The sequence below is a fragment of the Mycobacterium sp. 852002-51057_SCH5723018 genome, from assembly GCF_001667035.1.
GTDB lineage: Bacteria > Actinomycetota > Actinomycetes > Mycobacteriales > Mycobacteriaceae > Mycobacterium.
The window spans coordinates 1-111,726 of record NZ_LZIR01000096.1; the positions used below are offsets into that span (position 1 = coordinate 1).

Annotated in this window: 118 protein-coding genes and 2 pseudogenes (1 of these 120 only partly in view); 85 read left to right on the forward strand and 35 right to left on the reverse strand. The window is 67.9% G+C overall.

The window, feature by feature from the left end; translation table 11 throughout:
* The first annotated feature begins 251 nt into the window (after positions 1-251).
* From A5764_RS29880 to A5764_RS19770, 5 genes are all read left to right on the forward strand, one after another.
* Positions 252-1,019: a PE family protein gene (locus A5764_RS29880; RefSeq protein ID WP_067115885.1), complete on the forward strand. Its 768-nt coding sequence runs from the start codon at positions 252-254 to the stop codon at positions 1,017-1,019.
* Positions 1,020-1,101: 82 nt separating this feature from the next.
* Positions 1,102-1,929: an SHOCT domain-containing protein gene (locus tag A5764_RS19755; protein WP_067115888.1), complete on the forward strand. Its 828-nt coding sequence runs from the start codon at positions 1,102-1,104 to the stop codon at positions 1,927-1,929.
* A 66-nt stretch (positions 1,930-1,995) separates the two neighbouring features.
* Positions 1,996-2,823, forward strand: a complete 828-nt coding sequence (locus A5764_RS19760; RefSeq protein WP_067115891.1) for a mycofactocin-coupled SDR family oxidoreductase — start codon at positions 1,996-1,998, stop codon at positions 2,821-2,823.
* Between the two features lie 25 nt (positions 2,824-2,848).
* Positions 2,849-4,021: an NAD(P)/FAD-dependent oxidoreductase gene (locus A5764_RS19765; RefSeq protein WP_067115894.1), complete on the forward strand. Its 1,173-nt coding sequence runs from the start codon at positions 2,849-2,851 to the stop codon at positions 4,019-4,021.
* 7 nt (positions 4,022-4,028) lie between these two features.
* Entirely contained in the window at positions 4,029-5,021 is a 993-nt protein-coding gene (locus A5764_RS19770; RefSeq protein WP_067115897.1) for a D-2-hydroxyacid dehydrogenase family protein, read from the forward strand.
* Here A5764_RS19770 and A5764_RS19775 read toward each other — a convergent pair.
* The 4 genes from A5764_RS19775 to mftR all read right to left on the reverse strand — a co-directional run bounded on the left by A5764_RS19775 (position 5,003) and on the right by mftR (position 8,504).
* Positions 5,003-6,274, reverse strand: coding sequence for a VOC family protein (locus A5764_RS19775; RefSeq protein WP_067115900.1), 1,272 nt, complete (start codon positions 6,272-6,274; stop codon positions 5,003-5,005). The two genes, A5764_RS19770 and A5764_RS19775, sit on opposite strands and share 19 nt — an antisense overlap.
* Positions 6,271-6,792: an RNA polymerase sigma factor gene (locus tag A5764_RS19780; protein ID WP_067115903.1), complete on the reverse strand. Its 522-nt coding sequence runs from the start codon at positions 6,790-6,792 to the stop codon at positions 6,271-6,273. The genes A5764_RS19775 and A5764_RS19780 overlap by 4 nt, the downstream gene beginning before the upstream one ends.
* A gap of 66 nt (positions 6,793-6,858) precedes the next feature.
* Positions 6,859-7,881, reverse strand: a complete 1,023-nt coding sequence (locus tag A5764_RS19785) for a DUF2332 domain-containing protein (protein WP_067116272.1) — start codon at positions 7,879-7,881, stop codon at positions 6,859-6,861.
* Between the two features lie 26 nt (positions 7,882-7,907).
* On the reverse strand, positions 7,908-8,504 hold the full coding sequence (mftR, locus tag A5764_RS19790; RefSeq protein WP_197501642.1) for a mycofactocin system transcriptional regulator: 597 nt from the start codon (positions 8,502-8,504) through the stop codon (positions 7,908-7,910).
* Positions 8,505-8,600: 96 nt separating this feature from the next.
* On the opposite strand from mftR, the gene mftA reads away from it, so the two are divergent.
* The 7 genes from mftA (at position 8,601) to mftG (ending at position 15,166) form a co-directional block, all read left to right on the forward strand.
* Positions 8,601-8,690 (forward strand): mycofactocin precursor MftA, encoded by a 90-nt coding sequence (gene mftA / locus A5764_RS19795; protein WP_067115907.1) that lies wholly within the window; start codon positions 8,601-8,603, stop codon positions 8,688-8,690.
* Positions 8,675-8,992 (forward strand): mycofactocin biosynthesis chaperone MftB, encoded by a 318-nt coding sequence (gene mftB, locus A5764_RS19800; protein WP_067115910.1) that lies wholly within the window; start codon positions 8,675-8,677, stop codon positions 8,990-8,992. The genes mftA and mftB overlap by 16 nt, the downstream gene beginning before the upstream one ends.
* Positions 8,989-10,179, forward strand: coding sequence for a mycofactocin radical SAM maturase (mftC, locus tag A5764_RS19805; protein ID WP_067115912.1), 1,191 nt, complete (start codon positions 8,989-8,991; stop codon positions 10,177-10,179). Before mftB ends, mftC begins: the two co-directional genes overlap by 4 nt.
* Before the next feature lie 2 nt (positions 10,180-10,181).
* Positions 10,182-11,372: a pre-mycofactocin synthase MftD gene (mftD, locus tag A5764_RS19810; protein WP_067115916.1), complete on the forward strand. Its 1,191-nt coding sequence runs from the start codon at positions 10,182-10,184 to the stop codon at positions 11,370-11,372.
* 193 nt (positions 11,373-11,565) lie between these two features.
* Positions 11,566-12,297 carry a mycofactocin biosynthesis peptidyl-dipeptidase MftE gene (mftE, locus tag A5764_RS19815; RefSeq protein ID WP_067115919.1) on the forward strand — a complete coding sequence of 244 codons (732 nt, stop codon included), beginning with the start codon at positions 11,566-11,568 and terminating at the stop codon, positions 12,295-12,297.
* The gene (gene mftF, locus A5764_RS19820) at positions 12,294-13,706 is read left to right on the forward strand and encodes a mycofactocin biosynthesis glycosyltransferase MftF (protein ID WP_067115923.1); all 1,413 of its coding nucleotides are present in this window, start codon (positions 12,294-12,296) and stop codon (positions 13,704-13,706) included. The genes mftE and mftF overlap by 4 nt, the downstream gene beginning before the upstream one ends.
* 20 nt (positions 13,707-13,726) lie before the next feature.
* On the forward strand, positions 13,727-15,166 hold the full coding sequence (gene mftG / locus A5764_RS19825; RefSeq protein ID WP_156664780.1) for a mycofactocin system GMC family oxidoreductase MftG: 1,440 nt from the start codon (positions 13,727-13,729) through the stop codon (positions 15,164-15,166).
* Position 15,167: 1 nt separating this feature from the next.
* Here the strand turns inward: mftG and A5764_RS29885 are convergent, their stop codons facing one another.
* From A5764_RS29885 to A5764_RS19840, 3 genes are all read right to left on the reverse strand, one after another.
* Positions 15,168-16,055 (reverse strand): PE family protein, encoded by an 888-nt coding sequence (locus A5764_RS29885; RefSeq protein ID WP_067115928.1) that lies wholly within the window; start codon positions 16,053-16,055, stop codon positions 15,168-15,170.
* Positions 16,056-16,399: 344 nt separating this feature from the next.
* The gene (locus A5764_RS29525; protein WP_156664771.1) at positions 16,400-16,618 is read right to left on the reverse strand and encodes a hypothetical protein; all 219 of its coding nucleotides are present in this window, start codon (positions 16,616-16,618) and stop codon (positions 16,400-16,402) included.
* Positions 16,619-16,764: 146 nt separating this feature from the next.
* On the reverse strand, positions 16,765-18,348 hold the full coding sequence (locus A5764_RS19840; protein ID WP_067115934.1) for an MFS transporter: 1,584 nt from the start codon (positions 18,346-18,348) through the stop codon (positions 16,765-16,767).
* A 181-nt stretch (positions 18,349-18,529) separates the two neighbouring features.
* Here A5764_RS19840 and A5764_RS19845 point away from each other — a divergent pair, with 181 nt between their 5' ends.
* The 14 genes from A5764_RS19845 to A5764_RS19910 all read left to right on the forward strand — a co-directional run bounded on the left by A5764_RS19845 (position 18,530) and on the right by A5764_RS19910 (position 28,602).
* Positions 18,530-19,141: a TetR/AcrR family transcriptional regulator gene (locus A5764_RS19845; protein WP_255361114.1), complete on the forward strand. Its 612-nt coding sequence runs from the start codon at positions 18,530-18,532 to the stop codon at positions 19,139-19,141.
* A gap of 358 nt (positions 19,142-19,499) precedes the next feature.
* A complete protein-coding gene (rpsJ, locus tag A5764_RS19850) occupies positions 19,500-19,805 on the forward strand; it encodes a 30S ribosomal protein S10 (protein WP_003873519.1) in 306 nt (101 codons plus the stop codon).
* 14 nt (positions 19,806-19,819) lie between these two features.
* Complete coding sequence (rplC, locus tag A5764_RS19855) at positions 19,820-20,482, forward strand: 50S ribosomal protein L3 (protein ID WP_255361110.1); 663 nt, start codon at positions 19,820-19,822, stop codon at positions 20,480-20,482.
* Positions 20,482-21,156, forward strand: a complete 675-nt coding sequence (rplD, locus tag A5764_RS19860; protein WP_067115937.1) for a 50S ribosomal protein L4 — start codon at positions 20,482-20,484, stop codon at positions 21,154-21,156. The genes rplC and rplD overlap by 1 nt, the downstream gene beginning before the upstream one ends.
* On the forward strand, positions 21,156-21,458 hold the full coding sequence (rplW, locus tag A5764_RS19865; RefSeq protein ID WP_067115940.1) for a 50S ribosomal protein L23: 303 nt from the start codon (positions 21,156-21,158) through the stop codon (positions 21,456-21,458). Before rplD ends, rplW begins: the two co-directional genes overlap by 1 nt.
* A gap of 28 nt (positions 21,459-21,486) precedes the next feature.
* A complete protein-coding gene (rplB, locus tag A5764_RS19870; RefSeq protein ID WP_067115943.1) occupies positions 21,487-22,329 on the forward strand; it encodes a 50S ribosomal protein L2 in 843 nt (280 codons plus the stop codon).
* 30 nt (positions 22,330-22,359) lie between these two features.
* On the forward strand, positions 22,360-22,641 hold the full coding sequence (gene rpsS / locus A5764_RS19875) for a 30S ribosomal protein S19 (RefSeq protein WP_064283843.1): 282 nt from the start codon (positions 22,360-22,362) through the stop codon (positions 22,639-22,641).
* A complete protein-coding gene (gene rplV, locus A5764_RS19880) occupies positions 22,638-23,198 on the forward strand; it encodes a 50S ribosomal protein L22 (protein ID WP_067115946.1) in 561 nt (186 codons plus the stop codon). The genes rpsS and rplV overlap by 4 nt, the downstream gene beginning before the upstream one ends.
* Positions 23,198-24,040 carry a 30S ribosomal protein S3 gene (gene rpsC, locus A5764_RS19885; RefSeq protein WP_067115950.1) on the forward strand — a complete coding sequence of 281 codons (843 nt, stop codon included), beginning with the start codon at positions 23,198-23,200 and terminating at the stop codon, positions 24,038-24,040. Before rplV ends, rpsC begins: the two co-directional genes overlap by 1 nt.
* Positions 24,041-24,043: 3 nt before the next feature.
* Complete coding sequence (gene rplP / locus A5764_RS19890) at positions 24,044-24,460, forward strand: 50S ribosomal protein L16 (protein ID WP_067115953.1); 417 nt, start codon at positions 24,044-24,046, stop codon at positions 24,458-24,460.
* Complete coding sequence (gene rpmC / locus A5764_RS19895) at positions 24,460-24,702, forward strand: 50S ribosomal protein L29 (RefSeq protein WP_067115956.1); 243 nt, start codon at positions 24,460-24,462, stop codon at positions 24,700-24,702. The genes rplP and rpmC overlap by 1 nt, the downstream gene beginning before the upstream one ends.
* Positions 24,699-25,061 (forward strand): 30S ribosomal protein S17, encoded by a 363-nt coding sequence (gene rpsQ, locus A5764_RS19900; protein WP_156664772.1) that lies wholly within the window; start codon positions 24,699-24,701, stop codon positions 25,059-25,061. Before rpmC ends, rpsQ begins: the two co-directional genes overlap by 4 nt.
* A 130-nt stretch (positions 25,062-25,191) precedes the next feature.
* Positions 25,192-27,549: an arylsulfatase gene (locus A5764_RS19905; RefSeq protein WP_067115962.1), complete on the forward strand. Its 2,358-nt coding sequence runs from the start codon at positions 25,192-25,194 to the stop codon at positions 27,547-27,549.
* A 126-nt stretch (positions 27,550-27,675) separates the two neighbouring features.
* A complete protein-coding gene (locus A5764_RS19910) occupies positions 27,676-28,602 on the forward strand; it encodes a DUF4436 domain-containing protein (protein WP_067115965.1) in 927 nt (308 codons plus the stop codon).
* A 10-nt stretch (positions 28,603-28,612) separates the two neighbouring features.
* On the opposite strand, the gene pstS is transcribed toward A5764_RS19910, so the two are convergent.
* A complete protein-coding gene (gene pstS, locus A5764_RS19915; RefSeq protein WP_067115968.1) occupies positions 28,613-29,737 on the reverse strand; it encodes a phosphate ABC transporter substrate-binding protein PstS in 1,125 nt (374 codons plus the stop codon).
* Positions 29,738-30,034: 297 nt separating this feature from the next.
* Between pstS and A5764_RS19920 the strand changes: the two genes are divergently transcribed.
* The 15 genes from A5764_RS19920 to rplO all read left to right on the forward strand — a co-directional run bounded on the left by A5764_RS19920 (position 30,035) and on the right by rplO (position 40,824).
* Positions 30,035-30,985 (forward strand): DUF4436 domain-containing protein, encoded by a 951-nt coding sequence (locus tag A5764_RS19920; protein ID WP_067115971.1) that lies wholly within the window; start codon positions 30,035-30,037, stop codon positions 30,983-30,985.
* A 37-nt stretch (positions 30,986-31,022) separates the two neighbouring features.
* On the forward strand, positions 31,023-31,922 hold the full coding sequence (locus tag A5764_RS19925; protein WP_067115974.1) for a formylglycine-generating enzyme family protein: 900 nt from the start codon (positions 31,023-31,025) through the stop codon (positions 31,920-31,922).
* A gap of 192 nt (positions 31,923-32,114) precedes the next feature.
* A complete protein-coding gene (locus A5764_RS19930; protein ID WP_067116283.1) occupies positions 32,115-33,074 on the forward strand; it encodes a DUF4436 domain-containing protein in 960 nt (319 codons plus the stop codon).
* Positions 33,075-33,222: 148 nt separating this feature from the next.
* Positions 33,223-34,158: a DUF4436 domain-containing protein gene (locus tag A5764_RS19935; RefSeq protein ID WP_067116287.1), complete on the forward strand. Its 936-nt coding sequence runs from the start codon at positions 33,223-33,225 to the stop codon at positions 34,156-34,158.
* A 36-nt stretch (positions 34,159-34,194) separates the two neighbouring features.
* Complete coding sequence (locus A5764_RS19940; RefSeq protein ID WP_067115977.1) at positions 34,195-35,673, forward strand: HNH endonuclease signature motif containing protein; 1,479 nt, start codon at positions 34,195-34,197, stop codon at positions 35,671-35,673.
* A 952-nt stretch (positions 35,674-36,625) separates the two neighbouring features.
* Entirely contained in the window at positions 36,626-36,994 is a 369-nt protein-coding gene (gene rplN / locus A5764_RS19945) for a 50S ribosomal protein L14 (RefSeq protein ID WP_003403649.1), read from the forward strand.
* Complete coding sequence (rplX, locus tag A5764_RS19950; RefSeq protein WP_067115980.1) at positions 36,995-37,312, forward strand: 50S ribosomal protein L24; 318 nt, start codon at positions 36,995-36,997, stop codon at positions 37,310-37,312.
* Between the two features lies 1 nt (position 37,313).
* Positions 37,314-37,886: a 50S ribosomal protein L5 gene (gene rplE, locus A5764_RS19955; protein ID WP_067115983.1), complete on the forward strand. Its 573-nt coding sequence runs from the start codon at positions 37,314-37,316 to the stop codon at positions 37,884-37,886.
* A gap of 4 nt (positions 37,887-37,890) precedes the next feature.
* Positions 37,891-38,076 (forward strand): type Z 30S ribosomal protein S14, encoded by a 186-nt coding sequence (locus A5764_RS19960; protein WP_011739072.1) that lies wholly within the window; start codon positions 37,891-37,893, stop codon positions 38,074-38,076.
* Positions 38,077-38,096: 20 nt separating this feature from the next.
* On the forward strand, positions 38,097-38,495 hold the full coding sequence (rpsH, locus tag A5764_RS19965) for a 30S ribosomal protein S8 (protein WP_067115986.1): 399 nt from the start codon (positions 38,097-38,099) through the stop codon (positions 38,493-38,495).
* Positions 38,496-38,519: 24 nt separating this feature from the next.
* Positions 38,520-39,059 (forward strand): 50S ribosomal protein L6, encoded by a 540-nt coding sequence (gene rplF, locus A5764_RS19970; RefSeq protein ID WP_067115989.1) that lies wholly within the window; start codon positions 38,520-38,522, stop codon positions 39,057-39,059.
* A 41-nt stretch (positions 39,060-39,100) separates the two neighbouring features.
* Positions 39,101-39,469, forward strand: coding sequence for a 50S ribosomal protein L18 (gene rplR / locus A5764_RS19975; protein WP_156664781.1), 369 nt, complete (start codon positions 39,101-39,103; stop codon positions 39,467-39,469).
* A gap of 22 nt (positions 39,470-39,491) precedes the next feature.
* Positions 39,492-40,184: a 30S ribosomal protein S5 gene (rpsE, locus tag A5764_RS19980; protein ID WP_067115996.1), complete on the forward strand. Its 693-nt coding sequence runs from the start codon at positions 39,492-39,494 to the stop codon at positions 40,182-40,184.
* A complete protein-coding gene (gene rpmD / locus A5764_RS19985; protein WP_067115999.1) occupies positions 40,181-40,387 on the forward strand; it encodes a 50S ribosomal protein L30 in 207 nt (68 codons plus the stop codon). The genes rpsE and rpmD overlap by 4 nt, the downstream gene beginning before the upstream one ends.
* A complete protein-coding gene (gene rplO, locus A5764_RS19990) occupies positions 40,384-40,824 on the forward strand; it encodes a 50S ribosomal protein L15 (RefSeq protein ID WP_067116002.1) in 441 nt (146 codons plus the stop codon). Before rpmD ends, rplO begins: the two co-directional genes overlap by 4 nt.
* Here rplO and A5764_RS19995 read toward each other — a convergent pair whose 3' ends face one another.
* A complete protein-coding gene (locus A5764_RS19995; RefSeq protein WP_067116004.1) occupies positions 40,825-41,751 on the reverse strand; it encodes an LLM class flavin-dependent oxidoreductase in 927 nt (308 codons plus the stop codon).
* Between the two features lie 40 nt (positions 41,752-41,791).
* Between A5764_RS19995 and sppA the strand changes: the two genes are divergently transcribed.
* Positions 41,792-43,588, forward strand: coding sequence for a signal peptide peptidase SppA (gene sppA, locus A5764_RS20000; RefSeq protein WP_067116007.1), 1,797 nt, complete (start codon positions 41,792-41,794; stop codon positions 43,586-43,588).
* A 19-nt stretch (positions 43,589-43,607) separates the two neighbouring features.
* Here the strand turns inward: sppA and A5764_RS20005 are convergent, their stop codons facing one another.
* The 4 genes from A5764_RS20005 to A5764_RS20020 all read right to left on the reverse strand — a co-directional run bounded on the left by A5764_RS20005 (position 43,608) and on the right by A5764_RS20020 (position 47,336).
* Complete coding sequence (locus A5764_RS20005; RefSeq protein ID WP_067116010.1) at positions 43,608-44,522, reverse strand: class I SAM-dependent methyltransferase; 915 nt, start codon at positions 44,520-44,522, stop codon at positions 43,608-43,610.
* Between the two features lie 9 nt (positions 44,523-44,531).
* The gene (locus A5764_RS20010) at positions 44,532-45,446 is read right to left on the reverse strand and encodes a class I SAM-dependent methyltransferase (protein ID WP_067116012.1); all 915 of its coding nucleotides are present in this window, start codon (positions 45,444-45,446) and stop codon (positions 44,532-44,534) included.
* Positions 45,447-45,456: 10 nt separating this feature from the next.
* A complete protein-coding gene (locus A5764_RS20015; protein ID WP_067116015.1) occupies positions 45,457-46,404 on the reverse strand; it encodes a class I SAM-dependent methyltransferase in 948 nt (315 codons plus the stop codon).
* A gap of 119 nt (positions 46,405-46,523) precedes the next feature.
* Positions 46,524-47,336, reverse strand: a complete 813-nt coding sequence (locus A5764_RS20020) for a dihydrodipicolinate reductase (protein WP_231989762.1) — start codon at positions 47,334-47,336, stop codon at positions 46,524-46,526.
* Between the two features lie 358 nt (positions 47,337-47,694).
* Between A5764_RS20020 and A5764_RS20025 the strand changes: the two genes are divergently transcribed.
* Complete coding sequence (locus A5764_RS20025) at positions 47,695-48,255, forward strand: TetR/AcrR family transcriptional regulator (protein WP_231989768.1); 561 nt, start codon at positions 47,695-47,697, stop codon at positions 48,253-48,255.
* Complete coding sequence (locus A5764_RS20030) at positions 48,252-49,484, forward strand: cytochrome P450 (RefSeq protein ID WP_067116022.1); 1,233 nt, start codon at positions 48,252-48,254, stop codon at positions 49,482-49,484. The genes A5764_RS20025 and A5764_RS20030 overlap by 4 nt, the downstream gene beginning before the upstream one ends.
* Here the strand turns inward: A5764_RS20030 and A5764_RS20035 are convergent.
* The gene (locus A5764_RS20035; protein WP_082951822.1) at positions 49,481-50,128 is read right to left on the reverse strand and encodes a class I SAM-dependent methyltransferase; all 648 of its coding nucleotides are present in this window, start codon (positions 50,126-50,128) and stop codon (positions 49,481-49,483) included. The two genes, A5764_RS20030 and A5764_RS20035, sit on opposite strands and share 4 nt — an antisense overlap.
* Before the next feature lie 74 nt (positions 50,129-50,202).
* On the opposite strand from A5764_RS20035, the pseudogene A5764_RS20040 reads away from it, so the two are divergent.
* Positions 50,203-51,042: pseudogene (locus tag A5764_RS20040) on the forward strand (helix-turn-helix domain-containing protein); the annotation flags it as partial.
* Here the strand turns inward: A5764_RS20040 and A5764_RS27725 are convergent.
* The 3 genes from A5764_RS27725 to A5764_RS20055 are packed head-to-tail and all read right to left on the reverse strand — an operon-like array spanning position 50,988 to position 53,604.
* Entirely contained in the window at positions 50,988-51,974 is a 987-nt protein-coding gene (locus A5764_RS27725) for an MBL fold metallo-hydrolase (RefSeq protein ID WP_082951812.1), read from the reverse strand. The pseudogene A5764_RS20040 and the gene A5764_RS27725 sit on opposite strands and share 55 nt — an antisense overlap.
* Positions 51,974-52,627 (reverse strand): L-fuculose-phosphate aldolase, encoded by a 654-nt coding sequence (locus tag A5764_RS20050; RefSeq protein WP_067116031.1) that lies wholly within the window; start codon positions 52,625-52,627, stop codon positions 51,974-51,976. Before A5764_RS20050 ends, A5764_RS27725 begins: the two co-directional genes overlap by 1 nt.
* On the reverse strand, positions 52,624-53,604 hold the full coding sequence (locus A5764_RS20055) for an NAD(P)-dependent oxidoreductase (RefSeq protein ID WP_067116289.1): 981 nt from the start codon (positions 53,602-53,604) through the stop codon (positions 52,624-52,626). Before A5764_RS20055 ends, A5764_RS20050 begins: the two co-directional genes overlap by 4 nt.
* A 30-nt stretch (positions 53,605-53,634) precedes the next feature.
* Here A5764_RS20055 and A5764_RS20060 point away from each other — a divergent pair, with 30 nt between their 5' ends.
* Positions 53,635-55,005, forward strand: coding sequence for an FGGY-family carbohydrate kinase (locus A5764_RS20060; protein ID WP_067116034.1), 1,371 nt, complete (start codon positions 53,635-53,637; stop codon positions 55,003-55,005).
* Between the two features lie 9 nt (positions 55,006-55,014).
* Positions 55,015-55,680, forward strand: a complete 666-nt coding sequence (locus A5764_RS20065; protein ID WP_067116037.1) for a GNAT family N-acetyltransferase — start codon at positions 55,015-55,017, stop codon at positions 55,678-55,680.
* Between the two features lie 108 nt (positions 55,681-55,788).
* On the opposite strand, the gene A5764_RS20070 is transcribed toward A5764_RS20065, so the two are convergent.
* Positions 55,789-56,694 carry a class I SAM-dependent methyltransferase gene (locus tag A5764_RS20070; RefSeq protein WP_067116040.1) on the reverse strand — a complete coding sequence of 302 codons (906 nt, stop codon included), beginning with the start codon at positions 56,692-56,694 and terminating at the stop codon, positions 55,789-55,791.
* A 215-nt stretch (positions 56,695-56,909) separates the two neighbouring features.
* Between A5764_RS20070 and secY the strand changes: the two genes are divergently transcribed.
* The 10 genes from secY to A5764_RS20120 all read left to right on the forward strand — a co-directional run bounded on the left by secY (position 56,910) and on the right by A5764_RS20120 (position 66,035).
* On the forward strand, positions 56,910-58,235 hold the full coding sequence (gene secY, locus A5764_RS20075) for a preprotein translocase subunit SecY (protein ID WP_067116043.1): 1,326 nt from the start codon (positions 56,910-56,912) through the stop codon (positions 58,233-58,235).
* Positions 58,232-58,777, forward strand: a complete 546-nt coding sequence (locus tag A5764_RS20080; RefSeq protein ID WP_067116046.1) for an adenylate kinase — start codon at positions 58,232-58,234, stop codon at positions 58,775-58,777. Before secY ends, A5764_RS20080 begins: the two co-directional genes overlap by 4 nt.
* A gap of 2 nt (positions 58,778-58,779) precedes the next feature.
* The gene (map, locus tag A5764_RS20085; RefSeq protein ID WP_067116049.1) at positions 58,780-59,580 is read left to right on the forward strand and encodes a type I methionyl aminopeptidase; all 801 of its coding nucleotides are present in this window, start codon (positions 58,780-58,782) and stop codon (positions 59,578-59,580) included.
* Positions 59,581-59,624: 44 nt separating this feature from the next.
* The gene (locus tag A5764_RS20090; protein WP_082951813.1) at positions 59,625-60,170 is read left to right on the forward strand and encodes a sigma-70 family RNA polymerase sigma factor; all 546 of its coding nucleotides are present in this window, start codon (positions 59,625-59,627) and stop codon (positions 60,168-60,170) included.
* 70 nt (positions 60,171-60,240) lie between these two features.
* Positions 60,241-61,008: an anti-sigma factor gene (locus A5764_RS20095; RefSeq protein WP_067116056.1), complete on the forward strand. Its 768-nt coding sequence runs from the start codon at positions 60,241-60,243 to the stop codon at positions 61,006-61,008.
* 49 nt (positions 61,009-61,057) lie between these two features.
* The gene (locus tag A5764_RS20100) at positions 61,058-62,800 is read left to right on the forward strand and encodes a thiamine pyrophosphate-binding protein (protein ID WP_067116060.1); all 1,743 of its coding nucleotides are present in this window, start codon (positions 61,058-61,060) and stop codon (positions 62,798-62,800) included.
* Positions 62,781-63,443 carry a hypothetical protein gene (locus A5764_RS20105; protein ID WP_067116292.1) on the forward strand — a complete coding sequence of 221 codons (663 nt, stop codon included), beginning with the start codon at positions 62,781-62,783 and terminating at the stop codon, positions 63,441-63,443. The genes A5764_RS20100 and A5764_RS20105 overlap by 20 nt, the downstream gene beginning before the upstream one ends.
* Complete coding sequence (locus tag A5764_RS20110) at positions 63,443-64,462, forward strand: 3-oxoacyl-ACP synthase III family protein (RefSeq protein ID WP_067116063.1); 1,020 nt, start codon at positions 63,443-63,445, stop codon at positions 64,460-64,462. Before A5764_RS20105 ends, A5764_RS20110 begins: the two co-directional genes overlap by 1 nt.
* The gene (locus A5764_RS20115) at positions 64,462-65,514 is read left to right on the forward strand and encodes an aminotransferase class I/II-fold pyridoxal phosphate-dependent enzyme (RefSeq protein WP_067116067.1); all 1,053 of its coding nucleotides are present in this window, start codon (positions 64,462-64,464) and stop codon (positions 65,512-65,514) included. Before A5764_RS20110 ends, A5764_RS20115 begins: the two co-directional genes overlap by 1 nt.
* A 17-nt stretch (positions 65,515-65,531) precedes the next feature.
* Positions 65,532-66,035, forward strand: coding sequence for a MarR family winged helix-turn-helix transcriptional regulator (locus A5764_RS20120; RefSeq protein ID WP_067116070.1), 504 nt, complete (start codon positions 65,532-65,534; stop codon positions 66,033-66,035).
* A 113-nt stretch (positions 66,036-66,148) separates the two neighbouring features.
* Here the strand turns inward: A5764_RS20120 and mmsB are convergent, their stop codons facing one another.
* The 3 genes from mmsB to A5764_RS20135 are packed head-to-tail and all read right to left on the reverse strand — an operon-like array spanning position 66,149 to position 69,737.
* Positions 66,149-67,027, reverse strand: a complete 879-nt coding sequence (mmsB, locus tag A5764_RS20125; protein ID WP_067116073.1) for a 3-hydroxyisobutyrate dehydrogenase — start codon at positions 67,025-67,027, stop codon at positions 66,149-66,151.
* An 18-nt stretch (positions 67,028-67,045) separates the two neighbouring features.
* A complete protein-coding gene (locus tag A5764_RS20130) occupies positions 67,046-68,212 on the reverse strand; it encodes an acyl-CoA dehydrogenase family protein (protein ID WP_067116076.1) in 1,167 nt (388 codons plus the stop codon).
* 4 nt (positions 68,213-68,216) lie between these two features.
* Positions 68,217-69,737, reverse strand: coding sequence for a CoA-acylating methylmalonate-semialdehyde dehydrogenase (locus tag A5764_RS20135; protein ID WP_067116079.1), 1,521 nt, complete (start codon positions 69,735-69,737; stop codon positions 68,217-68,219).
* 183 nt (positions 69,738-69,920) lie between these two features.
* On the opposite strand from A5764_RS20135, the gene A5764_RS20140 reads away from it, so the two are divergent.
* The 14 genes and pseudogenes from A5764_RS20140 (at position 69,921) to A5764_RS20205 (ending at position 82,159) form a co-directional block, all read left to right on the forward strand.
* Entirely contained in the window at positions 69,921-71,108 is a 1,188-nt protein-coding gene (locus A5764_RS20140) for an NAD(P)/FAD-dependent oxidoreductase (protein WP_067116082.1), read from the forward strand.
* Complete coding sequence (locus A5764_RS20145; RefSeq protein ID WP_067116085.1) at positions 71,089-72,426, forward strand: FAD-binding oxidoreductase; 1,338 nt, start codon at positions 71,089-71,091, stop codon at positions 72,424-72,426. Before A5764_RS20140 ends, A5764_RS20145 begins: the two co-directional genes overlap by 20 nt.
* A 212-nt stretch (positions 72,427-72,638) precedes the next feature.
* A complete protein-coding gene (locus A5764_RS20150; protein WP_156664775.1) occupies positions 72,639-73,379 on the forward strand; it encodes an anti-sigma factor in 741 nt (246 codons plus the stop codon).
* Between the two features lie 245 nt (positions 73,380-73,624).
* The gene (locus A5764_RS20155) at positions 73,625-74,296 is read left to right on the forward strand and encodes a hypothetical protein (protein ID WP_067116092.1); all 672 of its coding nucleotides are present in this window, start codon (positions 73,625-73,627) and stop codon (positions 74,294-74,296) included.
* Positions 74,293-75,312 carry a 3-oxoacyl-ACP synthase III family protein gene (locus A5764_RS20160; RefSeq protein ID WP_067116095.1) on the forward strand — a complete coding sequence of 340 codons (1,020 nt, stop codon included), beginning with the start codon at positions 74,293-74,295 and terminating at the stop codon, positions 75,310-75,312. Before A5764_RS20155 ends, A5764_RS20160 begins: the two co-directional genes overlap by 4 nt.
* The gene (locus A5764_RS20165; RefSeq protein ID WP_067116098.1) at positions 75,312-76,361 is read left to right on the forward strand and encodes a histidinol-phosphate transaminase; all 1,050 of its coding nucleotides are present in this window, start codon (positions 75,312-75,314) and stop codon (positions 76,359-76,361) included. The genes A5764_RS20160 and A5764_RS20165 overlap by 1 nt, the downstream gene beginning before the upstream one ends.
* 55 nt (positions 76,362-76,416) lie before the next feature.
* On the forward strand, positions 76,417-77,664 hold the full coding sequence (locus tag A5764_RS20170; RefSeq protein WP_067116101.1) for an NAD(P)/FAD-dependent oxidoreductase: 1,248 nt from the start codon (positions 76,417-76,419) through the stop codon (positions 77,662-77,664).
* A gap of 4 nt (positions 77,665-77,668) precedes the next feature.
* Positions 77,669-78,769, forward strand: coding sequence for a methyltransferase (locus A5764_RS20175; protein WP_067116104.1), 1,101 nt, complete (start codon positions 77,669-77,671; stop codon positions 78,767-78,769).
* Between the two features lie 42 nt (positions 78,770-78,811).
* Positions 78,812-78,955, forward strand: a pseudogene (locus A5764_RS27730) (NAD(P)-binding protein); the annotation flags it as partial.
* Positions 78,956-79,077: 122 nt separating this feature from the next.
* On the forward strand, positions 79,078-79,629 hold the full coding sequence (locus A5764_RS20185; protein WP_067116111.1) for an RNA polymerase sigma factor: 552 nt from the start codon (positions 79,078-79,080) through the stop codon (positions 79,627-79,629).
* Complete coding sequence (locus tag A5764_RS20190) at positions 79,626-80,330, forward strand: Rieske (2Fe-2S) protein (protein ID WP_067116114.1); 705 nt, start codon at positions 79,626-79,628, stop codon at positions 80,328-80,330. Before A5764_RS20185 ends, A5764_RS20190 begins: the two co-directional genes overlap by 4 nt.
* A 40-nt stretch (positions 80,331-80,370) precedes the next feature.
* Positions 80,371-80,853, forward strand: coding sequence for a cupredoxin family copper-binding protein (locus A5764_RS20195; protein ID WP_082951814.1), 483 nt, complete (start codon positions 80,371-80,373; stop codon positions 80,851-80,853).
* Positions 80,850-81,782 (forward strand): metallophosphoesterase, encoded by a 933-nt coding sequence (locus A5764_RS20200; RefSeq protein WP_067116119.1) that lies wholly within the window; start codon positions 80,850-80,852, stop codon positions 81,780-81,782. The genes A5764_RS20195 and A5764_RS20200 overlap by 4 nt, the downstream gene beginning before the upstream one ends.
* Positions 81,779-82,159: a hypothetical protein gene (locus tag A5764_RS20205; RefSeq protein WP_067116122.1), complete on the forward strand. Its 381-nt coding sequence runs from the start codon at positions 81,779-81,781 to the stop codon at positions 82,157-82,159. The genes A5764_RS20200 and A5764_RS20205 overlap by 4 nt, the downstream gene beginning before the upstream one ends.
* A 1-nt stretch (position 82,160) precedes the next feature.
* On the opposite strand, the gene A5764_RS30140 is transcribed toward A5764_RS20205, so the two are convergent.
* The 8 genes from A5764_RS30140 to A5764_RS20245 form a co-directional block, all read right to left on the reverse strand.
* Positions 82,161-83,855: a PecA family PE domain-processing aspartic protease gene (locus tag A5764_RS30140; RefSeq protein ID WP_067116126.1), complete on the reverse strand. Its 1,695-nt coding sequence runs from the start codon at positions 83,853-83,855 to the stop codon at positions 82,161-82,163.
* Between the two features lie 402 nt (positions 83,856-84,257).
* The gene (locus tag A5764_RS20215; RefSeq protein ID WP_067116129.1) at positions 84,258-84,725 is read right to left on the reverse strand and encodes a lipoprotein LpqH; all 468 of its coding nucleotides are present in this window, start codon (positions 84,723-84,725) and stop codon (positions 84,258-84,260) included.
* Positions 84,715-85,323 carry a dTDP-4-dehydrorhamnose 3,5-epimerase gene (rfbC, locus tag A5764_RS20220; protein ID WP_067116295.1) on the reverse strand — a complete coding sequence of 203 codons (609 nt, stop codon included), beginning with the start codon at positions 85,321-85,323 and terminating at the stop codon, positions 84,715-84,717. The genes A5764_RS20215 and rfbC overlap by 11 nt, the downstream gene beginning before the upstream one ends.
* 1 nt (position 85,324) lies before the next feature.
* On the reverse strand, positions 85,325-86,320 hold the full coding sequence (gene rfbB, locus A5764_RS20225) for a dTDP-glucose 4,6-dehydratase (RefSeq protein WP_067116131.1): 996 nt from the start codon (positions 86,318-86,320) through the stop codon (positions 85,325-85,327).
* Between the two features lie 26 nt (positions 86,321-86,346).
* The gene (locus A5764_RS20230; RefSeq protein WP_067116134.1) at positions 86,347-87,213 is read right to left on the reverse strand and encodes an LLM class F420-dependent oxidoreductase; all 867 of its coding nucleotides are present in this window, start codon (positions 87,211-87,213) and stop codon (positions 86,347-86,349) included.
* A gap of 34 nt (positions 87,214-87,247) precedes the next feature.
* Positions 87,248-88,108 carry an LLM class F420-dependent oxidoreductase gene (locus tag A5764_RS20235; protein ID WP_067116137.1) on the reverse strand — a complete coding sequence of 287 codons (861 nt, stop codon included), beginning with the start codon at positions 88,106-88,108 and terminating at the stop codon, positions 87,248-87,250.
* Between the two features lie 29 nt (positions 88,109-88,137).
* The gene (locus A5764_RS20240) at positions 88,138-89,622 is read right to left on the reverse strand and encodes an ATP-binding protein (protein WP_067116140.1); all 1,485 of its coding nucleotides are present in this window, start codon (positions 89,620-89,622) and stop codon (positions 88,138-88,140) included.
* Between the two features lie 5 nt (positions 89,623-89,627).
* Positions 89,628-91,307, reverse strand: coding sequence for an FAD-dependent oxidoreductase (locus A5764_RS20245; RefSeq protein WP_067116143.1), 1,680 nt, complete (start codon positions 91,305-91,307; stop codon positions 89,628-89,630).
* A 260-nt stretch (positions 91,308-91,567) separates the two neighbouring features.
* Between A5764_RS20245 and infA the strand changes: the two genes are divergently transcribed.
* The 8 genes from infA (at position 91,568) to truA (ending at position 96,245) form a co-directional block, all read left to right on the forward strand.
* The gene (infA, locus tag A5764_RS20250) at positions 91,568-91,789 is read left to right on the forward strand and encodes a translation initiation factor IF-1 (RefSeq protein WP_003418601.1); all 222 of its coding nucleotides are present in this window, start codon (positions 91,568-91,570) and stop codon (positions 91,787-91,789) included.
* Positions 91,790-91,843: 54 nt separating this feature from the next.
* Positions 91,844-91,957 (forward strand): 50S ribosomal protein L36, encoded by a 114-nt coding sequence (gene rpmJ / locus A5764_RS27735; protein WP_003879483.1) that lies wholly within the window; start codon positions 91,844-91,846, stop codon positions 91,955-91,957.
* 165 nt (positions 91,958-92,122) lie between these two features.
* Positions 92,123-92,497 carry a 30S ribosomal protein S13 gene (rpsM, locus tag A5764_RS20255; RefSeq protein ID WP_067116146.1) on the forward strand — a complete coding sequence of 125 codons (375 nt, stop codon included), beginning with the start codon at positions 92,123-92,125 and terminating at the stop codon, positions 92,495-92,497.
* 6 nt (positions 92,498-92,503) lie between these two features.
* Positions 92,504-92,923: a 30S ribosomal protein S11 gene (gene rpsK, locus A5764_RS20260; RefSeq protein ID WP_067116150.1), complete on the forward strand. Its 420-nt coding sequence runs from the start codon at positions 92,504-92,506 to the stop codon at positions 92,921-92,923.
* Positions 92,924-92,932: 9 nt separating this feature from the next.
* Positions 92,933-93,538, forward strand: coding sequence for a 30S ribosomal protein S4 (gene rpsD / locus A5764_RS20265; protein ID WP_067116153.1), 606 nt, complete (start codon positions 92,933-92,935; stop codon positions 93,536-93,538).
* 129 nt (positions 93,539-93,667) lie between these two features.
* Positions 93,668-94,711 carry a DNA-directed RNA polymerase subunit alpha gene (locus A5764_RS20270; protein WP_067116156.1) on the forward strand — a complete coding sequence of 348 codons (1,044 nt, stop codon included), beginning with the start codon at positions 93,668-93,670 and terminating at the stop codon, positions 94,709-94,711.
* 36 nt (positions 94,712-94,747) lie between these two features.
* The gene (gene rplQ / locus A5764_RS20275) at positions 94,748-95,404 is read left to right on the forward strand and encodes a 50S ribosomal protein L17 (protein WP_067116159.1); all 657 of its coding nucleotides are present in this window, start codon (positions 94,748-94,750) and stop codon (positions 95,402-95,404) included.
* Positions 95,382-96,245 (forward strand): tRNA pseudouridine(38-40) synthase TruA, encoded by an 864-nt coding sequence (truA, locus tag A5764_RS20280; protein WP_082951815.1) that lies wholly within the window; start codon positions 95,382-95,384, stop codon positions 96,243-96,245. Before rplQ ends, truA begins: the two co-directional genes overlap by 23 nt.
* A gap of 52 nt (positions 96,246-96,297) precedes the next feature.
* On the opposite strand, the gene A5764_RS20285 is transcribed toward truA, so the two are convergent.
* Positions 96,298-96,933 carry a cutinase family protein gene (locus tag A5764_RS20285; protein ID WP_067116166.1) on the reverse strand — a complete coding sequence of 212 codons (636 nt, stop codon included), beginning with the start codon at positions 96,931-96,933 and terminating at the stop codon, positions 96,298-96,300.
* Between the two features lie 41 nt (positions 96,934-96,974).
* Positions 96,975-97,856 carry a cutinase family protein gene (locus A5764_RS20290; protein WP_067116169.1) on the reverse strand — a complete coding sequence of 294 codons (882 nt, stop codon included), beginning with the start codon at positions 97,854-97,856 and terminating at the stop codon, positions 96,975-96,977.
* A 129-nt stretch (positions 97,857-97,985) separates the two neighbouring features.
* On the opposite strand from A5764_RS20290, the gene eccB reads away from it, so the two are divergent.
* The gene (gene eccB, locus A5764_RS20295) at positions 97,986-99,377 is read left to right on the forward strand and encodes a type VII secretion protein EccB (RefSeq protein WP_067116171.1); all 1,392 of its coding nucleotides are present in this window, start codon (positions 97,986-97,988) and stop codon (positions 99,375-99,377) included.
* Here the strand turns inward: eccB and mycP are convergent.
* Together mycP and eccD are read right to left on the reverse strand one after the other, a co-directional pair.
* Positions 99,345-100,694, reverse strand: a complete 1,350-nt coding sequence (gene mycP, locus A5764_RS20300; RefSeq protein ID WP_082951817.1) for a type VII secretion-associated serine protease mycosin — start codon at positions 100,692-100,694, stop codon at positions 99,345-99,347. The genes eccB and mycP overlap by 33 nt on opposite strands.
* Positions 100,652-102,031, reverse strand: coding sequence for a type VII secretion integral membrane protein EccD (gene eccD / locus A5764_RS20305; protein WP_067116174.1), 1,380 nt, complete (start codon positions 102,029-102,031; stop codon positions 100,652-100,654). The genes mycP and eccD overlap by 43 nt, the downstream gene beginning before the upstream one ends.
* Before the next feature lie 131 nt (positions 102,032-102,162).
* On the opposite strand from eccD, the gene eccCa reads away from it, so the two are divergent.
* From eccCa to A5764_RS20325, 4 genes are read left to right on the forward strand one after another with little or no spacing between them, the layout of a single operon-like run.
* Positions 102,163-105,789, forward strand: coding sequence for a type VII secretion protein EccCa (eccCa, locus tag A5764_RS20310; RefSeq protein WP_082951818.1), 3,627 nt, complete (start codon positions 102,163-102,165; stop codon positions 105,787-105,789).
* Positions 105,786-107,057 (forward strand): type VII secretion-associated protein, encoded by a 1,272-nt coding sequence (locus tag A5764_RS20315; protein WP_067116179.1) that lies wholly within the window; start codon positions 105,786-105,788, stop codon positions 107,055-107,057. Before eccCa ends, A5764_RS20315 begins: the two co-directional genes overlap by 4 nt.
* Positions 107,058-107,107: 50 nt before the next feature.
* Positions 107,108-107,419: a WXG100 family type VII secretion target gene (locus A5764_RS20320; RefSeq protein ID WP_067116181.1), complete on the forward strand. Its 312-nt coding sequence runs from the start codon at positions 107,108-107,110 to the stop codon at positions 107,417-107,419.
* A 14-nt stretch (positions 107,420-107,433) separates the two neighbouring features.
* Positions 107,434-107,730: a WXG100 family type VII secretion target gene (locus tag A5764_RS20325; RefSeq protein ID WP_067116184.1), complete on the forward strand. Its 297-nt coding sequence runs from the start codon at positions 107,434-107,436 to the stop codon at positions 107,728-107,730.
* A gap of 52 nt (positions 107,731-107,782) precedes the next feature.
* On the opposite strand, the gene A5764_RS20330 is transcribed toward A5764_RS20325, so the two are convergent.
* A complete protein-coding gene (locus tag A5764_RS20330) occupies positions 107,783-108,910 on the reverse strand; it encodes an oxygenase MpaB family protein (RefSeq protein ID WP_197501644.1) in 1,128 nt (375 codons plus the stop codon).
* A 292-nt stretch (positions 108,911-109,202) separates the two neighbouring features.
* On the opposite strand from A5764_RS20330, the gene A5764_RS20335 reads away from it, so the two are divergent.
* Positions 109,203-110,150 (forward strand): hypothetical protein, encoded by a 948-nt coding sequence (locus tag A5764_RS20335; RefSeq protein WP_067116189.1) that lies wholly within the window; start codon positions 109,203-109,205, stop codon positions 110,148-110,150.
* A gap of 19 nt (positions 110,151-110,169) precedes the next feature.
* Here the strand turns inward: A5764_RS20335 and A5764_RS20340 are convergent, their stop codons facing one another.
* A protein-coding gene (locus tag A5764_RS20340; protein WP_067116192.1) for an adenylate/guanylate cyclase domain-containing protein crosses the window boundary here: on the reverse strand, positions 110,170-111,726 show its final stretch. Its footprint extends 1,620 nt past the window's final position; 1,557 of the gene's 3,177 nt are visible here — the last part of the coding sequence; its start codon lies beyond the right edge, outside the window; its stop codon occupies positions 110,170-110,172.

Consider the following 111,726-nt stretch of genomic DNA (forward strand, 5'->3'; position numbering starts at 1 on the left):
GCCGGGGGGGGGGGGGGGCGCGACCGCGGGGGGGGCCCCCCCGGGGGCCGCGGGCGGGGCCGCAAACACCAAAATTCAGCCGTGGCCCCCCCCCCCCCCCCCCCCACCTCGGCGGTGCGGGCTTCGCGCATTCCGGAGGTCGGCAAACTGGGGTGACTTCCCTCCTCGCGGTACGGTACGATCCCTATTGAGTCCGTGTCTAATGACCGGGCCGATTGCTTGCGCCGCCGTGGTCTGGTCGGGAGGTTCGGATGTCGTTCGTTTTCGCGACGCCGGAGTATCTCGCCGCGGCGGCGACGGACTTGTCCAACATCGGTTCGACGATCGGCTCCGCCAATGCGGCGGCGCTGGCGCCGACGTCCAGCGTGCTTGCCCCGGGCGCCGACGAGGTGTCGGCGACCATCGCGGCGCTGTTCGACGCGCACTCGCAGGCCTATCAGGCGCTGAGCGCCCAGGCGGCGCTCTTCCATCAGGAATTTGTGAACCTCATGACCGGCGGCGCGGCGCAGTATGCCCTCGCCGAGGCCGAAAACGCTTCGCCGCTGGAGACCGTCGGGCAGACGGTGGCGACCGCGATCGCCACGCCCACCCAGGCCCTGGCGCAGGGCGCCGCGCCAATCGGCAACGGTGCGGGCGCGGTGCTGGCGACCGGCACCAGCGCCGAGCCCGGCGCGTTCGGCGGCGGCGGTACCGGGGCGGCCGGCCAATTGGTCGGCGCCACCACGAGTACAGCCGGCACCTCCGGCTTGAGCCCCGCCGCATCGTTTGCAGCCGGCGGGGCCGCCGGGAACGGTGGCCTGATCGCGCCGGGCGGTGCGGGGCAGGCGGTGGCCAGTGCCGAGGAGGTCGGCGTCGCCGAAGCCGGTGAGACGTCGCTCGCCACGGTGCCCGCGTCGGGGTTGACGCCCTTGGCGGCAATGCCGGCGGCGGCGCCGGCTTCCTCTGCGGCCGCGGCACGACCGGCCACCCCGGCCTACTCTCCGGCAGCGTCCACAGCGGCCGACTCTGCCGAGGAGTGACGCCCGCGCGCAATTTGTGATCGGTAGTGCGGGGACGCGCATTAATCTGACACGAACTTCCCAGCAAGGTGAGGAGAGACAGGTGTTGGCGCGCTACTTGAAGGCACAGCTACTGGTTTTGCTGTGCGGCGGCCTCGTCGGGCCAATTTTCTTGATCGTCTACTTCACCCTCGGGCTGGACAGCCTGCTGCAGTGGATGCTCTACGTCGGCCTGCTGATCACCGTGGCCGACGTGCTGATCGCGCTGGCGCTGGCCAACTATGGGGCGAAGTCGGCCGTCAAAACGGCCGAGCTCGAGCAGCACGGCGTGCTGGCGCTCGCCCAGATCACCGGCCTCTCGGAGACGGGCACCCGGATCAACGAGCAGCCGCTGGTGAAGGTGGACCTGCACATCTCCGGGCCCGGATTCGTGCCGTTCGACAGCCAGGACCGGGTCATCGCGAGCGTCACCCGGCTGGGCAACCTGACCGCCCGCAAGCTGGTGGTACTGGTCAACCCCACCACCGGCGAATACCGGATCGACTGGGAGCGAAGCGCTTTGGTCAACGGACTGGTGCCCGCGCAGTTCACCCTGGCCGAGGACAACAGGACCTACGATCTCAGCGGGCAAGCCGGCCCGCTGATGGAGATACTGCAGATCCTCAAGGCCAACAACGTTCCGCTCAACCGAATGGTCGACATCCGCTCCAATCCGGTGCTGCGCCAGCAGATCCAGGCCGTGGTGCGGCGGGCCGTCGAACAGCAGGCGCCGGCGGCTCGGCCGGCAGCGGCCGGGCCGGCGCCGGTCGTCACGCCGCCGCAACAATCGATCGCCCAGCGCCTCCAAGAGCTGGAGACGCTGCGCGCCGGCGGCGCGGTGACCGACGACGAATACAACAGCCGGCGGGCCCAGATCATCGCGGAGATCTGATCGCCCGAGCGGGTTAGAACACGTTCCAGTTTCGCTGCTAGCCTGTCACTCGGCGAAAGGGGTGCCATGGCTGCACAGGCTGGCTCACTGCAAGGACGGGTGGCATTTATCACCGGCGCCGCCCGCGCCCAGGGACGGTCGCATGCGGTGCGGCTCGCCCGGGAAGGCGCCGACATCATCGCGCTCGACATCTGCGCGCCGGCGTCGGACAGCCTGACCTACACACCGGCCACGCCGGACGATCTCAACGAGACCGTCCGCCTGGTCGAGGCCGAGGGACGCAAGGTGCTGGCCCGCCAGGCCGACATCCGCGACGACGCCGCGCTGCGCCAACTCGTGGCCGACGGCGTCGAACAATTCGGGCGCCTCGACGTCCTGGTGGCCAACGCCGGAGTGCTGGGCTGGGGCCGGGTCTGGGAGCTCACCGACGAGCAGTGGGACACCGTCATCGGGGTCAACCTGACCGGGACCTGGCGCACCCTGCGCGCCACGATCCCGGCGATGATCGAGGCCGGCAACGGAGGTTCCATCGTGGTCGTCAGCTCGTCGGCGGGCCTGAAGGCCACCCCGGGCAACGGCCACTACGCGGCCAGCAAGCACGGGCTCACCGCCCTGACCAACACGCTGGCGATCGAGCTCGGCGAATACGACATCCGGGTCAACTCCATCCACCCCTACTCGGTCGACACCCCGATGATCGAGCCGGAGGCGATGATGGAGATCTTTGCCAAGCATCCCCGTTACGTGCACAGCTTCCCGCCAATGCCAATGCAGTACAAGGGATTCATGACCGCCGAAGAGGTGTCCGACGTGGTGGTTTGGCTCGCCACCGACGCCTCGGGCACGCTGTCGGGCACGCAGATCCCCGTCGACAAGGGCGCCCTGAAGTATTGACCGGCGTGCGTGGTATGAACACCACGTGACGGAAAAGGGAGTCGTGATCGTCGGCGGCGGTTTGGCGGCCGCGCGCACCGCCGAGCAACTGCGCCGGTCGGAGTACACCGGCCGCATCACGATCGTCAGCGACGAGGTGCACCTGCCCTACGACCGCCCGCCGCTGTCCAAGGAGGTGCTGCGCAAAGAGGTCGATGACGTGTTCCTCAAACCGCGGGAGTGGTACGACGAGAAGGACATCACCCTGCGGCTGGGTTCGGCCGCCACCCGCCTCGACACCGCGGCGCAGACGGTGACCCTCGACGACGGAACCGTGCTCGGCTACGACGAGCTCGTCATCGCGACCGGGCTGGTGCCGCGGCGCATCCCGGCCTTCCCGGACCTCGAGGGCATCCGCGTGCTGCGTTCGTTCGACGAGAGCATGGCCTTGCGCGAGCACGCGTCGGCCTGCCAGCGCGCGGTCGTGATCGGCGCCGGTTTCATCGGCTGCGAGGTCGCCGCCAGCCTGCGCAGCCTGGGGGTGGACGTGGTGCTCGTCGAGCCGCAGCCCACGCCGCTGGCGGCGGTGCTCGGCGAGCGGATCGGCGAGCTGGTGGCGCGGCTGCATCGCGACGAGGGCGTCGACGTCCGCCTGGGCGTCGGTGTGGCGGAGGTGCGCGGCGAGGGGCACGTCGACACCGTGGTGCTGGGCGACGGCACCGAGCTGGCCGCCGACGTCGTCGTAGTCGGCATCGGATCGCATCCGGCGACCGGCTGGCTGCAGGGCAGCGGCGTCGAGGTCGATAACGGCGTCATCTGCGACGAAGCCGGCCGCACCAGTGCGCCCCACGTGTGGGCGCTGGGTGACGTCGCCTCCTGGCGAGACGCGACGGGGCACCAAGCACGCGTGGAACATTGGAGCAACGTCGCCGACCAGGCCCGCGTCGTGGTGCCCGCGATGCTCGGGCAGGACACGCCCGCCGGCGTGGTCGTCCCCTACTTCTGGAGCGACCAATACGACGTCAAGATCCAGTGTCTGGGGGAGCCGGAAGCCACCGATGTCGTCCATCTCGTCGAGGACGACGGCCGCAAGTTCCTGGCTTACTACGAGCGCGACGGGGTGCTGGTCGGCGTGGTCGGCGCCGGGATGCCCGGCAAGGTGATGAAGGTCCGCGGCAAGATCGCCGCCGCCACACCTATTTCCGAAATGCTTGGCTGAGACCCACATGCCCGAGGTGGCGATACTCGACGACTACGCCGGGTTGGCCCTCAGACTGGCGGACTGGTCGCCGGTGCAGACCCGCTGCCAGGTAAGCGTTTTCGACCGACACCTGTCCGAGGAGGAGGCCGCGAAAACATTGCGGCCCTTCGACGTCATCTGCACCCTGCGCGAGCGGATGGCGCTTCCCCGCAGTCTCATCGGGCGGCTGCCGAACCTGAAACTGATCACGATCGTCGGCAGGAGCCTGCCGAACTTGGACATGGCCGCGGCGACCGAACGGGGGGTCTTGGTCGCCCAGTCGGACTTCGCGAACCCGCGATTCGCCTCCGTCCGCGACGCCACCCCGGAATTCGCGTGGGGGCTGCTGATCGCGACGGTGCGCAACCTGGCCGAGGAGCACCGGCGGATGCGCGACGGCGGGTGGCAGGCCACCGCCGGTATGACGCTGTCCGGCAAGACGCTCGGGCTGCTCGGTCTCGGCAGGATCGGCAAGCGGATGGCGCGATACGCCAAAGCCTTTGGCATGGACATCATCTCGTGGAGCCAACACCTCACCGAGGAGGACGCCGCCGCGGCCGGCGCCCGCCGGGTCGAGAAGGCGACGCTGTTCGCCGAATCCGATGTGGTTTCCATTCACGTCGTGCTCTCCGAGCGCACACGAGGCCTGGTCGGCCATACCGAGCTGGCGCTGATGAAGCCGCACGCCTACCTGATCAACACCTCTCGGGGTCCGATCGTCGACGAGGCCGCACTGATCGATGCGCTCGAATCCGGACGGATCGCCGGGGCGGGGCTCGACGTCTATGACGTCGAACCGCTCCCGCCCGGCCATCCGCTGCGATCGATTCCGACCGTGACGTTGTCCCCCCACTTGGGGTACGTCACCCGTGAAATGCTGGCCGCCTTTTACTCCGACACCGTCGAGGCCGTGGTGGCCTGGCTGGAGGGCGCGCCGATCCGGATCGCCAATCCCCAGGCCTACAACTGGCCCAGATAGAAGCGGCCGCCCTGGTCGTCGCGGCATTCGGCGGTGACCCCATAGGGCTGGCGGGCCGGCTCGGCCAGCACGGTGCCGCCGGCTTCGCGGACGCGCGCGACGGCCGCGTCGATGTCCGAGACGGTCCACATCGGCACCGTCGTCGGGTGCGCGCTGCCGCCGGCGGTGCCGGCCATCGGGTGGGACCCCACCACCTGCCACCCGTCGACCACTGATCCGGGCTCGAAGCGCCATCCCAGCACCCGGGCGTAGAAGTCGCGGAAGCCGGCGGAATCCGGCACCAGGTAGGTGACGTATGACAGCTCGCCGGGCCCGGAGCCGTTGAGTTCCGGGCGCTTTCGCCCCGCCGGTGGCTCAAAGACCGCGAACGCCACACCCTGCGCGTCGGTGGCGTCGAGCAGGACGCCGTCATCGGTACGCCGGACCTCACCCGGGACGCCACCCGCCGCCGCGATCGCCGTCCGGGCCGCCTGGACGTCGGCGACGGCGTAGCAGCAGAACAGGGTGGGCGGTCCCGCGCTCGCCCAAATGCCGGTCGGCAGTTCGGTATTGGTGATCCGATGCGATGCCCGATCGTACGTCCAGCCCAAGACGTGGCCGTAGAAGGCGGCCGCGCGATCGGCGTCGAGGGTCCAGACAGACACGTATCCGATGTCGCCGTGCTGGATGACATCAACCGGTACCGTCACGGGGCCGCTGAGCATCCAGCGGTGTCCGAACGGATCGATGATGGTCGCGTTGCGGCTGCCGTAGCCCTCGTAGACCTCGCGCTGGACGGTGGCGCCGCGTTCACGCGCCTTCAGCAGGGCCGCATCGGTGTCGGCGACGTGCAACATCAGGCTGACCGAAACCCCGCCGGGCGCGGGCGCCCTCAGCCCCAGTTCCGGATGCTCGTCGGCCAGATACAGCACCCCGTCGCCGATCGCGATCTCCGCGTGCCCAATTCGGCCGTCCTGCATCACGATCGGCTCGCCGATCGCCACGGCGCCGAACGCATCGGTGTACCACTCGATCGCCGCGCGCGCGTTGGTCACGGCGAGGTACGGCAGCGCGGCCGGGCGAGGGGGACGGGCGGCGGATGGCTCGTTGAGTTCGGAAATGACACTGGCGGTGCCGCTCATGACAACTCCTTCGTAGAACAGTGCGGATTCCAATCGCCGGCGCAGGCGCGCGGCGAATGCCGAATCGGGTTGGACCGGAAGGTCATCGGCGCGCAGCACGCTGAGCGGATCCGAGCGGTCTGGGCGACTCATGACGTGCCTCCTTCCGGATACTGCCGTCTGAAGGCCCGGCGGGCCCGGACCAGAAGCGCTTCGGTGGCGTGCACCGTGCGCCCGATGAGCTCGGCGCACTCGCCGACGGAGCAGCCGTCCATGTAGCGCAGCACCAGCACGGTGCGGTGCGGCTCGGCCAACCGGGCCAGCACCGCCTCGGCGACCAGGCGATCCAGCTCGGCGTCCCAGTCGTCGGCTGTCTCGACTGGCTCCGGCGGCTCGGCGACCGGCACGGCCTGCCGCTGCTCGCCGCGCCGGTAGTGGTCGGCCAGCTTGTGGCGTGCCACGCCGAGCAGCCACGGAATCGAGATCGGCGGCGGCTCGCTCTTGCACGCGGCGTCCATCGCCGCGAGAAACGTCTCCGACGTCAGGTCCTCGGCCGTAGCGCGGTCGCCGCAACGGCGGACGAAATACCCGTACACCACGGGCAACGCCTCGTCGTAGAGGGCGAGCACCGCGCGTCGAGCGTCGGATTGGTGGTCCACTTCGGCGCTCACACCCTTATCGTCGCCGCGGCGGCCAAAACTCCGACGGGTTGCGGCGAAAAATCTCTGCGCCCGTGGCTATAGCCAATTCACCGGCGGCCCGTGCGGGTGACACTCGGCCAGGATCGCCAGCTCGCCACCCGGCCAGCACCGGGCCCGCACCAGAAACTTGATCGGCGCGCCCGGCCCGTCCCGCGCCGGCTCCAGGGTGAGGTGGGCGAACGGCGACCGCGGAGCGGCCTGCGCGCCCAGCGCGTCGATCCCCTCGCGGACCGCCGCCTGTTCGTCGTCGGACAGGTACTGCCAGGTGATCGAGTGCCACAGCACGGTCAACGCGCCGTCGGCCAGGGTCAGCCGGGCCACCGCCGCTGCGGCCGTGCTGCGATGCAACCGCGCCGGAACGTCGCGGGCCACCGCGATCGCGCCGCGCAACCGGTCCAGCCGGGCGGCCTGATCCGGCCAGACGTAGCTCAACACGGTCATCTCGCCGTCGGCGCCGGTGACGTCGATGGGCGCGATGTCATAGCCGTTGCGCTCGACGATGCGCACCGCACCGCCGGGCGGCAGCGCCCCGTGCCAGGCGTCGTCGATGGTCACCGGCGAGTCGACCGGTCCCCACCCGCGATCGCCGTACCGATAGTGGTAGTGGTCGGGCCGCATGTTCAGCCCGGCGCTCGACCCGATCTCGAAAAGCCTTACCGGCAAATCGAATCCGTTGTTGACGCGCAGCAGCCCGCCGATCAGCGCGGCGGATCGGCCGACCTCGTTGGTCTGCGGCGGTTGGTCGAGCGCGGCGCGCAGCGAGCCGGACTGCTGGGCCGCGGTGCGCAGGATTTCGGGCCAGGCGTTCGCCGCGTCCCAGCGGCCCCCGGTGCTGGGATACCAGCGGCGCAACTGCGGTGCCCGGCCGTCGAGCACCAGCCGGTGCAGCCCGCCGAGCAGCCGAAGCGGCACGGCAAGGCGCGAGGGGTCGTCCTCGTGGCCGGCCAAGATGGCCGCGAAGACGCCGCCGGCCTCGACGTCGGTGGCCACCAGTTCGAACAGTTCGCCGTACATCGGTGAGCCGGAGAGCGCGCAGAACCCTCCCTGCGACCGCAGCATGTGCAGCAGGTGTTCGGTGCCCGCGCTCACCGGTCCAGCCGTTCCAGCCCGGCTCCGACCACGTCGAACGCGTTGCCGAGCGCGGTGGGCAACGGGACGGATTCGTCGGAGAGCCAGTGCTCGTAGGCGCTCAGCGCCACCCCGAGCATCGTCCAGGCGACGGTTTGGGGTAGCGGGTCGCTTGTCTTGACGCTCAACCGGTGCGCCACGAAGCCCGCCATCACCTCGCGCCACCCCGCATACATCGTCATCGAATAGGCTTGCAGCTCAGCGGTTTCCAAAATGACCCGCATGCGCCGCCGGTGCCGCACGGTCTCACACTCGTCGAAGGTGTTGAACGCCAACAGCGCACCGCGCAGCGCCTCGCTGATCCGAACCGTCTCATCGACGTTGTCGAGCAGCTCCCGCAGGTGCGACAGGTGGGCGTCGAAATCGCCCCACAGGATGGCGTTCTTGGAGGCGTAATAGCGAAACAGCGTGCGGCGGGCAATGCCGGCCGCCTGCGCGACGTCGTCGACGCTCACGTCGGCGAACCCCCGGGCCGCGAACAACTCGAGGGCGACGTCGGTGATGTGCTCCGGGGTCGTCGAGCGGCGGCGGCCCACCCGCGACTGCGGCATCATCAGACCCCGCCCTTCCGATTCGGCACTCGATGCCATATTCTGACACGACTGATTCAGACCCCATAGTCGTCGAGCCCCGCAGAAAGGTAAATGCACATGGAGCGCGAAACCGACAAAGACACCGAACTCGTCACCGAGACCCTGGTGGAAGAGGTGTCCATCGACGGGATGTGCGGGGTCTACTGACCGTGACCGCGGCGACTTGCTCGACGGCCTTCGATCCCGATCGCGGCTGGCGGTTGCACCCGCAGGTCGCGGTGAGGCCCGAGCCGTTCGGCGCGCTGCTCTACCACTTCGGCACCCGCAAGCTGTCGTTCCTGAAGAACCGCACCATCGTGACGGTGGTGCGCTCGCTGGGCGAGCATCCCGATGTGCGGTCCGCCTGCCGCGCCGCGGGTGTGGACGACTCCGGGCAGCAGCCCTACTTGCACGCGCTGGGCGTATTGGCCGACTCCAACATGCTGGTGCGTCAGGACGGTGGCCAATGACGGTACCTGTCGCGAGGCGCGGCCACGGTCTCATCGAGCAGTTCGAGCGCGGGCTCGACGCGCCCATCTGCCTGACATGGGAGCTGACATACGCGTGCAATCTGGCGTGCGTGCACTGCCTTTCGTCGTCGGGCAAGCGCGATCCGCGAGAGTTGTCCACCCGCCAATGCATGGACGTCATCGACGAGCTGGAACGCATGCAGGTGTTCTACGTCAACATCGGCGGCGGGGAGCCCACGGTGCGCCCGGACTTCTGGGAGCTGGTCGACTACGCCACCGCCCACCACGTCGGCGTGAAGTTCTCCACCAACGGGGTCCGGATCACCCCCGACGTCGCCGCCCGGCTGGCCGCCAGTGACTACGTCGACGTCCAGATTTCGCTGGACGGGGCGACCGCCGAGGTCAACGACGCGGTGCGCGGCGACGGGTCGTTCGCCATGGCGGTGCGCGCGCTGGAAAACCTCGCCGCCGCGGGCTTCTCGCAGAGCGGGGGGCCGAAGATCTCCGTCGTGGTCACCCGCCACAACGTCGACCAGCTCGACGAATTCGCCGCTTTGGCAAGCCGTTACGGTGCCACCCTGCGCATCACCCGGCTGCGGCCCTCGGGGCGGGGCGCGGACGTGTGGGACGATTTGCACCCCACCGCGGCCCAGCAGGTGCAGCTCTACGAGTGGTTGGTCGCCAAGGGGGAGCGGGTGCTCACCGGTGACTCCTTCTTCCATCTGTCGCCGCTCGGCTCGTCGGGCGCCCTGGCCGGCCTGAACATGTGCGGTGCCGGCCGGGTGGTGTGCCTCATCGACCCGGTCGGCGACGTGTACGCCTGCCCGTTCGCCATCCACGACCGCTTCCTGGCCGGAAACATCCTGTCGGACGGCGGGTTTGAAAGCGTTTGGAAGACCGCGCCGCTGTTTCGTGAGCTGCGCGAGCCCCAGTCCCCCGGCGCGTGCGGCAGCTGCGGGCATTACGACAGTTGCCGGGGCGGTTGCATGGCGGCCAAATTCTTCACCGGCCTGCCCCTGGACGGACCGGACCCCGAATGCGTCCAGGGGCACAGCGCGTCCGCGCTGGCGCGTGACCGCCAGGCCCCGCGGCCCCGCGCCGACCACTCCCACGGACGGCGCGAACCGGTGCCGCTGAAACTGACTACGCGACCGCCGTCGCGGCTGTGCAACGAAAGCCCCGTGTAGTCATGGCCGAGGAATGGTTTGAAACGGTCGCCATCGCACAGCAACGCGCCAAGCGACGGTTGCCGAGGTCCGTTTATTCCTCTTTGATTTCGGCGAGCGAAAAAGGAATTACGGTTTCCGACAATGTCGAGGCATTCGGGGAACTCGGTTTCGCCCCGCACGTCATCGGCGCGCAGGAAAAGCGCGAACTGTCGACTACCGTTATGGGGCAAGATATTTCGCTGCCGGTAATCATCTCGCCCACCGGTGTGCAGGCGGTCGACCCGGATGGTGAGGTGGCCGTCGCGCGGGCGGCTGCGGCGCGGGGAACCGCGATGGGGCTGTCCTCTTTCGCCAGTAAGCCGATGGAGGAGGTGATCGCCGCCAACCCCAAGCTCTTCTTCCAGGTGTACTGGCTGGGCGGGCGCGACGCGATCGCCGAGCGGGTGGAACGGGCGCGTGAGGCGGGCGCGGTCGGCCTGATCGTCACGACCGACTGGACGTTCTCCCATGGCCGGGACTGGGGCAGCCCCAAGATTCCGGAGGAGATGAACCTGCGGACCATGCTGCGGCTATCGCCCGAGGCGATCGTCCGGCCGCGGTGGCTGTGGAAGTTCGGCAAGACGCTGCAACCCCCGGAGCTGCGGGTGCCCAACATGGGCCGCCGTGGCGAGCCCGGGCCTCCGTTCTTCGCCGCCTACGGCGAGTGGATGGGCACGCCGCCGCCGACCTGGGAAGACATCGCCTGGCTGCGCGAGCTGTGGGGCGGACCGTTCATGCTCAAGGGCGTGATTCGTGTCGATGATGCGAAAAGGGCTGTCGACGCCGGTGTTTCGGCGATCTCGGTGTCGAATCATGGCGGCAACAACCTGGACGGCACGCCCGCTACCATCCGCGCCCTGCCGGCGCTGGTCGCGGCGGTGGGCGACCAGGTCGAAGTGCTGCTGGACGGCGGCATCCGGCGCGGAAGCGACGTGGTCAAAGCCGTGGCGCTGGGGGCGCGCGCGGTGATGATCGGCCGGGCCTACCTGTGGGGCCTCGCTGCCGCCGGCCAGGCCGGCGTCGAAAACGTCCTCGACATCTTGCGCGGCGGCATCGACTGCGCGCTGATGGGCCTCGGGCACTCCTCGGTTCACGACCTGAGCCCCGACGACGTCGTGGTGCCGCCCGGTTTCACCCGCGCGCTCGGGGTACCGTCCGGTGGGGACGCCTAGCCGATTGCGACGGGCTCCGCTCAATTCTGGCCATGTTGGGGGATTTGGTGAAGATAAAATGCCGTTCTTTTCACTGGTGTCGAAATAGTGGTGCGCGCGAGGTAACCGTGACGGACGAGCCGCCAATTTCGGCCGCTTGGTGAACAGCCGAGAAAAAAATTGAGGTGAAGGGTCAACAATTGGTGCACGCCAGGTGAATACGTCCTACCATCAGCCAGTGCCCGTACTCGGCGAATTAGGAACGGCGACATCGAGCCGGCTATCAAGCGCCTCGCCGTCGATATTGATCCCCTTGGGGTCCACCGAACAACATGGTCCTCACCTGCCGTTGGACACCGACACCCGCATCGCGACCGCGGTCGCCCGAGGGGCTCGGGCGCGCCTCGAGCGCGACTGGTTGGTCGCGCCGGCCATCGCCTATGGGGCCAGCGGTGAGCACCAAGACTTCGCCGGAACGATCTCCATCGGCACCGACGCCCTGGCGTCGCTTCTGGTGGAGTATGGCCGGTCGGCCGGTTGCTGGGCCCAGAGCCTGGTGTTTGTCAACGGCCACGGCGGCAATATCGGTGCGTTGAGAACCGCGGTGCAGCGACTGCGCGCCGAAGGCCGGGACGCCGCATGGTGTCCCTGCGTGGCCGCCGGCGGCGACGCCCACGCTGGCCACACCGAAACGTCGGTGTTGCTGCACATCTCGCCGACCGAAGTGCTGACCGACCGGTGGTTGGCCGGTAACCGGGCGCCGCTGCCCGAGCTGCTCGGATCGTTGCGGCGCGGGGGAGTCGCGGCGGTCAGCCCGGTAGGCGTGTTGGGGGACCCGACCACCGCGACCGCCGCGGAGGGCAGGCGCATCTTCGCGGAGATGGTCGACCAGTGCGTCCGTCGAGTCGCCCGGTGGCTGCCCGGGCCCGACGGGATGCTCACATGAGCCAGCCGAGGCTACCGGACGGGTTCGCTGTCCAGGTCGATCGCCGCGTGCGGGTGCTGGGCGACGGCTCCGCGCTGCTGGGTGGCTCACCCACGCGCCTGCTGAAGCTGGCCCCCGCCGCCCAGAGCATGCTGTCGGGTGGCCGGCTGAAGGTCCGCGACGACGTCAGTGCCCAGCTGGCCCGCACCCTGCTGGATGCCACGGTGGCCCACCCGCGGCCCGCGGGCGGCCCGTCGCACCGCGACGTGACCGTGGTAATCCCGGTGCGCGACAACGTTCCTGGTGTGCGGCGCCTGGTGAGCGCGCTGCGCGGGCTGCGCGTCGTCGTGGTGGACGACGGTTCGTTCCCGCCGATCGAGCCGGAAGACTTCGTCGGCGCACACTGCGATGTCGAGGTGTTGCGCCACTCCTACAACAAGGGCCCCGCGACGGCGCGCAACACGGGGCTGGCCGCCTGCAAGACCGAGTTCGTGGCCTTCCTCGACTCCGATGTCACGCCGCGCCGGGGCTGGCTGGAGGCCCTGCTCGGTCACTTCTGCGATCCCACCGTGGCCCTGGTCGCGCCGCGCATCGTCGGCCTGTCGCACAGCGAGAAGGTGGTGGCGCGCTACGAGGCGGTGCACTCGTCGCTGGACCTCGGTGAGCGAGAGGCCCCGGTGTTGCCCCACAGCACGGTGTCCTACGTTCCCAGCGCGGCGATCATCTGTCGCTGCTCGGCCATCCGCGCGGTCGGCGGCTTCGACGAGACGCTGCAGTCCGGCGAGGACGTCGACCTGTGCTGGCGGCTCATCGAAGCGGGCGCCCGGCTGCGCTACGAGCCGATCGCACAGGTCGCGCACGACCACCGCACCGAATTGCGGGATTGGCTCGCGCGCAAGGCATTTTACGGCGGGTCGGCGGCTCCGCTGTCGGTGCGCCACCCGGACAAGACGGCGCCGGTGGTGATCTCCGGCTGGGCGCTGATGGCCTGGATCCTGATGGCCCTGGGGACCAGCCTGAGTCAGCTGGCTTCGATCGCGGTCGCCGTGCTGACGGGCCGGCGGATCGCCAGGGCGATGCGCAGCGCCGATACGTCGCTCGCCGACGTCCTGGTGATCGCCACCCGCGGTTTGTGGTCGGCGGCGCTGCAGCTGGCCTCGGCGATCTGCCGGCATTATTGGCCGGTGGCGTTGCTCGCCGCCGTCCTCTCGCGGCACTGTAGACGGGTCGTCCTGGTCGCCGCCGTCATGGACGGCGTGGTGGACTGGCTGCGCCGCCGGGACGCCACCGACGACGATTCCGAGCCGATCGGGCTGCTGAGCTACCTGTTGCTCAAGCGCGTCGACGACCTGGCCTACGGGCTGGGGCTGTGGTGGGGTGTCGCGCGCGAACGCAACGCCCGCGCGCTCAAACCGCAGATTCGGACCTAGCCACCGCCTTGACCCCCCCCTTGATAAAGGCCGTCCCGCACAGCGATGTGCTGATCGTCGGCGCGGGCAGTGCTGGATCGGTTGTTGCCGAACGCCTTTCCGCCGACCCGGGCCGCGCGGTCACCATCCTGGAGGCGGGGCCCGCGCTGGCCGACCCGGGGCTGCTGGCTATGACGGCCAACGGGTCGCAGCTGCCGATCGGGGTCGACAGCCCGCTGGCCCGGCGCTATCTGACCCGCCTGACCGACCGGCACGCCCTCAAGCTGCCGATCGTGCGGGGGGCGACGGTCGGCGGTTCGGGGGCGGTCAATGGTGGCTACTTCTGCCGCGCCCTGCCTCGCGATTTCGATGGCCTGGCGCTCCCCGGCTGGGCGTGGTCCGATGTTCTCGAGCACTTCCGTGCGATCGAGACCGACCTGGATTTCGAGGGCCCCGCGCACGGCGACAGCGGTCCCATCCTGGTTCGTCGGACGCGCGAAATGACCGGCACCACCGAACGGTTCATCGCCGCCGCCGAGCGAGCCGGGTTCGAATGGATAGCCGACCTCAACGACCCTGCGGCGCAGCCCGTTTCGGGGATCGGCGCCGTCCCGCTCAACATCGTCGACGGAGTGCGCATCGGATCGGGTGCGGCGTATCTCCTTCCGGCGCTGCCGCGGCCCAACCTGACATTGCTGGAACAGACGCGGGCGGTGCGACTGCGTTTCTCCGGTAAGGCCGCGGTGGGCGTCGACGCGATCGGCTCCGGCGGCCCGATGACGCTGGCTGCTGACCGAATAGTGTTGTGCGCCGGGGCGATCGAATCCGCCCATCTGCTGATGCTGTCCGGCATCGGCGCGGAGGCGATGTTACGGGCCGTCGGCGTGCCCGTGGTCGCACCCCTGCCGGTGGGCGCGTCGTGCAGCGATCACCCCGAGTGGGTGTTGCCGACGAATTGGACCGTGGCCGCCGGCCGGCCCGTGGTCGAGGTCGTGCTCACCACCGCAGACGGCCTCGAGATCCGGCCATACACGGGCGGGTTCGTTGCGATGACCGGTGACGGCACCGCAGGGCACCCCGACTGGCCGCACCTCGGGGTGGCGCTCATGCGGCCACGATCACGCGGGCGCATCACGCTTGTCTCGCCGGAACCGGGCGTGCCGCCGCGCATCGAGCATCGCTACGACAGCGAGCCCGACGATGTCGCGGCGCTACGGATGGGCAGCGAGCTGGCCCGCGAAATGGCCGGCGCCGCAACCTCTGTCGGGCCGCCGGTATGGTCGACGTCGCAACACCTGTGCGGCACAACCCCGATGGGCACCGATGACGATCCGCGCGCGGTGGTCGATTTCCACTGCCGAGTGCGCGGCATCGAAAACCTCTGGGTGATAGACGGTTCCATCCTGCCGGAGATCACCAGCCGCGGCCCGCATGCGACCATCGTGATGATAGGGCACCGCGCCGCCGCGTTCGTTCAGTGAATCACTGGGAGTAGGGCGACATTTCGACCGGCACGCCCGTCGCTACCGGTTGCTCCTGCTGAGATCCGGCCGATGATGCCGTCGCCGGGGAATAGGGCGGCGTGGCCGGGGAATAGTTCGGCGTTGCCGCGCTCGCCGCCGTGACCGGCGTGCCGATCGGCATCGCCTGCGCCGCCGTGGCCGCCGAGAATCCTGGCGTTTCCGCCGCCTCAACGGCCGCCACCGGCGTGGCCGACGGCGCCGCCGCTGCGGCGGGAGCCCCCATCGCCGCCGGCACCGCCGAAGCCGGCGCGCTGGCGGGTGCCAGCGCCGCCGTTGCCGCCGCCGGCGGGACCGCCGCTATCGGCGTACCGGCCGGCGCCAGCGTCATGGGTGCCGCCGAGGCCGGTGCGACCGAGCTCGCCAGCGGTGTCGCCGGTGCGGCCGGCGCCGCACCGCCCGTCAGGCCGGCCCCTGAAGCGCCGGCCGCCGGCGCGCTCGCCGCCATCGAACCGGCCGATGCCGCGGGGCCGATCAGCGGCTGCGCGCCCGCCAGCGCCTGAGCGGGGCTCCCGCTTCCATTCATACTTCCGCCCACCATGTTCTGGACGGTTTGCAGCGGCGTGGCGTTCGTGGCCTCGGCAAGGCCGTATTGCTCCGCGCCGGAGCTCATCAGCTGGACAAACTGGGCGTGGAACGCCTGGGCGGCGGCGCTGAGCGCCTGGTAGACCTGGGCGTGGCCGTCGAACAGCGCCGCGATACCCGCCGACACCTCGTCGGCACCGGCGGGCAATACGCTCGACACCGGCCCCATCGCGGCGGAGTTGGCGTCACCGATCGCGGATCCGATATTCGCCAGATCTGTTGCCGCCGCGGCAACATACTCCGGCGCTGCGATCACATATGACATTCCGCTCCCCCGGCTAGCCTCAACGTCGTGCGCCTCCCCCTGACGAACTCCGCATAGCGGATGTTATCGCCCACCGGGCTCCGCCGAGGCGTTTTCAGGTGAACTTTCCCCCCGAATGCCGTGATCGGCGACGGCAGCGAAAACGCTGTTTTCACAGGCTTTCCGTGACGAGGGCGGGCCGCGCCGCGGCTCCGCATCCGCTGAGGACCGAGCCGGGCGCGCCCCGCCCGGGCGACTGGTCATGCTGTCCACGTAGATGGCCACGACAAGTGGCGGGCGCGCGTATGTCAGGCGCGGTCTATGCGTCGCAATATTCGTGGATGGCACGACGGTGTATTACCGCTTTACTCGCTGTCCGTATCACCTCCCTTCGCTAGCGGCTCGAGGGGCGGTCTGCGCATCACCCCCGCGACGGAGGCGAGCGCTCCCGCGCCAGGCGCGGGAAGCTCACAGGCCATGTGGCCGACCGGCCCGCCCGGCGGCCTGAGGCGCATCCACTCGGCCTCCGCGATCGCCGCCGCCTCTATCACCGCCGGGCACACCGGCTCGGTAGCGATATCCATCAACATCACACGCACCTCAACCCGCGAGATGACCTATACCCGTCGATATATATTTCTGATACCACTACGGGCAGATGTTCGCAAGCCCGAACGCGGGGTTTCCTTCTGTTGCAGCAACATTGGGCCCGACGAGCCCCGCGGCCCGCTCAGTCGCGACGCCCCGGGACCATGCGGCGCACCGGGCTCAGCTGTTGCCCGTCACGCCCGGGAGCCCAAAGCCCGATCACGACCGCGGCGACGGCAACGATGGCGGCCAGAACCGTCGTCGAAGCGTGCATCGACGTCAGGAAGGCGGTCTTGCTCAGCTCGGCCAGTTGGCGTCCCTGCGGCCCCAGCCTGTCGGCCACCTCGACGGCCTTGGCGAGCGAGTCGGTGGCCGGTCCGCGCACCGGCTCGGGAAAGTTCGCCAGTTTCGACCCGAGGTCATCGGAATAGCGCCCAGCCAGGATCGAGCCGGCGATGGCGATGCCCAATGCGCCGCCCATCTCCCGCGAGGCATCGTTCACCGCGGACGCGACGCCCTGCTTTTCGTCGGGCACCGCGGCCATGATCGCCGAGGTCGTCGGCGCCGTGCAGAATCCGATGCCGGCGCTGAGTATCAGGGTCGGCCAAGCCAATTCGAGATAGGACGTATGCAGGCCGAGCACGTGCATGCTGACGAAGCCGACCGCCATCAACGCGGTGCCCACGAAGATCACCAGGCGCAGACCCAGCCTGGGCAAGTACCAGAAGGACAACGCCGAGCAGACGCCCAGCGGCAGCATGAACGGCATGAACGCCACGGCCGTCATCAGCGGCGAGTAGCCCATGATCTGCTGCACATACTGCATGCCGACGTAAAAGAACCCGAACGTCGCGCCGAACAGGACGACGATCGAAGCGACCCCCGCGGTGAAACCCGGGTCGGCGAACAGCCGTACGTCCAGAAGCGGCTGGCGCCGGTGGAATTCGACGACACCGAACGCGACGGCTAGCACGGCCCCCGCGACCAGCCCGCCCCAGACGAGGGGATCGCTCCACCCGCGATCGGGGGCTTCCAGGATCGCGGCGACGCCGATCGCCAGCGCGGCACCGATCAGGATCGCGCCGGGCGCATCGATCCGGGGTGCGGCGTGGTCCCGCGACGACGCCACCGTGCACGCCAGGGCGAAGATCGCCAGGCCGGCGGCGCCCAGCGCCCAGAAGATGGCGTGCCAGTCCCAGAAGTTGAGCAGCACGCCGGATCCGAGCATGCCGAGGACCGCGCCGCAGCCGGCCGTACCGGCCCAGATGCCGACGGCCTTGACCCGTTCGTCTTTCGGATAGGCCACGGTGAGCAGCGACAGCGTCGCGGGCATCACGAACGCGGCACCCACGCCCGCGACGGCCCGGGCGGCGATGATCTGCACCGGGCTGTGCAACAGCGCCGGTGCGGCCGAGCCGAGCGCGAAGATCAGCAGGCCGATGAGCAGTGCACCCCGCCGGCCGTAGCGGTCGCCGATCGCGCCGGCGGGCAACAGCAAACACGCCAGGGCCACCGTGTATCCGTCGACGATCCAGTTCAGCTGCGACTGCGTCGCGGAGGTGGCCACCGCGAGGTCGCCCAGCGCGGTGTTGAGCGCCGACATCGACGCGACGACGAGCCCGACGCCCATGCAAGCGACGGCCAGGGTCCAGGTTCGGGCCCGCGCGCTTGCCCCGACGCCCGTCGCGTCCGCGCGCTGATCGGACCGGACAAGGGTTTCGACCATGTGATGCGCCTCCTTTTCGGTGGCTTCGCGGTGGCTGCTGAGCGGCTTGTGGGGTGGGCCGGCAACTTTTGAGACCAACAGTCTCGTAGGAGATAGCCGATACTCCTGGTCTCAAACGGAGAGGTGGCTCACAATTACCGGAGTGAGTACCGATCCCCGGCCGGCGCGGTCCCGGGCCCGTTTGCTCGAGGCCGCCGCCGCTCTGCTGCGTTCGGGCGGCCCCACCGCGGTGACCGTCGATGCGGTCACCCGTAGCGCCAACGTAGCCAGGGCGACCCTGTATCGCCACTTCCCGAGCGGAAACGACCTGCTGGCAGCGGCATTCAACACCCTGATCCCGCCGTCACCGACACCGCCGGCCGAGGGCTCGCTGCGGGATCGGCTGGTCGCGCTGGTGCTGGCCCAGGCCGAGGCCGTCGCGCAGGCGCCCGCCGTCTTGACGGCCATGTCGTGGCTGGCGCTGGGCCCCGACCTGGAAGGGCTGCCGGAATCCCGGCACCGGCGCGCCGCCGACAGCGCCTCGATCACCACGCTGCGCGAGCGCATCGCCCAGCAGTATGCGGCGCCGTTCGACGCCATATTCGACAGCCCCGAAGCCGCCGCCGAGCTGGGGGAGGTCGATCGGTCGCGGGCCATCGCTCTGCTGATCGGCCCGCTGGTGCTGGGACGCTTGTCGACGTTGCCCGATTTCGACTATCAGGAGTGCGCTCGCGCGGCCGTCGACGGCTTCCTGCATGTTCAGCGCGCACAGCAGCGGGCCAGCGCGGCGAGTACCGAATCGGCGGGTGCCTGAGGCCTCGGCGAGGTTTGCCCGAGATTTGGCCGAAGGGATCATCGTCAGGCATACTGTTCGGGTTGCCTTGAGCCGGGCTTGCGCCTGGCCGGGCATACGACCAGCGCCCAACCGGGCGCGTCCGGTCCCATCCTCGGAACGCGGCCAATTTTGGCCTTCACTAAGCGCGACGAGGCTGCGCAAGGGTGACACACCCGAACGCGGGGGCCGGTGGACCACGACAGGTTAACAGCGGCGCAGTACCCGGCGCGACGCTCGATCGGCCAAAGTTGGCCAGGCCGATCCGCGCGCTGGGAGGCACTGAGACATGGACGTAAGCCCGGGTACCGGGCTTCAAGAGGAGTGAGGGTAGGAGAGCGTGGCGGGACAGAAGATCCGCATCAGGCTTAAGGCCTACGACCATGAGGCCATCGACGCATCGGCGCGCAAGATCGTCGAGACCGTCGTCCGCACCGGTGCCAGCGTCGTAGGTCCGGTGCCGCTGCCGACCGAGAAGAATGTGTATTGCGTCATCCGCTCCCCGCACAAGTACAAGGACTCGCGGGAGCACTTCGAGATGCGCACTCATAAGCGGTTGATCGACATCCTCGATCCCACGCCGAAGACCGTTGACGCGCTGATGCGCATCGATCTTCCGGCCAGTGTCGACGTCAACATCCAGTAGGAGATCCAGAGCTTGTGACTAACAAGGCAAGAAGAGGCATTCTGGGCACCAAGCTGGGCATGACGCAGGTATTCGACGAAAACAACCGAGTCGTGCCGGTGACCGTGGTCAAGGCCGGGCCGAATGTGGTGACGCGCATCCGCACGCCGGAGCGCGACGGGTACAGCGCCGTCCAGCTGGCCTACGGCGAGATCAGCCCGCGCAAGGTGAATAAGCCGGTCACCGGCCAGTACACCGCCGCGGGCGTCAACCCGCGCCGCTACCTGGCCGAGCTCCGCCTGGACAACCCGGACGCGGCGGCCGAATACGAGGTCGGCCAGGAGCTGACGGCCGAGATATTCGCCGACGGCAGCTATGTGGACGTGACCGGCACCTCCAAGGGCAAGGGATTCGCCGGCACCATGAAGCGGCACGGCTTCCGCGGCCAGGGCGCCAGCCACGGCGCCCAGGCGGTGCACCGCCGCCCGGGCTCGATCGGCGGCTGCGCCACTCCCGCGCGGGTCTTCAAGGGCACCCGGATGGCCGGCCGGATGGGTAACGATCGGGTGACCGCGCAGAACCTGTTGGTGCACAAGGTCGATACCGAGAACGGCGTGCTGCTGATCAAGGGTGCGGTCCCCGGCCGCACCGGTGGGTTGGTGATGGTCCGCAGCGCGGTCAAGCGAGGTGAGAACTGATGGCAGCCAACACTCTCAAAATTGAGGTCAAGACGCCGGACGGCAAGGTCGACGGCTCTGTCGAGCTGCCGGCCGAATTGTTCGATGCCCCGGCCAATGTCGCCCTGATGCACCAGGTCGTCACCGCGCAGCGGGCGGCGGCCCGTCAGGGCACCCACTCGACCAAGACGCGTGGCGACGTCAGGGGCGGCGGGCGCAAGCCCTACCGGCAGAAGGGAACCGGACGCGCCCGGCAGGGTTCGACGCGGGCCCCGCAGTTCACCGGTGGCGGCGTCGTGCACGGCCCCAAGCCGCGCGACTACAGTCAGCGCACCCCCAAGAAGATGATCGCCGCGGCGTTACGCGGCGCGCTGTCCGACCGGGCGCGCAACGGGCGCATCCACGCGATCACCGAGTTGGTGGCGGGCCAGACCCCGTCCACCAAGAGCGCCAGGGCTTTCCTGGGCAGCCTGACCGAGCGCAGGCAGGTGCTGGTGGTCATCGGCCGCGCCGACGAGACCGGCGCCAAGAGCGTGCGCAACCTGCCCGGTGTGCATGTTCTGGCGCCCGACCAGCTCAACACCTACGACGTGCTGCGCTCCGACGACGTGGTGTTCAGCGTCGAGGCCCTCAACGCCTACATCGCGGCCAACACGGCGGCCAATACCGAGACAGCCAAGGAGGTTTCGGCCTGATGGCGACCATCGCTGACCCCCGCGACATCATCCTGGCGCCGGTCATCTCCGAGAAGTCCTACGGGCTCCTGGACGAAAACGTGTACACGTTCGTGGTGCACCCCGACTCGAACAAGACGCAGATCAAGATCGCCATCGAGAAGATCTTCTCCGTCAAGGTCGCGTCGGTGAACACCGCGAATCGGCAGGGCAAGCGCAAGCGCACCCGGACCGGATACGGCAAGCGCAAGAACACCAAGCGTGCCATCGTCACGCTGGCGCCGGGCAGCAAGCCGATCGACCTCTTCGGTGCCCCGAGCTAGCGAGCGCGAGAGAAAGACTTGATTAGACATGGCAATTCGTAAGTACAGGCCGACGACCCCGGGTCGTCGCGGCGCCAGCGTGTCCGACTTCGCCGAGATCACGCGTACGGAGCCGGAGAAGTCGCTGGTGCGCCCGCTGCACGGTCATGGCGGGCGCAACGCCCACGGTCGCATCACCACCCGGCACAAGGGCGGTGGGCACAAGCGCGCCTACCGGGTGATCGATTTCCGCCGCAACGACAAAGACGGTGTCAACGCCAAGGTCGCGCACATCGAGTACGACCCGAACCGCACCGCCAACATCGCGCTGCTGCACTACCTCGACGGCGAGAAGCGCTACATCGTTGCGCCGCAAGGACTGTCGCAGGGCGACGTGGTGGAGTCGGGCGCCAATGCCGACATCAAGCCGGGCAACAACCTCCCGCTGCGCAACATCCCCGCCGGTACCTTGGTCCACGCCGTGGAGCTGCGACCCGGCGGCGGCGCCAAACTCGCCCGGTCGGCCGGGTCGAGCATCCAGCTGCTCGGCAAGGAGGGCAGCTACGCGTCGCTGCGGATGCCCAGCGGTGAGATCCGTCGCGTCGACGTGCGCTGCCGCGCCACCGTCGGCGAGGTGGGCAACGCCGAGCAGGCAAACATCAACTGGGGCAAGGCCGGCCGGATGCGGTGGAAGGGCAAGCGCCCGTCGGTCCGCGGCGTCGTCATGAACCCGGTGGATCACCCGCACGGTGGTGGTGAGGGTAAGACCTCCGGTGGTCGGCACCCGGTGAGCCCGTGGGGCAAGCCCGAGGGCCGCACCCGCCATCCCAACAAGGCCAGTAACAAGCTCATCGTCCGGCGCCGGCGCACCGGCAAGAAGCACTCGCGGTAAAGAAGTCTCAGGACCAGGAGTACCCAGCACATGCCACGCAGCCTGAAAAAGGGTCCGTTCGTCGACGACCATCTGCTCAAGAAGGTCGACGTACAGAACGACAAGAACACCAAGCAGGTCATCAAGACCTGGTCGCGCCGGTCGACGATCATTCCGGACTTCATCGGCCACACCTTTGCGGTGCACGACGGCCGCAAGCACGTCCCCGTGTTCGTCACCGAGGCGATGGTGGGCCACAAGCTCGGCGAGTTCGCTCCGACGCGCACCTTCAAGGGACACATCAAGGATGACCGGAAGGCCAAACGGCGATGACCACAACTGAATTCCCGTCGGCTTTCCCATCGGCAACAGCCAAGGCACGGTTTGTGCGGGTGTCGCCGCGAAAGGCGCGCCGGGTGATCGACCTGGTGCGCGGCCGGTCGGTGACCGACGCGCTGGACATTTTGCGCTGGGCGCCGCAGGCCGCCAGCGAGCCGGTGGCCAAGGTGATCGCCAGCGCCGCGGCCAACGCCCAGAACAACAACGGCCTGGACCCGGCCACCCTGGTGGTTGCCACGGTCTACGCGGACGAGGGTCCGACCGCCAAGCGCATCCGACCGCGCGCCCAGGGCCGCGCGTTCCGGATCCGCCGGCGCACCAGCCACATCACGGTGGTGGTGGAAAGCCGGCCGGCCTCCGGCCAACGGTCGGAGAAGTCGACGCGGGCCCGCCGCGCCGAGGCCAGCAAGGCGGCCGCGACCGCCCCGGCCAAGAAGGCGCCGGCCAAGAAGGCCCCGGCCAAGAAGGCCCCGGCCAAGAAGGCTGCGCCGGCAAAGAAGGCACCCGCCAAGAGTTCTGAGACTTCGCAGGCGAAGGGAGGCTCAGACTAGTGGGCCAGAAAATCAATCCGCATGGCTTCCGGCTGGGTATCACCACGGACTGGAAGTCCCGCTGGTACGCCGACAAGCAGTACGCCGAGTACGTCAAGGAAGACGTCGCGATCCGTCGGCTGCTGTCCACCGGCCTGGAGCGCGCCGGCATCGCCGACGTGGAGATCGAGCGCACCCGCGACCGGGTCCGGGTCGACATCCACACCGCGCGCCCCGGCATCGTGATCGGCCGCCGCGGCACCGAGGCCGACCGGATCCGCGCGGACCTGGAGAAGCTGACCGGCAAGCAGGTGCAGCTGAACATCCTCGAGGTCAAAAACCCCGAATCCCAAGCGCAATTGGTGGCGCAGGGCGTCGCCGAGCAGTTGAGCAACCGCGTCGCGTTCCGCCGCGCGATGCGCAAGGCCATCCAGTCGGCGATGCGTCAGCCCAACGTCAAGGGCATCCGGGTGCAGTGCTCCGGCCGCCTCGGCGGCGCGGAGATGAGCCGCTCGGAGTTCTACCGCGAGGGCCGGGTGCCGCTGCACACGCTGCGCGCCGACATCGACTACGGCTTGTACGAGGCCAAGACCACCTTCGGCCGGATCGGCGTGAAGGTGTGGATCTACAAGGGCGACATCGTCGGCGGCAAGCGGGAATTGGCCGCCGCCGCCCCCGCGGGCGCCGACCGTCCGCGCCGCGAGCGGCCCTCGGGCACGCGTCCGCGGCGCAGTGGCGCGTCGGGCACCACGGCGACCAGCACCGAGGCTGGACGGGCCGTGGGCGCCGAAGAAAGCGCGGCGCCGGCCGCCGCCCCGGCTGAAGGGGCTCCCGCCCCCGAACCGCAGAGCACGGAGAGCTGAATCATGTTGATTCCCCGCAAGGTCAAGCACCGCAAGCAGCACCACCCCCGCCAGCGTGGCATCGCCAGTGGCGGCACCGCGGTCAACTTCGGTGACTACGGCATCCAGGCGCTCGAGCACGCCTATGTCACCAACCGGCAGATCGAGTCGGCCCGTATCGCGATCAACCGGCACATCAAGCGTGGCGGCAAGGTGTGGATCAACGTGTTCCCCGACCGCCCGCTGACCAAGAAGCCCGCCGAGACCCGGATGGGTTCCGGTAAGGGCTCCCCCGAGTGGTGGGTGGTCAACGTGAAGCCGGGCCGGGTGCTGTTCGAGCTGAGCTACCCCAACGAGCAGATCGCCCGGGCGGCGCTGACCCGCGCAATCCACAAGCTGCCGATCAAGGCACGCATCATCACCCGGGAGGATCAGTTCTGATGGCAGTGGGAATTTCGCCCGGTGAACTGCGCGAGCTCACCGACGAGGAGCTGGCCGAGCGCCTGCGCGAATCCAAGGAGGAGCTGTTCAACCTGCGCTTCCAGATGGCGACCGGACAGCTCAGCAACAACCGCCGGCTCCGCACGGTGCGTCAGGAGATCGCCCGCGTCTACACCGTGCTGCGCGAACGAGAACTCGGCCTGGCCTCAGGGCCCGATGGTCGCGATGAGAAGGATTCGTGATGGCAGAAGCTAAGAAAGCGGCGCCCGAAGCCGCCACCAAGCAGGCCGCTCCCAAGGAAGCCGCGTCAAAAGCCAAGGGGCCCAAGAACACTCCGGCCACCCCGAAGACCCGCGGCCGGCGCAAGGTGCGCATCGGTTACGTGGTGAGCGACAAGATGCAGAAGACCATCGTGGTCGAGCTCGAAGACCGCATGCGTCACCCGCTGTACGGCAAGATCATCCGTACCACCAAGAAGGTGAAGGCGCACGACGAGGACAGCACCGCCGGCATCGGCGACCGCGTCTCGCTGATGGAGACGCGTCCGATGTCGGCCACCAAACGCTGGCGGCTCGTCGAGATCTTAGAGAAGGCCAAGTAGCGCTCTGCCGGCGGGCGGGCGGTTCCCCGAGCTCATCCCGGATGTTCACACCGTGTTCTCACCTGCCCGGTGTAGTCTCCACGCCACGCGTCTAACGGCGTCCACCAAACGGGAGTGAGGCTGTCCAACCATGACGGGGTCGACCGAGTTCAACGGCAAGATCGAGCTGGATATCCGTGATTCCGAGCCGGATTGGGGCCCGTATGCGGCGCCGACGGCACCGGAGAATGCGCCGAACATCCTCTACCTGGTCTGGGACGACACCGGCATCGCGACCTGGGACTGCTTCGGCGGCCTGGTCGAGATGCCCGCCATGACCCGCATCGCCGAGCGTGGTGTGCGACTGTCGCAATTTCACACCACCGCGCTGTGCTCACCGACGCGGGCGTCGCTGCTGACCGGGCGCAACGCCACCACCGTCGGCATGGCCACCATCGAGGAATTCACCGACGGCTTCCCGAACTGCAATGGACGGATCCCGGCCGACACCGCGCTGATCTCCGAGGCGCTCGCCGAGCGCGGCTACAACACCTATTGCGTCGGCAAGTGGCACCTGACGCCGCTCGAAGAGTCCAATCTGGCGTCGACGAAGCGGCACTGGCCGACCTCGCGCGGCTTCGAGCGGTTCTACGGCTTCATGGGCGGCGAGACCGACCAGTGGTATCCCGACCTGGTATACGACAACCACCCGGTAAACCCGCCGGGCACACCGGAAGACGGCTACCACCTGTCGAAGGACATCGCCGACAAGACCATCGAATTCATCCGCGATGCCAAGGTGATCGCACCGCACAAACCATGGTTCAGCTATGTGTGCCCCGGGGCCGGGCACGCGCCGCACCACGTCTTCACCGAATGGGCGGACAAGTATGCGGGCCGGTTCGATATGGGCTACGAGCGCTACCGCGAGATCGTGCTGGAAAAGCAGAAGTCGCTGGGGATCGTGCCGCCGGACACCGAGCTGTCCCCGGTCAACCCGTATTCGAACGTCAAGGGGCCCAACGGTGAGCCGTGGCCGTTGCAGGACACGGTGCGGCCGTGGGACTCCCTGAACGACGAGGAGAAGAGGCTGTTCTGCCGGATGGCCGAGGTGTTCGCCGGCTTCCTGAGCTACACCGACGCCCAGATCGGCCGCATCCTGGACTATCTCGAGGAGTCCGGCCAGCTGGACAACACCATCATCGTGGTGATCTCGGACAACGGCGCCAGCGGCGAGGGCGGCCCCAACGGATCGGTGAACGAAGGCAAGTTCTTCAACGGCTACATCGACACCGTGGAAGAAAGCATGAAGCTGTTCGACCACCTGGGTGGGCCCGAGACCTACAACCACTACCCGATCGGGTGGGCGATGGCGTTCAACACGCCCTACAAGCTGTACAAGCGCTACGCCTCCCACGAAGGCGGCATCGCCGACTCGGCAATCATCTCGTGGCCCAACGGCATTGCCGCGCACGGCGAGGTCCGCGACAACTACGTCAACGTCTCCGATATCACCCCGACCGTCTACGAGCTGTTGGGCATGACGCCGCCAGAAACGGTCAAGGGCATCGCGCAAAAGCCGCTGGACGGCGTGAGTTTCAAAGCGGCCCTTGCGGATCCAAGCGCCGACACCGGCAAGCGCACCCAGTTCTACACCATGCTGGGCACCCGCGGGATCTGGCACGACGGCTGGTTCGCCAACACCGTCCATGCGGCCACGCCGGCCGGTTGGTCGCATTTCGACGCCGACCGGTGGGAGCTCTTCCACATCGAGGCCGACCGCAGTCAGTGCCACGACCTGGCCGCCGAGCAGCCCGACAAACTCGAGGAGCTCAAGGCGCTGTGGTTCTCCGAGGCCGCCAAGTACAACGGCCTGCCGCTGGCGGACCTGAACATCTTCGAGACGATGTCGCGGTCGCGGCCCTACCTGGTCGGCGAACGGTCAAGCTACGTCTACTATCCCGACTGCGCGGACGTCGGCACTGGCGCCGCCGCCGAGATCCGTGGCCGCTCGTTCGCCGTGCTCGCCGACGTGACCGTGGATACGACCGGCGCCGAGGGCGTGTTGTTCAAGCAGGGCGGCGGCCACGGCGGCCACGTCCTGTTCATCCAGGACGGCCGGCTGCACTACGTCTACAACTTCCTCGGCGAGCGCCAGCAGCTGGTTTCCTCGTCCGGCCCGGTCCCGTTGGGCCGGCACCTACTGGGAGTTCGCTATGCGCGGACAGGAACCGTGGAAAACAGTCACACCCCGCTGGGTGACCTCACGCTGTTCATCGACGACGAGCTGGTCGGCGCCCTGGCCGGTGTGACGACCCATCCCGGGATGTTCGGGCTGGCGGGGGCCGGCATCACCGTCGGACGCAACGGCGGTTCGGGAGTATCGGGCCGCTACAAGGCGCCGTTCACGTTCACCGGCGGCACCATCGCCCGGGTCACCCTCGACTTCTCGGGCCGGCCGTACGAAGACGTGGAAAAGGAACTCGCGCTTGCGTTTTCGCGCGACTAAGCCGGCAATCACACCCGGTTTCGACGCGACGAAATCCACGGCGATGCAGCAATTTGGCGTCATCGTCCCCTGAAAGTGGCCTTTTTCGCCAGTGGCGGCTGTAGCATCTGCCTCCGTGATGCCCCAATGACCGCAGAAGCGCCGCCGACGCCGGCACCGCCCGAATCCCGCGGACCGCGCCTTGCGATCGCGTTCGCGATCGTGGTCGCGCTCATCGTCATCTACGTCCTGTCCCTGATCGCCGTGCACCTGCTGGCCAAGTCGGCGCCACCGCTGCCCGGGGTGGACCTGAGCAAGGTCGAGGCGGAGGACAGCGTCGTACAGGTGCGGCTTGAGAAACTGGATACCGTCGCCAACCGCTTGACGGTGAACGTCCTTGTCTATCCGAAGGATTCGCTGTACGACAAGAACTACGGGGTGCTCACCACCGACGCGGCGGTGCGCCTGTACCCGGAGAACGACCTGGGAGACCTGCAATACCCCGTCGGTAAGGCGCCGGCGCAGGTGAGCACCACCATCGAGGCGCACGGCGATCCCGGCAACTGGCCCTTCGACACCTACAAGACGGAGATCATCGCGGCCGACGTTTTCACGGGCACCGGTCAAAACCGCGACAAGGCCCCCGCCCGCGTCGAAGCGACCGGAAAGCTGGACGGTTGGGACGCAACGGTCACCCGCATCCACGACCCCGCTGACTCCAATCCCGATGTCCTGGACGACGTGACGATCACGTTGCACCGGTCCAAGGGTCCGCTGATCTTCGATGTCGGTATCTGCCTCGTCCTGATCGCCCTGCCGGTGTTGGCGTTGTGGGTGGCCATTCCGGTGGCGTTGGGCAAGACTTCGTTCCTGCCGCCGATGACGACGTGGTACGGGGCGATGCTGTTCGCCATTGTCCCGCTACGCAGCATCCTGCCGGGCAGCCCACCGTACGGTTCGTGGGTCGACCAAGCGATCGTGCTATGGGTGTTGATCGCGCTGGTCGTCGCCCTGGCCCTGTTCCTGGTCGGCTGGTGGCGGCAACGGGATCGAAGACAGCCAAAGAAGGCCTGACGGCCCTCTACTACTCCGAATTCGGCGCTGCGGCAGCGCTGATCGCGTCGACGGCGGTCGAGACCCGTGACTGGAAATTCGGCGACAGCGGGATGTAGCCCATCCGGTTGAGGTCGACTTGGCCGGGTCCGATGGCCGCCTGCAGGAAGGCCTTGACCGCCTTGGCCACCTCGGCGTCCGGGTATTTGGAGCACACGATCTCATAGGTGGCCAACACGATCGGATAGACGTCGGGCTGGGCGGGGTTGTAGAACGACGAAATGTCGAGCACGAGATCGTTGCCGGCGCCGATGATTTTGGCGCCGCTGATGGTCTTGCCGACCGTGTCGGTGCCGATCCGCACCGGGCGCAGTGACCGGCGGCTCGCCGGAGTTTTGATCTCGGCGGCGTACAGACCCTGCTGCAACGCGAAGGACAATTCGTTGTAGCTGATCGCGCCCTCGGTGGATTTCACCAATGCCGCGGTGCCCTTGTTGCCCTCGGCCCCGGTGCCGACGCCGCCCTTGAACGTCTTGCCGGTGCCCTTCCAGGTTCCACCGGACGCGGCCTGCAGGTAGGACTGGAAGTTGTCGGTGGTCCCGGATGCGTCGCTGCGATAGATGACGCGGATGTCCTCCGCCGGCATGGATGCGTTGAGGGCGGTGAGTGCCGGGTCGTCCCAGCGGGTGATGGTGCCGTCGAAGATTTTGGCCAGGGCCGACGCGTCGAGCACCAAAGTGTCGACGGAGCCGAGGTTGTAGGTGATGGCCATCGGGCCGAACACCACCGGCAGGTTCCAGGCATCGGCGCCGCCGCATCGCTGTTTGGCCGCGGCGTATTGGTCGCCGGACAGTGGGGTGTCCGACCCGCCGAAATCGGTCTTGCCGGCGAGGAACTCGCTGATTCCGGCGCCCGAGCCGTTGGCGGTGTAGTTGAGGGTCTGGCTGGAACACGCCTTGTGATACGCGTCGATGAATTTGGTCATCGCGTTCGCTTGCGCGGTCGACCCGCTTGCCGTCAGGGTCTGCTTGCCGCCGCAGTCCACCTTGGCGCCCGCGGCGTACGCCAGCGTCGCGTGGGAGTTGCTGCACGCCGAAATCGCCACGGCAGCGGCGGCCAGCAAGCTCATGGCGGCGGCTGATCGCTTGTGCTTCATGTTGATGCCTCCAGGCGATCGTGGCGCCCGGCGTCGGCGGCGAGCTCGGTGTCGGGATACACGTCGACATTTACAGCTCTCGAATTAACTGGCAAACAAACAGCGGATGAACGGGTCGTCCGCGGGTGGTGGGTTCGGGTTTCGCTGGATGGCGAACGCGTGTTCGGCGGGTTGACCGAAATTGCCTATTGATGAAGGAAATTTCGATGTCGTCGCGCGGACGGCACCGGTTCGCTACCATCGAACCCCGTGTGCTCGTCCTCCCCGAGCGCCCCACATCCACGGAGGTGTTGACCGATGACCCATCACGCTCCACCGGCACCGCCGCCTCCGACACCTCCCACGCCGCCAGAGCAGCCGGTCGCGGCGCCGGCCGAGGCGCCGCCCGAGCGGGGCCGACGGCGCACGCTGATCGTCGTCGGCATCCTGGTGGCCTTTCTCGTCGTTTACGGTCTGTCCCTGTTCGGCGTCCACTTGCTGGCCAAATCGGCGGCACCAATCAAGCCGCCGGACCTGAACGCCACCAACGACACGATTGTCTTGGTGCGCCTGGAAAAGCTGGAGACTGTCGCGAATCGCTTGACGGTGAAGGTCCTTGTGATACCCGAGGATTCGATGTTCGACAAACGCCTCGACGTGCTCAAGACCGACACCGCGGTGCGTATGGACCCTCCCAATGACCTGGGAGACCTCCAATACCCGGCAGGCAAGTCGCCTGCACAGGTGGCCACTACGATCGAGGCCCATGGCGATCCGAACAATTGGCCGTTCGACTCGTACAGCACCGACACCCTCTCGGCCGAGGTGCTCGTCGGCCAAGGCGATGCGCGTCAGTACATACCCGCCCGCATAGAAGTAACCGGGGCGCTGGACGGCTGGGACGTCAGCGTCCGGCGTGTCGGCGAAGCCAGCCAGGAGTCGGACCGGCCCGACAACGTGATCATTACCTTGCACCGGGCCAAGGGGCCGCTGATCTTCGACTTGGGCATCTGCCTCGTCCTGTTCGCACTGCCCACGCTCGCGTTTGCGGTGGCCATCCAAATAGCTTTGGGCAAAAGAAAATTTGTGCCGCCCTTTGTGACATGGTTCGCCGCCATGTTGTTCGCCGTCATCCCCATCCGCAACTTCCTTCCCGGCTCGCCACCACCGGGTGCCTGGATCGACCAGGTCTTGGTGATCTGGGTGCTGATGGCGCTGGTCGCGGCCATGGCTCTGTACATGTTCACGTGGTATCGGCAATCGGAGTAAAGCGCATCACAGTACGAAAGCGTCCTACCCTGAAGGGATGCTGACCGAGCTGGTCGATCTGCCGGGCGGATCCTTCCGGATGGGCTCGACGAGCTTTTACCCCGAAGAGGCGCCGATCCACACCGTGGCGGTGAGCCCCTTCGCGGTGGAACGGCACCCGGTGACCAACGCGCAGTTCGCCGAATTCATTTCCGCCACAGGCTATGTGACGGTCGCCGAGCAGCCCATCGACCCGGCGCTCTATCCGGGAGCGGATCCCAAGGACCTGTGCCCGGGCGCGATGGTCTTCCGGCCGACGTCGGGCCCCGTCGACCTGCGTGACTGGCGGCAGTGGTGGGACTGGGCGCCGGGCGCCGGCTGGCGGCACCCGTTCGGCCCGGACAGCGATCTCGCGGACCGGGCCGACCATCCGGTGGTGCAGGTGGCCTACCCCGACGCCGCGGCGTACGCGCGCTGGGCCGGCCGGCGCCTGCCCACCGAAGCCGAGTGGGAGTACGCGGCGCGCGCTGGAAGCGTGACGATCTATTCCTGGGGGGACGAAGCGAATCCCGATGGTCGGCTGATGGCCAATACCTGGCAGGGCAGGTTTCCCTACCGCAACGACGGCGCGCTCGGTTGGGCGGGGACGTCGCCGGTGGGAACGTTCCCGCCCAACGGATTTGGCCTGCTCGACATGATCGGCAATGTGTGGGAGTGGACCGCCACCGAGTTTTCCCGCCACCACCGGCTCGATCAGCCGCCCAAAGCCTGTTGCGCACCGTCGGGCCCCCCAACGGCGCCCGATCCGAGCGTGAGCCAGACATTGAAAGGCGGCTCGCATCTGTGCGCACCGGAGTACTGCCACCGCTACCGGCCGGCCGCGCGCTCGCCGCAGTCACAAGACACCGCGACGACCCACATCGGGTTTCGCTGCGTGGCCGACGCGGTGTCCGGCTAGGCGTGCCGCCGTCAACCTGACAGCAAATGGGGACCCTTTGGTGCGCAGCACATCAGGGGGCTAAAGCAACCAGTGGGTTACCGCCCGATGGACGGCGGGTGACGGAGCTTCCGTCGTCGCGCACGGTGATCGCGGGTTCGCTAGCATCACCACGTGTCGCCCCTCGACGAGCCGGATGTCATCAGCGAGCCGATGACCAACGAGGCTCCGACGACACAGGCTCCGCCACCGCCCTCGGACACGCCGCCACCCCCGCCGCCGCCGCCGAGAAGGCCACGGTCGAAACCGCGCATCGCGATCGGCGTGGCCGTGCTGATGATGGTCATCGCCACCTATACCCTTTCGCTGTTCGGTGTCCACTGGCTGGAAAAGTCGGCGGGTCCGCTGCCTCCGTTGGACCTGAGTCAGGGCGGGGGAGACGCGACCATTGTGCAGCTACGCCTCGAGGAGCTCAAGCCCGTCGCGAATCGCCTCACGGTGAATGTGCTTGTGTATCCGGGGATTTCAGCGTACGACAATCGTTTCGACGTGCTGGGCACCGACGTCGCCGTGCGCTTGTATCCCACCAGCGATCTAGGGGATCTGCATTACCCGAAGGGAAAGGCGCCGGCGCAACTCAGCACCACCGTCGAGGCCCATGGTGATCCCGGTAACTGGCCGTTCGATTCTTACAAGACCGAGCCGATCTCGGCTGACGCGTTCGTCGGGCCCGGCGACAACCTGAAAAAGGTGCCCGCCCGCGTCGAGGTCACCGGATCGTTGGACGGTTGGGACATCATCGTCGACCGCGTTCACGACCCCAGCGCTCTGCCGACAGCGCGGGCCACTGACAACGGCAACGTGATCATCACCTTGCGGAGGGCGAAGGGCCCGCTCATCTTCGACCTCGGTATCTGCCTGGTCCTGATCAGCCTGCCCACCCTGGCGCTGTTGGTGGCCATCCCGATGGCGCTGGGCAGGAGGAAGTTCTTGCCGCCGTTCGCAACGTGGTACGCGGCGAACCTGTTCGCGATCGTCCCGCTGCGCAACATCCTTCCCGGCGCCCCGCCGCCCGGCGCGTGGATCGACCAAGCCATCGTGCAATGGGTGCTGATCGCGCTCGTGACGGCCATGAGCCTCTATATCTTCGCCTGGGTCCGGCAAGGCGACTGAGTCGTGGCCGCGTAGTTAACGGCGTCGTGTTACGGCAGGTAGCGGGCTTTGTTAAAGTCTGATAGCCCGGCTCATTTGGAGCTGCCAGCAAACAAGGTGGTTGATAACATCTCGCTGCGTGACGGTTCAACGGGAGTTAGACGGGACCCTGGCGGCGCCCACAAATGGCCACGCCGTCGCGCCATCCGCTCCGCAGCCGGCCCCGCCGCCTCCGAAGGGGCGTAAGCCGCGCCGACGACACCTCGTGCTCGATGTTTCCATCATCGCGGGCGTTGTCGTCGTGTATGTCCTGTCGCTGCTCGGATACCACTGGCTGGCCAGCGCGCCCGGCCCGCTGCCCGACCCCGATCTGGGCACCACGGACGGGACCGTAGTTTTGGTGCGCTTGGAGCAGCTGCACCCGGTCGAACATCGCCTGGACGTGAAGGTGCTCGTCATGCCGGACGATTCGATGGTCGACAAGCGGCTCAACGTGTTGAACACGGACACCTCCGTGCGCTTCTTTCCGCACAACGACCTGGGCGACCTGCAGTACCCGGTGGGGAAGTTGCCGGCGCAGGTGGCGACCACGATCGAGGCCCACGGTGAGCCCGGCGACTGGCCGTTCGACTCGTACAAGAGTGACGTCGTCCAGGCGGACGTTCTGGTCGGAGCCGGCGAAAACCGGCAATACAAACCCGGCCGGGTCGAGGTGATCGGATTGGTGGAAGGCTGGGACATCGGCGTCACCCGGGTCGGACGCGACGGCCACGACGAAGGCCGCCCGGACAATGTGATCATCACCCTGCACAGGGCCAAGGGTCCGCTGGTCTTCGATCTCGGAATCTGCCTGGTCCTGATCACCCTGCCGACGCTGGCGCTGTTTGTGGCCATTCAGATGCTCACGGCCCGCAGGCAATTTCTGCCGCCGTTTTCCACGTGGTACGCCGCCATGCTGTTCGCCGTCGTGCCGCTGCGCAACATCCTGCCCGGCACCCCGCCCGCAGGTTCCTGGATCGACCAGGCCGTGGTGATCTGGGTGCTTATCGCGCTGGCCACGGCCCTGGTGCTGTACATCGCGGCTTGGTACCGGCACTCCAGCTAGGGCGGCCTGTCGGAGGGCGGTGGCATACTCGAACGTATGTTCGACGATGTTCGGGCGCGCTTCGACGATATGGTGGAGCGTTGCCATCCCTCAACGACGCCGGAGTCGGCGGTGCTGGTGGAGCGGATTGGTGCGGCGGCGCGGGCCGAGAATCGGGCCGCGGCCGAGCAGTTGGGGGCGATCGCCGAGTTGTTCGCCTACCGGCTGTCGCGGTGTTCGGACACCGAGGACTGGGCGATCGACACGATGGAGGCGGTCGCCGCCGAGGTGGCCGCCGCACTTCGGATCAGTCAGGGGCTGGCGGCCAGCCGGCTACGCTATGCGCGGGCGCTGCGCGAGCGGCTGCCCAAGACGGCCGAAGTCTTCCAGGCCGGCGACATCGACTATCGGATGTTTCAAACCCTGGTGTATCGCACCGATCTGATCGTCGATCCCGAGGTGTTGGCGACGGTCGATGCGACGCTGGCGGTCAATGTGGCGCGCTGGCCGTCGATGACGCAGGGCCGGTTGGGTGCTCAGGTGGACAAGATTGTGGCCAGCGCTGATGTCGATGCGGTGCGTCGGCGCACCAAGACCCAGCATGATCGGGTGATCTGGATCGGTCCGGATCATGACGGCGTGGCCGAGCTCAACGGTCGGCTGCTGGCCCCGGATGCGCATGCGTTGGACGCGCGCTTGGATGCGGTGGCGGGCACGGTGTGTGAGCATGATCCGCGGACCCGCGAGCAGCGCCGCGCCGATGCGCTGGGCGCTTTGGCGGCCGGGGCGGATCGGTTGGGGTGTCGCTGCGGGCGACCCGATTGCGCGGCCGGCAACCGGCCGCCGGCCGGCCCGGTGGTGATTCATGTGATCGCCGAGCAGGCCACCCTCGAGGGCCGCAGCAGCGCGCCAGCCGCCGAGCTGAGCGCCGACGGGCTCATCCCACCCGAACTGGTGGCCGAGCTGGCCCAGTCAGCGAAGCTGGTGCCGCTGACCCCTCCCGGCGATGCCGCACCGGAGAAGGGCTATGTGCCCTCGAAGGCGTTGGCCGATTTCGTGCGCTGCCGGGATCTGACGTGTCGCTGGCCGGGCTGCGACCAACCCGCCATCAATTGCGATGTGGACCATACGATCCCCTACAGCGCCGGTGGGCCCACCCATGCGGCCAACCTCAAGTGTTATTGCCGCACCCATCATTTGGTGAAAACCTTCTTCGGCTGGGCGGAAAAGCAGTTGCCCGACGGGACGCTGATCCTCACCTCCCCGGCCGGGCACACCTACGTCACCACCCCGGGCAGCGCCCTGCTGTTTCCCAGCCTGTGCCACGCGGTCGGCGGCATGCCCTCCCCGGAAGCCGACCCGCCCCAAGATTATTGCGCCGAGCGGACCGCGATGATGCCCCGCCGCCGGCGTACCCGCGCCCAAGACCGCGCACGGCGGGTGGCCAGCGAACGCAAACACAACCGCCAGGCCCGCCTGACCCAACGCGCCGGGCCCGCCCCGCCGGACGCGGACGACGACCCGCCGCCGTTCTAAACGGCGAACAGGCGCCACTCGCCGGGCACGCCCTTGAGCCCATGAGTGCCGCGGTTTTCTGCACCGCATCGCGGATCGCCACGGCGCAGCGGATCGCCCGCTGCGGGCCGTCGAACATTGCCAGGGAACCGTAGCCCGACGTGTTCACCTCACGGCCAACGGCAGCCTCAAGTTTTTTAGGTGAACCGTCTGGCACCACGCGGTGCCGCGTCCAGAGTGTTCTCTGGCCAGTCGCTCCCACACGACGTCTGCGACTTCTCCTTGAAAGCCCTACTATTCGGCTAGCGCAACCAGCGGCAGCGGAGTGCCGTCGTCTTCCAGAGAAAAGGAATCCAACATGAAGACGAGAGTATTGATGGCCAGGGTCGGTGGTGCAGCAGCATTGGCCGCTGGTGTTATGTGGACCGCACCGTCGGCCTCGGCCGATAGCGACTTTTGCAATTCGCTTCCCAATCCCGCGCAAGTTCATGATTGCAACTGCGGCTTCGACAACGCCCCAGGTAGCCAGGAATTTCAGCAGTGCCTGCATGGAATTGCGGCCACGCCCGGACCTGCGAGCTCACCGCCCCTCGCGCCACCCCCCTAATCCCTACCGCGCTTAGCGGGCCTCCACTGCCGGATTGCTGTGCCGTGCGCAGCGCGATGATGCCCAAACAACCACCACCCTTCTACGTGGAGGATCTTCATATGCCCGCGTCACTGCCTCCCCATCTCGCCGACATCAACAGAATCGGCCAGATGGTTCGGCTGACCCGCCCTGTATCGCGAATTTGGCGCTGAGCTGGTCGTCACCTAGACTCTAGGGGTTGCCTTGGGCAGACCTCGGCCGGTGCTTCATCGGCCCTGCGTGCTCTTCGGCGACTAACCGCTTTACAAGACCGCGCATGTCAGGTTTTTTGGTGGGCCTTGCCTGCCTGCTGCCGTGCCGGCGCGACCCAGGTCAGGAGATCGAGTGATTCAGCAAGAATCGCGGCTGAAGGTCGCCGACAACACCGGCGCCAAGGAGATCTTGTGCATCCGGGTGCTCGGCGGTTCGTCGCGACGCTACGCCGGCATCGGTGACGTCATCGTGGCCACGGTCAAGGACGCCATCCCGGGCGGCAACGTCAAGCGCGGGGACGTCGTCAAGGCCGTCGTGGTGCGCACCGTCAAGGAGCGCCGGCGTCCCGACGGCAGCTACATCAAGTTCGACGAGAACGCCGCGGTGATCATCAAGCCCGACAACGACCCTCGCGGCACGCGCATCTTCGGGCCGGTCGGCCGCGAACTGCGCGAGAAGCGATTCATGAAGATCATCTCGCTGGCCCCGGAGGTGTTGTAGATGAAGGTCCACAAGGGCGACACCGTCCTGGTCATCGCCGGCAAGGACAAGGGCGCCAAAGGCAAGGTCCTGCAGGCCTATCCGGAACGTAACCGGGTGCTGGTCGAGGGCGTCAACCGGATCAAGAAGCACACCGCGGTTTCGACCAACCAGCGCGGGGCGCGGTCCGGCGGGATCGTCACCCAGGAAGCCCCGATCCACGTCTCCAACGTGATGGTGGTCGATTCGGACGGCAAGCCCGCGCGGATCGGCTACCGGGTCGACGAGGAGACCGGCAAGCGGGTCCGCATCTCCAAGCGCAACGGCAAGGACATCTAGCATGACCACAACAGAGGCCAATGTGAAGGCTCGGCCGCGCCTCAAAGAGCGCTACCTCAACGAGATCCGGGATGCGCTGCACAAGCAGTTCGGCTACGGCAACGTCATGCAGATCCCGACCGTGACCAAGGTCGTCGTCAACATGGGCGTCGGCGAAGCGGCCCGGGACGCCAAGCTGATCAACGGCGCCGTGAACGACCTCGCGTTGATCACCGGGCAGAAGCCCGAGATCCGCAAGGCCCGGAAGTCCATCGCGCAGTTCAAGTTGCGCGAGGGCATGCCGATCGGCGTCCGGGTGACGTTGCGCGGCGACCGGATGTGGGAGTTCCTCGACCGGCTCACGTCGATCGCGCTGCCGCGTATTCGTGACTTCCGCGGGCTCTCGCCCAAGCAGTTCGACGGTGTCGGCAACTACACCTTCGGGCTGGCCGAGCAGTCGGTTTTCCACGAGATCGATGTGGACAGGATCGACCGGGTCCGCGGCATGGACATCAACGTCGTCACCTCGGCGACGACCGACGACGAGGGACGGGCGCTGTTGCGGGCCCTCGGCTTTCCGTTCAAGGAGAACTGAGCACATGGCTAAGAAGGCATTGGTCAACAAAGCTGCGCGCAAGCCAAAGTTCGCGGTGCGCGGCTACACCCGCTGCAGCAAGTGCGGCCGCCCCCGCGCGGTTTTCCGCAAGTTCGGGCTCTGCCGAATCTGCTTGCGCGAGATGGCGCATGCGGGCGAGCTGCCCGGCGTGCAGAAGAGCAGTTGGTGACAGGACACAGGGACTAAACCATGACGATGACGGACCCGATCGCAGACTTCTTGACGCGTCTGCGCAACGCCAACTCGGCTTACCACGATGAGGTGAGCTTGCCGCACTCCAAGATCAAGGCCAATATCGCCGAGATCCTCAAGAAAGAGGGCTACATCAGCGATTACCGGACCGAAGACGCTCGGGTCGGCAAGGCGCTGATCGTTCAGCTCAAGTACGGGCCGAGCCGGGAGCGCAGCATCGCCGGTCTCCGCCGGGTGTCCAAGCCCGGGTTGCGGGTGTATGCGAAGTCAACCAATCTGCCGCGGGTGCTCGGCGGGCTGGGCGTGGCGATCATCTCGACCTCGTCCGGACTGCTCACCGACCGCCAGGCAGCCAGACAGGGCGTGGGCGGCGAAGTCCTCGCGTTCGTGTGGTAGTGGGAGAGGCAACGGTAAAAGACGATGTCGCGCATTGGTAAGCAGCCGATTCCGGTTCCCGCCGGGGTCGACGTGACGATCGAGGGCCAGAACGTCTCGGTCAAGGGGCCCAAGGGCGCCCTGAATCTGACTGTGGCCGAGCCTATTTCGGTGGTCCGCAACGAGGACGGCGCGATCGTGGTCAGCCGTCCCGACGACGAGCGGCACAACCGCTCGCTGCACGGGCTCTCGCGCACCCTGGTGTCCAATCTGGTCACCGGTGTGACGCAGGGCTACACCACCAAGATGGAGATCTTCGGCGTCGGCTACCGCGTGCAGCTCAAGGGCAACAACCTGGAGTTCGCGCTGGGCTACAGCCATCCCGTGGTGATCGAGGCCCCCGAGGGCATCACGTTCGCGGTGCAGTCGCCGACGAAGTTCACGGTGTCCGGGATCGACAAGCAGAAGGTCGGCCAGATCTCGGCGAACATCCGCCGTCTGCGCCGCCCCGACCCCTACAAGGGCAAGGGCGTGCGCTACGAGGGCGAGCAGATCCGCCGCAAGGTCGGAAAGACAGGTAAGTAGTCATGGCGCAAACACAGGCTGACACCGCGGCGCGAAAGCCGGTGGGGCAGAGCATATCCGCCACGCGGCGGGTCTCTCGGGTGCGTAGGCACGCGCGGCTGCGCAAGAAGATCGCGGGCACCCCGCAGCGGCCACGGCTGGTGGTGCACCGGTCCGCGCGGCACATCCACGTGCAACTGGTCAACGACGAGAACGGGACCACGCTGGCCGCCGCCTCGTCGATCGAGGCCGACGTGCGCGGGCTGGAAGGCGACAAGAAAGCCCACAGTGTGCGGGTCGGCCAATTGATCGCCGAGCGCGCCAAGGCCGCCGGCATCGACACCGTGGTCTTCGACCGTGGCGGATACACCTACGGCGGACGGATCGCGGCGCTGGCCGATGCCGCACGCGAAAACGGATTGAGTTTCTGATGACAACTGGAAGGACCGCATAATGGCGGAACAGTCAGCCGGCGGCCCCGAAAGCCGCGGCGACAACCGCGACGCACGCGGTGACGGTCGCGACGGCCGCGCCCGGCGCGACGGCGGCCGCGGCCGCGACCGCGCCCGCGACGGCGACAAGAGCAACTACCTGGAACGGGTCGTCGCCATCAACCGCGTCTCGAAGGTGGTCAAGGGTGGCCGGCGATTCAGCTTCACCGCCCTGGTCATCGTCGGCGACGGCAACGGCATGGTCGGCGTCGGCTACGGCAAGGCCAAGGAAGTGCCGGCCGCGATCGCCAAGGGCGTAGAAGAGGCCCGCAAGGGCTTCTTCCGGGTCCCGTTGATCGGGGGCACCGTCACGCATCCGGTGCAGGGCGAGGCCGCCGCGGGCGTGGTGCTGTTGCGCCCCGCGAGCCCGGGTACCGGTGTGATCGCTGGCGGCGCGGCACGCGCGGTGCTGGAATGCGCTGGCGTGCACGACATCCTGGCGAAGTCGCTGGGCAGCGACAACGCGATCAACGTGGTGCACGCCACCGTCGCCGCGCTCAAGCTGCTGCAGCGTCCCGAGGAGGTGGCCGCACGCCGCGGGCTGCCCATCGAGGACGTCGCCCCGGCCGGCATGCTGAAGGCGCGCCGGGAAAGTGACGCACTCGCCAGTGCGGCGGCGGCACGAGATGCCCAGACGTCAGGGACGCAATCATGAGCCAGCTCAAGATCACCCAGGTGCGCAGCACGATCGGCGCGCGCTGGAAGCAGCGTGAGAGCCTGCGCACCCTGGGCCTGCGTCGGATTCGCCACTCGGTGATCCGCGAGGACGACCCACAGACCCGCGGCCTCATCGCGGTGGTGAGCCACCTCGTCGAGGTGGAGCCGGCGGAGGCGAAAGCCGGAGGTGACGTCAAATGACGATCAAGCTGCACGACCTTAAGCCGGCGCCGGGCGCCAAAACCGCACGCACCCGCGTCGGTCGCGGTGAAGGCTCCAAGGGCAAGACCGCGGGCCGAGGCACCAAGGGCACCAAGGCGCGCAAGAACGTGCCGGCGACCTTCGAGGGCGGGCAGATGCCGATCCACATGCGGCTGCCCAAGCTCAAGGGATTCCGCAACCGATTCCGCACCGAATACGAGATCGTCAACGTCGGTGACATCAACCGGTTGTTCCCCGAGGGCGGTTCCATCGGCGTGGACGAGCTGGTGGCCAAGGGTGCGGTTCGGAAGAACTCGTTGGTCAAGGTGCTCGGCGACGGCGAGCTGGCCGTCAAGGTCGAGGTGTCCGCGCACAAGTTCAGCGGCAGCGCACGCGAGAAGATCACCGCCGCGGGCGGTTCGGTCACCGAGCTGTAGCTAGCTCAGCTGCGGGATCACTTCCGCGGCAAGGCGTTCCATCTGCTGCGAGTTCTCGGGAACGTCGACGCCGACCGGATTGAGCAGCAGGTATTCGGCGCCGGCCTCGATCACCTCGCGCAGGCCGCGGGCGACGTCGTCGGGGGTGCCCGACACCGGGACCGCGTCGACGCCGGGCATCTCCCCGTAGATGCGTCGCAGCCCGGCGAGCACCCGCTCGCGGGCCCGCGCCGCGTCGTCGTCGACCATCAGGTAGACCCGTTTGCCAATGGTGAAGCGCGCCGGGTCTTTCCGCTGCTCTTCGAGTTCACGGCGCACCACGGTGACGGCCCCGGCGAACGCCTCGGTGGTCGACGAGCCGGCGCCCAGAAACGAATCACCGTGGCGCACCGCCCTCGTGAGGGCCTTTGGAGCCAGGCCGCCGAACCAGATCGGCGGGTGCGGCCGCTGCACCGGCTTGGGCTGGATGGGAACATCGTCGACGTCGCGGAACCGGCCGCGGAACGTCACCCGCGGTTCGTCGGACCACGCCGCCTTCATCAATTCCAGGCCCTCGGTGAAATACGAGATGTACGTGGCCTTGTCGACGCCGAAGGCCTCGAACCTGCGGAAGCCGCCGCCGGTTCCCACCCCGATGTCCAGCCGTCCGTGGCTGAGCCGGTCGACGGCCGTGGCGGCCGCGGCCAACTGCAGCGGGTCGTGCAACGACGTCACCAGGACGGCGACCCCTAGGCGCAGCCGCTCGGTGCAGGCGGCGCAATAGGCCAGCAGCTCCAGGGGCGCCAGCAGCGGCGCCTCGCCGATGATCTGTTCGAGCACCCAGCCGCCCTCGAATCCGAGCTCCTCGGCGCGAGACAGGTAGGAGCGAAGTCCTGGACCGTCGAAACCGTCGTAGTCGAACTGGGGGATAGCTATCGAGAACCTCACCCGTCCACCGTACGGCCGGTGGTGGGTACGCTGGGCGGGTATGTTCGCGTTTCTGCCTTCCATTCCCGGGATCGACGAGGTCCGTACCCTGGCCGGCCGGATCGACGCCGCCCGCCACCACGGCGTTCCCAACGGCTGCGTGCTCGAATTGGACCTGCGCTCGATGCCCCCGGAGACGACGGGCTTCGACCCGCTGGCGCTCATCACCGGCGGTGGCCGGCCGATGGCCCTGCGCGACACCGTCGCCGCGATCCACCGTGCCGCGAAGGACCCCCGCGTCGCCGGCCTGATCGCCCGCGTGCAGCTGGCCGCGTCGCCACCGGCGGCGGTTCAGGAACTGCGCGAGGCGATCGCGGCCTTCAGCGCCGCCAAACCGTCACTGGCCTGGGCCGAGACGTATCCGGGCACGCTGTCCTACTACCTGGCCTCGGCGTTCGGGGAGGTCTGGATGCAGCCGTCGGGCAGTGTCGGGCTGATCGGCTTCGCGAGCAACGCCATGTTCCTGCGCGACGCGCTCGACAAGGCGGGCATCGAGGCGCAGATCGTCGCGCGCGGCGAATACAAATCGGCGGCAAACCTTTTCACCGAGGGTGGCTTCACCGAGGCGCACCGCGAGGCCGTTACCCGGATGCTGGAAAGCCTGCAGGAACAGGTGTGGCAGGCCATCGGCGAATCACGCAACATCGATCCCGATGCTCTTGACGCGCTGGCCGACCGGGCCCCGCTATTGCGCGACGACGCGGTGGCCTCCGGCCTGATCGACCGCATCGGCTTCCGCGACGAAGCCTATGCCCGCATCGCGGACCTCATTGGCTTCGAAAAGGTTTCACAGAGTTCTCCGGACGAAGAGCCGCCTCGGCTCTATCTGGCGCGTTACGCCGGTGCGGCGCGGCCTCTACTGGCCCCGCCGATGCCGTCGGTGCCCGGCCGACGGGCCAAGCCGACGTTCGCCGTGATCACCATCGACGGCACCATCGTCAACGGGCGGGGTGGACGTCAACTCATCCCGCTCGGGTCCTCCACCGCCGGTGGCGACACCATTGCGGCGGCACTGCGCGAGGCCGCGGCCGACCATTCGGTGTCCGCGATCGTGTTGCGGGTGGACAGTCCCGGAGGCTCGGTCAGCGCGTCGGAGACGATCTGGCGCGAGGTGAACAGGGCCCGGGAACGCGGCAAGCCCGTGGTGGTGTCGATGGGTTCCGTCGCCGCCTCCGGCGGCTACTACGTCGCGGTCGGCGCCGACGCGATCGTGGCCAATCCCGGCACGATCACCGGCTCGATCGGTGTCATCACCGGCAAGCTGGTGGTTCGCGATCTGAAGGACCGGCTGGGGGTGGCCTCGGATACCGTGCGCACCAACGCCAATGCCGACGCGTGGTCGGTCGATGCGCCGTTCACGCCGCAGCAGCGCGCGCATCGGGAGGCCGAGGCGGACCTGTTCTACACCGACTTCGTGGAACGGGTTGCCGACGGGCGCAAGCTGACCACCGACGATGTGGAAGTCGTTGCGCGAGGGCGGGTCTGGACCGGCGCCGACGCCCGCGAGCGCGGCCTGGTGGACGAACTCGGCGGGCTTCGAACCGCGGTGCGCCGAGCCAAGGCGCTGGCCGGCCTGGACGAGGACGCCGACGTCCGCCTGGTCAGCTATCCGGGTTCGTCGCTGCTTGACATCGTCCGGGCCCGGGCCTCGTCGCAGCCGGCCGCCGCGTCGCTGCCCGACGCCCTGGGGGCGCTACTCGGCCGCTCGATCGCCGGGGTCTTGCAAAACATCTCAGACAACATCGAACAGACGCTGAGCGGGGCCAGCGTGCTGTGGCTGGGCAACTCGCGCCTGTGACCTGGTCCGAGGATCGCCGCTAAGGGGCCAGCGTGCCGCTGATGAAGATGATCTCGCCGAGCGGGTCGTCCTGCTCCGGCGGCGGTACCTCGATGTCATTGCGCCGGAACAGTTCTGTTCGCGTCACGCCCTCGACGTCCCAGCCCTTGCCGCCGAGATAGTCGATGACATGGTTGCGTTCGCCGGTATACACCAGCGACGCCATGTCGATGTCGATCCCGTGCTCGCGGAAGGAGCCGGACAGCTCCCGCACCCGGTCTGCGTCGAAATCGATGATGCCCGGGACGAATTCGGTGGCGATCGTGCTGCCGGGCACGCTGAGCGCGGTGATGTTGTCGAACAACCGGTCTTGGGCTTCCGGCGGCAGGTAGATCAGCAGGCCCTCGGCCAGCCACGCCGTCGGCGCCGTCGTGTCCAGCCCGGCCGCCGTCAGCGCCGCCGGCCAGTCCGCGCGCAGGTCGATGGCGACGGTGCGCCGCTCGGCGGTGGGCTGGGCGCCGATGCCGGCCAGCGTGGTGGTCTTGAATTCGATCACCTGGGGCTGGTCGATCTCGTAGACCACCGTGCCGTCCGGCCACGGCAACCGGTAGGCGCGCGAATCCAACCCGGACGCCAGGATCACCACTTGCCGTACCCCGGTGCCGGTGGCGTCGATGAAGTAGTCGTCGAAATACTTCGTGCGCACCGCCATTCCGTCGGTCATCGCCTGCATGCGCACCGGCGTCGCGTTCTCGATCGCCGCCAGATCCAACTCGCCGTCCATCATCTTGGTGAAGAAATCCACCCCGACGGCGCGCACCAGCGGCTCGGCGAACGGGTCGTCGATCAGGCCGCGGGGATCCTTCGAGGCCATCGCGCGCCCGGCCGCGACCATCGTCGCGGTCACGCCCACGCTGGACGCCAGATCCCAGTCATCGTTGTGAGTGCGTGGCATACGCGAACCCTACTTCAGGGTGGCGGCGACGTAGCTCAGCTCCCCGAAGGTGGCCGCCATCTCGTCCGCGGGAAACTCAAAGCCGTTCTGCGCGTACAGCTCCCTGGCGGGATGGGTCGTCACCTGCCAGCCGTGGGTGGTCAGGTAGTCGACCACGACGTTGCGTTCCCCGCGGTAGAACAGCTCGGCCGCATTAAGGTCGAAGCCGAAGCGCTGCCACCGCTCGCTGATGCGCTGCAAGCGCTCGTCGGAGAACGCGTTCGGGTCGGGCACATGTTCGGTGGCCAGCCGGCTGCCCGGCGCGCTGAGCGCGGTGATGTTGTCGAACAGCCGATCCTGGGCATCGGGCGGCAGGTACGGCAACAGCCCTTCCGCGCTCCAAGCGGTCGGCGCCGTGACGTCAAAACCGCCTTTGCGCAACGCCGCCGGCCAGTCGTCGCGCAGGTCGATGCCGATCGCGCGGCGCTCCGCGGTCGGAGCGGCGCCGATGCCGGCCAGCGTGCTGGTCTTGAACTCGATCACCTGCGGCTGGTCGATCTCGTAGACCACGGTGCCCGCCGGCCACGGCAGTCGGTAGGCCCTGGTGTCGAGGCCGGAAGCCAGAATCACCGCCTGCCGCAGACCGTCTTTGGCGGCGCCGACGAAGAAGTCGTCGAAGAACCGGGTCCGCACCGCGATCTGCTCGGTCCGCGCCTTGCGGTTGAACAGGGGGTCGTCGGCGAAATCGATCTCTCCGTCGATGATGCGGATGAACGGGTCCAGCCCCACGGCTCGGACCAGCGGATCGGCCAGCGGGTCGTCGAGTAGCGGATTGGGTCCCTGCGACGCCACGGCGCGAGAAGCCGCGACCATGGTGGCCGTCGCTCCCACGCTGTGCCCCGGTCCCCAGCTGTCGCCGTCGGTGCGTCCCGAGTCGTTAGCCATTCGATAGCTCCTATTTGTCCAGTGTGCCGCTGACATAGAGCACGTCGCCCATGCGCATGTCGTCGTCTTCGAGCGGCGCAAGTCCATTGTCCGTGAACAGGTCCCGGATGCTGGCGCCGTTCAGCTTCCAACCGCGGTCGCGCAGGTAGGGGGCCGCTTCGTTGCGGTCGCCGAAGTAGACCAACCCGGCCATGTCGAGGTCGAAGCCGTGCGCCCGCCAGCGTTCGGAGATGTGCTGCATGCGCTCCTTCATCTTGTCCTCGTCACCGGGCTGCGGGTTGGGCGCGCTTTCGGTGGCCAACCGGCTGCCCGGGGCGCTGAGTTCGGTGATGGTGTCCAGCAGGCGGTCCTGCGCCTCCGGGGGCAGGTAGCCGAGCAGGCCCTCGGCGCTCCACGCGGTCGGCCGCGCCGGGTCGAAGCCGGCGGCGCGCAACGCGGTGGGCCAGTCGTCGCGCAGGTCGATGGCCACCACTCGCCGCTCGGCGGTGGGCGCCGCGCCCAGCTCGGCCAGCGTGCGGGTCTTGAACTCGATGACGTCGGGCTGGTCCACCTCGTAGACGACGGTCCCGGCGGGCCAGTCCAGTCGGTACGCGCGGGAGTCCAGCCCGGCGGCCAGGATCACGGCCTGCTTGATGCCGGCCTGCGTCGCGGCCAGGAAGAACTCGTCGAAGAACTTGGTGCGCACGGCCATGTTGTCGGCCATGCGGGACATGGCCCCGGCCGAACCGGTCGCGCCGTCGTGCGCGTCGTTCAGGTCGCCCGGGTCCACTTCACCGGTGGCCAGCCGGGTCAGCAGGTCGACCCCGACCGCCCGGACCAGCGGCTCGGCGTAGGGGTCGTTGATCAGCGGTCGATCGGCGCGGGTCGCTACCGCCCGGGCGGCCGCGACCATGGTCGCGGTCGCGCCGACGCTGGATGCCAGGTCCCAGGTGTCTCCCTCATACCTGGTGGAAGTCATATAGTGCCCCTATCGGAAGTAGTTAGTTAGACAGCATAACAAGCTTCCCCCACTGTACGCTTCCCGCGATTCGCGGCAATCTTGTCTGATGGCATACGCCGCGGATGAAGGCGCCGCGGTCAGGGCGTCAGCGCGCCTCGGGATCCGGTGATAGGCAGATCAATTGGGGTGATGACGCCCGGTTGTGCGTCGCAAAGCATCGGAATGGCGTTGACCGCCGCCACGGCGGTGCTGTCCATCAACACGGTCATCACGTCCTCTGCGGGTTTGCCGAATTGGATGGTCGCGTCGACTCGTGGTTCGCCTTCGATCACCACGCTGAACCCGGCGGGGTCGCTCCATTGCGGTTCGAGTGCGTCACTGCTCATGGTCCAGCAGATGGCCAGCTCGACCACCGGGCGGCCGCCGAGATGGCCGCGATAGGTGCGCCGCTGACCCCCGACGGTGCCGGCGGCGAACTCTGCCCACCCCAGATTCAGATCCCGGGTGAGCACCGCGGGCTCGACGAATGCCTCCTTCGAGTCGAGTTCGACACCCAGCATCGTGGCGATCATGTCGAGCGTCTCGAAGTAGCCGAGTCCGTATCGTTGCGTCTCCGGGTCGATTTGCGTCACCCGCTCCCGGGGCGGTTTGCCGAATCCGAGCACCCGCCATACATCCCAAACGGGATAGGTGGTGCAGTCCAACGTTTCGACGAGCTTGACGCTGTGCACCCGTCGGCACGCGCCGGTGAGAAAGCCGGCGACGACGTTGATGAAGCCCGGCTCGAATCCCGTTCCCAGGAAGGTCGCGTGCCCTTGTCGCGCCGCGGCATCGAGGGCTTCGCGTTCGGCAGGGTGGTGGGTGCCGGTCAGGAAGTCGCCCGTGGTGACCACGTTGATGCCGCGGCGCAGCATGCTTTCCACCAGTGCGTAGTCGATGACGCGCGGCATGTAGTTCACGCCAGTCCGGCGCAAGGTCGAGCAACGCGTCGACATCGCTCGTCGCGCTGACGCCGACCGGGGGACGGTCAGCGAGCATGCCGGCGTCACACCCCGCTTTCTCCGCGCCCAAGGCGTGGACGCCCACCACCTCGAAGTCGACGCGGTCGAGCAGGATGCCGAGCGCGCGCTTTCCGATATTGCCCGTAGACCACTGAACCACTCGGTATCGCCGCATGCTGTCCCTTCGCATCCGTGGATTGGGCCATTTGACAATCATAGGCGAACGTTGTTCTAATCTGAATAATGTTCGAATTCGAATGCTGTTTGAAAGTGGTGGGGTTGCGTGGAGGCTGTGTCCAATGCACCGGTGTTGCGCTACGGGGCGCTGGACCGGGCGCATCTGACGAAACACTTGTTGCGGCTGGCGAAGCGCGTGGGCGTCAGCCGGGTCACGATGCGCGAGCTGGCGGCAGAGGCGGGCACGGCGGCCTCGTCGGTGTACTACCACGTCCGCGACAAGCGGGAACTGCTCGATCTGCTGATCGAGTCGGTGCTTGCGCAGATCGAGGTGCCGAAGGACGGGGACTGGGAAACACGTTTGATCGCCCTTTACATGGGTGCCTGGAAGGTGCTGGTCGGCGTGCCCGGCATCGCGGCTCTGCTGCAGGAGCATCCGCACACCGCCGCCGCCACGGAGATGGACCGCGCCTCTCGCGGAATTCTGCGCGAATCTGGCTTGAACGCTGAGCATTTCGACGCGGCCCACGCCGCGTTGTACATCCACTTGCTGGGTTCCGTCCAGCTTGAGCACACAAAGCGCGCCGGTGGCACGGCTAACGGGCCAAGTGACAAGACGTTCGCGTACGGGTTGCGCCTGATTCTGGCCGGGCTGCGCGACGAGGTTGAGAGGCATCGAGGCGCATCATGACCGACACGACGATCGATCTCGCCGAGCCGGCGATCTGGGCGTCGCGATTTCCCGACGATTTGTTTGCCGAGTTACGCGCCCGCGCGCCAGTGTTTCACCAGCAAGTCACCGCTGACGTCAAATCCGCTGTGGGCCGTGAGTTTTGGGTTTGCTCCAAGCACGCCGATGTCGCGCGAGTGCATCGCGATTACGAGTCGTTCACGGCGACCCGTGGACCGCTGATTCAGGACGTACCAATGTTCGATGCGTACCCGGCCATCGTGAGTATGGACCCGCCGGATCACACGATTCGCCGCAAAGTCATCGCACGTGCGTTCACACCGCGCGCGGTCGCCAAGCTGGAAGACGGCATTCGGGATCGGGCCAAGGCGATGGCCGCTGTTTTACTCGAATCCGGTGGGGGCGAATTCGTGGATCTGGCTGCGGGATTGCCGATTTCGGTGATTGGTGACATTGTCGGGATTCCAGAGGCTGATCGCCCGCATGTATTCGGCTTGATCGACCGGGTGTTGAAGACCGCTGGCGCACAGATGTCCCTCCCCGAGGGTGATGACTTGTTGCCCTTTATGGAATTGTTCGAGTACGCACGCACCCTGACCGCTTACAAGCGAGAGCATCCCGTGGACGACATTTGGAGCGCGCTATGCACCACGGAGATCGCGGGACAGTCGGGGGAGAACTTCTTGCTTCCTTCCAACGAGCTGGAGATTTTCTTTTTCATCCTCGGATTGGCCGGCGCCGACACGACCCGAAATGCGTTGTGCGACGGGATGCGGGCCTTCGCAGCCAACCGCGATCAGATCGCAGTTTATCGATCCGACCCGGACGCGAGGCGCACGGCGGTCGAGGAGGTGATCCGCTACTCCACGCCGATCATGTTCTGGGTGCGCGGAGCAACGCAAGATGTGCTGCTCGGTGATGTACTGATCCCCGAAGGTGCGCGCGTGGTGACAATGTTGCGCTCGGCCAATCGCGACGAGGACGTCTTCCGGGAGCCCTACCGGTTCGACGTTCGCCGTGATCCCAACCCCCACCAGTCCTTCGGAGGCGGTGGCGCCCACCACTGTCTGGGCGCAATGCTTGCGCGGGCTGAAGTCCGGGCGGCCCTCGACGAGATCCTGCTGAATACCGGCGCCATCGAAGTCGGCGAGCCGAGGATGACGCTGCCCGATCTTTGCAACAACATGACCGTGTACGAATCACTCCCTGTCAGCCTCAGCCAGCGCTAGGCCGGGCGTGTGGCACGGTAGTAATTCAATCGCCCGAGAATGCGGTGTGGCTTCGATGCGACCTCGGTGCAGTCGAACCCCGCGGCGGTCAGCAGCCGGGGAATCGCGTCGCCGAGGTTGCCGGCCGCGTGGGGGCTGCGCCGGATGAGGCGCGCCAGCAGGCCGCGGTCGGTGGTCGTGTCGCTGCCGATATCGACCAGGTGCAACCTGCCGCCGGGACGCAGGACCCGGAAGATCTCCCCGGCCGCAGCGGGTTTCGCGTCGGGGTTGATATGGTGAAGCATCATCGACGACAGCACCCGGTCGAACTCGCCGTCGGCATAGGGCAGCCGCTCGGCGTAGCCCTGTTCGAAGCGGATACCGTTCAGGCGGCGCCCCTTTCGGCGTGCCCGCTCGAGCGCGCGCGGGTCGGGGTCGCAGCCGGTCACGTCGACGGCAGGATATGCGCTTTTGACCCGGGTGGTGAGATTACCGGTGCCGCAGCCGATTTCCAGGGCACGTTGGCCGTCCGCGAACTCCGCCTGCGCGATCAGGGTCTGATAGACCCGATTCATGCCCAACAAGCGGCTAAACACGTCGTAGCAGGGCAGCAGCGCGTCGTGGCCGGCGGCGGGCAGGTAGTCATGTGGATGATGTTCGGTCATGTTATCCATGGTGAATCGGTGCGTCGCCAACGAATTGGGTCATCGTCGGCGAAACTAGGACTATCTTTGGTGATATGACACGCCCGGCTCGGATAGTCCGCCACCGCGAGGGGGTGCCGGTCTATCAATATCGGACCAATCCGGACACACCTCCGGTGTCGGTGCTGCGGCCCGGCTCGGGCGATTTGATCGAACATGGTCGCCACATTCACGAGTTTCCGGCGCTCTGGTATGTCCCCGCGGCCGGGCTTGTGCACGTGGTGGCGGCGGGCGAGGTGCTCGACCCGGCTCGGATGGGCGACCCGCACGCCGGCGTCGCGGTGTCCTTCGACCCCGCCGCGCTCGGTCAGGACGGGAGATCGCCGTGGCCGGCGTGGAGTGCGCACCCGCTGCTGTTTCCGTTCCTGCACGGGCACGCCGGCGGGATACTGCGCCTGGAACTGCCCGCCGCTCGGCGGTCGGCGTGGGACGCCGCGATCCGCTCGATCGAAACGGAACTGACCGGACGGCAGGAGGGTTACCGCCAGGCGGCCCTTGCACACCTGACGCTGTTGTTGATCGACCTTGCGCGGCTGGCCGGGCCGGTGGTGGCCGAGCTGCGGCGCAGCGGCGAACCGCTGCTGGCCCAGGTGTTCGAGGCGATCGACCGGCGCCTCGCCGAGCCCCTGTCGTTGCGCGATGTCGCGGGTGAGCTCGGCATGACGCCGGGGCACCTGACCACCGTGGTCCGCCGGCGCACCGGACGCACCGTCGGCGAGTGGATCATCGAACGGCGGATGGCCGCGGCCCGCCGCCTCCTGGCCGAGACCGATCTTCCGGTCGCGGAGGTGGCCCGGCGGGTCGGCGTCCCCGATCCGGGCTATTTCAGCCGGCTGTTCAGCCGCACACACGCCGCCTCGCCCCGCAACTGGCGCGAAGGCCGGACGGGTTCGATGTCCAACCAGTGGTCGACGTCGAATCGGTCGTCGACCGCACGGATGGTTACGCCGCCGCGACCGGGGTAGTGCGCCGGTATCACGGCGGCCCTTGCTTGTGCCGCCTCAGTGAATATCCGGCGGCGAGAGACCGCAGCCGGAGCGGCGTCGATGTCGAAGGCGCAAACGTCAGCCGGTCGACGAATCTGCAGCGGACTATGGGTGAGGTCGCCGACGAAGACCGCCGGCTGACCCGCATCCAGCCACAGCACCGAGGAGCCCGGCGTGTGCCCGGGGGCCGGCCGCAGCCGCAGCGACTGGCTGATCTGGTAGTCGTCCGACCATTGCACGAGCTGGCCCGCTTCCTGGAGGGGCGCCACGCTGTCGGCGAATACGAGCTGATTGCCGCGCTGTTGGGCCTCTTCGGCTTCGGTGCGCGGGGATCGCCGTGCCGCGGGCCCGTCCGGTTCGAAGTAGTGGTAGTCGGCGGCGGGAACCATGTATCGCGCGTTGGGAAATGTTGGCACCCAGGCGTCACCGATTTCACTGCCCCGCATGGTGTTCCAGCCGACGTGGTCGGAGTGGATGTGGGTGTTGACCACGACGTCTACGGTTTTGCGGTCGATGCCCGCCGACTGCAGTGCGGCCAGGAACTCGGTGTTCAGGTGGTCCAGCGGCGGCATGTGCGGGCGTGGGCGGTCATTGCCGACGCCCGTGTCCACGACGACGGTCAGCCCGTCGACTTCGAGGATCCAGCTTTGAACTGCGATGTGCCACTTGTCGGTGTCGGGGTCGAAGAACTCAGGTACCAGTAGGTCGGCGTTGTCCCGCCACGCCGCCTCGGGCGTTCGAGGGAAGGATCCGGTTCCCAGATCGAATCGCAGTTCCACCACGCGCGCCACAGCGGCGCGCCCAAACCGGAGCCTGTCCATCACGAGTTCGCGCGCAAGTAGCTGTACACGCCGGCGAAGTTGCGGTTGACCTCCTCGGGGATGGGCACCGGTCCACCGAGAGCCCTTGCACCCCAAACGATCTGGGCGGTCCGTTCGACCAGGGCGGTGACATGCAAGACCTTGTCGGGCCGGGGCCCCACGGCCACCAGGCCGTGGTTGGCGATCAGGGCGGCGGCCCGGCCCGCGAGCGCCTTGACCGCGTTGGCGCCGACGTCGGGTGTGCCGGACGCGGCATACTCGGTGCAGCGGACGTCCCCGCCGCAGTAGACGGCGAACTCGTCGATGCAGGCCGGAATCGGCTGGTGCGCAATGGCGAACATCGTCGCCCACACCGGGTGGCTGTGGATGACGCTGCCGATGTCGTCGAACGCCTGGTAGCACGCCAGGTGCAGCCTCATCTCCGAGGACGGCGACCGGCCGTCCGCGGCATGCAGCACAGCGCCGTCCGGGTCGGCCAGCACCAGGTCGTCGAGCTGCATGTCGCGATAGTCGATCGACGACGGCGTGATGACGATGTTGCCGTCGGAGCGGCGCGCCGAGATGTTGCCGGCGGTTCCCTCCACCAGGCCCCGGCGCAGCATTTCCTTGGCCGCGTCCAGCACCGCGGTCTCCGGATTGTCGACGAACTTCACGGTCCCAGCACCTCCCGGTTGACGATATGGGCGGGCGTCTTTCCGGACAGCAGCGCCTCCAGGTCGTCGGCCACCATCTGCGCCTGCCGGGCCTCAGTGTTCCACGTCGCGCCCCCGATGTGCGGCGTCAGCACGACGTTGGGCATCCCCACCAGCGGGTGATCGGTGGGCAGCCATTCGCCGACGAAGTGGTCCAGCCCGGCGGCGGCCACCTTCCCGCCGCGCAGCGCGTCGACGAGCGCGTCGGTGTCGTGCAGCTGGGCCCGGGCGGTGTTGAGGAACACCACGCCGTCGCGCATGGTCGCGAACTGCTCGGCGCCGATCATCCCCACGGTGCCATCGGTGACCGGCGCGTGCAGGGACACCACGTCGGACTCGGCCAGCAGCTCGTCGAGGCCGTGGCGGGCCTCGTCGTTGTATGGGTCATAGGCGATGACCCGCATGCCCAGCCCGGAGAGTCGCCACCGCAACGCCCGCCCGACCGCGCCCAGCCCAACCAGCCCCGCGGTGCGCCCGGCGATCTCCCAGCCGCGGAACCGCTGATAGGGAATGCTGCCGTCGCGAAACGTATTGCCGCTGCGCACATCCGCGTCGGCGGTCAGCACGTGACGGGTGGCGGCCAGCAGCAGTGCCACCGCCATCTCGGCGACCGCGTCGGCGTTGCGGGCCGGCGTGTTCAGCACCGGGATGCCGGCCGCGGTGGCCCCGTCGACGTCGACGTTGTTGGGGTCGCCCCGGGTGGACGCGATCGCGCGCAGGCTCAAGTCGAACACCGGGCCGCGCACCGAGTCGCCTTCTACCACAACGACATCGGCGGCCTCGGCGGTGATCCGGTCGGCCAGCTGCTCGGGCGTGTAGATGCGCAGCGGCTGCTGGTCGATCCAGGGGTCGTACACCACGTCGGCCAGCCGCCGAAGCTTGGCGAACCCGGGCCCGCGCAGCGGCGCCGTCACCAAGGCGCGCGGTCTTGAGGTCACGAACCCCAATGCTGGCGTACGGTGACGCCAGTGTCACGCACAGACGTCACGATCGGCATCGACATCGGCAGCACCGCGGTCAAGGCGGTGGCCGCCGACGCCGACGGCCGCGTGACGGCGCGGGTGCGCATCCCGCACGAGCTGCGGGTGCCCGCCCCCGGTCGGCTCGAGCACGACGCCGACGAGGCATGGCGGCGCGGTCCGTTGGCGGCCCTCGAGCAGCTGGGCCCGATACCCGACGTGCGGGCGGTGGCCGTCGCGGCGATGGTGCCCTCGCTGACCGCCGTCGACGCCGCCGGCGCGCCGATCACGCCGGGCCTGCTGTACGGCGACGAACGGGGCCGGGCGCCCGGCGCGGCGGGCGAACGGGCCCAGCCGCTGCCGGCGCTGGGCGAGGCCCAGCAGTTTCTGCGCTGGACGGCCGCCGAAGCGCCCGACGCGGCCGGATACTGGCCGGCGCCGGCGGTCGCCAATCACGCGCTCTCGGGCGAGGCGGTGATCGACGTCGCCACCGCCGCCACCGCGTTCCCCCTGTTCGACGGGACCGGGTGGAACCCCGCCGCCTGCACCGACTGCGGCGCCACCGCCGAGCAGATGCCGCGGGTGCAGACGATCGGGTCGGCGGCCGGGCGCGTGCATGGGAACGGGCCAGTGCTGGCGGTCGGCGCCATCGACGCCCTGTGCGAACAGCTCGTGGCCGGCGCCGACCGGGTGGGCGACGTGCTGGTGCTGTGCGGGACCACCCTGATCGTGTGGACGACCGTCGGCGAGAACCGCCAGGTTCCCGGCCTGTGGACCATCCCGCACACCGACCCCGGCAAGAGCAAGATCGGGGGAGCCAGCAACGCCGGCGGGCTGTTCCTCGGCTGGGTGGATCGCGTTGTGGCAGAGGGCGATCCGGCGGCCGCCGATCCCAGCCGGGTGCCGGTGTGGTCGCCCTACATCCGCGGCGAGCGCACCCCGTTCCACGACCCGGACCGTCGCGCCGTGCTCGACGCCCTCGACCTCACCCAGGACGCCGCGTCGCTGCGCCGGGCGGCCTACGAGGCGTCGGGCTTCGTCGTTCGCCAGCTCATCGAGCTGAGCGGAGCGCCGGTGTCCCGCATCGTGGCCGCCGGGGGCGGCACCCGGTTGCGGCCGTGGATGCAGGCGATCGCCGACGCCACCGGGCGCCCGGTTCAGGTGTCGGACGTGGCGGAGGGGGCCGCGCTGGGAGCGGCGTTCCTCGGCCGCATCGCGGCGGGCCTGGAAACCACGATCGCCGATGGCGCCCGCTGGGCCCGCACCGAGTGCACCGTGGAACCCGACCCGGCGTGGGCCGAAGCGATCGCGGACCGCTACCAACGATTCCTGGAACTGGGTAGCAGGGGATCTAGCGCGATACCTCCGACGGCGTTCTAGGCTGGTGCAATGACCGACCAGGACCGCAAGGCCGCCCGTCGTGAGATCGCCGACGCCCTGTTGAAAGCTCTGGAACGCCGGCACGAAATCGCCGACGTTGTGGTGGAGTCCGAGAACAAGGCGGCCGCGGTCGAGGCGATCGTCAAGCTCCTCGACACGTCGCACGTCGCCGCCGAAGCGGTGATGGGCATGTCGTTCGACCAGCTCACCATCGATTCGCGGCGCAACATCCTGGCCGAGCTCGAGGACCTGAACAAACAGCTGAGCTTCACCCTGGGCGAGCGCCCGGCAAGCTCGGGGGAGACCCTCGAGCTGCGACCCTTTTCCGCAGAGCAGGACCGCGACATCTTCGCCGCCCGCACCGAGGACATGGGCGCCGCGGGCGATGGGTCGGGTGGACCGGCCGGCGCCCTCGACGACGAGATCGGTGCGGCGCTGGGGCGCCTCGACGACGAGGAGGCCGCATGGTTCGTCGCGGTCGACTCCGGCCAGAAGGTCGGCATGGTGTTCGGCGAGCTGGCGCAGGGCGAGGTGAACGTGCGGATCTGGATCCACCCCGACCACCGCAAGAAGGGTTACGGCACCGCCGCGCTGCGCAAGTCGCGGACCGAGATGGCGTGGTGCTTCCCCGCGGTGCCGTTGGTCGTCCGGACGCCGCCCGCCAAGCCCAGCTAGCGGCGATCGCAAGCGCGGCGTAGCCGGGTGCGGCGGGTCGCCGCCATCGGGGCTAGCGGCGATCGCAAGCGCGGCGTAGCCGGGTGCGGCGGGTCGCCGCCATCGGGGCTAAGCCAGCGTCGCGGTGACGGCGACGATGTTGCGGAGCTGGGACTCGTCGTCGTCGGGGAAGACGCGGCCGTAGTCGGTGAAGAACTCGCGCCGTGGCCGGGTCGTCACCTGCCAGCCGCGGTCGCCCAGGTAGTCGACGACGTTGCTGCGGTCGCCGTCGAAGAACAGCCCCGACAGGTCGATGTCGCACCCCAGGTTGGCCCACCGCTGGTTGAATTGCTTCGCGCGTTCGCTCATCGTCCGGCCCGAATCGCCATGGTATTCGGTGGCCAGCTTGCTTCCGGGCGCGCTCAACTCGGTGATGTTGTCGAACAGCCGGTCCTGGGCTTCGGGCGGCAGGTACATCAGCAGGCCTTCGGCGCTCCACGAGGTCGGTTGAGTGGCGTCAAACCCGCTGCGGCGCAACGCTTCCGGCCAGTCGTCGCGCAGGTCGATGGCCACGGTGCGGCGGTCCGCGGTCGGGGTGGCCCCGAGGTTCGACATGGCGGTGGTCTTGAACTCGACGACCTTGGGCTGGTCGACCTCGTAGACCACGCTCCCGGGTGGCCAGGCCAGCCGGTAGGCGCGTGCGTCGAGACCGGCGGCCAGAATCACCGATTGGTGGATCCCGTCGCGCGCGGCGTTGAGGAAGAAATCGTCGAAGAACCGGGTGCGGACCGCGATCGAATCGGTCTCCAGCCGCAGGTCCCGTTCACCGCCGGCCTCGTCCTCCGGCAGCACGTCACCGTCCATCAGCCGGATGAAGAACTCCAGCCCGACCGCCCGCACCAGCGGCGCCGCGTACGGGTCGTTGATGATCGCGTCGGTCTCCGCGCTGGCCACCGCGCGGGCGGCGGCCACCATCGTGGCCGTGGCGCCGACGCTGGAGGCCAGGTCCCAGGTGTCTTGATCGGTGCGCGTCATACTGCCCCTTCGATACTTAGCAAATGCAACGAGTCACCAAAACTTTACCCCTTCGGGGCATATCCACGGCGGCCGTTACCGGACCCGCCCGGACCAGCTGTTAGTCTCGTACACGGTTTGACGCGCGACGCCGTATGTCCTGCCTGCGGGTATTCGAGCGAGTGACGCAGGATGACCCCAGGAAAAACCGCGGGCCGGCCAGACCAGGAGGAAGAGTGCTTTCGGCTTTCATCTCATCGCTGCGGACAGTCGATCTGAGACGGAAGATTCTCTTCACGCTGGGCATCGTCGTGCTCTACCGTGTCGGCGCCGCGCTGCCGTCCCCCGGGGTGAACTTCCCGAACGTGCAGCAGTGCATCAAGGAGGCCAGCGGCGGCGAGGCCGGGCAGATCTACTCGCTGATCAACCTGTTCTCCGGCGGGGCGCTGCTGAAGCTGACGGTGTTCGCGGTCGGGGTGATGCCCTACATCACCGCCAGCATCATCGTGCAGCTGCTCACCGTGGTCATCCCGCGCTTCGAGGAACTTCGCAAAGAGGGCCAAGCGGGCCAGGCCAAGATGACCCAGTACACCCGCTATCTGGCCATCGCGCTGGCCGTCCTGCAGGCCACCAGCATCGTGGCGCTGGCGGCCAACGGGGGGCTGCTGCAGGGCTGCTCGCTGGAGATCATCGCCGACCAGAGCATCTTCACCCTGGTCGTCATCGTGATGGTGATGACGGCCGGCGCCGCGATGGTGATGTGGATGGGCGAGCTGATCACCGAACGCGGCATCGGCAACGGCATGTCGCTGCTGATCTTCGTCGGCATCGCGGCGCGCATCCCCGCCGAGGGCAATTCCATTCTGGACAGCCGCGGCGGCGTCATCTTCGCCGCCGTCTGCGCCGCCGCGCTGATCATCATCGTCGGCGTCGTGTTCGTCGAGCAGGGCCAGCGCCGCATTCCGGTGCAATACGCCAAGCGCATGGTGGGCCGGCGCATGTACGGCGGCACCTCGACGTATCTGCCGCTGAAGGTCAACCAGGCCGGCGTCATCCCGGTCATCTTCGCGTCGTCGCTGATCTACATCCCGCACCTGATCACCCAGCTCATCCGGAGCGGCAGCGGCGGGGTGGGCAACAGCTGGTGGGACAAGTTCGTCGGCAGCTACCTGTCCGACCCGAGCGACCCGGTGTATATCGGCATCTACTTCGGCCTGATCATCTTCTTCACGTACTTCTACGTGTCCATCACCTTCAACCCGGACGAGCGCGCCGACGAGATGAAGAAGTTCGGCGGGTTCATTCCCGGCATCCGGCCGGGCAAGCCGACCGCCGACTACCTGCGCTACGTGCTGGGCAGGATCACCCTTCCCGGTTCGATCTACCTGGGTGCGATCTCGGTATTGCCCAACCTGTTCCTCCAGATCGGCAATGGCGGAGCGGTCCAGAATTTGCCCTTCGGCGGTACTGCGGTTTTGATCATGATTGGCGTCGGTTTGGATACGGTCAAACAAATCGAGAGTCAGCTCATGCAGCGCAACTACGAAGGGTTCCTCAAGTGAGAGTCGTTTTGCTGGGGCCGCCGGGGGCGGGCAAGGGGACGCAGGCCCAGAAGCTCGCCGAGAAGCTCGGGATCCCGCAAATCTCCACCGGGGAGCTGTTCCGGAGCAACATCGAAAAGGGCACCAAGCTCGGCCTGGAGGCCAAGCGCTATCTGGACGCCGGCGACCTGGTGCCCTCGGACCTGACCAACCAGCTCGTCGACGACCGGCTGGACGACTCGGACTGCGCCAACGGTTTCATCCTGGACGGCTATCCGCGGTCGCTCGAGCAGGCCAAGGCGCTGCACGCAATGCTCGAGCGGCGCAGCTGCGACATCGACGCGGTGGTGGAGTTCAGAGTCTCCCAGGACGAACTGCTGCAACGGCTCAAGGCGCGTGGCCGCGCCGACGATACCGACGACGTCATCATCAATCGGATGAAGATCTACCGCGACGAGACCGCGCCGCTGCTCGAGTACTACCGCGACCAGTTGAAGACCGTGGACGCCGTCGGCTCGGTGGACGAAGTGTTCGCCCGCGCGCTGCAGGCCCTGGGCCAGTAACCATGAGCGCGCTGGCGCGGCTGCGAAGTCGCAGGGTCGTGCCGCAGCGCAGCCCCGGGGAACTCGACGCGATGGCCGCCGCCGGCGCCGTGGTGGCCACCGCCCTGCAAGCGGTGCGGGCGGCCGCGGTCGCCGGGACGTCGACCCTCAGCCTCGACCAAATCGCCGAGTCCGTGATCCGCGAAGCCGGTGCCATCCCGTCGTTTTTGGGCTATCACGGCTATCCGGCGTCGATCTGCGCGTCGGTCAACGACCGGGTGGTGCACGGCATCCCGTCCGCCGCGGAGATACTGGCGCACGGCGACCTGGTGTCGATCGACTGCGGCGCGGTGCTGGACGGCTGGCACGGCGACGCCGCGGTCACCTTCGGTGTGGGGACGCTGGACGCGGCCGACGAAGCGCTCAGCGACGCGACGAGGGAATCGCTGCAGGCCGGAATCGCGGCGATGGTCGCCGGCAATCGGTTGACCGACGTGGCGCACGCCATCGAGATGGGCACTCGCGCGGCCGAGGCCCGCTACGAGCGTGCGTTCGGGATCGTGGAGGGCTACGGGGGCCACGGCATCGGCCGGCACATGCACATGGACCCCTTCCTGCCCAACGAGGGCGCTCCTGGACGAGGCCCGCTGCTGGCCCCAGGTTCGGTGCTGGCGATCGAGCCGATGCTGACGCTGGGCACCGGCAAAACCGTGGTGCTCGACGACGAATGGACCGTCACCACGGCCGATGGGTCGCGCGCGGCGCATTGGGAGCACACCGTCGCGGTCACCGACGCCGGCCCACGCATCCTGACGGTTCCGTGAACTAAACGCCTGCTGCGCTCGTTTCACTGGCAGGAGGTGGTCGAGTGGCTCGGGTTGCCGGCACTTGGAGGGCGTCCGGGGCTGCTGAAGCCGCTCTGATGAAGGCGCTCTACGACGAGCACGCGGCGGTGTTATGGCGCTACGCGCTCCGGTTGACGGGGGACGCCAGCATGGCCGAGGACGTCGTCCAGGAGACGCTGTTGCGGGCCTGGCAGCATCCGGAGGTCGTAGGCGACACCGAGCGGTCGGCGCGGGCGTGGCTGTTCACCGTCGCGCGCAACATGATCATCGACGACCGGCGCAGCGCGCGGTACCGCAACGTGGTCGGTTCGCTGGACGAAGACGGCGCGCCCGAGCAGTCCACACCGGACGAGGTGAACGCGGCGCTGGACCGGCTGCTGATAGCCGAGGCCATGACCCAGTTGTCCGTCGAGCACCGCGCGGTGATCGAGCGGTCCTACTACCGCGGATGGACCACCGCGCAGATTGCTACTGACCTTGAGATAGCCGAAGGAACAGTGAAGTCGCGACTACACTATGCCGTACGGGCATTGCGGCTCACTCTGCAGGAACTCGGAGTTACCCGATGAGACGGCAGGGGTTCGTTAGGGGACCCATCCGACTGGCCATCGGTTCCGAATACTTGAAGGGTGACAGGAGATGGATGAAATGAGGACGCCGCTACGGGGTATCGGTCCTCCCGGTGACAACGAGGTGTTCGAGCTGACCACGGGTGACAACCACCGCTACGCGCTGTGGGATGCCGCATATGTGCTGGGGTCGCTGTCTGCCTCCGACCGCCGCGAGTTCGAGTCGCACATGGCCACCTGCCCGCAATGCCGGGAGGCCGTCGCCGATCTGAGTGGCGTGCCGGCCCTGCTTTCGCAGCTGGACCGTGCAGAAGTGGCCGCGATGGACGAGTCCGGCCGCAATCCTTCAGCCACGCCCGAGATGTCGCCGGAGCTGTTGCCGTCGCTGCTGGCGACGGTGCGCTGGCGCCGGCGCCGCACGCGGGTGGCCACCTGGGTGGCCTCGTCCGCCGCGGCCGCGGTGCTGGGCATCGGCGTGCTCGTCGGCGTGCAGGGATTCACCTCGACACCGCCGCAGCAGGCGACCGCGTCCTCGCAGCCGATGGCACAGGTCGGTACCACCCTGCTGGCCTCGACGGTGCAGCTCAACAGCCAGCACTGGGGGACGTTCATCAACCTCAAGTGCGTGTGCCTGGCGCCGCTGAACGCCCACCACGACACGCTGGCGATGGTGGTGGTGGGTCGCGACGGCAGCCAGACCCGGCTGGCGACGTGGGTGGCCGAACCGGGCCACACCGCGACGCCCGCGGGCAGCATCTCGACGCCGGTCGACCAGATCGCCGCCGTTCAGGTGGTTTCCGCCGACAACGGCCAGGTTCTGCTGCAGCGCGCCATGTAAAACCCGACGCGGGGTGAACTGAAGTTACCCACGCGTCGTATTACAAGACATGCCCAGAAAGCAGCGGGTGGTCGACCTCCTCGTCGAGCGTCTCGCCTCGATCGGCGTCGACCACATCTTCGGCGTGGACGGCGCCAACATCGAGGACCTCTACGACGCCGCACACTTCCGGTCCGACATCACCGCGGTCCTGGCAAAGCACGAGTTCTCCGCCGCCACCATGGCCGACGGGTACAGCCGCAGCGGCGCCGGGCTCGGCGTCGTGGCTGCCACCTCCGGTGGCGGGGCGCTGAATCTGGTAGCGGCCCTTGGGGAGTCGCTGACGAGCCGGGTGCCGGTGTTGGCTCTGGTCGGGCAAGCCCCGACAGCCATGGACGGCCGCGGCAGCTTCCAGGACACCAGCGGCCAAAACGGATCGCTGAACGCGCAGGCGTTGTTTTCGGCGGTGTCGGTGTCGTGTGAGCGGGTGCTCACGCCGTCGGGCGTCGCGCCGGCGCTGTCCCGGGCGATCGCCGCGGCGCGCACCGGTGGTCCGGCGGTCCTGTTGCTGCCCAAGGACATTCAGCAGGGGTACCTGGAATGCGATCGGGATGGCTGTCCGCCGCAGAACCCGCGTCCCATCGGCAACCCCCAACCGATCGTCGGGGTCCTGCGCGACGCCGACGGCCCGGTCACGATCATCGTCGGCGAGCAGGTGGCCCGCGACGACGCCCGCGCCGAGCTGGAAGCGCTGCGGGCGGTGCTGCGGGCGCGGGTGGCGACAGTCCCGGACGCCAAGGACGTGGCCGGCACGCCGGGTCTCGGGTCCTCGTCCGCGCTCGGGGTGACCGGAGTCATGGGCCACCCCGGTGTGGCCGAAGCGGTGGCCGGCAGCGCGGTGTGCCTGGTGGTCGGCACCCGCCTGTCGGTCACCGCGCGCACCGGGCTCGACGACGCCCTGGCGGCGGTGCCGACCGTCTCGATCGGCTCGGCGCCACCGTATGTTCCGGCCACCCACGTGCACACCGACGACCTGCGCGGCTCGCTGCGAATGCTGACCCAGGCGCTGTCCGGCACCGGACGGCCGACGCGGGTGCGGGTGCCCGACATGGTGCGTCGCACCGAACTGGCCCCGCCGCCGTTCGCCGGCTCGGGCGTGCGCTATCGCGACGCGATGGCGGTGCTGGACGGCTGCCTGCCCGACGGGACGGACATCGTGGTCGACGCCGGCAACACCGGCGCGGCGGCGATCCACTACCTGCCGGCACGGCGGGGCGGCAGGTTCGCGGTCGCGCTGGGCATGGGCGGCATGGGCTACAGCTTCGGCGCCGGCATCGGCATGGCCTTCGGGCGCGCCAACAGCGGACGGCCCGGTGGGCGCACCGTGGTGATCGCCGGTGACGGGGCGTTCTACATGCACGGCATGGAGGTCCACACCGCGGTGCAGTACCGGCTGCCGGTGACGTTCGTGTTGTTCAACAACAACGCCCACGCCATGTGCGTGACGCGCGAGCAGCTGTTCTACGACGACCTGTACAGCTATAACCGGTTCCACGCCAGCCAGCTGGGTGCTGGGTTGGCGGGCATGTTCCCCGGCCTGACGTCCGTCGACGTCGGCGACCTCGACGGCCTCGCCGCGGCCATGCGTGCGGCGCTGGCCGTCGACGGCCCGGCCGTGGTCAGCGTCGAATGCGCCGCCGACGAGATGCCGCCCTTCGCACCGTTTCTCACCCAGGCGTCGGCCAAAGCGACCGGCGCACAGGAGATTCCAACCGCAAAGGAGAACCGGACCGATGTCGCTGCTAGCGCTTGAGGACATCCCCACACCCATTGACGGCGTAACGCGAATCGAAACGAGCCCCCGGGAGAAGGCCACCCCGATCATCATGGACATGATGCGGTCGGTCTACCCGCACGATCAGGTCTTCGGGGAATACTGCACCGTCAACGATTACGTCGACTGTCCGCCCGACGAGCTGTACGAATACATGGCCGACACGCGCAGCCTGGAGGAGTGGACCTACAGCCTGCGTGGCTTCACCCCCACCGACGAACCGGGCCTGTGGCTGGCCTACGACCGGCTCGGCTCGGAGACCAAGATCTACACCCACACCATCGCCAACCCACAAGCCCGGACCGTCGACTACCACTGCGCCTGGGATCAGGGCAAGCACCTGTGGATGGTCTACCTGATGCGCGTCATCGACGCGCAGGTGGTGCTCGACAAGCCCGGTTCGGTTGTGCTGTGGACGAATTGCCATCACCCGTTCTACGACAAAAACCCGTACCCGGAGACGGCTCCGCCGCAGCGCCCGGTGTGGGTCGGCGACTTCTGGGACATGTTCGGCGCCGGCCATCTGCTGGAGCTGAAGAACCTCAAGGCGATCGCCGAGTACCGCCACCGCAACGGGCTTCCGGTGACACCCGATTGGATGCGGCGAAAAGGGGAGCAATGATGACCACGCCGAGCGTCAGCCTGATCGACGTCTCCACCTATCTGCCCGGGGAACCGATCGGCGCCGACTACTACGCGCAATTCGCCGAATCCGATGAGCTGCGGGACAACATCATGTTCCGGGCGCCCAGCTTCCGCCATCACGTCGCGCCGGACGAGAGTTCGATCGACATGATCGAGAGCGCGGCGCAGGGCCTGATCGAGCGGCACGGCCACGACGTCGTCGAAGGCGCCGACGTGCTGATCACCCACACGCAGGTGCCCGACATGGCGTTCTACGGCCAAGGGGCCGGCATCGCGCACCGGCTGGGCATGCGGCCCTCCTGGGTGCTCGACCTGAACAACGGCGGGTGCGGGGCATTCGTGTTGGCGCTCAACGTGGCTCGCAAACTGCTGACGGCGGGCGAGGGGCGCACCGCGCTGATCGCCATCGCGCAAAACGCCGCCGGGCAGTTCTTCGACCAACCGACGATTCGGCGCAAGGCGCAGTCGGCGGTGCCCGGCGACGGGGCGGCGGTGGGGCTGGTCACGCTGTCCGACCAGTCACCCATCCTGGATGTCGAGTGCCGCACGTACGGCGAGTACGCCGGTGAAATGACGCTTTCGTTCGATCCGCCGCGCAAGTGGTGGCAGCCCGGGTCCGGCGAGGGCTCCATCGGCTTCACCGACAGCAAGATCACCAAGGTGCTGGCCCGCGGCAACCGGCAGGTCCCCGAGGTCGCGCTGGCGGTATGTGACCGAATCGGCCTGGCCGCCAAAGACATTGATCTGTTGGTCACCAACCAGCCCAACCGCGCGTTCCTGCGCAACTGGCGCGACGCGCTCGAATTGCCGCCCGAACGCCATCGGGACACTTTCGATCAGTGTGGCAACCTGTTCGGCGCCGGAATCCCGATCAACCTCGACCACGCGATAGCCGACCGTCAGGTCAAGGCCGGCGACGTGGTCCTGATGGCGGCCTTCGCCCACGCCGGCGACTTCGCCGGCGCGGCGGCCGTGCGCTGGGGAGGGCGAGACTGATGCAACCCGTCCCGGGTCTGTTCGCCGCCGAGATCGACGAGGCGTTTCCCAACGCCGACGATCCGCTCGCCTTGTCGCTCAACGAGAATCCGTTTCCGCCGCTGCCGGCGGTGCGGTCGGCGTTGATCCGTTCGATCTACGCGGCCAACCGGTATCCGGAGTTCCTGCCGGAACGGCTGCGCGGCTTGATCGCGGGCCATGTCGGGGTGCCCGCCGACCACGTGGTGCTGGGCGCCGGCGCGACGGGCGTGGCGTTGCAGGCCCTGCACGCGCTGACCGCGCCGGGTGACGCGATAGCCATGGCGGCGCCGAACTTCGACGGGTATCCGATCATCGCGCAAATGGCGCGGCTGAACCCGCTGACCGTCCCGCTCGGCAGCGACGGCCACAACGACCTCGACGGGCTGGCCGACGCCGCCGCAAGCGCCCGCGTGGTGGTGGTGTGCCGCCCGCACAACCCGACCGGCACGCTGGAGCCCGTCGCCGAGCTGTTGGGGTTCCTGCGCCGGGTACCGGGCGACACCATCGTGCTGCTCGACGAGGCCTACATCGAGTTCGCCGCGCCCGAGCTCCGGGTCGACGTCGCGGCGTTGCTCGCCCAGTTTCCCAACGTGGTGGTGCTTCGGACGTTCTCCAAGGCGTACGGGCTGGCCGGGCTGCGGATCGGTTACGGGCTGGCGGCACCGGGGCTGGCTCGCACGCTGTGGTCCCAGCAGCTGCCGTTCGGCATCGCGCTCACCAGTTTGCTGGCGGTCGCGTCGTCCTATCAAGCCGAAGATCAACTGCTGCAACGGATCCAGTCGATCAACGCCGAACGTCGCTATCTGCGGATGCGGCTGAGCGCGTTGGGGATATACACCACAGACGCCCACGCGAACTTCATGTACCTGCCTTCGAGGGGTCGGCGGGACAGGTCGTGGCATGAGGTGTTCGCCGACAGCGGACTCCACGTCCGCCACTACGGCGACGGGGGCGCGCGGATCACCGTGGGCAACCGCGCGTCGACGCTGGCGGTGCTGTCCGCGATAGGAAAGACCTCGCTTCGGCCGTAGATGCGGTAAGAAAGGGCGTGGGCGCCTCACGATCCAAACGTGATCCGATCGCCGCGGCGCGCGACAACTGGGAGCGCGCCGGGTGGGGTGACGTGTCGCCGGGCATGGTCGCGGTCACCTCGGTGATGCGTGCCCATCAGATCCTGCTGGCGCGCGTCGAGGCCGCGTTGCGTCCCTACGACTTGAGTTTCTCCCGGTACGAGTTGTTGCGGCTGCTGGCGTTCAGCCGTACCGGAGCGCTGCCCATCACCAAGGCGTCCGATCGCTTGCAGGTGCACGTCACCAGCGTCACCCACGCCATCCGCCGGCTGGAGGCCGACGGGCTGGTGCAGCGGGTGCCGCACCCCACCGACGGGCGCACCACGCTGGTGCAGATCACCGACCTCGGCCGGTCCACGGTCGAGGACGCCACCGTGACGCTCAACGAGCAGGTGTTCGCCGACATCGGCATGGAAGCCAGCGAGTCGGAAGCGCTGGTGTCGTCCATAGAAACGTTGCGGCGCAACGCGGGCGATTTCTGAATCGGTGGCGCGCGTGGTCACATCCGTCCCACTTGTCCCGCCGCGGGCAAAAAGTGGGTTGCAGTCCTCGCAGGTGACAATGTGGCGTTTGTGAATACCGTTGCGGCAGTGCGTCAGCGCAGCATCTCGATGACCGCGCTGAAGTCCTTGCCGGCGTGGGAGGCGTCGGACGCGATGAACTCTGCATAGATCTCGGCGGCGTGGGTGCCCAGCGGCGCCGCAGAACCGGTCGAGACCACCGCGTCCATCGCCAGGGCCAGGTCCTTGTTCATCAGCGCGGTCGCGAAGCCCGGCTTGAAGTCGTTGTTGGCCGGCGAGGTCGGCACCGGGCCCGGCGCCGGGCAGTTGGTGTGCACCGCCCAGCAGTTCCCCGTCGCGCCGGTGATGACGTCGAACAGCGACTGCGCCGACAGTCCCAGCTTCTCGGCAAGGACGAACGCCTCGCCGATCACGATCTGCTGCACCGCCAGCACCATGTTGTTGCACACCTTGGCGGCCTGTCCCGCCCCGGCCGCGCCGCAGTGAATGATCTTGCCCGCCATCGGTTCCAGCACAGGTCGCGCTCGCTCCAGCGCGGCCTCGTCGCCGCCCACCATGAACGCCAGCGTCCCGGCGACGGCGCCCTTGACCCCGCCCGAGACCGGCGCGTCCAGCTGCGAGACGCCGTGCGACTCGGCGAGCGCGTGCACCTCGCGCGCGTCGTTGACCGAGATCGTGGAGCTGTCGATGAACAGCGCGCCCGCCTTGGCGGCGGGCAGGATGTCGGCGTAGCAGCGTTTGACGATGTCGCCGTTGGGCAGCATGGTGATGGCCACGTCGGCATCAGCGACCGCGTCGGCGGCGGTGTCGAACATCGCGACCCCGGCAGTCGTTGCGGCGGCCGCCGCCGTGGGCACCGGGTCGTACCCGCCCACGGTGTGGCCGGCGGCAACGAGATTGGCGGACATGGGGCCGCCCATGTTGCCCAGCCCCAGGAACGCGATTGCCGTCATTGACCCTCCTGCGCCCGCTCAAGAAGCCCTGAACCGGGCGGCCTCTGCCCGGCCGATGACCACCCGCATGATTTCATTGGTCCCTTCCAGGATCCGATGCACCCGCAGATCGCGCAGGATCTTCTCCACACCGTACTCGCGCAGGTAACCGTAGCCGCCGTGCAGTTGCAGCGCCTTGTCGGCGACCTCGAAGCAGGTGTCGGTGACATAGCGCTTGGCCATCGCGCACAGTTCGACCTTGTCGGGGTCATTGGCGTCGAGGGCATTTGCCGCCCGCCACAACATCATTCGCGAGGTCTCAAGCCCGGTCGCCATGTCGGCCAGGGTGAACCGCACGGTCGGCTCGTCGAGCAGGGCTGAGCCGAACGCCTCCCGCTCCCGCACATACGCGCCCGCTTTGTCGAAGGCCGACTGCGCGCCGCCCAGCGAGCACGCCGCGATGTTGAGCCGTCCGCCGTTGAGCCCGTTCATCGCGATGCCGAAGCCCGCCCCCTCGCCGTCGAGCCCGCCCAGCATCGCGTCGGCCGGCACCCGCACGCCCTCCAGGATCACCTGGGCGGCGGGCGGGGGGTGGCCGCCCATCTTCTCCTCGAGCGCACCGAAACTCAGCCCCTCGGAGCCCTTTTCGACGACAAAGGCCGAGATGCCGCGCGGGCCCGGTCTTTCTGGACCGCCGGTTCTTGCCATCACCACGTACACGTCCGAGGCGCCCGCGCCGGAAATGAACTGCTTGACACCGTCGAGCACGTAGTCGCCGCCGTGCTTGACGGCGCGGGTGCTCAGCGCGCTGGCGTCCGACCCGGCGCCCGGTTCGGTGAGGCAGTAGCTGGCGATGACGTCCATCGAGGCCAATCGCGGAACCCAGGCCTTGCGCTGTTCGGGGGTGCCGAAGGTGTCGATCATCCACGCGCACATGTTGTGGATGGACAGGAACGCCGCCGTGACGGGGTCGGCGATCGCCAGCTGCTCGAAGATCCGGACCCCGTCGAGCCGGCGCAGCCCGCTGCCGCCGACGTCGTCGCGGCAGTAGATCGCCGCCATGCCGAGTTCGGCGGATTCCCGCAACACGTCCGTCGGGAAGTGCTTGGTGGCATCCCATTCCAGGGCGTGCGGGGCGAGGCGCTTGGCGGCGAACGCGGCGGCCGTCTCGGTGATGACCCGTTCGTCGTCATTCAAAGTAAACATCGTTCTAATTCATGGTGGGGATGACGAATTCGGCGCCGTCCTTGATGCCCGACGGCCACCGCGACGTCACCGTCTTGACCTTGGTGTAGAACTGGATCGACGTCGGACCGTGCTGGTTGAGGTCGCCGAAGCCGGAGCGCTTCCAGCCGCCGAAGGTGTGGTAGGCCACCGGGACCGGGATCGGCACGTTGACGCCGACCATGCCCACCTGCACCCGGGAGATGAAGTCGCGAGCGGTGTCACCGTCGCGGGTGAAGACCGCCACACCGTTGCCGTACTCATGCTCCGACGGCAGCCGCAGGGCCTCCTCGTAATCGTGCGCGCGCACCATGCACAGCACCGGGCCGAAGATCTCGTCGGTGTAGATCGACATGTCGGGGGTGACGTGGTCGAACAGGGTGGGGCCGATGAAGAAGCCGCCCTCGAGGTTGGCGTCACCAAAAGTCAGATCGTCGCTGGCCCGCTCACGGCCGTCGATGACGATTTCGGCGCCCGCCTCGGCGCCCTGGCCGATGTAGTCGCGCACCCGCGCCAGGGCGGCCTCGGTGACCAGCGGGCCGTAGTCGGCCTTGGGGTCCAGGCTGTGCCCGACGCGCAGGTTGTTGATCCGCTCGATCAGCCTGGCGCGCAACCGATCCGCGGTCTGCTCCCCGACGGGCACCGCGACGCTGATCGCCATGCAGCGTTCGCCGGCGCTGCCGTACCCGGCGCCGATCAGCGCGTCGACGGCCTGATCCAGGTCGGCGTCGGGCATCACGATCATGTGGTTCTTGGCGCCGCCGAAGCACTGCGACCGCTTGCCGGTCGCCGCGGCCGTCGAGTAGATGTACTGCGCGATGTCGGAGCTGCCGACGAAACCCACCGCCTGGATGTCGGCATGGTGCAGGATGGCGTCGACGGCCTCCTTGTCGCCGTGCACGACCTGGAACACCCCCGGGGGCAGGCCGGCCTCTCCGAACAACTCGGCCAGCCGCACCGGGACCGACGGGTCGCGCTCACTGGGCTTGAGGATGAACGCGTTTCCGCACGCCAGGGCCGGTCCGGCCTTCCACAGTGGGATCATCGCCGGGAAGTTGAACGGGGTGATGCCGGCCACGACGCCCAGCGGTTGCCGCAGGGAGTAGACGTCGATTCCGGGACCGGCGCCCTCGCTGTACTCGCCCTTGAGCAGGTGCGGGATGCCGATGCAGAACTCGATCACCTCGATGCCGCGCTGGATGTCGCCGCGTGCGTCGGGCACCGTCTTGCCGTGCTCGAGGGACAGCAGCTCGGCCAGCTCGTCACTGTTCTTGTTGACCAGCTCGACGAAGCGCATCATCACCCGGGCGCGACGCTGCGGATTCCAAGCCGCCCAGCCTTTTTGGGCCTCGACGGCCGAGGCGACCGCCGCGTCGACGTCGGCCTTGCCGGCCATCGGAACCTCGGCCTGCACCTGCCCGGTGCTGGGGTTGAAGACGTCGGCGGTGCGGGTGGACTGGCCGGCGGTGCGCTTCCCATCGATGAAGTGCGGGATCTGTGTGGTCATCGTGTCTCTCTGAAGTCGTCTTTGCGCGATACTTGCATATCCTAGTAAATGCGGGCCCGGGTCACAAGGGCTCGAGAAGCGCCGCCGCCTCCCCGCCCACCTGAACCGCAAGCCGCTCCGGATCGTGTCAGTGCTGGGTGCCCGAGATCCTCGGCCCCGGGAAACACGACGGGAGACGCGCGCATGGCGACGGAGATCCGGGACAGCCCCGACGCGGTTGTCATCGGCGCGGGGCCCGCCGGCCTGGCTGTCGCACGCCAACTCGACTATCGGCATGGCATGAAAGCGCTCGTCGTTGACCGCGCGACGGCCCCGGGGATTTCATGGCGCACGCGCTACGACAACTTCCGCCTCAACACGACCGGGTTCTTGTCGCACCTGCCCGGGCAACGGATTCCGTTGAACGCCGGGCGTTGGCCGACCAAGGAGGACATGGTCCGCTATTTCGACAGCTACGTTCAACGACAGAACATCGCAGTCAAGCTCGGATGTGACGTCCACCGCATCGATCGTGAAGAGCGAGTCTGGCGACTCGCCACATCGTCGGGTGAGATTCGAACCCCGGCAATCGTTCTGGCGACCGGCAACTACAGGACACCCACCATTCCTGACTGGCCCGGACTGAGCCGTTTCAACGGCGTTATCGTGCACTCCGGGCACTTCACAAACGCTTGGCCCTACCGCGGTCGCGACGTCCTCGTCGTCGGCGCGGGCAATTCGGCCGCCGACATCGCGGTTCAGCTCGTCTATGACGGCGCGCGACGGGTTTGGCTCGCAGTGCGCACGCCGCCGCACCTCGTGCGGCGGTCTCTCGGGCCGTTTCCATCCGACATCTTCCTCGAGCTGTTCTCGAGAGTTCCCGCGCGCATGGTCGATCCGCTGATCGCGCGCATGAACCGCCTGATGTGGGGGGACCTGACGGCCTACGGCTTCGCTCGGCCAACCCTCGGGCTCAAGGCGACGGTGGAGACTAGAGGCCGTATCCCGACGCTGGCCGACGAGCTGATCGACGTCGTGCGGGCCGGGCTCGTCGAGGTCGTCGGCGCCGTCGAGGCGATCGACTCCGACGGCGTGATCCTCAGCGACGGCAGATCCGTAGCGCCGCAGGTGATCATCGCCGCCACCGGGTTCGGCCCGGATCTCGACGGTTTGGTCGGGCACCTCGGCGTCCTCGACGAGCACGGCAACCCGCGCGGCGGCTTTGCCTCGCACGTCGGCAACGGAATGTTCGCGATCGGATACGGCATTCCGCCCAACGGCCCGCTGCGCGCGATCCGCATCAGCGCGACGCGATTGGCCCGGCAGGTGGCCGGATACCTCGCGAAGACCCAGCTAAAAACTAAGGCGTACAATGACTTTACCTTCCTATAAGACCTTTTTCCGTGGCGCGGACGGTTACGAACGAGCCCGTCGGGAAACGGTGTGGAATGGACTTGTCCCGGATCGCTTTCCCGATGTCATCGTGCAGGCGCACGACACCGACGACGTGGTCGCGGCGATCCGTTATGCGCGGACCCACGGATGCCAGGTCGGTGTACGTTCGGGCGGGCACAGCTGGACGGCCAGCCACCTACGCGACGGTGGACTGCTGCTCGACGTCAGCCGCCTCGACCACTGCACTGTCGAACCGGATCGGATGACCGCAGAGGTCGGCCCGGGCAAGGTCGCCAGCGTCTTCGCGGCAGAGCTGGACACCCAAGGGCTGTTCTTCCCCGCCGGCCACTGCGAAGGCATCTGCCTCGGCGGCTATCTCTTGCAGGGCGGCTACGGCTGGAACGGTCCGGTGCTCGGGCCGGCATGCGAGAGCGTGCTAGGGCTGAAAGTCGTCACCGCCGACGGTGAACAGATTTACTGCGACCCCGAAAACCATCCAGACATGTATTGGGCGGCTCGCGGCGCCGGACCGGGCTTCTTCGGCGTGGTCACCTCGTTCAAGCTGCGGGTGCACCCACGTCCCCCGGTCTGGGGCACCTGCCTTTACATGTATCCGATCGAGGTTGCCGACGAGGTGTTCAGCTGGGGACGCTCGATCATTCCTGAGCTCGACGACCGGGTCGAATTGCAGATCCACACCGCGCGCAGCTTTCCGGGAGCCGGGCTCAACCAACCCGGCATCACGATCGCCTCGCCAGTATTCGCCGACTCGGAGGACGAGGCGCTGAAAGCCCTTGCCCCGCTGGGCACTTGCCCGGTCATCGACAAGGCGATCGTCAGCCTCCCTTATGCGCCGACAACTTTGGCCAATTGGTACACCGCCGTGATGACCAGCTACCCGAAGGGATTTCGCTACATCGCCGACAACATGTTCACCTCGGCTTCGGCCGAAGAACTAACGCCGGGCATCCGCAAGATCATCGAAACCATGCCACCGCACCCCTCGCACTTCATCTTCACGGGCTGGAAGACGGCCCCGGAGCGCGCGGACATGGTGTACGGGGTGGAAGACGAGGTCTACATGGCCCTCTACACCATCTGGCAGGATCCGGCCGACGATGATCGGTACCGCGACTGGGCCGCGTCCAACATGGCGGCGATGTCGCACCTGGCGACCGGCAGCTCGCTCGCCGACGAAAATCTATGCCGGCGTCCGGCGCGATACATCGCCGAGTCGAACATGGCACGCCTCGACAAGGTGCGCCTGGCATACGACCCGGATGGTCGTTTCCACAGCTGGATGAGCGGGGTCTGACCGCCGGGGCGGCTTGAAACTCGGCTAACCGTGGCGGGTGTGCCACGGGTGAACCAGACAGGCGCTTCGGTCGTTTCACCAGCAGGAAGGTAAATGGAGCGCCTATTCCCAAGGCGCTCTACGACGGACCCGCCCCGGCGGCCGCCCGGAATGGCCTTCAGCTACGAAAACCCTTACGTACCAAGAAATATCCCACGAGACGGGAGTATACGATGATGCCGCTATGGCGGCCCGGGACACCGATCGGCGGTGACCTATCCGGGCATGACGAGTACGCGATGTGGGATGCCGCATACGTGCTGGGATCTCTATCGTCCCCAGAAAGGCGGGAATTCGAAGCGCACCTGCCCGAGTGTCTGTTGTGCCGCAGCGACGTCGGCGAGCTCAACGGCATCCCGGCCCTCCTGTCGCAGCTGGAGCGCGACGAGGTGGCGGTGATCGCCCAGGTCGGCGGCGCAGAACTGTCGCCACCCGACGAGTTGCTGCCGTCCCTGCTGGTCAAAGTGCACTGGCGGCGGCGCCGGTCCCGCATCGTGGCCTGGACGGCTGGGACCGCGGCAGCCGCGGTCCTCGCGATCGGTGTGTTCGTCGGCGTCACGGGCCAACCCTCGACGTCCGTGCCCATGCCGCCGCAGGCGAGCGTGGCGGTACAGCCGATGACACAGGTCGGAACCGACAAGCTCGCCTCGACGATCTCGCTCAGCAGCCAGCGGTGGGGAACGTCCATCTCGATGAGCTGCGTCTGTCTGGCCCCGCTGAACGCCCATCACGACACGTTGGCGATGGTTGTGGTAGGTCGTGACGGTAGCCACACGCGGATGGCAACCTGGGTGGCAAATCCGGGTCACACGGCGATGCCCGCCGGCAGCATTTCAACACATGTCGATCAAATCGCTTCTGTGCAGGTGATTTCCGCCGACGACGGCCAGGTCCTCCTGGAGCGTTCGCTGTGAATTTCCTACCCCGAGTGAACTGAAGTCACCCGCGGCTCGTGTTACCGGGAGTTACGAAGTTAGGCAGGCAGATGGCCAGGCAACACAGGGTGGTCGATCGTGTCGTCGAGCACGGTCGAACGTCGAATGCACTTAGCGTGCATTAGATTTCAACGCTGACACCGCCCGGGGGGTCGTCAGAATTGGCGGTAATGACCGACGTGGCAGCCGCCTTGTCTCAAATACTAATGAGGAGAACCGATTTCATGTCCATTGCAGCGCTTGAAGATATCGCGGTCCACAGCGGCACCACCGAGCCGATCGAGGGAGTGGTCCGTATCGAGACCTCGCCGCTTGAACAGACCGCCCCGACTTTCATGGCGAAGATGCGGTCGGTGTATCCGCACGACGAGGTCTACGGCCAGTACTGCACGGTCAACGACTACGTCGACTGCCCACCCGATGAGCTGTTCGAATACCTGGCCGACACCCGCAGTCTCGAGGAGTGGACCTATACCCTGCGTGACTTCTCCCCGACCGCGGAGCCCGGGCTCTGGTTGGCCTACGACCGATTGCTCCCGGACACCAAGATCTACACCCGCACGGTGGCCAACGCCGAGGCCCGTACCGTCGACTATCACTGCGCGTGGGACCAGGGCAAGCACCTGTGGATGATCTATCTGATGCGGGTGGTCGACGCGCAGGATGTGCTCGGCAAGCCCGGTTCCGTTGTGCTGTGGACCAATTGCCGCCACCCGTTCTACGACCACAACCCTTATCCCGATGCCGCCCCGCCGGAGCGCACGGGCTGGGTGGGCGACTTCTGGGACATATTCGGAGTCGGTCACGCGCTGGAACTGAACAATCTCAAGTCAATCGCCGAATACCGCCACCGCAACGGCCTGCCGGTCAAGCCGGAATGGATGAGTACACCATGAACCAACCCACCGTCAGCCTCGCCGACGTTTCCACCTATCTGCCCGGGGAACCCATCGCCGCCGACTACTACGCGCAGTTCGCCGGCTCGGATGACCTGGCGTCCAACCTGATGTTCCGCGCGCCCAAGCTGCGTCATCACGTCGGGCCGGACGAAACCGCGACCGATATGATCGAGCGAGCCGCACAGGGCCTGATCGAACGGCACGGCCACGACGTCATCGAAGGCGCCGACGTGTTGATCACCCACACCCAGGCACCCGACCTGCCGTTCTATGGCGCCGGCGGGGGCGTCGCCCACCGGCTGGGCATGCGGCCGTCCTGGGTGCTCGACCTGCACAACGGTGGGTGCGCCGCTTTCGTGTTGGCGCTTAACGTCGCTCGTCAACTGTTGGCCTCAGGTTTGGGGCACACCGCGCTCATCGCCATCGCACAAAATGCCGCCGGCCAGGTCTTCGATCAGCCGGGAGTTCGGCGCAAGGCGCAGGCGGCGGTCCCCGGCGATGGCGCCGCGGTGGGCCTGGTCACCTTGTCCGACCGGTCGCCCATTCTCGATATCGAGTGCCGGACCTACGGCGAATACGCCGGTGAGATGACGCTCGCTTCGGACCCGCCCCGCAAGTGGTGGCAGCCCGGGGCCGGTGAGCTCTGCATCGGATTCACCGAAACCAAGATCACCAAGGTACTGGCTCGCGGCAATCGACAGGTCCCCGAGGTGGCGCTGGCCGTCTGTGATCGAATCGGCCTGCCGTCCAAGGACATCGACCTGCTGGTCACAAATCAGCCCAACCGGGTGTTCCTGCGCAACTGGCGCGAGGCGCTCGACGTGCCGCGCGAACGTCATCGCGACACATTCGATGAGTGCGGCAACCTGTTCGGCGCGGGCATCCCGATCAACTTGGATCGCGCGATATCGGACGGTCAGGTCAAGGCCGGTGACGTCGTGATGATGGCCGCCTTCGCGCACGCCGGCGACTTCGCGGGTGCGGCGGCGGTGCGCTGGGGCGGACGAAGCTGATGCTACCCCTGCTGGAGGCCAGCCCCGTCACCGCCGGAATCCTCGATGCGCTGCCGAACGCGACCGATCCATTCGCTTTGTCGCTCAACGAGAATCCGTTTCCACCGCTGCCGGGGGTGCGCTCGGCGCTGGTCCGCTCGATCGACGTCGCCAACCGGTATCCGGAGTTCCTGCCCGATCGGTTGCGCCGCCTGATCGCCGGTCATATCGGGGTTGGCGACGAGCAAGTCGTGCTCGGGGCGGGTGCAAGCGGCGTGGTGATGCAGGTCCTGCACGCCGTCACGCGGCCCGGTGATCGGATTGTGCTGAGCGAGCCGACTTTCGACGGTTATCCGATCTTCGCGAAGATGGCCCGCCTGACATCGGTCACCGTTCCGCTCGATAAGCGCGGCCACCACAACCTGGACGCAATGGCCGATGCGGCGGCAGACGCCAGTGTCGTCGTCTTGTGTCGGCCCGACAACCCGACCGGCACCCTCGAACCGGTCGCGGACGTACAGCGCTTCCTGCGCAGGGTGCCGGGCGACACCGTCGTTTTGCTCGACGAGGCGTACATCGAGTTTGTTGTGCCCCAGCTCCGCATCGACGGACCCGACCTGATTCGCCGCTTTCCGAATGTCGTTGTGGTGCGCACGTTCTCCAAGGCATATGGCTTGGCCGGTCTCCGCATCGGGTACGGGTTCTCCGCACCGGAACTGGCCAGCACACTGTGGGGGATGCAGTTGCCGTTCGGCATGGGCATCACAAGCCTGGTCGCGGTGGCGGCGTGCTACGACGCCGAAGACCAGCTGCGGCAACGCGTTCTGCGGATCACCGGAGAGCGCGATTACCTGTCCCGGCGCCTTCGGGCAAAGGGCGTATACACCACCGACGGGCACGCCAACTTCGTTTACCTGCCAGCGGCCCGGCGCCCCTGGTGCGAGGTGTTCGGCGACACCGGCCTGAAGGCCCGCTACTACCCTGACGGCGCCGCACGGATCACCGTCGGAAGCCGCGCGTCCACACAGGCGGTGCTGGCCGCAGTGGCCACGTCGCGGTCCGCTGGCTAGTGCGGCGGTGAACTTCTCGTCGAAGTCCCGCGTGGTAGCGGTAGGAGGTTTGACGATGGACCCACTGCTGACGCTGCCAGCCCGGTCGCTTCGGATCCTCGTCGTCGGCGCGGGCGTGAGCGGCATTTCCGTCGCCCGGGGATTATTGCGTGACGGCCATGACGTCACCGTCTTCGACCGGCGGCCGGATGTGAAGGCAGGCGGCGGCGCCGTCACCATCTGGTCCAATGGCTCGGTCGTTCTGGGGCAGCTGGGGGTCGATATGGACGGGGCCGGTCAGCCACTGTCCACCGTGCGGGTCACGACACCGATGGGCCGCTCGGTCGCCACGATGGACCTGAGCGCCATCATCGATCGGCTGGGGGCACCGGTTCGGATGGTGCCACGCCGAGTCCTGCTCGAGCGTCTGCTGGAAGGCTTTCCGACCGATCGAATCCGGTGTAACACCCGTGCGGTCGGAGTCGTCAATACGCACAACGGGGTTCGGCTCGAGTTCGAAGACGGCAGCTCCGCCGAAGGAGATCTGTTGATCGGCGCCGATGGCCTGCACTCGATGGTTCGAGGCATCGTCGGTGCGCCCCCCGCGAAGCCGACCGGCTGGTGCAGCTGGCAGGGGCTGGTCACCCTGCCAGACATCGGCGACAAGCACGTCGCCCAGATGATCATCGGCGAGCACGGAAACCTTGGACTATGGCCGGCCGGAGGTTCGGATCTGCAGTGGTGGTTCGACTTGCCGTGGTCACACGACTTCGTCAGACCGGAAAGCCCGATCGACATGATCCGGTCCCATTTCGGAGGATGGTCCGACTTGGCCGACCGAGTGCTCGCGACATTGACCGACGAGGACCTGGCCCCGTCGCCGTTCCCGCATTTTCGGCATCCGGTACCCGGCCCGGGCCACGGGGCGGTGACGTTGCTCGGCGATGCCGCGCACACGATGCCGCCGACCCTGGCGCAGGGAACCAATCAGGCGCTGCTCGACACGATGGTCTTGTGCAAGGCGCTTTCGGATTTCCGAAAGGGCGGCGACGGGGTGCGCAGCAACCTCCGCGACCTTTCGAACGCGCTGCGCTGGTATGAGAAGACCAGGCGCCGCAAGGTCGAGGCGGTGTCCTGGGTGACCACGCAGCAAGTGTCGCGCAGCGAGTCCGCGCTGAGGCCGGCGGCGATGATCTCGGACCGCTTCATGAGCTGGGCCCTGACAACGTTTCTGTGCGCGGTGAGTCACCGCCGGATGTCGGCGAAAATCAGCAGAGACCTCGCGGCCGCTGCGACCACCCATCTCGTCGGTGCGAATGAATAAGTCGATGGCTTCAAACTTCAAGGCCACCAAGGTGCCACCCGCGTGGCTGGCCCGCGCTGTCGAGTGGATTCGCCACTACCTGTATCGGCTTCATCAACGGCTGACACCCGCGCCGGCAGCGATGATGGAGATGATCATTGCCACCTGGACATCGCAGGCGATCACCGTGGCAGCCCAACTCGGCGTCGCCGACGCCCTGGCCGACGGCCCGCTGCCGATCGACGAGCTGGCGGCCCGGGTGGGCGCGGACGCGGACGCGCTGCACCGGCTGCTGCGGGCATTGATCGGCAAGGGCGTCTTCCGACATCGCCCCGACGGACGCTGTGAGCTGAATTCCCTTGCCGGTACGCTGCGTTCGGACGCGCCGATCTCGATGATGTGGGCGGCGCAGTTCTACGGGTCACGCGAACAGCGCGAGCGCTGGACCCTGATGGCGGACGCGATCCGCACCGGAAGTACCGTCGTCCCGGCACTGCGCGGCGCGGAGAGCTTCGACTACTTCGCCGGGTACCCGGAGTTCGCCGAACTCTTCAATCAGACGATGACGAGCGTTTCGCAGCTGACGGACGGGTCGGTGGTCGCCGGCTACGACTTCAGCGCCTACCCCACGATCGTCGACGTGGGCGGCGGGCGGGGTCCACTGCTGGCCGCCATCCTGGCGGCGGCGCCGGATTCCCGGGGCGTACTCTACGACCTGCCGCGGGTGGTCGCGGACGTCCCAAAGCTGTTGCGCGACCGCAACCTTGCGGACCGGGTGTGCATCGCGGAGGGGTCGTTTTTCGACAGCGTTCCGTGCGGCGGTGACGCCTACATCCTGAAGAACGTCATCCACGACTGGCCCGACGAAAAAGCGGTGCAGATCCTGCGTAACGTCCGCGCGGCAGCCGGACCACTGGCCACGGTGTTGCTGGTCGAACTGGTCATCCCCGAGCACGACCGCGACTTCCCCGGGAAATGGGTGGATTTGGAGATGCTGCTGAATTTAGGCGCCCGCGAACGGACCGCCACCCAGTATCGAGATCTGCTCAGCCAGGCCGGATTCCAGATGACACGGGTGGTGCAGACCGCTTCGCCCCTCAGCGTGGTCGAGGCCCGGCCGGCGTAAGTATCACCGCCGCGCTGCCGGCCGGGTTAGCCTTTACCCCGTATGCACACCATCGAGGCCGACTACCTGGTCGTCGGCGCGGGCGCCATGGGAATGGCGTTCACCGACACGCTGGTATCCGAGACGGACGCCCGCGTGGTGCTGGTGGACCGCAGCCACCAGCCGGGTGGGCGCTGGACCACGGCCGGAATGGCCAAGTCGGCGCTGTCGGCCTCCGCCACGAAGCTTGACCGGCTGATGCTCGAACCAAGACGCGTTCGCCGAGACCCCGTGTAACCCGAGCTGATATTGATCGGTGAAGGAGGCACGTGGCGGCACAAAAGGAACCCGTCGACCCGCGCCCGCTGCGCGCGGTGCCCGACAGTGGTTATGGCGAGGGTTATCCCGATTGGGAGGCCGTGTACCAGGACAACGCGACCTGGGTGTACCGGACGCTGTTCGCGCGGGTCGGCAACCGGGCCGACGCCGAGGACCTCACCGCCGAGGTTTTCCTCGCCGCGCTGCGGCCGCTGCGCTTGACCGCGAGCGTGGGCGAGGTCCGCGCCTACCTGCGGGCCACGGCCCGGACGGTGCTGGCCGCGCATTGGCGCGAGACCATGGGCCGGGAGATAACCTCGATCGACGACATCGAACAACCACCCGACAGCGAGGAGGCGATCAGCACCGCGCCCCAGCGTGTCGCGAAGGTTCTCGACACGCTGCCGGACCGGTATCGCCAGATTCTGGAAATGCGTTTCTTGCAAGGAGATTCGATCAAGGAGGCCGCCGCCGAGCTGGGCATCAGCGTTGCCAACGCCAAGGTGCTTCAACACCGCGCCCTGCGGCTGGCGGCACAGGTCAACGATGGAGGCCACTCATGAACGCGCGAGGTTTGCGCCGCTACGTCGATGACTTGCTGCGGGGCCGCCGCCCCAAGCCGTTTGCGCCCGACGACTTCGAGGCGGCGCAGATCCGGACGGCGATCGAGCTGCGAGCCGCCCGGCAGGACGGCGACGCGCCCAGCCAGGAGTTCCTCACCGATCTGCACCGCCGACTCGCCGAGCAGATGACCGGCGCGCCGCCCGAAGCGGCGCCGAAGCCGAACACGACGCGCCGCCAGGTCATCGTGGGGACGTCGGCCGCCGCGGTCGCCGCGGCCGCCGCGGTCTCCATCGATCGAGCCGTGATCGGCGTCCCCGCCGAAGGCCCCGCCTCTGATGTCGCAGCCGGCCAGCTCACGCCGAACGACGGAAGCTGGCAGCCGGTGGCGGCCAGCTCGGACGTGCCCGACGGCGTGATGCATCCGTTCGACCTAGGTTCGGTCAGCGGCTTCGTGCGCCGGGTCGATGGCAAGGCCCAGGCCGTGTCCGGGGTGTGCACCCACCAGGGCTGCCGGCTGTGGTTCGACGCGCCGGCGGACACGCTGCGCTGCCCCTGCCACACGACGTCGTTCTCGCCCACCGGTCAGGTGCGCACCCACCAATTGCCGATCGCGCCAAAGCCGTTGCCGGCGCTAATCGTTCGCGAGGTCAACGGGGTGATCGAGGTGTTCGCCCCGCCGCACCGCGACGAACCGGCTTAGGGGTTTTGGAACGGTGTAACCCACCGCCCTATCTCTTGGCATGACCACCATGCTTCGAAAACACCGGGCCTTCGTGGCCTCGGTTGCCGTTGCCGCCCTATTGCTGGCCGGATGCTCGAGTTCTCGGCCGGCTGCGCAGCAGCCATCTCCGTCGATCACCTTTGGCTCCGCCGCCAGCGGCACGCCGGGAATGCCGGGCATGAGCCCGATGCCTCCGATGACGGGTGCTTCCACGGGCGCACCGTCGGCAACCGATTCGCCCGCGGCGGCCGTCGGCGACGCCGTCACCATCGACAACTTCGCCTTCGCGCCGGCGACGCTGACGGTCCGGGCCGGCAGCACCGTCACGTGGACCAACAAAGACGAAGAGCCGCACACCGTGGCCGCGACCGACGGGTCGTTTCACTCGCCCGGCATGGGTACGGGGGCCACGTTTTCGCACATCTTCCCCAGCGCGGGGAAATTCGACTACGTGTGCTCGATTCACCCGTCCATGCACGGCACGGTGGTGGTGACGCAATGAGCAGTCAAGACCCGCGCAACATGAACCGCCGCCAGCTCATCCGCCACACGGCATGGTTCGGCGCGGCGGTCGGCCTCGCCGTCGCCGGCGGTGAGGTCATCTCACACGTCGCCGGCTCCGCTTCGGCCGAGCATGCGCCGGCCAGGCCTGCCCTGCGGTTCGCCCAAATCAGCGACAGCCACATCGGATTCACCGGCGCCCCCAATCCCAACGTCGCCGACACCTTCGGCCACGCCATCGATCGGGTCAACAATCTCGGCTACACACCGGATTTCGTCATCCACACCGGCGATCTCACTCACCTGTCCACCCCGGATCAGTTCGATCAGGTGAAGCAGATGATGAGCAAGCTGCAATCGCCGCACGTCTTCACGGTGCCCGGCGAACACGACTCGGTCGACGACGCGGGACAGAAGTACCGCAGCGTCTTCGGTGCGGGAACCCGCGGCGACGGCTGGTATAGCTTCGACATCGCCGGCGTGCACGTGATCGCCCTGGTGAACACGTTGAACCTGAAGAAGCTTGGGCATTTGGGCACCGACCAGTTGGGCTTCGTGCAAAAAGACGTCGCGGGGTTGTCCAGTGACACCCCCATCATCGTGTTCAGCCACATCCCGTTGTTCGCGATGTACCCGGACTGGGGTTGGGGAACCGACGACGCCAGCCAGGCGCTGAGCTACCTGAGCCGCTTTTCGTCGGTCACCTGCCTCAACGGGCATGTGCATCAGCTGTTTTCCAAGACCGAAGGCAACGTCCACTTCTACAGCGGAACGACGACCGCCTACCCGTTACCCCACCCCGGCGACGGCCCGGCGCCGAAGCCGGTCACACTGCCGGCCGGCAAGCTCGGCGACGCCCTGGGCGTCCGTGAGGTCAGCTACACCAAAGGGCAGACCGCCCTGGCATTGAAAGAGACCAAGCTGCAATGAGACTCATTCTTCGACTCGCCCTGGCGCTCGCGCTGGCGGTCAGCGCCGCCAGCCATGCCTACCTGTATATCCATGGCTACCAACATATTCCGATGATCGGGCCCGCGTTCCTTGTCCAGGCCAGCGTTTCGCTCGCGCTGGCGGTGCTGATCATCGGGGGCGGTCCCTGGTGGCTGGAATGGGCCGCCGCCGCGATGGCGGGCGGGTCCCTGGTGGCGTTCGTGCTGTCGAGGACCGTCGGACTCTTCGGCTTCACCGAACACGGGTGGGACCCATCGCCCCACGCGGCCATCACCGTCGTCGCCGAGGTGCTGTGCGTGCTGCTGTGGGCGGCCGCGTTCGTCAGGTTGCCGCGGTCCCGGCCCGTGGCCGCCTGACTCAGGTGTCGAAATACATCGTCCCCGTGCCGCCGGGGCTGTAGGAGAGGTAGATCGGTGTCTGCGTGAAGGGATACACCCCGGTGTTGAAGTAATCCAGGTTCGACACCACCTGTGGGAGGTTGGGGGCCGCACCGGCCACCGTCTGCGAGTACAGCAGGGTTCCGCCGTTGGCGGTGTAGACCGAGATGGTGTCTCCCGCCGGAACATAGCCGTTGAAGATCTGACTGAGCGGCAGTAGCTGCTGGGGGACGGCGCCGAAGGCGCCACCGGAATCGATGAAGGACGAGACGTTGCCGCTGAGCAAGCCACCGCCGATCGACACGTACAGGGTGGTGATCGGCGCTCCGGGCAACGAGGCGTAGGAGGGCAGCGGGTTGCCACCGAACTGGAAATAGCCCCCGGGCTCGTTGAAGAGCACGCCCTGACCGAGGGTGCCCGGCAACGCCGCGATCACGGGGCCGGGGGCGCTACCCGAATTCATGTGCCAGGTCCCGGCATTCGTTCCGACACCCATCACGGCAAATCCGTTCGAACCCGGAAGCGTCTGGCCGTTTTGGGTTACCGAGGTGATGACGCCGATGGTGGTCGGCGTGGTGATGATCCCATTGCCGAAATTCACCGGTGCGTTATACGTGGTGAACGTTTCGCTCAAGCTGCTTGCGCTGTTGCCGTAGGTGGCGGTGCCCGATCCGGTGGCAGCGCCGAGCGTCGCCAGGTTGACGTATTGGGGCGGGACCAGCAGACCGGTGGAACCGGTGTCGACGATCACTTGGGATGGCGGCCCGCCGGCTATGGAGATGAGTGCGTCGGTGCGGATGCCATCCGCGTACAGCGCAACGGTGGGCGGACCACCGATGGCGCCGGTGGCCCCGTGGGTGCCCAGGAAGCCGCCGAGCCCCCCGGCACCGCCGGAGCCACCCAAGACTCCGCCCGTCCCGCCCGGCCCGCCGACGCCGACCAGCAATCCGCCACGACCGCCCGTACCGCCGAGGCCCGCCAGTTCGCCCCCCAGCCCGCCGGGCCCACCGTTGCCGAACCACAGCGCGCTGCCGCCGGTGCCGCCGACGCTCAGGGGTCCTCCGATACCGCCGGCCCCGCCGGTGCCCCACAGCAATCCCGCGGTGCCCCCGATTCCGCCGGGTGCGCCCCAGCCGCCCATTCCGCCGGTGCCGCCCGTGCCGATCAATCCGGCCGGCCCGCCGGCACCGCCGGGCACGCCGGTGGCGATGCTGTCCCCGCCGTTGCCGCCGCTGCCGATCAAGATCCCACCCGGCCCACCGGCGCTCCCGACGCCTTGCGCGGTGGTCGTCCCGTCTGCGCCGTGACCGATCAGGGGACGTCCCAGCAGTATGTTGGTCGGCGCGTTGATCACGCCGAGCACGTCTTGCTCGAGGACCTGCAGCGGATTGGCGTTGGCGGCCTCGGTGGCTGCATAGGCGCCCGCGCCGGCGTTGAGCGTCTGCACCAGCTGGGCGTGAAACGCCGCGGCCTGCGCGCTGAGCGCCTGATATCCGGTCGCATACCGGGAAAACACCGTCGCTATCGCCGCCGACACCTCATCGTCGGCGGCCGCCATCACCCCGTTCGCGCGCGCGAGCGCCTGCGCATGGGCCGCGTCGATCGCGGAACCGAGGCTCACCAAGTCTGTTGCCGCCCCGGACACCATTTCGGGCGCCGCGATCACAAACGACATCTGACACCTTCCCAACCCCGGCCATCAGCGATAAGCGGATGGTAGGCGTGCCCGGCCGCGAAATTGCGTGTTTTCGACGACAATCCGGCCACCCGAAAGTCGTGTCGACGGCGGACCGCGGGGCGTTCGTCAGGAAGGCTCTGTGCCGCAGAACTTTTCGATGATTGCGTCGGTCTGGGCCGTCGTCGCGAAGCTTCCGCCGAGAAACTGGATCGACCAGTGGTGCGACGCCTCGACGGCTGAACAGGCGCGACGCGTTCGTGTTCGTGGACCCCGTGCTGGTGCACTTTGTCAGGTCCGCCCAAGCCAAGGCGGACGCGCGATGAAAGTGCTCCTTTCCAAGGATGATTCGGCGGCTTTGGAAGCCAGCTTGTGCTCGCGGTATGGCGGCGCCCGGAGAGCCTAGGGGCAGGTGACGTTGACCTCGAACGGCTTACGGACCTGCGCGCCCGTGCTGTCGATGCCGCTGGCGATGCCGGTGATCTTGTAGGTGTTGCCCGCCTTGGTGGCAGTGGCGTTCTCGCCGGGCACACCCTCGGTGAAGCTCATCACCACTCCGTCGACGGTGCCGAGGCCCGCGTTGTGGACGGCAGATCCGTCTTGCTCGAGGCCGACGATGATGCCGGTGGCCATGTCGCCGACCGCGATGGAGAACTTGCCGTTGTTCGTCGCGCACGCCACCTGGCCACTGACGTTCTGGGGTTGGCCGTCGACGATGACCCGTACCGGCCCGGCCGCCGCAGCGCCGGACGGCGTTGTGCTGGACGGCGTTGTGCTGGACGACGTTGTGCTGGACACGGTGTCGCCGTTGGAGCACCCGGCCGCGCCCGCGACGTCCACGGCGGCGGCGACCAACAACTCACGCTTCACGCATACCGCTGATGAAGCTCTGCGTCTCCTCCCAGGAGGGCAGGAGGCCGGCGGCGCGCACCTCGTCGAAGCTCGGGGCCGCGGCATCGCGATCGGACAGACTGGGCGCGGCGCCGTCGACCAGCGGCCAGTCGATTCCCAGCGCGGGGTCCGTGGCGCAGATGGTGTGCTCGCGCTCCGGGTTGTATTCCGCCGAGCACAGGTACATCACCGTCGAGTTGTCTTGCAGCGCAAGGAAACCGTGACCGAGGCCCTCGGAGATGTAGATCGTCCTGCGGTCGGAGTCGTCGAGCAGAACCGAGTCCCACTGGCCGAAAGTCGGTGAGCCGACCCGGATGTCGACGACGACATCGAAGACCGCGCCGGATACGCACGTCACGTACTTGGCCTGACTCGGCGGCAGCTGCGCGAAGTGCACCCCACGCAGCACGCCGGCCGCCGACACCGAACAGTTGGCCTGCCGCACGTCCAACCGATGGCCGGCGAAGGAGGTGAATCCGCGGTCGGTGAGCCACTCGAAAAACATGCCACGCGAGTCGCCATGGATCCTCGGGGTGATCTCCCAGGCGCCGGGGACCTTCAGCTCGCGAACGTCCATCTCACCGCCCACGTTCGGCGTAGCGGGCTTCGGCGGCGTCCTTCAGAGGACGCCACCACGACTCGTTGGCGCGGTACCACTCGATGGTGGACCGCAAACCCTCTTCGAAGTCGGTATGCTTTGGCGCCCAGCACAATTCGTCGTACAACTGCGACGGGTCGATGGCGTACCGCAGGTCGTGGCCGGCGCGGTCGGGCACCTGGTCGAAGTCGTCCGGTTCGCGGCCCATCATCTGCAGCAGCGTGCGCAGCACGCTGAGGTTGTCGCGCTCACCCTCGGCGCCGATCAGGTAGGTCTGGCCGATCCGGCCCTTTTCGAGAATTCGGCGGACCGCGCTGTTGTGGTCCTCGACGTGGATCCAGTCGCGGACGTTGGCGCCGCGGCCGTACAGCTTGGGTCGCCGGCCGGTGAGCACGTTGGTGATCTGGCGCGGGATGAACTTCTCGATGTGTTGATACGGCCCGTAGTTGTTGGAGCAGTTGGAGATCGTCGCGCGCACGCCGTAGGACCGCACCCAGGCCCGGACCAGCATGTCGGCGCCGGCTTTGGTCCCCGAGTACGGACTCGACGGGTTGTAGGGCGTCGATTCGGTGAACCGCTGGGGGTCATCGAGCTCCAGGTCGCCGTAGACCTCGTCGGTGGAGATGTGGTGTAGCCGCACACCGTAGCGCCGCACCGCCTCGAGGATGGTGTACGTCCCGATCACATTGGTGCGCAGAAAGGGTTCCGGGTCGTCCAGGGCGTTGTCCACGTGGCTTTCGGCGGCGAAATGCACGACCGCGTCGGACTCGGCGACCAGGGTGTCAACCAGCGGGGCGTCGGTGATGTCGCCCTCCACCAGCCTGATGGCGTCTTCAACGTCGGCAAGCGACTCGCGCCGCCCGGCGTAGGTGAACGCGTCGAGCACCGTCACGGAATCCTCGGGGTAATCGCGCACCGTGCTGTGCACGAAGTTCGCGCCGATGAATCCGGCTCCGCCGGTGACCAGCAATCGCATGGTCAAACCCTAACCGAGCGGGATCCTCAGCTTGGGGGAGTTAGCCCTAATGGCCCGGCCAGCTCGCTCAGCGCGGCCACCAACGCGTCGTCATTTCCGCTGCCCAGCACCTGAATCGCGACGTGATCGGCGCCGGCTTCGCAGTGTTGGTTGAGGCGTCGGGCAATGTCCTGCGGGGTGCCGTAGGCCACCACCGCGTCGATCAGCCGGTCGCTCCCGGGCTTGCGGATGTCGTCGTGGGTGAACCCCAGCCGCAACCAGTTGTTCACGTAGTTGCTCAGGTCGAGATAGTGGTCGACGGTCTGGCGGCCCACGGTGCGGGCTTCGCCGGCGTCGTTGCTGAGCACCACCTTGTGCTCGGGTGCCAGAAACACCGACTTGCCCACCTCTTCGCGCGCCTTGGCGGTGTGCTCGGGTGTGGTCAGGTATGGGTGGGCCCCGGCGCTGCGCTGCGCCGCCAGCCGCAATACCCGCGGCCCGAGCGCCGCGAGCACCCGGCGGCTGGTGGGCACCATCGCGGCGTCGAGCGCGTCGAGGTAGCCGACCAGGGCGTCGTAGGGCTTCACGTACTCCTGGGTGTGCTCGCGGTGGCCCGCCCCGAGGCCGAGCAAAAACCTTCCCGGGTGGGCGTTTTCGACGCGCTTGTAGGACTCGGCGACCGTCGGTGCCGGCGCGGACCAGATGTTGACGATCCCGGTGGCCAGTTGCAGCGCGGTGGTCTGCTCCAGGACCGGGTCGACCCAGGCCAGTTCCGCGTCGGGCGAACCGCCGACCCAGACGGCGCCGTACCCGAGCGATTCGATCCTGGCGGCCAGCTCGGGTGTGATCGAGCGGGTGGGCAGCCACACCCCGAACCGGCCCAGGTCGGGTTTCAGGCCAGCTGCCTCGGTCATTGGATCCCCCTCGAAGATGCTTAGTTCGGATGGCTCAGGGCTGGGTCAGCCCGAGCGGTCCGGCCAGTTCGGCCAGCGCCGAGACAAGGTTTTCATCCTTCGTGAGGACCTGCACGGGGACGTGGTCGGCGCCGGCGTCGAGATGCTCCTTTAGCCGTGCCGCGATCTGGTCCGGGGTGCCGTAGGCGACGAGGGAATCGACCAGGCGGTCGCTGCCCGGACGGGTGACCTCCTCGTCGGAAAAGCCCAGCCGCTTCCAGTTGTTGCGGTAATTGGCCAGATTGAAGTAGACGTCGAGCGCCCTGCGGCCCACGGTGCGGGCCTTCTCGGCTCCTTCTTTGTCCGGGGTGGTCAGCACGGCCTTGTGTTCGGGCGCCAGGAATGCCGACGGGCCGATCAGTTCGCGGGCCTGCGCGGTGTGCTCGGGAGTGGTCAGGTAGGGGTGGGCGCCGGCGGCGCGTTCGGCGGACAGTTTCAGCACCCGTGGGCCCAGGGCGGCCACCACGCGACGGTTGGCCGGCACGCCGTACTCGTCGAGCTGCTTCAGGTACTCCACCAGCGCGTCATAGGGCTTGCGGTACTCGGTGTGGGCCTCGGGATGCCCGACGCCGATGCCGAGCAGGAAGCGCCCCGGGTATGCCTTGTCGATGCGGTGGAACGACTCGGCCACCGGCTTGGCGGCCGCGGTCCAGATGTTGACGATCCCGGTGGCAAGCTGCAGCTGCGTCGTGGCCTCGAGGATCGGCTCCACCCAGGCCAGCTCGGCAGGCGGTGAGCCGCCCACCCAGACGGCCCGGTAGCCCAAGGACTCGATTTCTTTGGCTTGCTGTGGCGTCACGCCGCGTCCGAACACTCCGAACCGGCCGAGGTTGGGCTTGCTGGCTGCATCGGTCATGGTTCTTCCGAACCCGCCGGGTGGTGGCGCTATTCCTCGGCGGGTTGGATCTCGAGCGGCAGCAGGACGATGAATCGAGTGTCCCCTGGAACCGATTCCACCCGCAGATCCCCGCGGTGCTTCTTGACGATGATGTTCCACGCCAGATCCAGCCCGAGGCCGGTGCCCTCCCCGACCGGCTTGGTGGTGAAGAACGGCTCGAAGATGCGCTCGCGCACGTCGTCGGGGACGCCGGGCCCGGTGTCGCAGATCTCGATGCGGGCCATCTTCTCGCCTTCTCGGCGGGTGCGGATGGTCAGGGTGCCGCCTTTTGAACCCGGACCGTCGCGCATCGCGGCGATCGCGTTGTCGATGATGTTGGTCCACACCTGATTGAGATCGCCTGGGTAACAGGGAATTCGGGGAAGCGACTTGTCGAATTCCTTGACCACCTGGACTTTGGCGCCTTTGCTTGGATTCGGGCCCAATCGATCGGCGAACATCGTGAGCGTGCTGTGCAGCAGTTCGTGGACATCGGACACCTGGAACGGGGCCCGATCCATCTGCGAATACTGCTTGGCATCGGCGACCAGCGCCGAGATCCGCTTGCTCGCCTCCAAGATCTGGTTCAGCAGCAGCTCGCCCTCCACGGTGTAGGTCAGCCAGCGGATCGCTTTCTCCAGCGAGGTCGACACACCGAACTCCTCGGTCGCCGCGGCGATGCGTTCCAACCAATCGGTGTCGATGCCTCCCTCGACGAAGGTCGGTGCGATGTCCCAACCGCCCTTTATGCCGTGGTCCTGAAGCCATTCGCCGACGCCGTCCTCCAGGTCGGCCGTCTCGATCGCGGTCATGTTCGCCGAGGACGCCTTGGTCACCTGGGCCGCGACCTCTTCCTGCAGCCGCACCAGTGCCCGCAGCGCCTCCGGGGTGACGGTTCCGTCGGCGAGCATCGCGAGTTTTTGGCGCATCCCGGCGACCCGCTGCCGTAGCTCGGCCGCGGCGCGGACCGTGGCGGCGGCGGGGTTGTTCAGCTGATGTGTCAGCCCGGCGGACAACTGGCCCAATGCGAGCAGTTTCTCCCGGTTGTCGATGATCCTGCGGGTGCGTTCCAGGCCGACCGCCATCCCGTCGAGCAGGTGGACGGCCATCGGAAACTGGTCCCTCATGAAGTGCGCGAACGCCGGCGCGTCGAGCACGAAGAACCGCGACGGCTTGGTGACGTACACCGTCGCGTCGTAGCTCTGATGTTGCGGCTGACCGGTGAAGGCACGCCACGCGCCGCAATACACCCCGCGCTGTGAGGTCCGGTTTGTCTCGATCTCCTGACCGCCCGAGAGCTTCGACATCGCTAGTTCGCCCTCGATCAGGACGTATAGGCACGTTGCCGGTTCGCCCTCGATGCAGATCGGGCCGGGTCGGTACTCCGCGATGTGTCCGCTGGCGCACAACGCTTCAAGTTGCTCGTTGGTGAGCGCCTCGAACAGGAACAGGGTGCGCAGCTCGTCGGGCTGACACGGCGTCTTGGCGGTCATGCCCGCTAGGCCTTCGCCAGGTAGCGGTGCACCAGCATCACGGCCATCGACCCTTCGCCGACGGCGGCCGCGACGCGCTTGGCGGACTCGGCGCGCACGTCGCCGGTGGCGAACACACCGGGCACGCTGGTCTCCAGGTGATGGGGCGGACGGTCCAGCGTCCAGCCGCACACGTTGCGCAGGTCCGGTCCGGTGAGGATGAAGCCGTGATCGTCGCGGGCGAGCACTCCGTCCAGCCATTCGGTGCGCGGCGCCGCACCGATGAAGATGAACATGCGGGCGCAGGTGACGTCCTCGGTGTCCCCGGTCCGGTTGTCGACCAGGGTCAGCTTCTCCAGGTGGTCGGTCCCGGCGGCGCAGCGCACCTCGGTGCAGGCGCGAACCGTGATCTTGGGGTTCTGCTCGATCTGCTGGATCAGGTAGTGCGACATCGACGCCGCCAGCGACGGGGCGCGGACGACGATGGTCACCGACTTGGCCTCGCGGGACAGGTACATCGCGGCCTGGCCGGCGGAGTTGGCCCCGCCGACAACGTAGACCTCCTCGCCGGCGCATTCCGATGCGATGGAGACGGCCGCCCCGTAGTACACGCCCCGGCCGGTCAGCTCGGTGCACCCCTCCGCCGGGAGCTGTCGGTAGGCAACGCCGGTGGCCACGATGACGGCATGGGCGTCGATGGAGCCGCCGTCGGCGAAGCGCACCGTGCGTTTGGGACCGTTGACCTCCAGCGCGACGGCGGTGCGCGCGGTGATGAGTTCGGCCCCGAACTTCTCGGCCTGCCTGCGGGCGCGATCGGCCAGCTGGCCGCCCGAGACGCCGTCGGGGAAGCCGAGGTAGTTCTCGATCCGAGAGCTCTGGCCCGCCTGGCCGCCGGTCGCGGTGCGTTCGATGAGCACCGTGCGCAGGCCCTCGGAGGCGCCGTAGACCGCCGCGGCCAGGCCCGCCGGGCCGCCGCCGATGACGATCAGGTCGTAGAACTCCTGCGACGGGGTGGTGATCAGGCCCAGCGTGGCGGCCAATTGGGCGTCGCTGGGTTCGACCAGGGGGTCGCCGCGCTCGGTGACCACGACGGGCAGCCGCAGCCCGTCCTCGCCGGCGGCCTGCAGCAGCCGCTCGCCCTCGGGCTCGTCGGCCATGAACCAGGTGTAGTAGAGGCCGTTGCGGGCCAGGAAGTCGCGGACCTGCCAGGACCGCGCCGACCAGCGGTGCCCGATCACCTTGGTGTGCGGGATGGGGTGTTCCGGCGTCCGCTTCCAGGCGTCCAGCAGCGCGTCGACGACGGGGTAGAGCTTTTCTTCCGGCGGGTCCCAGGGCTTGAGCAGGTAATGGTCGAGGTCGACGACGTTGATCGCGTCGATGGCGGCATGCGTGTCGGCGTACGCGGTGAGCAGCACGCGGCGCGCCGTCGGGTACAGATCCATCGCCTGCTCGAGGAACTCGATGCCCGTCATCTGCGGCATCCGGTAGTCGGCGATGAGCGTTGCGACGGTTTCGCCGCGCAGTTTGAGCTGCTTGAGGGTGTCTAGGGCCTCGGTGCCCGATTCGGCTCGGATGATCCGGTGCCCCTCGCCGTAGTGGCGGCGCAGGTCCCGTGCCACCGCGCGGGACACGGAGGGATCGTCGTCGACGGTCAGGATGACGGGTTTGCGGGGCTGGGCGGTCTCGCCGGCAAGGGGTCTGCTCATCGGCGTCAAGTATGCGCTCGTCAGCGGCCATGTGGGAGGCGGGGAAGGCGGTCCCGATTCCTCCCTCAGCGATTTTGGCCAGGGCTGATGACCAGGTATCGTGGAACAACGGTGCGGCATCCGCGCCGACTCTTTGTGTGCCCAGTCCCTCGGAAATTCTAGGAATTTCCTGTCACCGGCTCACGTTTGAAGTCGGGGTAAATGTTGCGCCGATCCGGGCGCTATTCGAACGAAACGAATGACGAGGATTTCTGAAAAGTATGGCCAAGAAGGACGGTGCCATCGAGGTCGAGGGCCGCGTGGTCGAGCCCCTGCCCAATGCGATGTTCCGCATTGAGCTGGAGAACGGTCACAAGGTGCTCGCCCACATCAGCGGCAAGATGCGGCAGCACTACATCCGCATCCTGCCCGAAGACCGGGTGGTGGTCGAGTTGTCTCCCTACGACCTGTCCCGGGGCCGCATCGTGTACCGGTACAAGTGACGTAAAGCCCGAAGCAACCACCGACGAGTAGACAAGAACAGGATCGAAACAGCCGTGAAGGTGAACCCGAGCGTCAAGCCAATCTGTGACAAGTGCAGGGTGATCCGTCGGCATGGGCGGGTCATGGTGATCTGCTCCGATCCGCGCCACAAGCAGCGCCAGGGCTAAGCCTTTTAGGTCGCCCACACAACTGAATGCAGACCTCCCAGCACCAGTGAGCGGCTGGCATCTATAGAGATGGGCCGCTCATCCACGCCCGGACGGAGGCCGGGCCCCCTTCAAGGGGAACGGGCTGGGATCAGACCTCCGCAGAGATAAGAGGAAACGCCACCCATGGCTCGACTAGTGGGCGTCGATCTGCCGCGCGATAAGCGGATGGAGATCGCCCTGACCTACATTTTCGGCATAGGCCGTACCCGCTCGAACGAGATTCTGGCGGCCACCGGCATCGAAAGAGACCTGCGCACCAGGGACCTGACCGATGACCAGCTCACCCACTTGCGTGACTACATCGAAGCCAACCTCAAGGTGGAGGGTGACCTGCGCCGCGAGGTGCAGGCCGACATCCGCCGCAAGATCGAGATCGGCTGCTACCAGGGCCTGCGGCACCGCCGCGGCCTGCCGGTGCGCGGCCAGCGAACCAAGACCAACGCGCGGACCCGCAAGGGCCCCAAGCGCACCATCGCAGGCAAGAAGAAGGCCAGGTAATCCCCCATGCCACCAGCCAAGAAGGCAGCCTCTGCCCCCAAGAAGGGGCAGCACAAGACCCGTAAGCGGGAAAAGAAGAACATCCCGCACGGCGCCGCGCACATCAAGAGCACGTTCAACAACACGATCGTGACGATCACCGACCCGTCGGGCAACGTCATCGCCTGGGCGTCGTCGGGTCACGTCGGCTTCAAGGGCTCGCGCAAGTCGACGCCGTTCGCCGCCCAGCTGGCCGCGGAGAACGCCGCGCGCAAGGCCCAGGAGCACGGCGTGAAGAAGGTCGACGTGTTCGTTAAGGGCCCGGGCTCGGGCCGGGAGACCGCGATCCGGTCGCTGCAGGCCGCGGGGCTGGAGGTGGGTGCGATCGCCGACGTCACCCCGCAGCCGCACAACGGATGCCGGCCGCCCAAGCGCAGAAGGGTCTAGGAGGGAATCATGGCTCGTTACACCGGACCCATCACCCGCAAGTCGCGCCGGCTGCGCACCGACCTCGTCGGTGGCGACCAGGCCTTCGAGAAGCGTCCCTACCCGCCCGGCCAGCACGGCCGCGCGCGGATCAAGGAAAGCGAATACCTGCTGCAGCTGCAGGAGAAGCAGAAGGCGCGCTTCACCTACGGCGTGATGGAAAAGCAGTTCCGCCGCTACTACGAAGAGGCCGTGCGACAGCCCGGCAAGACGGGTGAGGAGCTGCTGAGGATCCTGGAAAGCCGGCTCGACAACGTCGTGTACCGCGCCGGGCTGGCGCGCACCCGCCGGATGGCCCGCCAGCTCGTCAGCCACGGCCACTTCACGGTCAACGGCGTGCGCGTCGACGTCCCCAGCTACCGGGTGTCGCAATACGACATCATCGACGTGCGGGACAACTCGCTGAACACGGTGCCGTTCCAGATCGCGCGGGAGACCGCGGGCGACCGCCCGCTCCCGAGCTGGCTGCAGGTGGTGGGGGAGCGGCAACGCATCCTTATCCACCAGTTGCCCGAGCGCGCGCAGATCGACGTGCCGCTCAGCGAGCAGCTGATCGTCGAGTACTACTCGAAGTAAAGACCCCCTGCGCCAACCGGTGCAGGTCTGCGGTGATCGCAAGCGCGGCGAAGCCGAGCGCAGCGGGTCGGCGCAGGAGAAGGAAACGGCATCAAATAGCGGGTGCCGAGAAGGAGAAGAAGAAACACCATGCTGATCTCTCAGCGACCCACACTGTCGGAGGAAGTCCTCACCGACAACCGGTCCCAGTTCGTCATCGAGCCGCTGGAGCCCGGATTCGGTTACACCCTGGGCAATTCGCTGCGGCGCACGCTGCTGTCGTCGATCCCCGGCGCGGCCGTCACCAGCATCCGCATCGACGGCGTGCTGCACGAGTTCACCACCGTGCCCGGCGTCAAGGAAGACGTCACCGACATCATCCTGAACCTCAAGGGCCTGGTCGTGTCCTCCGAGGAGGACGAGCCGGTCACCATGTACCTGCGCAAGCAGGGCCCGGGCGAGGTCACCGCGGGCGACATCGTGCCGCCCGCGGGCGTCACCGTGCACAACCCCGCCATGCACATCGCGACGCTGAACGACAAGGGCAAGCTCGAGGTCGAACTCGTCGTCGAGCGTGGCCGCGGTTACGTCCCGGCCGTGCAGAATCGCGCGTCGGGCGCCGAAATCGGCCGCATCCCAGTCGATTCCATCTACTCGCCGGTGCTCAAGGTCACCTACAAGGTGGACGCCACCCGTGTCGAGCAGCGCACCGACTTCGACAAGCTGATCCTGGACGTGGAGACCAAGAGCTCGATCACCCCCCGCGACGCGCTGGCGTCGGCGGGCAAGACCCTGGTCGAATTGTTCGGTCTGGCACGGGAACTCAACGTCGAGGCCGAGGGCATCGAGATCGGGCCGTCGCCGGCCGAGGCGGACCACATCGCGTCGTTCGCGCTGCCGATCGACGACCTGGACCTGACCGTGCGGTCCTACAACTGCCTCAAGCGCGAGGGCGTGCACACCGTCGGCGAGCTGGTGTCGCGCACCGAATCCGACCTGCTCGACATCCGCAACTTCGGTCAGAAGTCGATCGACGAGGTGAAGGTCAAGCTGCACCAGCTGGGTCTGTCGCTCAAGGACAGCCCGCCCACCTTCGACCCGTCGGAGGTCGCGGGCTACGACGTCGCCACCGGCACCTGGTCCACCGAGGCCGCCTACGACGACCAGGACTACGCGGAAACCGAACAGCTGTAACGGCTTTTGAGAACCATCTAGACAGGAGCGTCAGCAATGCCCAAGCCCACCAAGGGCCCTCGCCTCGGCGGGTCGTCTTCGCACCAGAAGGCCCTTCTGGCCAACCTGGCCACGTCGCTGTTCGAGCACGGCCGCATCAAGACGACCGAGCCGAAGGCCCGTGCGCTGCGTCCGTACGCGGAGAAGCTGATCACGCACGCGAAGAAGGGCACGCTGCACAACCGTCGAGAGGTTCTCAAGAAGATCCGCGACAAGGACGTGGTGCACGTCCTGTTCGAGGAGATCGGGCCGTTCTTCGCCGACCGCAACGGCGGCTATACCCGCATCATCAAGGTCGAGGCGCGCAAGGGCGACAACGCCCCGATGGCCGTGATCGAGCTGGTGCGGGAGAAGACGGTGACCGCCGAGGCCGACCGGGCGCGTCGCGTCAAGGCGTCGAAGAAGGCCGCCCCCGAGGCCGCCGCGGCGGCACCGCAGGCCGCGGTCGAGCCCGAAGCGGTGGACGCTTCGGCCCTCGACGAGTCGGCGGACGCTGCCCCCGAGGCCGCGGCGGCGGCGCCGCAGGCCGCGGTCGAGGAGGCTCCCGAAGCGGCTACCGACGCCGAGGCCAAGGCCGAGGAGCAGCACGACAAGGCCGTGGAGGCCAGGGCCGAGGCCGAGGCCGAGGCGGCTGACGAGGCTGACGAGAGTTAACGAGGACGTCCGTCTTCGGCTCGACATCGCCTATGACGGAACGGAATTCGCGGGCTGGGCGGATCAGACCGGACAGCGGACCGTCGCCGGCGTCCTCGATGAGGCGCTGACGACGGTTTTCCGTACGCCGGTGCGGCTGCGCGCGGCCGGGCGCACCGATGCCGGCGTGCATGCCACCGGCCAGGTGGCCCACGTCGACGTGCCCGTCGACGCGCTGCCCAACGCCTACCCCCGCGCCCCGCGCGTGGGCGAGCCGGAATTCCTGCCGCTGGTGCGCCGCCTGGGCCGGTTCCTACCCCCCGACGTCCGGGTGCTCCACATCTCCCGCGCCCCAGCGGATTTCGACGCGCGGTTCTCGGCGCTGCGCCGCCACTACACCTACCGGCTGTCGACGGCCCCGTACGGTGTGCAGCCGCAGCTGGCGCGCTACGTCACCGCCTGGCCGCACGTGCTGGACCTGGACGCGATGGCCGCGGCGTCACGAGACCTGGTGGGGCTGCACGACTTTGCGGCGTTCTGCCGTCAGCGCGAAGGCGCCACCACCATCCGCGACCTGCAGCGGTTCGACTGGTCGCGCGAGGGCGATCTGATCACCGCGCACGTCAGCGCCGACGCGTTCTGCTGGTCGATGGTGCGGTCACTGGTCGGGGCGCTGCTGGCCGTCGGCGAACACCGCCGCCCCGTCTCCTGGTGTCGCGGATTGCTCAGCGCGACAGACAGGTCCAGCGACTTCGCCGCCGCACCGGCGCACGGCTTGACGCTGATCGGCGTCGACTACCCGCCCGACGACCAGCTTGGGGCGCGGACCTTGATCACCCGGGATCTGCGCACGCCGACCTAGTGGCGATCGCGAGCGCGGCGTAGCCGGGCGATGCGGGTCGCCACCATCGGGCCTACACCTTGGCGGCGACGAAACCGGCGGCCTGGTTGGTCAGCCCAGGCACGTAACCCAGGTGCGCGGCCCACTGATTGCCGTTCGAGCAGATCGGGTCGCCCGGGTTGCACAGGTCGATGGTCTTGCCGTCGAAATTCGGTGTCAGGACGTTCATCAGGCCACCCGCGCGGCCGGACGGATTTCCGAACAGGGCGACGGCGGCGACGTGGTCGGCGGCCCCGGTGGGCAGCGGCTGATGGAAACCGAGGCCGGGAACCGGTGCGGCGGTGACGATGTCGACGACGGCCGCGCCTTGGGAGTATCCGCCGAGCACCACCTTGGTGTTCGGGCAGTTGTTGGCCATCTGCTGCACGTGGTTGCTGGCGTCGTTCGCGCCGTTCGCGGCGGCCAGGAAGTCCTTGCTCGCTGGGTAGTTAACCCCGTATGAGCCAACGCTTTTGCGGGTCTTCTGGCGCAGTGAGCTGACGAAGGCCTGGCCCACCTTTCCGACGCCGGGCGGCTCGTCGGTGCCCCGGGCGAACACCACCTCGACGTCGGGGCACGACGCGAAGGCACGAGGCAACAGTTGCGGAGCAAGCCAAAACGCGGCCGCCGCAAGGAATGCGGCGGCCAGCCCCAGGCGGATAAGCCTCACACTGCGAGGCTACGGACCTATGGTCAAGCGCCGGTAACGATTTAGACGAGCGGTGCTTGCGGGATCGGCGTACTGGGCGCGATCGGCGTGTTAGGGGTGTTCGGCGCGGGGACGGACGGGCCCGATCCCGGGGTCTGCGGGCCATAGCCGGGTGTCTGCGGGCCATAGCCGGGTGTCTGCGGGCCGTACCCGGGCGTCTGCGGCGAGTACTGGGGCCCGTAGCCGGGCACCTGCGGGTTGGCGCCGGCCAGGAGCTTGGACGCGACGAAGGCCGCCGCCTGATTGGTGTAGGCGGGGACGTAGCCCTCGGTGTGACCGCTCCACTCGTTGCCGGGGCCGGCGTGGCAGATCGGGTCGCTGGGGTTGCACAGGTCGATCGCCTTGGAGCCGAGCAGCGCGCTCTGGGTGGGCAGCGTGCCGCCGGCGCGGTCGGCCACGTCGCCGAAGGTGGCGACGGCCGTGATGTTCTTGGCGTATTCGGGCGGCAGCGAGCTGCCCCAGTTGATGCCGCCGATGGGAACGCCGGCCACGATGTCCATCACCGACGCGCCCTGCGAGTAGCCGCCCAGCACGATCTGGGTGTTGGGGCACTTGGCCACCGCCTGCTTGACGCGGTTGATGGTGTCGTTGGCGCCGTCACCGCCGTGCAGCTGCAGCTTGCTGGCGGCGTAGTTCACCCCGTAGGTGTCGAACTTCAGACCGGGGGCCTGCTGGCGCAGCGCGTCGACGAAGGCGTCACCGACGCGCCCCAGGCCGGGCGGCTCGTTGGTGCCGCGGGCGAAGATGACCTCGACGTCCGGGCAGTCATCGGCGGAGGCGACCGGGGTCTCGGACGCGATAGTGGGGGCGAACAGCAGGCCGGCGGCGGTGACCAGTGCAGAAACCCCCGGGCCCACCCAGCGAGCTAAGCGGTGGGAAGACACGCCGAAATGTTACCGGCAACCAGCGCAGACGGAAAATTAGCCGGTCTGTGGATGGATGACGCGCGGGCAGCCAACCTGCGCTTAACGTGGGGCCGAGGGTCAGCATTCGACAAATTTCCCGGGGGGATTTTGGACCGATCGCCGCCATGCCCGCCGACCACAGGGCTGCAGGTCAGCGGATACCGGTTTCTGCTGCGCCGAATCGAATGCGCGTTGCTGGGTAGGGACATCGGCGCGGTCAACGAATCGCTGCGCGCGCGCTCGGCCTCCGTCGCGACCGGGTGCGTTCTGGCGGCCATCGCCGTTGCCGGATGCGCGGTGCTCGGTTTGCTACGGCCGCGCGCGGACCTCGATCACGCGCGAATCGTGCTGGCCCAACCGTCCGGGGCGCTGTACGTGCGAGTGGGCGATACCTGGCACCCGGCGCTGAACTTGGCCTCGGCGCGGTTGATCGCGGGGACGGCCGACGACCCGCGACCGGTGCGCGAGACCGATTTGCGCCGCACCAAACGAGGTCCGCTGCTTGGCATTCCGGGCGCACCGCAGCTTCTGGGTAATCCGCTGCCCGACGCTGAGTCCGCCTGGACGATCTGTGATACGGACGGCGCCGGCGCAACGACCGTCGTCGTCGGAACCGCCGACGTATCGGCGGCCCGCCGCCTGGCCGCCGATCAGGCCATGCTGGTCGCGCCGCCCGCCGGTTCGCCGGCCCAGCTGCTCTACAACGGCCAGCGGGCGGTGGTCGACCTCGCCGACGCCGCGGTTCTGCGAGCGCTCAGGCTGGAGGGCCGCGCGCCGCGGGTGGTCTCGCCGTCGTTGCTGAACGCCGTGCCCGAGGCGCCGCCGATCGGCGTTCCGCGGATTCCCGGCGCCGGCGGCCCGGCGGCGGGCCTGCCCGGATTCCCGATCGGGAGTGTGCTGCGCATCAGCCGCGGCGATGGGGAGGAGTATTACGTGGTTTTGGCCTCCGGTGTCCAGCGCATCGGGCGGGTGGCCGCGGACCTGCTCCGTTTCCGCAACTCACACGGCACGGCCGAGGCCATCGCGGTGGCGCCGGACGCGATCCGCGCCACCGGAATCGTGAACACGCTGCCGGTGGCCGGTTACCCCGAGCGGGCGCCGACCCTGGTCGACGGCGGCACTACCGTGTGCGTCGCGTGGCGCCCGGCGCCGTCCGGGAATGCCGACATCGCGTTTATGACCGGCAGCGGCCTGCCGGTGCCGCCCGGCCAGGTGCCGGTGAGCCTGGCGCAAGCCGATGGCCGCGGTCCCGCGCTGGACGCGGCCTACCTGCCGCCCGGCAGGAGCGCCTACGTGCGCGGGAATGGCCGAGTCGGTACGCGATACCTGGTCATCGACACCGGAGTGCGGTTCGCGATTCACGACGACGAGGCGGAACGTGACCTCGGGCTGCCGGCGCCGATCGCCGCGCCGTGGCCGGTGTTGACCACGCTGCCGTCCGGGCCCGAACTGGCCCGGCAGAGCGCGTTAGCCGCCCGCGACACGGTTGCGGGACCGTAACCGGCCGGTGGCCGCACCGGCCGCCAGCACTCCCATCAGCGCAAGGAGGCATAGGGCCGCGCCGCGCACGGCGGTGGCGCGGGCCCCGGAATGCGGCGGTCTGGGTGCCGGCGGTGTTGCGATCGGCGCCGGGGGTGGAGCCGGTTTGGAGGTGTCCGGCGTCGGACCGGCGTCGGTGCTGACCGCGGCCAGGGCGTCGATCGTGCCGTTGCCGACCAGGGGATCCGATCCGGCGGGCGGGTGATGCGCGGTCGATTCGATGCGCTGCATCACCTGCCGTGCGGTCAACGCCGGGAATCGCGCCCGGATCAGCGCGGCCAGCCCGCTGACCACGGGGGCGGCATAACTGGTGCCGGACACCGGTTGCGAGCCGAGGGGAGTCACCGCCTCACCGGTGGCCGCGACGTCCACCCACGGCCCGGCAAGCGTGAAGGCCGACGGCGTCCCGTCGGCGTTCACCGAACCGACGGCCAGCACGTAGTCGTCGTACCAGGCCGGACTGGCCACGACCGTGACGGTCTGCCAGGTGGCATCGGAGCGCTGGGGCGGACACTGCGCGGCTTCGCCGGTGTTGCCCGCCGCGGCCACGATGACGGCATTCTTGACGTCCACCGCGTAGGCCAGCGCGGCGCCCAGCGCTCGATCGTCGGGCGCCGACGCGACCGGAACGCATGCCACCGACGAAATGTTGATCACCGACGCGCCGAGGTCGGCCGCCGTCCGGATGGCTTTCGCCATGGTGTCGACGTCCCCGACCCCGGCGCGGGACCGCTCGCTGGCTGGAGCGAACTTCGCACTGGACTGGCGGATGCTGATCAACGTCGCATCGGGTGCCACTCCACCGAGGCCGCCGCCCGCGGAATCCGGCGTGGCAGCGATGATCGCGGCGACCAGCGTGCCGTGCGCGTCACAGTCCTGAGTGCCATCGCCGCCGGCCACGTAGTCCCCTCCGGCCACCACGTCGGGCAGCCGGGGCTGCCGGGAAACGCCGGTGTCGATGACCGCGATTCGTTGTCCCGCACCACGTGTGAGCTGCCAGACCCGCGGCAAGTCGTCGAGACCCACGAGCTGGCTACGGGCCGGTTGCGGCGCGGCCGTCATCGTCGCGCAGACCTCGCGCTGCACCGTCGGCCAGGGCGGCGCAGGCAGGGCCGGCTTGGGCAGCCACTTGTCGTCGATCTGCGGCGGCGAGACCGCCTGCGCCGACGGCGATCCCAGCGCTGACAACGCCGCCAGCACCGACACCGCGAGCAGGCGCGCGACACGGGAGGCGATCACGTCAGCGTCAACCCGCGAACGGTGTTGTAGAGGCCGCATACCCAGCACGTCAGGGGCACCAGAGCGGCCAGCGTCACGCATTCCAGGACCTCGACGCCGCGGCGCAGGAGCGGTGACGGCGAGACGCCCGGGGCGACGAAGCCCAGGCAGATCGCGGTGGCGGCCAGCGTCGCCGTCGCCGCGGCTAGCCACCCACCGCGGCCCGGCACGCCGGAGGCCACGGCCGCGAATGTCGTGGCGATGACGGCGATTCCGCCGCTGACAAACACCAACCTCCTTGCCCGGGCGTGTGAACGAGCGTGCAGCAGCAGCGACGCGCCGGTGAGGGCGCCAAAGCCCATGCAGCACAGTCGTGGGGCGCCGCCCAGCACGGTGACGACGGCACCCGCGGCGGCTGACGACGAGAACGCCGCAAGCAGGCCCGTCAGCCAGTTGTCAGCGCGGAATGCCTTGTCGGCCAAGCCGTCCGCGGGCTCCAGATCGGGCGGCGGTGCGAGCCGCGGCGACAACCCGGCCAGCGCGATCGACAGGCGCGGCGCTAACCCGATCAGACCCAGGCATATCAGCGTGGATACCGAACCAAGCGCGGGCAGCGGGGCGGCGGTCATCACGCCCACCAGCGCGGCGGCAGCGACGAGCGTCGCGGCGCACGCGACTGCGGTCAACGTGACGACACCGCACCCCACGACGCGCATCGCCAACACCGATGTGGCTGCCGCCGCCGCGGCGGCCAGCAATGCGTTGGGGGTCGCCGGGGCGCCGGGCACCGCCAGAAAGCCGGCAACCGCCGCGAACGCAATGCCCATGACGCTTAGTGCAAGACCGGCCATGGCGTCGCGATAGGAACGGTGTGCGATCGCCGCACCCAGCAGCGCGACGAACCCGGCCAACGCCGCGACACCTGCGGCGGTGCGGCTTTCGCCGAAGGCGTTGGCCGTGGCGGCGTTTCGGATGAGCGCCAGCGCGCCGATCACGGTCAGGCAGCTCGCCGCTACAGCACCGGTGAGCCGGGTTGCCTGCGGCTGCGTCTCGGGCCGCAGCGCTGCGTCCAGCATCGTCGACACGGCCTCGGCCACATCGTCATAACGGGGAGCGGGCGGCGGCGTAGGAGACTGGATCAGGACCAGAACGTCGCCGTCGCGGATGCCGTTCTGCGCCAGGGTCGTCGAGGTATCGAAGGCGAACGCGCCAGGTGTGCACAGCTGATAGCGCTTGGCCTCGAGATCGCCGGAACTCCCCTGGCCGCTGCCGTCCAGGATGTCGACGATCGACGGGATCAGGACGGCGACGGGCACGCCGGTGGGCAGGGCTAGATCGACGTCGGTGGTGCCCGCGTGCACTGACACGCGGCGCAGCCCCGGATCGGACGCAGGCAACGGCGACCCCTTCGCTCGGATTACCGGCACAGTAGCCACATTTCGGACCCGGGGTATCCATCTGTCCACAGGTGAGTTGCAGCGGACTCCGGCCCTGCTTAGCGTCGCCAAGCGGTGGGAGGGGGCCAAGTTTGACTGGGTGTTTCACGCCGGTGGCGCGGCGGCCACCGCCGGCGGTCGCGACAACGGACATCGCGGTTGATGCGCCGCCGGGCCCGCCGCCGCGGCCGCCGAGCCTGCTGCCGCGACTGGTGCCGGTTGTCGCGGTGATTGCGACTCTGGCCGCCATGGCGGCGAGCTTCTGGTCGGGCTCGGCGGTTACCCGCAACCCCATGTTCGTGGCGTTTCCGATCATGATGCTGGTTTCAACGGCCGTGACGGTGGCCAGCGGGCGCGGCCAGCGGCGCGGCGGCGGCATCGACGTGGACCGGGTGGACTACCTCGGGTATCTGAGCGGGCTTCGCAGGACGGTCACCGAAACGGCTGCGGCCCAGCGCTTCTCGCTACTCTGGAACCACCCCGACCCGGATACGCTGTGGACCTTGATCGGCGGTCCCCGGATGTGGGAGCGGCAAGCGTCCGACCCGGACTTCTGCCTTGTCCGCGTTGGTGTCGGAACACAGCCGCTTGCCACCCGCTTGGTGGCCGCGGAGGCCGAATCCGGGCCGCGCTCGGATCCGGTTACTGCTGTGGCTTTGCGTCGCTTCGTCGACACACACTCAACCGTCGCCGAGGTTCCCGTCACGGTGGGGTTGCGCGCCGTGGGGACGGTGACGGTCGACGGCGATGCGGACGCCGCACGCGGGCTGCTGCGCGCGCTGGTCTGCCAACTGGCCGTGCTGCACCCGCCGGACCAGTTGTTGATCGCCGCCGCGGTCAGCGATCGACGCCAAGCCCACTGGGATTGGCTGAAGTGGCTGCCGCACAACCAAGATCCGACCGCCGTCGATGCGGTGGGGTCTGCCCGCATGGTGTATCGGAGCATGGCCGAGGCGCGGGACGCGCTCGCCGGTACCGTGGCAGCGCACCGGGTGATCGTTGCCGACCTCGACGAGCACAGCGACCCGGGTGCCGCCGGCGCGATCAAGGATACGACCGTCCTGCGGGTCGGTGCCGGCGGCGAAGGCACGGCATTGACGCTTCAGGTGGCCGGCGAGGTTCAACCGGTGCCGCGCCCCGACCGGATGGATGCACTCGACGCGCTGGTATGCGCCCGCCGGCTGGCCCGATACCGGGCCGGCGGCGCAAGCGCGGTCGACGACGGCGGCTGGCTGGACTTGGCCGGCCCCGCGGATGTCGCCGACGATGATCGACTCTGCGTTCCCATCGGAACGACCATCGACGGTATGCGGCTGGTACTGGACATCAAAGAGCCCGCCGAAAACGGTATGGGGCCACACGGGCTGTGCCTGGGCGCCACCGGGTCGGGCAAGTCGGAGCTGCTGCGCACCATCGCGCTGGGCATGATGGCCCGGAACTCTCCCGAATCGCTGAACCTGCTTCTCATCGATTTCAAGGGCGGCGCAACGTTTCTCGATCTGGCGCGGGCCCCACACGTGGCCGCGATCATCACCAACCTCGCCGATGAGGCGCCGCTGGTGGCCCGGATGCACGACGCGCTGGCCGGCGAAATGAACCGCCGGCAACAACTGCTGCGAACCGCACGATGCGCCAGCATCGCGGCCTTCCAACGCGCACGCCGGGCGGGCGGCGGGTTGCCCCCGCTGCCGACGTTGTTCGTCATCGTCGACGAGTTCTCCGAATTGCTCAGTCAGCACCCAGATTTCGCCGATGTGTTCGTCGCGATCGGCCGGCTCGGCCGGTCGCTGGGTGTGCATTTGCTGCTGGCCAGTCAGCGGCTCGACGAGGGCCGGTTGCGGGGGCTGGAGGCTCATCTTTCCTACCGGATCTGCCTGAAGACCCTGTCGGCCGGGGAATCCCGCGCGGCTTTGGGGACACCCGACGCGTATCACCTGCCCAATACGCCCGGCGCGGGTTTCCTCCGGTGCAGCAACGGCGAGCCGATTCGCTTTCAGGCCGCGTCTGTTTCGACGCCGCTCGAGGCCCACGCGCCGTCTTGCGCTCCGCCGGTGACTGAGCTGTCGGTCAGGCCGTTCAGCGCCCGGGCCGTCGGCCCCCTCACCCGGGCGGCGGAGCCGTTCGCATCGCCCACGCGGACCGTCCTGCAGGCGGTCCTGGACCGCCTGGTCGGTCAGGGACCGCCCGCGCACCAAGTATGGCTACCGCCGCTGGGTGCGGCGCCCGCACTTGCCACGCTGCTTCGCGACGGCGCATCCGCGTCGGCCGACCTAGCCGTGCCGATCGGTGTCGTCGACCGGCCATTCGACCAATGCCGCACGCCGCTGATGGTCGACTTATCCGGGGCCGCAGGCAATGTCGCGGTCGTCGGTGCACCCCAATCGGGCAAATCGACCGCGCTGCGCACACTCATCACGGCCTTGGCGGCTACGCACGACGCCCGCCGGGTGCAGTTCTACTGCCTGGACTTGGGCGGCGGGGCGCTGGCGTCCGTCCGCTCGTTGCCGCATGTGGGCGCCGTCGCGGGCCGGGCCGAGCCCGAGCTGGTGCGGCGCGTGGTGGCCGAGATGGAATCTATCGTTCGATACCGGGAGGCGCGGCGCCCCATTGAGCCCTTCGCCGACGTGTTCCTCGTCGTCGACGGCTGGGCCGGCCTGCGTCATGAGTTCGAGGCGCTCGAGGCGCCGGTCACCGCCCTTGCAGCACAAGGGCTTTCGTTCGGTGTGCATGTGATGTTGTCGGCGTCGCGCTGGGCCGAGATCAGGCCCTCGCTGAGGGATCAGATCGGCACCCGCATCGAGTTGCGGCTGGGCGATCCGGCGGATTCCGAAATCGACCGCAAGCGGGCCCATCAGGTACCCCACGGCCGCCCGGGCCGCGGCCTCTCCCAAGAAGGGCTGCAGATGGTGATCGCTCGACCGATCGACGAGATCCCCCGCGGTGAAACGGTTGCGCCACCGATACCGCTGCTGCCCGCCCGCGTCGACCTCGAGACCGTCGTGCATCGAGCGGGTGTCGACATGCAAGCGCGGATCCTGCTCGGTCTCGACGAGCGCCGAATGGGTCCGGTGCCGGTCGATTTCGAGCGGCATTCGCATCTGCTGGTGCTCGGAGACAATCAGTGCGGGAAGACCGCCACGCTACGTGCCCTGTGCCGCGAGATCGCTCGGAGCCGGGCCGCCGCGGAAGCCCAACTGTGGGTGATCGACTTCCGCCGCGCCCTGCTCGGCGTCGTCGAGTCGGAACACCTTGGCGGCTATGCCATGTCAGCGGCCGCATTGGGCGCGTTGCTGGCGAGCCTGCTCGATGTCCTGCAGCGCAGGATGCCACCTTCCGACGTGACCCAGGCGCAGCTGCTGGCCAGGTCCTGGTGGTCGGGGCCGGACATCTATCTCGTCGTCGACGACTACGACCTGGTCGCAACCCCGTCGGGCAATCCGCTCGCACCCATCGCCGAATACCTACCATTCGCACGGGATCTGGGGTTGCACCTCATCGTGGCGCGCCGCAGCGGCGGCGCAGAGCGCGCGTTGTTCGAGCCGCTCCTGGCGGGACTGCGTGACCTTGGCTGCCTGACCCTGATGATGAGTAGACACCCGGACGAGGGGCCTTTGTTCGGTTCGGGGCGCCCGGCGCGGTTGCCGCCGGGCCGCGGCGTCCTGATCGCCCGCGGCGGTGACGAACAGCTGATACAAGTCGCCTGGACCACGCCCCCGTGAACCCCACCCCCGGCCCACACCACGCAATCATCGAGGCCGGCCCCGGCACGATTCGTCGATTATGTTGCGGCACAACGCAACACCGTGTCGACGACGACGCGTCTGAGATTGCGACGGAGGCGCTGGGCGCGATAGACGATCGGGTGGCGCTCCTCGCCGGACGCCCGGTCACCGTCGATTCAGCGTGGCGCGCCGCGCTGCGATCACTGGATTGCGCGCACCACGATGGGCTGGTCCTGGTGTATCCGTCGTGGTGGTCGTCGACGCGTATCGGCGTCGTGACAACCGCCGCCAAGCGGGTGGCCGATGACGTGCTGGCGCGCCCCCGGTCCTGGCTGTTGGCGCAGGCATCCGACGGGCACTGCGACACGACCGTGGTCGTGGAGATCGCCGAGCGGTTGGTGGCGATCAACGGTGCGGAGCTCGTCGCGGTATCGCGGGCTGGGGAACCGCTTTCGGTTGCCCAGGAGGCCGCAACGGTCATCGCCGACATGACTCGAGGGTCGATGGCCGGCGTGGTGATTGACGTGCCCGGCACGGTCGCCGGGGCGCCGGCGCTCGGCGCGGCGATCACCGCGGCGCTGCGCGATGGCGGCCGACCGGTGGCGGAAATCGATGACGCTCGGCTGTGCCGGCTGGCGCAGTCGGCGCTGACGGCCCGCGCCGAGCCGCCCGAACCGCGTTCCACCGCCCGCGCCGGCGGCGTTCGATCCCGCGCGCGGATGGTGACTTGGCTTGCCGGTGTCGCCGTCGTGGTGACCGGGTCGTTCCTGGCGCTTCCGACGGTGGTGGCTCAGGGCCATCGCCCCATCCCGCCGCCGGTTCAGGTGCAGCCGGCGCCGACGACATTCCTGGTGGAAGGCCGGGTGACGGTGACGGTGCCCGCCGACTGGCCCACGCAGCGGGTGGTGACCGGGCCCGGTTCGGCCCGGGTGCAGGTGACGTCGCCGTCGGATCCCGAGGTGGCGCTGCACGTCACGCAGTCGCCCGTGGCCGGCGAGACGCTGAGCGGCACCGCGGAGCGGTTGAAGCACGCGATCGACACCGAGGCGGCCGGGGTGTTCGTCGACTTCAATCCCTCCGGCCTCACCGCCGGCCGGCCCGCGGTGACCTACCGTGAAGTGCGCGCCCACCATCACGTGCGGTGGACGGTGCTGCTGGACGGGCCGGTCCGGATCAGCATCGGATGCCAGAGTCGGTCCGGCGACGAGGAGGCCGTCCGCACTGCGTGCGAGCAGGCGGTGCGGTCCGCCCACGCGATCGGTTGAGCCCACGACTGCGGCGGAACCAAACGACGGCCCACGCGGTCCTAACTTGTATGGCGAACATACTGAGCACCGACTTCGACCTCATGCGCTCGGTCGCGGACACGACGGACGCCCGCAATGACGAAATCCGGGCAACGCTGCAGGCCTTCATCGGCAGGATGAGCAACACACCGCCGTCGGTGTGGGGTGGGCTCGCGGCGGGGCGGTTCAAAGAGGTAGTCGAACGCTGGAACGCCGAGTCGACGCGGCTCTACCACGTCCTGCACCGGATCGCCGAGACCATTCGGCACAACGAGACCGCCCTGCGCGACGCCGGCCACGATCACGCCAGCCGCATTGCCGCCGCCGGCGGAAACCTGTGACGGGCGGACGACCAGTGGACCCGGTGCTGTCCTACAACTTCGGCGAAATCGAACATTCCGTACGCCAGGAGATCCACACCACGGCGGCCCGTTTCAACGCCGCGCTGGACGAGCTGAGATCACAGATCGCGCCGTTGCAGGAAATGTGGACCCGCGAGGCGGCGGCCGCATACCAGGCCGAACAGCTCAAGTGGCACCAGGCGGCGAGCGCGCTCAACGAGATACTGGTCGACCTCGGCCACGCGGTGCGCGACGGCGCGGAAGAGGTGGCGAACGCCGACCGCAGGGCGGCCGGAGTCTGGGCACGGTAGCTGAATGGCCCCTGTGTGGTCCCGGCGGGGGAGAGCCGCCGGGACCACACAGTCACTTACGGCGCGAAGGCTTCGAAATCTCCCAATCGCGAGCGAGGTGATCGGGCATGTCGAACGACGCGCGCACCCCACCCCGCTCTAACGCCAACGCAGTCTCCAACAGTTCGCGCCCGAAATTCTGGGCTATCTCCGAGACGAAGTGGTAGCGCGGCGTGGCGCGGCCGACCAGGCTCAGGACGTGGGTGGAGAACCAGTCGGCGATGCGCGCGAGCTGTTCGAGTTCGCGGCGGTGATGTAAAGGCGGTACGAGCAGCAGGTCGGCGGTCTGGTCGCCGATCAGGTGGCGGATCAGCGGCGGGATCGTCTTATCGAACGCCTGGGTGGGCGTGAGTTGGTCGAGTAGCGCGAGGAGCGCGCGGGTCATGTGCTGCCCCTCGGGTGACGCCGTGAAGCGCCGTCGCTTGATGGTGTCGAGCAGCGCGTTGGCCTCGGCGGCGTTGTGTGGACGCATGTCGTCGAGCACGCCCATCAGGTGGCCGATGACGTTCCACAGGTGGAGGTAGGCGTCGATCTCCTTGCTGGACAAGCGCTTACCGAGGCCACGCATCGGGTCTCCGACGACATACCAGAAAGAGAGGATGGTCGCGGCCATGTCCTCCTGGTTGATCGGCACGCCCCAACTGCTGTAATTCCACACGCCGGGGTGCTTACCGGCGCGGTCCTTGATCAGGTAACGCACAGCGGCATGCATCAGGCGGACGTGCTGGATGGCGCGCAGGCCCTTGCCGTTTGCATCGAGGCCGCCGACGGTGCACACGTCGAGCAGAAACTGGCCGGTCTCCATCACCCGCCGGCGTGCATCCGTGTCGAGCTGGGCGGTCAGGTACAGCACCTTCACGGCCTTGGCGTCCGCATACGCCGACGGGAGCGACGCGCAGAACAGGCAGAGTGTGATGAACAGGCCGTACTCCTCGAACACCTCCTGACCCTTCTTGATCTTGTCCGCGTCGGCCCACTCGGGCAGGGATAGCGAAGTGGTCACGTAGCCCCGGAGCTCCTCAGGCAGATCCGTCGGCACCGGCTGGTCGTTGCGGACGAGCGTACGCATCAACCGATTGACCTCGTTGACGTCCCGTTTAAACACTTTCTCGACCACTTCGTCGGCCCGCTCGTCACCCACGTGTCGCATGGGATCGAGCTGCCCGTCTGTCCATCTCGAGCTTCCATTTGCGCCCGCCATTCGCACAGCATTGCAGATTTGTCGCTGTTGGCGAAGGGCCTATCTGTCATAAGAATTGTTAGAAAAGCGATGCGATGCCCGGTTAAAGGCGCTGCGGGCACCAAGACGTTATTGATCAGGGCCGAGACCGTAACTCGGTGATGCGCATAGTTTTAACGTAGTCTTTCTAGATTCTTGTCGCCACCAACTTTGTCTCCGAGTTATCTGGCCCCGATTTGCGAGGACGGACACGATGGTCGACGTCAATGACGAATTCATGCACGAGCCCGTGCCGCACCCGGATTGGCAGGAAAGCTTCTTTTTCAGTTGGTTCGACGCCGAGTCGGACGCGGTGGGATTGGCCCGTATCGGATATCGGCCCAGGAATCGCACCGCCGACGCGATCTTGTACACGATGCGCAACGGCGGTGTCGAGGGCGGCTACGCCAAGCTTCATGCCCGCTACACCGGTACCCCGGATCCCGACCACCTGAGGGTGGGGGCTCTGGAGTTTCAGATGATCGAACCGATGTCGAAGTGGCGGCTCTCGCTGGGGGGCCGCCACGAGGTGGACCTGACATGGACGGCGCTGCACGCGCCGTTCGACTATCACGCCGAGGCGCCGGCCGGGGCGTATCTGCCATCGGGCATCGCCGATACGCACATGGAGCAGTCCGGGTGGGTCACGGGCCGGGTGAAGATCAACGGATCTTCCTACCCGATCGACGGCCTCGGTCAGCGAGACAAGTCCTGGGGGATCCGCCGGTGGAGCCGCATCGAGCGCTGGGACTGGAACACGGTGCTGCTAAGCCCCGACTTCACCATGAACTGCACCCACTTGTTCAGCGGTGGCCAGGCCTACCCCACCGGCTACATCTTCCACGACGGCGCGTGCCACGCGGTGGCGCAGTTGACCGTGGAGCATCAGTGGTCCGGTCATCAGGTTCCCTGCGCCTCGCGGATGGTGGTCACCGACATCAGCGGTTTGCGGCTCGAGATCCACGGCCGTGTCATCGCCCAATCCTGCTTGTGGAAAAGGGGTTTGGTGATCCAGGAGTCGGCGACACGATTTGAAACGGTCGTCGATGGTCGAGCTTTCACCGGTCTTGGTCTGACCGAGCACGCCTGGCACGCCGGGTTAGTGGGCTCGCTGCGGGTGCTGCCCCGCATGGGGCCGGCGGCAAGGATGGTCATGCCATGATCGCCGATCGGGATGGCCGTCAGGGCATTGCTTCTGCCCAGGCGATGTGTCCGGCAAACTCAAGCGATCTGGCCATCTCGCCGTAGCGATTCTTCAAGTCCGCATACGCGGCGGCGTCGCCACGAGCGTGCGCCACAAGAGCTTTCAGTCGCAGCAGCCAGATGTCGCGCATGGCCAGACCGTCGGTCGGCGTCGCCGCTAACCGCTCGATCGCCGCATCGGCCTCGACGACATCGGCGTCGGTCCCGCGTTCCAGCAGCGTTTCCACCAGAAGACCCGTCGCCGGAAACGCCCAAGCCCCGCACGCCTGCTGTCCCTCGCGGAACAGATCGTTGACGGCGGCGCGCACGAGCGATACGGCATCGTCGCGATCGCCGCCCCTGGTCCTCTCACGGGCCACGTACGCGTTGACGATCGGCAATTCGCCAAGGTTGTGTCCCCGGCGCCGGAACACCTCGCTGAGTTCCGCCAGGAGCTTCTCGCCGCGCTCACGGTCTGGGGCCGTTTCTCGGTGCGCCAGCGCGACGCCCGGCGCCATCTGGGTGAAGGCCAACGCGACATCGTCACCGGATCGCTCGACGATCCGCAGGGCCTCTTCGGTCTCGGCCACCGCCCGATCGTCGGCCGTCAGGACTCCAAGCGGTATCCCGGGGTTGTAGATGTAGGCGACCACCAAGGCGTATGACATCGGGTCGGCCTTGCGGGCCATGGCGAGGCCCTGCTGTTGGTCGTCCGGCCATCCGGGAAGACCCAGGCAATACCGGGCGATGGCCCGAGCGGTGAGGGCGACCGCCAGGGGAGACCCGATGATGAAGTTGCCTTTGGATGGGTCGCCGTCGGCCAGGTCGATGACCGTCTGTGACCACCGCAGCACATCGGACCAATTGTTGTTCTCCATCTTGGCGAAGATCGGCGAAACGGACAGCCCCACCGTCAAGGTGGGATCGCCGAGCGCCTCGGCGAGGGTCCAGGCCTCCGACGCCAGCTGCGAGGCCTCACGCGCCCGGGCCTGATGCGCGTGCTCCATCACCAGCCCCGCCATCCCCATGGCCAGTGACACCTTGTCCCCGACGGCCGCACACAACTCCCGCAATTCACTGAAGCGGTCGGCCACCCCGCGTGCATGGATTCGCCAGGCGATCGCGCACAACATGGTGCGCGGGGCGATGCGCATGGTTGCTCGGTTGGGGTCCTCCGTGGGCAGGCGGTCGGCGATCGTTTGGGCGCGCTCCCAACTCAGTCGAGCGGCGTTGATGTCGCGGTTGGTGGCCCATGTTGCCGCGCGCATCTGCCAGCCGAATGCGGCGTGCGGATCACCAGCGGCCTCCAGGTGCTCGGCAATCAGCGCCGCGTTCTGGTCAGCCGTTGCCCGGTCGTGGGATTCGATTGCGGCAGCGACTCGCCGGTGCAGCTCGGCGCGATCCGATTTGAGCTGTGATTCGTAGGCCACGGTACGGATCAGCGGATGGCGGAACACATACTCGGTTTGTCCGGTGAACCTGATCTGGTCGATGAGCTCGCCAGCCAACAGGTCGTCCAGGCTGGGCTCAATGCCCAGTGTTTCCAGCAGGTCTCG

Excerpts from the sequence above, each read along its gene's own strand:
- A5764_RS29880 (WP_067115885.1), top strand. The coding sequence starts at position 252 with ATGTCGTTCGTTTTCGCGACGCCGGAGTATCTCGCCGCGGCGGCGACG.
- A5764_RS19760 (WP_067115891.1), top strand. The coding sequence starts at position 1,996 with ATGGCTGCACAGGCTGGCTCACTGCAAGGACGGGTGGCATTTATCACC.
- A5764_RS19770 (WP_067115897.1), top strand. The coding sequence starts at position 4,029 with ATGCCCGAGGTGGCGATACTCGACGACTACGCCGGGTTGGCCCTCAGA.
- A5764_RS19775 (WP_067115900.1), bottom strand. The coding sequence starts at position 6,274 with ATGAGTCGCCCAGACCGCTCGGATCCGCTCAGCGTGCTGCGCGCCGAT.
- A5764_RS19785 (WP_067116272.1), bottom strand. The coding sequence starts at position 7,881 with ATGCTGCGGTCGCAGGGAGGGTTCTGCGCGCTCTCCGGCTCACCGATG.
- mftR (WP_197501642.1), bottom strand. The coding sequence starts at position 8,504 with ATGATGCCGCAGTCGCGGGTGGGCCGCCGCCGCTCGACGACCCCGGAG.
- mftA (WP_067115907.1), top strand. The coding sequence starts at position 8,601 with ATGGAGCGCGAAACCGACAAAGACACCGAACTCGTCACCGAGACCCTG.
- mftC (WP_067115912.1), top strand. The coding sequence starts at position 8,989 with ATGACGGTACCTGTCGCGAGGCGCGGCCACGGTCTCATCGAGCAGTTC.
- mftD (WP_067115916.1), top strand. The coding sequence starts at position 10,182 with ATGGCCGAGGAATGGTTTGAAACGGTCGCCATCGCACAGCAACGCGCC.
- mftF (WP_067115923.1), top strand. The coding sequence starts at position 12,294 with ATGAGCCAGCCGAGGCTACCGGACGGGTTCGCTGTCCAGGTCGATCGC.
- A5764_RS29885 (WP_067115928.1), bottom strand. The coding sequence starts at position 16,055 with ATGTCATATGTGATCGCAGCGCCGGAGTATGTTGCCGCGGCGGCAACA.
- A5764_RS29525 (WP_156664771.1), bottom strand. The coding sequence starts at position 16,618 with ATGGATATCGCTACCGAGCCGGTGTGCCCGGCGGTGATAGAGGCGGCG.
- A5764_RS19840 (WP_067115934.1), bottom strand. The coding sequence starts at position 18,348 with ATGGTCGAAACCCTTGTCCGGTCCGATCAGCGCGCGGACGCGACGGGC.
- rplD (WP_067115937.1), top strand. The coding sequence starts at position 20,482 with ATGGCAGCCAACACTCTCAAAATTGAGGTCAAGACGCCGGACGGCAAG.
- rplW (WP_067115940.1), top strand. The coding sequence starts at position 21,156 with ATGGCGACCATCGCTGACCCCCGCGACATCATCCTGGCGCCGGTCATC.
- rplB (WP_067115943.1), top strand. The coding sequence starts at position 21,487 with ATGGCAATTCGTAAGTACAGGCCGACGACCCCGGGTCGTCGCGGCGCC.
- rpsS (WP_064283843.1), top strand. The coding sequence starts at position 22,360 with ATGCCACGCAGCCTGAAAAAGGGTCCGTTCGTCGACGACCATCTGCTC.
- rplV (WP_067115946.1), top strand. The coding sequence starts at position 22,638 with ATGACCACAACTGAATTCCCGTCGGCTTTCCCATCGGCAACAGCCAAG.
- rplP (WP_067115953.1), top strand. The coding sequence starts at position 24,044 with ATGTTGATTCCCCGCAAGGTCAAGCACCGCAAGCAGCACCACCCCCGC.
- rpmC (WP_067115956.1), top strand. The coding sequence starts at position 24,460 with ATGGCAGTGGGAATTTCGCCCGGTGAACTGCGCGAGCTCACCGACGAG.
- A5764_RS19905 (WP_067115962.1), top strand. The coding sequence starts at position 25,192 with ATGACGGGGTCGACCGAGTTCAACGGCAAGATCGAGCTGGATATCCGT.
- A5764_RS19910 (WP_067115965.1), top strand. The coding sequence starts at position 27,676 with ATGACCGCAGAAGCGCCGCCGACGCCGGCACCGCCCGAATCCCGCGGA.
- pstS (WP_067115968.1), bottom strand. The coding sequence starts at position 29,737 with ATGAAGCACAAGCGATCAGCCGCCGCCATGAGCTTGCTGGCCGCCGCT.
- A5764_RS19920 (WP_067115971.1), top strand. The coding sequence starts at position 30,035 with ATGACCCATCACGCTCCACCGGCACCGCCGCCTCCGACACCTCCCACG.
- A5764_RS19925 (WP_067115974.1), top strand. The coding sequence starts at position 31,023 with ATGCTGACCGAGCTGGTCGATCTGCCGGGCGGATCCTTCCGGATGGGC.
- A5764_RS19930 (WP_067116283.1), top strand. The coding sequence starts at position 32,115 with ATGACCAACGAGGCTCCGACGACACAGGCTCCGCCACCGCCCTCGGAC.
- A5764_RS19940 (WP_067115977.1), top strand. The coding sequence starts at position 34,195 with ATGTTCGACGATGTTCGGGCGCGCTTCGACGATATGGTGGAGCGTTGC.
- rplX (WP_067115980.1), top strand. The coding sequence starts at position 36,995 with ATGAAGGTCCACAAGGGCGACACCGTCCTGGTCATCGCCGGCAAGGAC.
- rplE (WP_067115983.1), top strand. The coding sequence starts at position 37,314 with ATGACCACAACAGAGGCCAATGTGAAGGCTCGGCCGCGCCTCAAAGAG.
- A5764_RS19960 (WP_011739072.1), top strand. The coding sequence starts at position 37,891 with ATGGCTAAGAAGGCATTGGTCAACAAAGCTGCGCGCAAGCCAAAGTTC.
- rpsH (WP_067115986.1), top strand. The coding sequence starts at position 38,097 with ATGACGATGACGGACCCGATCGCAGACTTCTTGACGCGTCTGCGCAAC.
- rplF (WP_067115989.1), top strand. The coding sequence starts at position 38,520 with ATGTCGCGCATTGGTAAGCAGCCGATTCCGGTTCCCGCCGGGGTCGAC.
- rpsE (WP_067115996.1), top strand. The coding sequence starts at position 39,492 with ATGGCGGAACAGTCAGCCGGCGGCCCCGAAAGCCGCGGCGACAACCGC.
- rpmD (WP_067115999.1), top strand. The coding sequence starts at position 40,181 with ATGAGCCAGCTCAAGATCACCCAGGTGCGCAGCACGATCGGCGCGCGC.
- rplO (WP_067116002.1), top strand. The coding sequence starts at position 40,384 with ATGACGATCAAGCTGCACGACCTTAAGCCGGCGCCGGGCGCCAAAACC.
- sppA (WP_067116007.1), top strand. The coding sequence starts at position 41,792 with ATGTTCGCGTTTCTGCCTTCCATTCCCGGGATCGACGAGGTCCGTACC.
- A5764_RS20005 (WP_067116010.1), bottom strand. The coding sequence starts at position 44,522 with ATGCCACGCACTCACAACGATGACTGGGATCTGGCGTCCAGCGTGGGC.
- A5764_RS20010 (WP_067116012.1), bottom strand. The coding sequence starts at position 45,446 with ATGGCTAACGACTCGGGACGCACCGACGGCGACAGCTGGGGACCGGGG.
- A5764_RS20015 (WP_067116015.1), bottom strand. The coding sequence starts at position 46,404 with ATGACTTCCACCAGGTATGAGGGAGACACCTGGGACCTGGCATCCAGC.
- A5764_RS20020 (WP_231989762.1), bottom strand. The coding sequence starts at position 47,336 with ATGCCGCGCGTCATCGACTACGCACTGGTGGAAAGCATGCTGCGCCGC.
- A5764_RS20030 (WP_067116022.1), top strand. The coding sequence starts at position 48,252 with ATGACCGACACGACGATCGATCTCGCCGAGCCGGCGATCTGGGCGTCG.
- A5764_RS20035 (WP_082951822.1), bottom strand. The coding sequence starts at position 50,128 with ATGACCGAACATCATCCACATGACTACCTGCCCGCCGCCGGCCACGAC.
- A5764_RS27725 (WP_082951812.1), bottom strand. The coding sequence starts at position 51,974 with ATGGACAGGCTCCGGTTTGGGCGCGCCGCTGTGGCGCGCGTGGTGGAA.
- A5764_RS20065 (WP_067116037.1), top strand. The coding sequence starts at position 55,015 with ATGACCGACCAGGACCGCAAGGCCGCCCGTCGTGAGATCGCCGACGCC.
- A5764_RS20070 (WP_067116040.1), bottom strand. The coding sequence starts at position 56,694 with ATGACGCGCACCGATCAAGACACCTGGGACCTGGCCTCCAGCGTCGGC.
- map (WP_067116049.1), top strand. The coding sequence starts at position 58,780 with ATGAGCGCGCTGGCGCGGCTGCGAAGTCGCAGGGTCGTGCCGCAGCGC.
- A5764_RS20095 (WP_067116056.1), top strand. The coding sequence starts at position 60,241 with ATGGATGAAATGAGGACGCCGCTACGGGGTATCGGTCCTCCCGGTGAC.
- A5764_RS20100 (WP_067116060.1), top strand. The coding sequence starts at position 61,058 with ATGCCCAGAAAGCAGCGGGTGGTCGACCTCCTCGTCGAGCGTCTCGCC.
- A5764_RS20105 (WP_067116292.1), top strand. The coding sequence starts at position 62,781 with ATGTCGCTGCTAGCGCTTGAGGACATCCCCACACCCATTGACGGCGTA.
- A5764_RS20110 (WP_067116063.1), top strand. The coding sequence starts at position 63,443 with ATGACCACGCCGAGCGTCAGCCTGATCGACGTCTCCACCTATCTGCCC.
- A5764_RS20115 (WP_067116067.1), top strand. The coding sequence starts at position 64,462 with ATGCAACCCGTCCCGGGTCTGTTCGCCGCCGAGATCGACGAGGCGTTT.
- mmsB (WP_067116073.1), bottom strand. The coding sequence starts at position 67,027 with ATGACGGCAATCGCGTTCCTGGGGCTGGGCAACATGGGCGGCCCCATG.
- A5764_RS20130 (WP_067116076.1), bottom strand. The coding sequence starts at position 68,212 with ATGTTTACTTTGAATGACGACGAACGGGTCATCACCGAGACGGCCGCC.
- A5764_RS20135 (WP_067116079.1), bottom strand. The coding sequence starts at position 69,737 with ATGACCACACAGATCCCGCACTTCATCGATGGGAAGCGCACCGCCGGC.
- A5764_RS20140 (WP_067116082.1), top strand. The coding sequence starts at position 69,921 with ATGGCGACGGAGATCCGGGACAGCCCCGACGCGGTTGTCATCGGCGCG.
- A5764_RS20145 (WP_067116085.1), top strand. The coding sequence starts at position 71,089 with ATGACTTTACCTTCCTATAAGACCTTTTTCCGTGGCGCGGACGGTTAC.
- A5764_RS20150 (WP_156664775.1), top strand. The coding sequence starts at position 72,639 with ATGATGCCGCTATGGCGGCCCGGGACACCGATCGGCGGTGACCTATCC.
- A5764_RS20155 (WP_067116092.1), top strand. The coding sequence starts at position 73,625 with ATGTCCATTGCAGCGCTTGAAGATATCGCGGTCCACAGCGGCACCACC.
- A5764_RS20160 (WP_067116095.1), top strand. The coding sequence starts at position 74,293 with ATGAACCAACCCACCGTCAGCCTCGCCGACGTTTCCACCTATCTGCCC.
- A5764_RS20165 (WP_067116098.1), top strand. The coding sequence starts at position 75,312 with ATGCTACCCCTGCTGGAGGCCAGCCCCGTCACCGCCGGAATCCTCGAT.
- A5764_RS20170 (WP_067116101.1), top strand. The coding sequence starts at position 76,417 with ATGGACCCACTGCTGACGCTGCCAGCCCGGTCGCTTCGGATCCTCGTC.
- A5764_RS20175 (WP_067116104.1), top strand. The coding sequence starts at position 77,669 with ATGGCTTCAAACTTCAAGGCCACCAAGGTGCCACCCGCGTGGCTGGCC.
- A5764_RS20190 (WP_067116114.1), top strand. The coding sequence starts at position 79,626 with ATGAACGCGCGAGGTTTGCGCCGCTACGTCGATGACTTGCTGCGGGGC.
- A5764_RS20195 (WP_082951814.1), top strand. The coding sequence starts at position 80,371 with ATGACCACCATGCTTCGAAAACACCGGGCCTTCGTGGCCTCGGTTGCC.
- A5764_RS20200 (WP_067116119.1), top strand. The coding sequence starts at position 80,850 with ATGAGCAGTCAAGACCCGCGCAACATGAACCGCCGCCAGCTCATCCGC.
- A5764_RS20205 (WP_067116122.1), top strand. The coding sequence starts at position 81,779 with ATGAGACTCATTCTTCGACTCGCCCTGGCGCTCGCGCTGGCGGTCAGC.
- A5764_RS30140 (WP_067116126.1), bottom strand. The coding sequence starts at position 83,855 with ATGTCGTTTGTGATCGCGGCGCCCGAAATGGTGTCCGGGGCGGCAACA.
- rfbC (WP_067116295.1), bottom strand. The coding sequence starts at position 85,323 with ATGGACGTTCGCGAGCTGAAGGTCCCCGGCGCCTGGGAGATCACCCCG.
- rfbB (WP_067116131.1), bottom strand. The coding sequence starts at position 86,320 with ATGCGATTGCTGGTCACCGGCGGAGCCGGATTCATCGGCGCGAACTTC.
- A5764_RS20230 (WP_067116134.1), bottom strand. The coding sequence starts at position 87,213 with ATGACCGAGGCAGCTGGCCTGAAACCCGACCTGGGCCGGTTCGGGGTG.
- A5764_RS20235 (WP_067116137.1), bottom strand. The coding sequence starts at position 88,108 with ATGACCGATGCAGCCAGCAAGCCCAACCTCGGCCGGTTCGGAGTGTTC.
- A5764_RS20240 (WP_067116140.1), bottom strand. The coding sequence starts at position 89,622 with ATGACCGCCAAGACGCCGTGTCAGCCCGACGAGCTGCGCACCCTGTTC.
- A5764_RS20245 (WP_067116143.1), bottom strand. The coding sequence starts at position 91,307 with ATGAGCAGACCCCTTGCCGGCGAGACCGCCCAGCCCCGCAAACCCGTC.
- infA (WP_003418601.1), top strand. The coding sequence starts at position 91,568 with ATGGCCAAGAAGGACGGTGCCATCGAGGTCGAGGGCCGCGTGGTCGAG.
- rpsM (WP_067116146.1), top strand. The coding sequence starts at position 92,123 with ATGGCTCGACTAGTGGGCGTCGATCTGCCGCGCGATAAGCGGATGGAG.
- rpsK (WP_067116150.1), top strand. The coding sequence starts at position 92,504 with ATGCCACCAGCCAAGAAGGCAGCCTCTGCCCCCAAGAAGGGGCAGCAC.
- rpsD (WP_067116153.1), top strand. The coding sequence starts at position 92,933 with ATGGCTCGTTACACCGGACCCATCACCCGCAAGTCGCGCCGGCTGCGC.
- A5764_RS20270 (WP_067116156.1), top strand. The coding sequence starts at position 93,668 with ATGCTGATCTCTCAGCGACCCACACTGTCGGAGGAAGTCCTCACCGAC.
- rplQ (WP_067116159.1), top strand. The coding sequence starts at position 94,748 with ATGCCCAAGCCCACCAAGGGCCCTCGCCTCGGCGGGTCGTCTTCGCAC.
- mycP (WP_082951817.1), bottom strand. The coding sequence starts at position 100,694 with ATGCGGCCTCTACAACACCGTTCGCGGGTTGACGCTGACGTGATCGCC.
- A5764_RS20320 (WP_067116181.1), top strand. The coding sequence starts at position 107,108 with ATGGCGAACATACTGAGCACCGACTTCGACCTCATGCGCTCGGTCGCG.
- A5764_RS20335 (WP_067116189.1), top strand. The coding sequence starts at position 109,203 with ATGGTCGACGTCAATGACGAATTCATGCACGAGCCCGTGCCGCACCCG.